Annotated in this window: 110 protein-coding genes, 1 tRNA gene and 1 riboswitch (1 of these 112 only partly in view); of the genes, 56 read left to right on the top strand and 55 right to left on the bottom strand. The window is 60.4% G+C overall.

Annotation, left to right across the window (positions count from 1 at the left end; translation table 11 throughout):
• From BS300_RS13355 to BS300_RS13300, 11 genes are all read left to right on the top strand, one after another.
• On the top strand, positions 1–1,024 hold the 3' portion of the coding sequence (locus tag BS300_RS13355) for a Do family serine endopeptidase (RefSeq protein ID WP_041210133.1). The gene continues 338 nt to the left of window position 1, outside the view; 1,024 of the gene's 1,362 nt are visible here — the last part of the coding sequence; the start codon falls outside the window, past its left edge; the stop codon is at positions 1,022–1,024.
• An 88-nt stretch (positions 1,025–1,112) separates the two neighbouring features.
• Positions 1,113–2,234, top strand: coding sequence for an outer membrane-stress sensor serine endopeptidase DegS (gene degS, locus BS300_RS13350; protein ID WP_041210132.1), 1,122 nt, complete (start codon positions 1,113–1,115; stop codon positions 2,232–2,234).
• 320 nt (positions 2,235–2,554) lie between these two features.
• Positions 2,555–2,917: a transcriptional regulator gene (locus BS300_RS13340; protein WP_042030112.1), complete on the top strand. Its 363-nt coding sequence runs from the start codon at positions 2,555–2,557 to the stop codon at positions 2,915–2,917.
• The gene (locus BS300_RS13335; protein WP_033115447.1) at positions 2,918–3,283 is read left to right on the top strand and encodes an SFCGS family glycine-rich protein; all 366 of its coding nucleotides are present in this window, start codon (positions 2,918–2,920) and stop codon (positions 3,281–3,283) included.
• Entirely contained in the window at positions 3,283–3,579 is a 297-nt protein-coding gene (locus BS300_RS13330; RefSeq protein ID WP_033115448.1) for a DUF4312 family protein, read from the top strand. The genes BS300_RS13335 and BS300_RS13330 overlap by 1 nt, the downstream gene beginning before the upstream one ends.
• 39 nt (positions 3,580–3,618) lie before the next feature.
• Positions 3,619–4,395 carry a DUF4311 domain-containing protein gene (locus tag BS300_RS13325; protein WP_005355143.1) on the top strand — a complete coding sequence of 259 codons (777 nt, stop codon included), beginning with the start codon at positions 3,619–3,621 and terminating at the stop codon, positions 4,393–4,395.
• 11 nt (positions 4,396–4,406) lie between these two features.
• Positions 4,407–5,057, top strand: coding sequence for a DUF4310 family protein (locus BS300_RS13320; RefSeq protein WP_005355144.1), 651 nt, complete (start codon positions 4,407–4,409; stop codon positions 5,055–5,057).
• A gap of 42 nt (positions 5,058–5,099) precedes the next feature.
• The gene (locus BS300_RS13315; protein WP_071913335.1) at positions 5,100–6,239 is read left to right on the top strand and encodes an amidohydrolase/deacetylase family metallohydrolase; all 1,140 of its coding nucleotides are present in this window, start codon (positions 5,100–5,102) and stop codon (positions 6,237–6,239) included.
• The gene (locus BS300_RS13310; protein ID WP_071913332.1) at positions 6,223–7,338 is read left to right on the top strand and encodes a DgaE family pyridoxal phosphate-dependent ammonia lyase; all 1,116 of its coding nucleotides are present in this window, start codon (positions 6,223–6,225) and stop codon (positions 7,336–7,338) included. The genes BS300_RS13315 and BS300_RS13310 overlap by 17 nt, the downstream gene beginning before the upstream one ends.
• The gene (locus tag BS300_RS13305; protein ID WP_071913330.1) at positions 7,338–8,078 is read left to right on the top strand and encodes a KDGP aldolase family protein; all 741 of its coding nucleotides are present in this window, start codon (positions 7,338–7,340) and stop codon (positions 8,076–8,078) included. Before BS300_RS13310 ends, BS300_RS13305 begins: the two co-directional genes overlap by 1 nt.
• Positions 8,079–8,185: 107 nt before the next feature.
• Complete coding sequence (locus tag BS300_RS13300; RefSeq protein ID WP_071913328.1) at positions 8,186–10,090, top strand: PRD domain-containing protein; 1,905 nt, start codon at positions 8,186–8,188, stop codon at positions 10,088–10,090.
• 9 nt (positions 10,091–10,099) lie between these two features.
• Here the strand turns inward: BS300_RS13300 and npr are convergent, their stop codons facing one another.
• From npr to BS300_RS13250, 10 genes are all read right to left on the bottom strand, one after another.
• Entirely contained in the window at positions 10,100–10,372 is a 273-nt protein-coding gene (npr, locus tag BS300_RS13295) for a PTS phosphocarrier protein NPr (RefSeq protein WP_033115454.1), read from the bottom strand.
• 20 nt (positions 10,373–10,392) lie between these two features.
• Positions 10,393–11,259 carry an RNase adapter RapZ gene (gene rapZ / locus BS300_RS13290; RefSeq protein ID WP_071913325.1) on the bottom strand — a complete coding sequence of 289 codons (867 nt, stop codon included), beginning with the start codon at positions 11,257–11,259 and terminating at the stop codon, positions 10,393–10,395.
• 45 nt (positions 11,260–11,304) lie between these two features.
• On the bottom strand, positions 11,305–11,751 hold the full coding sequence (gene ptsN / locus BS300_RS13285; RefSeq protein WP_005336322.1) for a PTS IIA-like nitrogen regulatory protein PtsN: 447 nt from the start codon (positions 11,749–11,751) through the stop codon (positions 11,305–11,307).
• 2 nt (positions 11,752–11,753) lie between these two features.
• Positions 11,754–12,041 carry a ribosome hibernation promoting factor gene (hpf, locus tag BS300_RS13280; RefSeq protein WP_005336323.1) on the bottom strand — a complete coding sequence of 96 codons (288 nt, stop codon included), beginning with the start codon at positions 12,039–12,041 and terminating at the stop codon, positions 11,754–11,756.
• A 21-nt stretch (positions 12,042–12,062) separates the two neighbouring features.
• Entirely contained in the window at positions 12,063–13,502 is a 1,440-nt protein-coding gene (locus BS300_RS13275) for an RNA polymerase factor sigma-54 (protein ID WP_071913324.1), read from the bottom strand.
• A gap of 63 nt (positions 13,503–13,565) precedes the next feature.
• Positions 13,566–14,291, bottom strand: a complete 726-nt coding sequence (gene lptB, locus BS300_RS13270; protein ID WP_033115458.1) for an LPS export ABC transporter ATP-binding protein — start codon at positions 14,289–14,291, stop codon at positions 13,566–13,568.
• Positions 14,292–14,294: 3 nt separating this feature from the next.
• The gene (gene lptA, locus BS300_RS13265) at positions 14,295–14,822 is read right to left on the bottom strand and encodes a lipopolysaccharide transport periplasmic protein LptA (RefSeq protein WP_041210123.1); all 528 of its coding nucleotides are present in this window, start codon (positions 14,820–14,822) and stop codon (positions 14,295–14,297) included.
• Positions 14,809–15,369: an LPS export ABC transporter periplasmic protein LptC gene (gene lptC / locus BS300_RS13260; protein ID WP_071913323.1), complete on the bottom strand. Its 561-nt coding sequence runs from the start codon at positions 15,367–15,369 to the stop codon at positions 14,809–14,811. The genes lptA and lptC overlap by 14 nt, the downstream gene beginning before the upstream one ends.
• Complete coding sequence (gene kdsC / locus BS300_RS13255; protein ID WP_033115461.1) at positions 15,366–15,920, bottom strand: 3-deoxy-manno-octulosonate-8-phosphatase KdsC; 555 nt, start codon at positions 15,918–15,920, stop codon at positions 15,366–15,368. The genes lptC and kdsC overlap by 4 nt, the downstream gene beginning before the upstream one ends.
• Positions 15,920–16,915, bottom strand: a complete 996-nt coding sequence (locus BS300_RS13250; RefSeq protein WP_041210120.1) for a KpsF/GutQ family sugar-phosphate isomerase — start codon at positions 16,913–16,915, stop codon at positions 15,920–15,922. Before BS300_RS13250 ends, kdsC begins: the two co-directional genes overlap by 1 nt.
• 207 nt (positions 16,916–17,122) lie before the next feature.
• Here BS300_RS13250 and mlaF point away from each other — a divergent pair, with 207 nt between their 5' ends.
• Genes mlaF through murA form a run of 7 tightly spaced genes read left to right on the top strand, consistent with a single transcriptional unit; the run spans position 17,123 to position 21,647 of the window.
• A complete protein-coding gene (mlaF, locus tag BS300_RS13245; protein ID WP_042030127.1) occupies positions 17,123–17,923 on the top strand; it encodes a phospholipid ABC transporter ATP-binding protein MlaF in 801 nt (266 codons plus the stop codon).
• Positions 17,923–18,702 carry a lipid asymmetry maintenance ABC transporter permease subunit MlaE gene (gene mlaE, locus BS300_RS13240; RefSeq protein WP_033115464.1) on the top strand — a complete coding sequence of 260 codons (780 nt, stop codon included), beginning with the start codon at positions 17,923–17,925 and terminating at the stop codon, positions 18,700–18,702. The genes mlaF and mlaE overlap by 1 nt, the downstream gene beginning before the upstream one ends.
• 7 nt (positions 18,703–18,709) lie before the next feature.
• Positions 18,710–19,210, top strand: coding sequence for an outer membrane lipid asymmetry maintenance protein MlaD (mlaD, locus tag BS300_RS13235; RefSeq protein ID WP_071913322.1), 501 nt, complete (start codon positions 18,710–18,712; stop codon positions 19,208–19,210).
• 2 nt (positions 19,211–19,212) lie between these two features.
• A complete protein-coding gene (mlaC, locus tag BS300_RS13230) occupies positions 19,213–19,845 on the top strand; it encodes a phospholipid-binding protein MlaC (RefSeq protein WP_071913320.1) in 633 nt (210 codons plus the stop codon).
• Positions 19,842–20,114, top strand: coding sequence for an STAS domain-containing protein (locus BS300_RS13225; protein ID WP_071913318.1), 273 nt, complete (start codon positions 19,842–19,844; stop codon positions 20,112–20,114). The genes mlaC and BS300_RS13225 overlap by 4 nt, the downstream gene beginning before the upstream one ends.
• Positions 20,114–20,371, top strand: coding sequence for a BolA family iron metabolism protein IbaG (gene ibaG, locus BS300_RS13220; RefSeq protein WP_033115468.1), 258 nt, complete (start codon positions 20,114–20,116; stop codon positions 20,369–20,371). The genes BS300_RS13225 and ibaG overlap by 1 nt, the downstream gene beginning before the upstream one ends.
• A 19-nt stretch (positions 20,372–20,390) precedes the next feature.
• Positions 20,391–21,647 carry a UDP-N-acetylglucosamine 1-carboxyvinyltransferase gene (murA, locus tag BS300_RS13215; RefSeq protein WP_041210116.1) on the top strand — a complete coding sequence of 419 codons (1,257 nt, stop codon included), beginning with the start codon at positions 20,391–20,393 and terminating at the stop codon, positions 21,645–21,647.
• An 87-nt stretch (positions 21,648–21,734) separates the two neighbouring features.
• Here murA and pmbA read toward each other — a convergent pair whose 3' ends face one another.
• Positions 21,735–23,078, bottom strand: coding sequence for a metalloprotease PmbA (gene pmbA, locus BS300_RS13210; protein WP_071913316.1), 1,344 nt, complete (start codon positions 23,076–23,078; stop codon positions 21,735–21,737).
• A gap of 113 nt (positions 23,079–23,191) precedes the next feature.
• Between pmbA and yjgA the strand changes: the two genes are divergently transcribed.
• A complete protein-coding gene (yjgA, locus tag BS300_RS13205; protein ID WP_071913314.1) occupies positions 23,192–23,716 on the top strand; it encodes a ribosome biogenesis factor YjgA in 525 nt (174 codons plus the stop codon).
• Between the two features lie 398 nt (positions 23,717–24,114).
• Positions 24,115–24,897: a gamma-glutamyl-gamma-aminobutyrate hydrolase family protein gene (locus BS300_RS13200; protein ID WP_071913312.1), complete on the top strand. Its 783-nt coding sequence runs from the start codon at positions 24,115–24,117 to the stop codon at positions 24,895–24,897.
• On the opposite strand, the gene BS300_RS13195 is transcribed toward BS300_RS13200, so the two are convergent.
• The gene (locus BS300_RS13195) at positions 24,898–25,281 is read right to left on the bottom strand and encodes a hypothetical protein (RefSeq protein WP_041210163.1); all 384 of its coding nucleotides are present in this window, start codon (positions 25,279–25,281) and stop codon (positions 24,898–24,900) included. It abuts the gene before it with no gap.
• A 143-nt stretch (positions 25,282–25,424) separates the two neighbouring features.
• Between BS300_RS13195 and BS300_RS13190 the strand changes: the two genes are divergently transcribed.
• The gene (locus BS300_RS13190) at positions 25,425–26,951 is read left to right on the top strand and encodes a cyclic nucleotide-binding domain-containing protein (protein WP_033115474.1); all 1,527 of its coding nucleotides are present in this window, start codon (positions 25,425–25,427) and stop codon (positions 26,949–26,951) included.
• Positions 26,952–27,026: 75 nt separating this feature from the next.
• On the opposite strand, the gene BS300_RS13185 is transcribed toward BS300_RS13190, so the two are convergent.
• From BS300_RS13185 to BS300_RS13160, 6 genes are all read right to left on the bottom strand, one after another.
• A complete protein-coding gene (locus BS300_RS13185) occupies positions 27,027–27,737 on the bottom strand; it encodes an HAD-IA family hydrolase (RefSeq protein ID WP_071913310.1) in 711 nt (236 codons plus the stop codon).
• 33 nt (positions 27,738–27,770) lie between these two features.
• Positions 27,771–28,736, bottom strand: coding sequence for a tyrosine recombinase XerC (gene xerC, locus BS300_RS13180; protein WP_071913308.1), 966 nt, complete (start codon positions 28,734–28,736; stop codon positions 27,771–27,773).
• The gene (locus tag BS300_RS13175; RefSeq protein WP_041210109.1) at positions 28,729–29,409 is read right to left on the bottom strand and encodes a DUF484 family protein; all 681 of its coding nucleotides are present in this window, start codon (positions 29,407–29,409) and stop codon (positions 28,729–28,731) included. The genes xerC and BS300_RS13175 overlap by 8 nt, the downstream gene beginning before the upstream one ends.
• A 100-nt stretch (positions 29,410–29,509) precedes the next feature.
• Positions 29,510–30,340: a diaminopimelate epimerase gene (gene dapF / locus BS300_RS13170; protein ID WP_033115478.1), complete on the bottom strand. Its 831-nt coding sequence runs from the start codon at positions 30,338–30,340 to the stop codon at positions 29,510–29,512.
• Between the two features lie 59 nt (positions 30,341–30,399).
• A complete protein-coding gene (gene lysA, locus BS300_RS13165) occupies positions 30,400–31,650 on the bottom strand; it encodes a diaminopimelate decarboxylase (protein WP_071913306.1) in 1,251 nt (416 codons plus the stop codon).
• 32 nt (positions 31,651–31,682) lie between these two features.
• Positions 31,683–31,859, bottom strand: a complete 177-nt coding sequence (locus tag BS300_RS13160; RefSeq protein WP_071913304.1) for a lipoprotein — start codon at positions 31,857–31,859, stop codon at positions 31,683–31,685.
• Between the two features lie 73 nt (positions 31,860–31,932).
• Between BS300_RS13160 and cyaY the strand changes: the two genes are divergently transcribed.
• Both cyaY and BS300_RS13150 read left to right on the top strand, forming a co-directional pair.
• Positions 31,933–32,247 (top strand): iron donor protein CyaY, encoded by a 315-nt coding sequence (gene cyaY / locus BS300_RS13155; RefSeq protein ID WP_033115480.1) that lies wholly within the window; start codon positions 31,933–31,935, stop codon positions 32,245–32,247.
• On the top strand, positions 32,244–32,897 hold the full coding sequence (locus tag BS300_RS13150) for an alpha/beta fold hydrolase (protein ID WP_071913302.1): 654 nt from the start codon (positions 32,244–32,246) through the stop codon (positions 32,895–32,897). Before cyaY ends, BS300_RS13150 begins: the two co-directional genes overlap by 4 nt.
• Positions 32,898–32,972: 75 nt before the next feature.
• Here BS300_RS13150 and BS300_RS13145 read toward each other — a convergent pair whose 3' ends face one another.
• Positions 32,973–35,492, bottom strand: coding sequence for a class I adenylate cyclase (locus BS300_RS13145; protein ID WP_043850949.1), 2,520 nt, complete (start codon positions 35,490–35,492; stop codon positions 32,973–32,975).
• Positions 35,493–35,815: 323 nt separating this feature from the next.
• Between BS300_RS13145 and hemC the strand changes: the two genes are divergently transcribed.
• From hemC to BS300_RS13120, 4 genes are read left to right on the top strand one after another with little or no spacing between them, the layout of a single operon-like run.
• Positions 35,816–36,745, top strand: a complete 930-nt coding sequence (gene hemC / locus BS300_RS13135) for a hydroxymethylbilane synthase (protein WP_143241798.1) — start codon at positions 35,816–35,818, stop codon at positions 36,743–36,745.
• On the top strand, positions 36,742–37,476 hold the full coding sequence (locus tag BS300_RS13130; protein ID WP_071913296.1) for a uroporphyrinogen-III synthase: 735 nt from the start codon (positions 36,742–36,744) through the stop codon (positions 37,474–37,476). Before hemC ends, BS300_RS13130 begins: the two co-directional genes overlap by 4 nt.
• Positions 37,473–38,522 carry a uroporphyrinogen-III C-methyltransferase gene (locus tag BS300_RS13125; protein WP_033115485.1) on the top strand — a complete coding sequence of 350 codons (1,050 nt, stop codon included), beginning with the start codon at positions 37,473–37,475 and terminating at the stop codon, positions 38,520–38,522. Before BS300_RS13130 ends, BS300_RS13125 begins: the two co-directional genes overlap by 4 nt.
• Positions 38,523–38,531: 9 nt before the next feature.
• Complete coding sequence (locus BS300_RS13120) at positions 38,532–39,695, top strand: heme biosynthesis HemY N-terminal domain-containing protein (protein ID WP_071913294.1); 1,164 nt, start codon at positions 38,532–38,534, stop codon at positions 39,693–39,695.
• 69 nt (positions 39,696–39,764) lie between these two features.
• Here the strand turns inward: BS300_RS13120 and BS300_RS13115 are convergent, their stop codons facing one another.
• Positions 39,765–40,016 (bottom strand): YkgJ family cysteine cluster protein, encoded by a 252-nt coding sequence (locus tag BS300_RS13115; protein WP_071913292.1) that lies wholly within the window; start codon positions 40,014–40,016, stop codon positions 39,765–39,767.
• Between the two features lie 153 nt (positions 40,017–40,169).
• Positions 40,170–41,180 carry a class II fructose-bisphosphatase gene (gene glpX, locus BS300_RS13110; protein ID WP_071913290.1) on the bottom strand — a complete coding sequence of 337 codons (1,011 nt, stop codon included), beginning with the start codon at positions 41,178–41,180 and terminating at the stop codon, positions 40,170–40,172.
• 218 nt (positions 41,181–41,398) lie between these two features.
• On the opposite strand from glpX, the gene BS300_RS13105 reads away from it, so the two are divergent.
• The 8 genes from BS300_RS13105 (at position 41,399) to BS300_RS13070 (ending at position 51,654) form a co-directional block, all read left to right on the top strand.
• Complete coding sequence (locus BS300_RS13105; protein WP_071913287.1) at positions 41,399–42,472, top strand: porin; 1,074 nt, start codon at positions 41,399–41,401, stop codon at positions 42,470–42,472.
• Positions 42,473–42,588: 116 nt separating this feature from the next.
• A complete protein-coding gene (locus BS300_RS13100; protein WP_071913285.1) occupies positions 42,589–43,491 on the top strand; it encodes an ABC transporter substrate binding protein in 903 nt (300 codons plus the stop codon).
• A gap of 92 nt (positions 43,492–43,583) precedes the next feature.
• Positions 43,584–44,423, top strand: a complete 840-nt coding sequence (locus BS300_RS13095; RefSeq protein ID WP_071913283.1) for a DMT family transporter — start codon at positions 43,584–43,586, stop codon at positions 44,421–44,423.
• A 414-nt stretch (positions 44,424–44,837) separates the two neighbouring features.
• Entirely contained in the window at positions 44,838–46,304 is a 1,467-nt protein-coding gene (gene yjeM / locus BS300_RS13090; protein WP_041210095.1) for a glutamate/gamma-aminobutyrate family transporter YjeM, read from the top strand.
• Between the two features lie 235 nt (positions 46,305–46,539).
• Positions 46,540–47,442: a serine hydrolase gene (locus BS300_RS13085; protein WP_041210094.1), complete on the top strand. Its 903-nt coding sequence runs from the start codon at positions 46,540–46,542 to the stop codon at positions 47,440–47,442.
• 226 nt (positions 47,443–47,668) lie between these two features.
• Positions 47,669–48,706, top strand: a complete 1,038-nt coding sequence (locus tag BS300_RS13080) for an acyltransferase family protein (RefSeq protein ID WP_071913281.1) — start codon at positions 47,669–47,671, stop codon at positions 48,704–48,706.
• 217 nt (positions 48,707–48,923) lie between these two features.
• Entirely contained in the window at positions 48,924–50,966 is a 2,043-nt protein-coding gene (locus tag BS300_RS13075; protein WP_071913279.1) for a TonB-dependent siderophore receptor, read from the top strand.
• Between the two features lie 22 nt (positions 50,967–50,988).
• A complete protein-coding gene (locus BS300_RS13070; protein ID WP_338430055.1) occupies positions 50,989–51,654 on the top strand; it encodes a PepSY-associated TM helix domain-containing protein in 666 nt (221 codons plus the stop codon).
• A 202-nt stretch (positions 51,655–51,856) separates the two neighbouring features.
• On the opposite strand, the gene BS300_RS13065 is transcribed toward BS300_RS13070, so the two are convergent.
• Positions 51,857–51,942 (bottom strand) — tRNA-Leu (locus BS300_RS13065).
• A 143-nt stretch (positions 51,943–52,085) separates the two neighbouring features.
• Between BS300_RS13065 and BS300_RS13060 the strand changes: the two genes are divergently transcribed.
• Positions 52,086–52,619 (top strand): RDD family protein, encoded by a 534-nt coding sequence (locus tag BS300_RS13060; RefSeq protein ID WP_071913277.1) that lies wholly within the window; start codon positions 52,086–52,088, stop codon positions 52,617–52,619.
• A gap of 61 nt (positions 52,620–52,680) precedes the next feature.
• On the opposite strand, the gene lptG is transcribed toward BS300_RS13060, so the two are convergent.
• The gene (gene lptG, locus BS300_RS13055; RefSeq protein ID WP_033115497.1) at positions 52,681–53,751 is read right to left on the bottom strand and encodes an LPS export ABC transporter permease LptG; all 1,071 of its coding nucleotides are present in this window, start codon (positions 53,749–53,751) and stop codon (positions 52,681–52,683) included.
• Between the two features lie 25 nt (positions 53,752–53,776).
• Entirely contained in the window at positions 53,777–54,889 is a 1,113-nt protein-coding gene (gene lptF, locus BS300_RS13050; protein WP_071913274.1) for an LPS export ABC transporter permease LptF, read from the bottom strand.
• Between the two features lie 172 nt (positions 54,890–55,061).
• Here lptF and pepA point away from each other — a divergent pair, with 172 nt between their 5' ends.
• From pepA to BS300_RS13035, 3 genes are all read left to right on the top strand, one after another.
• A complete protein-coding gene (gene pepA / locus BS300_RS13045; RefSeq protein WP_033115499.1) occupies positions 55,062–56,570 on the top strand; it encodes a leucyl aminopeptidase in 1,509 nt (502 codons plus the stop codon).
• A 175-nt stretch (positions 56,571–56,745) separates the two neighbouring features.
• Positions 56,746–57,201 carry a DNA polymerase III subunit chi gene (locus tag BS300_RS13040; RefSeq protein WP_071913271.1) on the top strand — a complete coding sequence of 152 codons (456 nt, stop codon included), beginning with the start codon at positions 56,746–56,748 and terminating at the stop codon, positions 57,199–57,201.
• A 65-nt stretch (positions 57,202–57,266) separates the two neighbouring features.
• Entirely contained in the window at positions 57,267–60,119 is a 2,853-nt protein-coding gene (locus tag BS300_RS13035) for a valine--tRNA ligase (protein ID WP_071913269.1), read from the top strand.
• A 67-nt stretch (positions 60,120–60,186) separates the two neighbouring features.
• Here BS300_RS13035 and BS300_RS13030 read toward each other — a convergent pair whose 3' ends face one another.
• The gene (locus BS300_RS13030) at positions 60,187–61,173 is read right to left on the bottom strand and encodes a sodium:calcium antiporter (RefSeq protein WP_071913267.1); all 987 of its coding nucleotides are present in this window, start codon (positions 61,171–61,173) and stop codon (positions 60,187–60,189) included.
• A gap of 88 nt (positions 61,174–61,261) precedes the next feature.
• Positions 61,262–61,368: riboswitch (yybP-ykoY riboswitch) on the bottom strand.
• A 172-nt stretch (positions 61,369–61,540) separates the two neighbouring features.
• On the opposite strand from BS300_RS13030, the gene BS300_RS13025 reads away from it, so the two are divergent.
• The gene (locus BS300_RS13025; RefSeq protein WP_041210085.1) at positions 61,541–62,128 is read left to right on the top strand and encodes a superinfection exclusion B family protein; all 588 of its coding nucleotides are present in this window, start codon (positions 61,541–61,543) and stop codon (positions 62,126–62,128) included.
• 74 nt (positions 62,129–62,202) lie between these two features.
• Here the strand turns inward: BS300_RS13025 and BS300_RS13020 are convergent, their stop codons facing one another.
• From BS300_RS13020 to BS300_RS13005, 4 genes are all read right to left on the bottom strand, one after another.
• Complete coding sequence (locus BS300_RS13020) at positions 62,203–63,057, bottom strand: AraC family transcriptional regulator (RefSeq protein WP_071913265.1); 855 nt, start codon at positions 63,055–63,057, stop codon at positions 62,203–62,205.
• Positions 63,058–63,061: 4 nt separating this feature from the next.
• Entirely contained in the window at positions 63,062–63,559 is a 498-nt protein-coding gene (locus BS300_RS13015; protein WP_071913263.1) for a GNAT family N-acetyltransferase, read from the bottom strand.
• A gap of 105 nt (positions 63,560–63,664) precedes the next feature.
• Positions 63,665–64,180 carry a GrpB family protein gene (locus tag BS300_RS13010; protein WP_041210082.1) on the bottom strand — a complete coding sequence of 172 codons (516 nt, stop codon included), beginning with the start codon at positions 64,178–64,180 and terminating at the stop codon, positions 63,665–63,667.
• 309 nt (positions 64,181–64,489) lie between these two features.
• Positions 64,490–64,807, bottom strand: a complete 318-nt coding sequence (locus BS300_RS13005) for a DUF1496 domain-containing protein (RefSeq protein ID WP_071913261.1) — start codon at positions 64,805–64,807, stop codon at positions 64,490–64,492.
• A 224-nt stretch (positions 64,808–65,031) separates the two neighbouring features.
• Here BS300_RS13005 and BS300_RS13000 point away from each other — a divergent pair, with 224 nt between their 5' ends.
• Both BS300_RS13000 and BS300_RS12995 read left to right on the top strand, forming a co-directional pair.
• Positions 65,032–66,219, top strand: a complete 1,188-nt coding sequence (locus BS300_RS13000) for a hypothetical protein (protein ID WP_071913259.1) — start codon at positions 65,032–65,034, stop codon at positions 66,217–66,219.
• 138 nt (positions 66,220–66,357) lie between these two features.
• Positions 66,358–67,134 carry a transporter substrate-binding domain-containing protein gene (locus BS300_RS12995; RefSeq protein ID WP_041210079.1) on the top strand — a complete coding sequence of 259 codons (777 nt, stop codon included), beginning with the start codon at positions 66,358–66,360 and terminating at the stop codon, positions 67,132–67,134.
• 38 nt (positions 67,135–67,172) lie between these two features.
• Here BS300_RS12995 and BS300_RS12990 read toward each other — a convergent pair whose 3' ends face one another.
• A complete protein-coding gene (locus BS300_RS12990) occupies positions 67,173–67,994 on the bottom strand; it encodes a helix-turn-helix transcriptional regulator (RefSeq protein ID WP_071913257.1) in 822 nt (273 codons plus the stop codon).
• A gap of 179 nt (positions 67,995–68,173) precedes the next feature.
• Between BS300_RS12990 and tyrS the strand changes: the two genes are divergently transcribed.
• From tyrS to BS300_RS12975, 3 genes are all read left to right on the top strand, one after another.
• Positions 68,174–69,439: a tyrosine--tRNA ligase gene (gene tyrS, locus BS300_RS12985; protein WP_071913256.1), complete on the top strand. Its 1,266-nt coding sequence runs from the start codon at positions 68,174–68,176 to the stop codon at positions 69,437–69,439.
• Positions 69,440–69,636: 197 nt separating this feature from the next.
• A complete protein-coding gene (locus tag BS300_RS12980) occupies positions 69,637–70,548 on the top strand; it encodes a triacylglycerol lipase (RefSeq protein WP_071913254.1) in 912 nt (303 codons plus the stop codon).
• The gene (locus BS300_RS12975) at positions 70,545–71,282 is read left to right on the top strand and encodes a lipase secretion chaperone (protein ID WP_071913252.1); all 738 of its coding nucleotides are present in this window, start codon (positions 70,545–70,547) and stop codon (positions 71,280–71,282) included. The genes BS300_RS12980 and BS300_RS12975 overlap by 4 nt, the downstream gene beginning before the upstream one ends.
• Positions 71,283–71,329: 47 nt before the next feature.
• Here the strand turns inward: BS300_RS12975 and BS300_RS12970 are convergent, their stop codons facing one another.
• From BS300_RS12970 to sgrR, 3 genes are read right to left on the bottom strand one after another with little or no spacing between them, the layout of a single operon-like run.
• Entirely contained in the window at positions 71,330–72,043 is a 714-nt protein-coding gene (locus BS300_RS12970; RefSeq protein ID WP_071913250.1) for a hypothetical protein, read from the bottom strand.
• A gap of 32 nt (positions 72,044–72,075) precedes the next feature.
• Positions 72,076–72,471, bottom strand: coding sequence for a thioesterase family protein (locus tag BS300_RS12965; RefSeq protein ID WP_033115515.1), 396 nt, complete (start codon positions 72,469–72,471; stop codon positions 72,076–72,078).
• Between the two features lie 50 nt (positions 72,472–72,521).
• The gene (gene sgrR / locus BS300_RS12960; protein WP_071913248.1) at positions 72,522–74,240 is read right to left on the bottom strand and encodes an HTH-type transcriptional regulator SgrR; all 1,719 of its coding nucleotides are present in this window, start codon (positions 74,238–74,240) and stop codon (positions 72,522–72,524) included.
• Between the two features lie 99 nt (positions 74,241–74,339).
• On the opposite strand from sgrR, the gene BS300_RS21135 reads away from it, so the two are divergent.
• The 3 genes from BS300_RS21135 to BS300_RS12950 all read left to right on the top strand — a co-directional run bounded on the left by BS300_RS21135 (position 74,340) and on the right by BS300_RS12950 (position 76,670).
• Positions 74,340–74,516, top strand: coding sequence for a hypothetical protein (locus BS300_RS21135; RefSeq protein ID WP_143241790.1), 177 nt, complete (start codon positions 74,340–74,342; stop codon positions 74,514–74,516).
• A gap of 150 nt (positions 74,517–74,666) precedes the next feature.
• The gene (locus tag BS300_RS12955) at positions 74,667–75,935 is read left to right on the top strand and encodes an aminotransferase class I/II-fold pyridoxal phosphate-dependent enzyme (RefSeq protein ID WP_043849743.1); all 1,269 of its coding nucleotides are present in this window, start codon (positions 74,667–74,669) and stop codon (positions 75,933–75,935) included.
• A 108-nt stretch (positions 75,936–76,043) separates the two neighbouring features.
• Positions 76,044–76,670 (top strand): glutathione S-transferase family protein, encoded by a 627-nt coding sequence (locus BS300_RS12950; RefSeq protein WP_071913246.1) that lies wholly within the window; start codon positions 76,044–76,046, stop codon positions 76,668–76,670.
• A gap of 66 nt (positions 76,671–76,736) precedes the next feature.
• On the opposite strand, the gene BS300_RS12945 is transcribed toward BS300_RS12950, so the two are convergent.
• Together BS300_RS12945 and BS300_RS12940 are read right to left on the bottom strand one after the other, a co-directional pair.
• Positions 76,737–77,636 carry a DMT family transporter gene (locus tag BS300_RS12945; RefSeq protein ID WP_071913244.1) on the bottom strand — a complete coding sequence of 300 codons (900 nt, stop codon included), beginning with the start codon at positions 77,634–77,636 and terminating at the stop codon, positions 76,737–76,739.
• Between the two features lie 72 nt (positions 77,637–77,708).
• Positions 77,709–78,149: a DUF2214 family protein gene (locus tag BS300_RS12940; protein ID WP_071913436.1), complete on the bottom strand. Its 441-nt coding sequence runs from the start codon at positions 78,147–78,149 to the stop codon at positions 77,709–77,711.
• 128 nt (positions 78,150–78,277) lie between these two features.
• Here BS300_RS12940 and BS300_RS12935 point away from each other — a divergent pair, with 128 nt between their 5' ends.
• Positions 78,278–79,876: a diguanylate cyclase gene (locus BS300_RS12935; RefSeq protein ID WP_239693830.1), complete on the top strand. Its 1,599-nt coding sequence runs from the start codon at positions 78,278–78,280 to the stop codon at positions 79,874–79,876.
• Positions 79,877–79,966: 90 nt separating this feature from the next.
• On the opposite strand, the gene BS300_RS12930 is transcribed toward BS300_RS12935, so the two are convergent.
• From BS300_RS12930 to BS300_RS12905, 6 genes are read right to left on the bottom strand one after another with little or no spacing between them, the layout of a single operon-like run.
• Entirely contained in the window at positions 79,967–80,626 is a 660-nt protein-coding gene (locus tag BS300_RS12930) for an HAD family hydrolase (RefSeq protein ID WP_071913240.1), read from the bottom strand.
• A 39-nt stretch (positions 80,627–80,665) separates the two neighbouring features.
• Positions 80,666–81,673 carry an ABC transporter ATP-binding protein gene (locus tag BS300_RS12925; protein ID WP_041210065.1) on the bottom strand — a complete coding sequence of 336 codons (1,008 nt, stop codon included), beginning with the start codon at positions 81,671–81,673 and terminating at the stop codon, positions 80,666–80,668.
• Positions 81,674–81,679: 6 nt separating this feature from the next.
• The gene (locus BS300_RS12920; RefSeq protein WP_071913238.1) at positions 81,680–82,456 is read right to left on the bottom strand and encodes an ABC transporter permease subunit; all 777 of its coding nucleotides are present in this window, start codon (positions 82,454–82,456) and stop codon (positions 81,680–81,682) included.
• Entirely contained in the window at positions 82,449–83,348 is a 900-nt protein-coding gene (locus tag BS300_RS12915) for an ABC transporter permease subunit (RefSeq protein ID WP_071913236.1), read from the bottom strand. Before BS300_RS12915 ends, BS300_RS12920 begins: the two co-directional genes overlap by 8 nt.
• Positions 83,348–84,181: an alkaline phosphatase family protein gene (locus BS300_RS12910; RefSeq protein ID WP_071913234.1), complete on the bottom strand. Its 834-nt coding sequence runs from the start codon at positions 84,179–84,181 to the stop codon at positions 83,348–83,350. The genes BS300_RS12915 and BS300_RS12910 overlap by 1 nt, the downstream gene beginning before the upstream one ends.
• 10 nt (positions 84,182–84,191) lie before the next feature.
• Positions 84,192–85,238 carry an extracellular solute-binding protein gene (locus BS300_RS12905; RefSeq protein ID WP_071913232.1) on the bottom strand — a complete coding sequence of 349 codons (1,047 nt, stop codon included), beginning with the start codon at positions 85,236–85,238 and terminating at the stop codon, positions 84,192–84,194.
• A gap of 212 nt (positions 85,239–85,450) precedes the next feature.
• Between BS300_RS12905 and BS300_RS12900 the strand changes: the two genes are divergently transcribed.
• Positions 85,451–86,263, top strand: a complete 813-nt coding sequence (locus BS300_RS12900; RefSeq protein WP_071913230.1) for a UTRA domain-containing protein — start codon at positions 85,451–85,453, stop codon at positions 86,261–86,263.
• Between the two features lie 40 nt (positions 86,264–86,303).
• Here BS300_RS12900 and BS300_RS12895 read toward each other — a convergent pair whose 3' ends face one another.
• Together BS300_RS12895 and dcuC are read right to left on the bottom strand one after the other, a co-directional pair.
• Positions 86,304–87,068: a helix-turn-helix transcriptional regulator gene (locus BS300_RS12895; protein WP_041210060.1), complete on the bottom strand. Its 765-nt coding sequence runs from the start codon at positions 87,066–87,068 to the stop codon at positions 86,304–86,306.
• A gap of 430 nt (positions 87,069–87,498) precedes the next feature.
• A complete protein-coding gene (gene dcuC, locus BS300_RS12890) occupies positions 87,499–88,869 on the bottom strand; it encodes a C4-dicarboxylate transporter DcuC (RefSeq protein ID WP_033115529.1) in 1,371 nt (456 codons plus the stop codon).
• A gap of 197 nt (positions 88,870–89,066) precedes the next feature.
• Here dcuC and BS300_RS21130 point away from each other — a divergent pair, with 197 nt between their 5' ends.
• Positions 89,067–89,420 carry a hypothetical protein gene (locus BS300_RS21130; protein ID WP_143241787.1) on the top strand — a complete coding sequence of 118 codons (354 nt, stop codon included), beginning with the start codon at positions 89,067–89,069 and terminating at the stop codon, positions 89,418–89,420.
• Positions 89,421–89,769: 349 nt separating this feature from the next.
• Complete coding sequence (locus BS300_RS12885; RefSeq protein WP_041210059.1) at positions 89,770–90,396, top strand: porin family protein; 627 nt, start codon at positions 89,770–89,772, stop codon at positions 90,394–90,396.
• Positions 90,397–90,467: 71 nt separating this feature from the next.
• Here BS300_RS12885 and BS300_RS12880 read toward each other — a convergent pair whose 3' ends face one another.
• The 10 genes from BS300_RS12880 to BS300_RS12840 form a co-directional block, all read right to left on the bottom strand.
• Complete coding sequence (locus BS300_RS12880) at positions 90,468–91,466, bottom strand: diguanylate cyclase (protein ID WP_071913228.1); 999 nt, start codon at positions 91,464–91,466, stop codon at positions 90,468–90,470.
• 448 nt (positions 91,467–91,914) lie between these two features.
• Positions 91,915–92,565 (bottom strand): hypothetical protein, encoded by a 651-nt coding sequence (locus BS300_RS21125; protein WP_143241786.1) that lies wholly within the window; start codon positions 92,563–92,565, stop codon positions 91,915–91,917.
• 376 nt (positions 92,566–92,941) lie between these two features.
• On the bottom strand, positions 92,942–93,637 hold the full coding sequence (locus BS300_RS12875; RefSeq protein ID WP_192849745.1) for a hypothetical protein: 696 nt from the start codon (positions 93,635–93,637) through the stop codon (positions 92,942–92,944).
• 14 nt (positions 93,638–93,651) lie between these two features.
• Entirely contained in the window at positions 93,652–93,879 is a 228-nt protein-coding gene (locus BS300_RS12870) for a DUF2188 domain-containing protein (RefSeq protein ID WP_071913226.1), read from the bottom strand.
• A 180-nt stretch (positions 93,880–94,059) separates the two neighbouring features.
• On the bottom strand, positions 94,060–96,123 hold the full coding sequence (gene recD / locus BS300_RS12865; RefSeq protein ID WP_071913224.1) for an exodeoxyribonuclease V subunit alpha: 2,064 nt from the start codon (positions 96,121–96,123) through the stop codon (positions 94,060–94,062).
• The gene (recB, locus tag BS300_RS12860) at positions 96,120–99,728 is read right to left on the bottom strand and encodes an exodeoxyribonuclease V subunit beta (RefSeq protein ID WP_071913222.1); all 3,609 of its coding nucleotides are present in this window, start codon (positions 99,726–99,728) and stop codon (positions 96,120–96,122) included. The genes recD and recB overlap by 4 nt, the downstream gene beginning before the upstream one ends.
• Entirely contained in the window at positions 99,728–103,081 is a 3,354-nt protein-coding gene (gene recC, locus BS300_RS12855; protein WP_071913220.1) for an exodeoxyribonuclease V subunit gamma, read from the bottom strand. The genes recB and recC overlap by 1 nt, the downstream gene beginning before the upstream one ends.
• A gap of 257 nt (positions 103,082–103,338) precedes the next feature.
• On the bottom strand, positions 103,339–103,731 hold the full coding sequence (locus tag BS300_RS12850) for a DoxX family protein (RefSeq protein ID WP_071913217.1): 393 nt from the start codon (positions 103,729–103,731) through the stop codon (positions 103,339–103,341).
• A gap of 38 nt (positions 103,732–103,769) precedes the next feature.
• The gene (locus tag BS300_RS12845) at positions 103,770–104,456 is read right to left on the bottom strand and encodes a pirin family protein (RefSeq protein WP_071913212.1); all 687 of its coding nucleotides are present in this window, start codon (positions 104,454–104,456) and stop codon (positions 103,770–103,772) included.
• Between the two features lie 30 nt (positions 104,457–104,486).
• Positions 104,487–104,819 carry a hypothetical protein gene (locus BS300_RS12840; RefSeq protein ID WP_041210051.1) on the bottom strand — a complete coding sequence of 111 codons (333 nt, stop codon included), beginning with the start codon at positions 104,817–104,819 and terminating at the stop codon, positions 104,487–104,489.
• Positions 104,820–105,077: 258 nt separating this feature from the next.
• Between BS300_RS12840 and BS300_RS12835 the strand changes: the two genes are divergently transcribed.
• Entirely contained in the window at positions 105,078–105,995 is a 918-nt protein-coding gene (locus BS300_RS12835; RefSeq protein ID WP_071913210.1) for a LysR family transcriptional regulator, read from the top strand.
• A gap of 82 nt (positions 105,996–106,077) precedes the next feature.
• Here the strand turns inward: BS300_RS12835 and BS300_RS12830 are convergent, their stop codons facing one another.
• A complete protein-coding gene (locus BS300_RS12830; protein WP_071913208.1) occupies positions 106,078–106,425 on the bottom strand; it encodes a hypothetical protein in 348 nt (115 codons plus the stop codon).
• Positions 106,426–106,623: 198 nt separating this feature from the next.
• On the opposite strand from BS300_RS12830, the gene BS300_RS12825 reads away from it, so the two are divergent.
• From BS300_RS12825 to BS300_RS12815, 3 genes are all read left to right on the top strand, one after another.
• Complete coding sequence (locus tag BS300_RS12825; protein ID WP_041210048.1) at positions 106,624–107,346, top strand: response regulator; 723 nt, start codon at positions 106,624–106,626, stop codon at positions 107,344–107,346.
• A gap of 33 nt (positions 107,347–107,379) precedes the next feature.
• Positions 107,380–108,741 (top strand): ATP-binding protein, encoded by a 1,362-nt coding sequence (locus BS300_RS12820; protein ID WP_071913205.1) that lies wholly within the window; start codon positions 107,380–107,382, stop codon positions 108,739–108,741.
• 139 nt (positions 108,742–108,880) lie between these two features.
• Positions 108,881–110,293: a sensor domain-containing diguanylate cyclase gene (locus BS300_RS12815; protein WP_071913203.1), complete on the top strand. Its 1,413-nt coding sequence runs from the start codon at positions 108,881–108,883 to the stop codon at positions 110,291–110,293.
• 45 nt (positions 110,294–110,338) lie between these two features.
• Here BS300_RS12815 and BS300_RS12810 read toward each other — a convergent pair whose 3' ends face one another.
• On the bottom strand, positions 110,339–112,291 hold the full coding sequence (locus BS300_RS12810) for a ligand-gated channel protein (protein ID WP_071913201.1): 1,953 nt from the start codon (positions 112,289–112,291) through the stop codon (positions 110,339–110,341).
• Between the last annotated feature and the right edge of the window lie 356 nt (positions 112,292–112,647).

The following is a 112,647-nucleotide window of genomic DNA, read 5'->3' as shown; positions in this document are numbered from 1 at the left end:
CGAGGCGGACGAGATCAAGGTCAACCTGAAAGATGGTCGTGAATATGCGGCCAAGAAGATCGGTGAGGACAAACAGTCCGACATCGCTCTGCTGCAAATCAAGGCGGAAGATCTGGTGCAGATCAAGTTCGCCGACTCCGACGAGCTGCGGGTCGGTGACTATGCGCTGGCCATCGGCAACCCCTTTGGTCTGGGCCAGACCGTTACCTCCGGGATTGTCAGTGCGCTGGGCCGTAGCGGCCTCAACATCGAAAATCTGGAGAACTTCATCCAGACCGATGCGGCCATCAACTCCGGTAACTCCGGCGGCGCCCTGCTCAACCTGCGTGGCGAGCTGATCGGTATCAACACCGCCATTCTGGGCCCCAACGGTGGCAACATCGGCATCGGCTTCGCCATCCCCTCCAACATGGTGCGGGATCTGGCCGACCAGATCGTCAAGTACGGTGAAGTACGTCGCGGCCAGCTGGGTATTACCGGCACCGAGCTCACCTCCGACATCGCCAAAACCTTCGGCTACAACAAGAAGGATGGCGCCTTCGTCAACCAGGTGATGCCGGACTCTGCGGCCGACAAGGCGGGCATCAAGGCGGGCGATATCATCGTCAGCATCGATGGCAAGCCGGTTCGCTCTTTCGGCGAGCTGCGCGCCAAGATCGCCACCATGGGCGCCGGCAAGCAGGTCGAGCTGGGGCTGATCCGTGATGGCAAGGCCCAGAGCGCCAAGGTCACCCTGAAGCAGGCCGATGACAGCGAAGTGCGCGCCAGCGCCCTGCACCCGGCACTGGAAGGGGCCAAGTTGAGTACCACTACCGACCCGGTCTCCGGTGTCGCGGTGGCCGATATCGACCCCCGCTCTGCGGCAGCCGCTTCCGGCCTGCAGAAGGGCGATATCATCATCGGGGTCAACCGGGTGCGCATCAACACCCTGGGTGAACTGACCAAAGCGCTCAAGAGCAAGCCGGACGTACTGGCCCTCAACATCCAGCGCGGCGACTCTTCCCTCTATCTGGTAATCCGTTAATCCCCATCACCCGCGGCACTCGCCGCGGGTGATTTTTATCCATTGATAGTGTTATTCTCTGCCCGCAGCCAGCACGGATGAGAATGACATGAAAATCCCCTCTTTAGTCAGTTACTTGGGCAAGTCTATCGGTTTCGGTTTGACCGTCGCCGCACTGCTGTTGCTGCTGTTTCCCAATTTCCGTGGCGGGGCTCAACTGCCCGGCCTGATCACCAATGCCCGCGAACTGAGCTTCTCTTACGCCGCCCACCGTGCCGGCCCGGCAGTCGTCAACATCTATACCCGCAGCTTTGCCTCCAATCAGGGCAATCGCGGACAGCTGCAGCCACAGGGGCTGGGCTCAGGCGTCATCATGAACCAGCGCGGCTATGTGCTGACCAACTACCACGTCATCGCCGATGCCGATCAGATCATCGTCGCCCTGCAGGATGGCCGAGTCTTCAGTGCCGAACTGGTCGGCACCGATCAGCTCACCGATCTGGCGGTGCTCTACATCGAATCGGATAACCTGCCGGTGATCCCGCAGGATCAGAACAACCAGCCCGAGGTGGGCGACGTGGTGCTTGCCATCGGTAACCCCTACAACGTCGGCCAGACCATCACCCAGGGGATCATCAGTGCGACCGGTCGCACCGGTCTCTCCAGCATGGGGCCGGACAGCAATGGCCGGCAGGATCTGCTGCAAACCGATGCCGCCATCAATGCCGGCAACTCGGGCGGCGCTCTGGTCAACGGCCGGGGCGATCTGGTGGGTATCAACACAGCCACCTATCACCTCAACGGCAATCAGGAGAGCTACGGCATCAGCTTCGCCATCCCCTACCGGCTGGCCAAGCGGATCATGGACGAGCTGATCGCCAACGGCCGCGTCATTCGCGGCTATCTCGGCATCTCCAGCGTCGAGATCAACCCCATCGTCGCCCGCATGATGAACCTGGGCGAACTGCGCGGCCTCATCGTCGAGAGTCTGGATCCGGTCGGTCCGGCGGCCAAAGGCGGCCTGCAACGAGGTGACGTGTTGCTCAAGATCAACGGTGAAGCGATCACCGGGGTACGTGCAGCCATGGACAAGATCGTCGAGAGTCGCCCCGGCACCAAGCTCTCCATCTCGGTCTTCCGCGATGGCAAGCCGCTCGAGGTGGTAGTGACCATCGAAGAGGATCTGCGCTACCAGAACCGGGCTGCCGCCAGCGCGGCAGGCGCCAGCTAACCTCGACCTCATCTCATCGTTCAGGGGCGGGCAACCGCCCTTTTTCTTGCCCGCTGTTTCATGAATACGCCCCGCCTGCGTGAGACGATTCACACTTTTCGCCAAAGCTCAGCTGCCAGCTGAAAACGGAAAAGTGCGCCGCTGCTCACACTAATCCAGCCTCGTTCAGACCTTTTCCACTCTCTTTTGCCACCAAAGAGCCCTCTTTGACCCCGAATGACGGGAATTTCCGCTTTGAATCGGAAAAAAGCTGCCTCCTCTCTCCATCCATGCCGGCTTAGGGTAGAGCTATCCCTTCTGCCAGCCTTGGAGAGCAGACATTGCAAACAGAGACTCATGACCAGACCCTGACCCCGGACAGCCCGGCGCTGCTGCGCCAGACCGACCAGATCCTGGCACGCATCCATATTCTGCTGGGCGATCAGGGTATCCGCCCCAACGAGGTGCAGCAGCAGATGCTGGCCTCCCACGTCAAAGCCATGGTGTGGCGCTCCCACAGCGGTGAACCGCTGCCGGAAGTTGACCTCAGCCTGTTTGAGGAGATCTCTCCCCTCTCCCTGCGTCTCGCCGAGCAGGTTGTCAGCTGGCTGGAACGACTAGCCTACGAAGAGGCGCACCTTTTGTCCGTCCATTTTGAAGTAGCCAAAGAAAACGAACTCAGCTCAGTAACAGGAGATAACTAAATGACTGCCATCAAACTCGTGATTGGAGATCGTCTCGGCAAGGGTCAGAAAGTGGGTGCAGGCGCGGAAGCAGCCGGAGCCAGCGTGACCATCATCCCCGGCATGGCCGCCGACATGAAGCTCGGCGACGTGATGAACAAGGAGCAGGCTGATCTGGGGATCTCCTTCTGCGGCAGCGGCGGCGCCGGTGCCATCACCGCCCAGACCAAGTACGGCTACAAATGCCGTTACGGCATGCGCTCCATCGAAGAGGGCGTCACCGCCATCAACGAAGGCTGCGTCGTGCTGGGCTTTGGCTTCATGGACAAGGAAGAGCTGGGCCAGAAACTGGTCGAAGCCTTCGCCAAGAAACACGGACATGCCTGATGAAAGAGAACTTCACCACCAAGGTCACCGTCAGCGGCAAGGGAACAACCCGTCAGCAGGCGTTTGCCTCCGCCCTCAGCCAGGTGCAACCCACACTGCTCAAGGACAACCAGCAGGTACTGCTGCGCATTGAGCCGGTCGATGTACAGGTGCTCAAAGCCGAGGAGTCAGTCCGGGTGGAGAAGTTCCTGTTCTTCTTCCTGCCGCGCCAGCGCCGCGAATACCGCGTCCAGCTGGAGATCACGGTTCAGGTCACCAGTCTCGACGTCGCCAGGGTGACGTTCACCCAGGTGTGATCTCCTGACCGGCACCACCCCACAAGAAGGATACGTTGGATGTTTCTAATCATATTTATCAAGTCTCTCATCATTGGCGGCCTGGTTGGCGTCGGGGTGGGGGCCGGCGCGGCGCGGATGTTCCACGCCCCGACCGTACAGGGCATGGGCGCCTTCCGCACCCTGGGCGAACTCAACTCCTGTGAAGGGGATCCCGCTTCCCACTTCTCGTTTGGTCTGGGCTTCTTCTTCAACGCCTGGGCCTCCACCGTGGCGGCAGGCGCCTTCACCCAGGATGTGGATCACCGCATCATCCCGCACTGGGCCACGGCGGCACTGCTGTTCAAGAACCGGGATCTTGCTACCACCCTGCACGACCCGAAAAAGATGGCCATCGCCGGCGGCATCATAGGCGCCATCGTGGTCGCCTTCCTCAACAGCACGGCCGCCGCCGTCCCGGCCGCCCTGCAGGTCACTGCGGTCAAGGTGCTGGTACCGGCTGCCAACCTGCTGGTCAATACCGTCATGCCGGTGATCTTCTGGCTGGCAGCCATCGAGGCGGGCAAGAAGTCCGGTTTCTGGGCCACCATCTTCGGCGGTCTGGCCCAGCTCATCATGGGTAACGCGGTACCGGGTCTGGTACTCGGCATCCTGATCGGCAAGGGCGTGGAAGAGAGCGGCTGGAACCATGTCACCAAGGTGATGATGGCAGCCATCGTCCTGCTGTTCGTGCTAAGCGGCTTCTTCCGTGGCTTCGATATGAAACTGATTGAATCCTTCCATATGGGTGTCCCCCTGTGGCTGGAAAGTGTCCATAACCTGCTGAGCGGCAAATAAGGGGTCACACCATGGATGAGAAACTGAAAAACAACTTCTGGTATGCCGACTGGTCATTCCCTATCTTCGTCGGCCTGCTCTCGGCCGGGGTCTTTGCCGGTACCCACATGTTCTATCTGTACGGGGTCGGAGCCTTCAACGAGGTAGCCTTCGTCGCCATGCTGAAAGCGGGAATGGACACGGGTGCCTACGGAGCAGTAGCCGCGTTCGGTGCCAGCTTCCTGTTCGCCCGCATCATCGAGGGATCCTTGGTGGGGATCCTGGATATCGGCGGCGCTATCCAGACCGGGGTCGGCCTCGGTGTGCCCGCCCTGCTGCTGGGGGCTGGCATCGTCTATCCGGTGGAGAACTTCGGCGCCTCGCTGGCAACCGGCATGGGGATTGGTCTGGCCATCGGCTACGTCATCATTCTGGCGCGCAAGTTCACCATCAACCAGAGCAACTCCACTTACGGTGCTGACGTGATGATGGGAGCTGGCAACAGCTCTGGCCGCTTCCTCGGCCCCCTCATCATCCTCTCCGCCATGGGCGCCTCGATCCCCATCGGTATCGGTTCCCTGCTGGGTGCGCTGCTGTTCTACGTGTGGGGCAAGCCCATCACCGGCGGTGCCATCCTGGGAGCCATGCTGCTGGGCACCTTCTTCCCGGTCGCCCTTGTGTAAGTACCAGCCGCCCTGCAGGGCGGCTCGCCAGAGGTCATCTGCATGTACGACATCATCATAAAAGCGGGGCGCCAGGGAGATGGCCAGCTCGTCGATATCGCCATCAGGGAGGGCAAAATCGCCGCCATCGGCTCCCTGCCGGGGACGGCAACGGCGCAGCAGATCCTGGATCTCGGCGGCCGGGTGCATGTGAGCGCCGGCTGGATCGACGGCCACACCCACTGCTACCCCACCTCCCCCATCTATCACGATGAGCCGGACAAGGTGGGCGTAGAGTCCGGCGTCACCACTGTCATCGATGCCGGCAGCACCGGGGCCAACGATGTGGATGACTTCCAGCAGATCGCTGCGAACTGCAAGAGCCGGGTGCATGCCCTGCTCAACATCTCCCGTATCGGCCTGCTGCGCCAGAACGAGCTGGCGGATACACAGGATCTGGATATGGATCTCGCCTCGGCAGCCATTCGCCGCCACCCCGACTTTATTGTCGGCATCAAGGCGCGGATGAGCGGCAGCGTGGTGGGTGAGAACGGCCTGCAACCGCTGCGCATGGCCAAGGCGCTGCAACAGGCCCACGGCCAGCTGCCGCTGATGGTGCACGTGGGCAATACGCCGCCGGATCTGGACGAGATAGTTGCCTTGCTGGGGGATGGCGATCTGCTGACCCACTGCTTCAACGGCAAGCCCAACCGCATCCTGACCCCGGCTGGCGAGCTGCGTCAGGCGGTGCGCGAGGCGATGCAGCGGGGCCTCTTGCTCGACATTGGCCACGGCGGTGCCAGCTTCAGCTTCGAGGTGGCGGAGCTGGCTATCCGGCAGGGGATCCTGCCCCGCACCATCAGCTCAGACATCTACTGCAAGAACCGCATCAAGGGGCCGGTCTACAGTCTGGCCCACGTGATGTCGAAGTTTCTCGCCATCGGCATGACGCTGGAGCAAGTGCTCGCCTGCGTCACTCATCAGGCCGCCGATGCCCTGCGCCTTTCCGGCAAGGGGCGGCTCGAGGTGGGCGCCGATGCCGATCTGACCCTGTTCGAGGTCGCCAGCGGCCCGACCCTGTTTATGGATACCGAAGCCCAGTCTCGTCGCGGTGACCAACAACTGCAGCCTCTCGCCGTCCTGATCGGTGGAGAACTGGTTCTGACTCACTATGGGAAATCACACCATGCCTTCTGTTTATGAGAAATATCAGCTCAAACCGGTGATCAACGCCTCCGGGCGCATGACCATTCTCGGCGTCTCCACCCCCGAGCAGGAGGTGGTCGATGCGGTCAACTTCGGCCTCGGCCACTACTTCGAGGTAAAGGATCTGGTCAACAAGACCGGCGCCTACCTGGCCGGCCTGCTGGGAGTGGAAGATGCAGTGGTCATTTCGTGTGCCAGCGCCGGCATCGCCCAGTCGGTGGCCGCCGTGATAGTGCGCGGCGACCCCTACCGCCTTGAGCACCTGCATGCCCACCCCCATGACGTGCCGAGTGAAATCGTGCTGCCCAAGGGACACAACGTCAACTTCGGCGCCCCGGTCGGCACCATGGTCAATCTGGGTGGCGGCAAAGTTATAGAGGCCGGTTACGCCAACGAGTGTTCCCCGGCTCAGCTGGCCGCCGCCATCAATGCCAACACAGCAGCCATCCTCTACATCAAATCCCACCACTGCGTGCAGAAGAGCATTCTGTCGGTGGCAGAGGCCGCCGAGGTCGCCAAGATCCACGGGCTCCCGCTCATCGTTGATGCGGCTGCCGAAGAGGATCTGCGCCTCTACTACAGCCAGGGAGCGGATCTGGTCATCTACAGCGGTGCCAAGGCCATTGAAGGACCCACCAGCGGGCTGGTAGTTGGCAAGCGTCAGTACGTGGAATGGGTCAAGCAGCAAGCCAACGGCATCGGCCGCGCCATGAAGGTGGGCAAGGAGGGGATCCTCGGCCTGACCCACGCCATCGAGCGCTATCTGGCCAAAGAGAAAGAGAGCGGCGCAGCCATGGTCGCCAAGATGACCCCATTCATCGAGCGCCTCAATCAGCTGCCCGGCGTCACCGCCAAAGTGGTGTGGGACAGCGCCGGGCGCGACATCGCCCGCACCGATATCGCCTTCGACCACCAGCAGCTCGGCATGACCACAGTGCAGGTCGTCAGCCGTTTGCAACAGGGCACACCTGCCATCTACTGCCGTGGCTACAAGGCCAACGAGGGGCACATCGAGATCGATGTGCGCAGCGTCACCGTGCCCCAGCTCGACCAAATCCACTCCGCCATTGCCAACCTCGTTCAGGAGAATCGCTGATGTCCCTTACCCCCAACTACTACCGTGATCGGGTCTGTCTCAACGTGCTGGCAGGTTCCAAAGAGAATGCCGTCGAGGTATACGACGCAGCCGAAGGCCACGTGCTGGTCGGTGTGCTCTCCAAAAACTACCCGGATATCCCCTCCGCGGTGGCCGACATGCGGGCTTACTCCAAGCTCATCGATAACGCTCTCTCCATCGGTCTGGGGGCCGGTGATCCGCGTCAATCCGCCATGGTGGCCGAGCTGGCCTGCCAGCTGCAGCCCCAGCACGTCAACCAGGTGTTCACTGGCGTTGGCGCCAGCAGGGCGCTGCTCGGCCAGTCGGAAACGCTGGTCAACGGCCTGCTCTCCCCCACCGGCATGCCGGGGATGGTGAAGATCTCCACCGGCCCGCTCAGCGCCGGGCAGCCGGACGGGATTGTCCCCATCGATACCGCCATCGCCCTGCTCAAGGATATGGGCGGCAGCTCGGTCAAGTTCTTCCCCATGGGCGGGCTGGCCTGCCGCGACGAGTATCAGGCGGTGGCCGAGGCCTGTGCCCGCCACGGCTTCTGGCTGGAGCCGACCGGCGGCATCGATCTGGAGAACTTCGAGGAGATAGTGCGGATTGCTCTGGATGCCGGGGTCGAGAAGGTGATCCCCCACGTCTACAGCTCCATCATCGACAGCGCGAGCGGTCAGACCCGTCCTGATGATGTACGGACTCTGCTGGCCATGGTGAAACGACTGTTAGCGTGATGGCAGTCACGGGCACCGGTTTAATCGCTGACCGGTGCCTGGCCTGCTGGTGACATGCTTGTTAACATCGGTCCTTTTATCGTGCAACAGGAGACGCTCATCCCCACATGATCAAGCTGCCCCACCCGAGACTGCACCAGCTGCTGACCCAACTTCATGCCGAACCACTGCCGCAGGAGGAGCTGGCTCGCCGCCTCAATGTCTCCACCCGCACCGTACGCACCGATGTGGCAACCCTCAACGAACTGATTGCCACGCACGGTGCCCACCTGATCCACCAGCGTGGCAGCGGCTACCAGCTGAAGATTTACAATCAGACGCTGTTTGAGGCATTGCTGGCAGCGCAGGGACAGGAGAATACCTTGCCGCGTACCAGTCGCGAGCGGGTGCTGCATCTGCAGATCCTGCTGCTGACGGCAGAACAGGGGATCAAGCTCGATGAGCTGGCCGATACCTGGTACCTGAGCCGGACGGCGCTGCAGGGCGATATGGCGGAAGTGCGGGAACAGCTGGCTCACTTTGGCCTCATGGTCGAGAGCAAACCAAGGGTGGGCATGCGGGTACAGGGGAGTGAGACGGCCATCCGCGCCTGCCTGACCCAGCTGCTCTGTCAGGAGCTGCTCAACAACCATCCCCTGCAGAGCCTGCTGCCCAACCTCTGCCCCTGCAAAACTCTGGAGGTAGTGGGCAATCACATTCACGCCCAGTTGAGCCGTCATCAGCTACGTCTGGCCGACGAGAGTTTGCAGCAGCTTGCCATCTACTGCGCCGTCGCCCTGCTGCGTCAGGCCGCTGGCCACGAGCTACGCCAATTCGCCAGCGAGGATCTCACGGCCCCCCTGCTGACAGTCGCCCGTGACATCTATGGCGAACTGCCGACCCTCACCCCGCCGAGAGAAGAGGAGATAGCCTGCCTCGCCATCCAGATCCAGGCGCGCCTGATTGCCGAAACGCCTCAGCTTAGCCCGGCCATGGCGGCCGAGAGCGAACAGCTGGTGGAACATCTGCTCACGTACATCCACCAGCACTACCCCTATGATCTGCGGGGTGACCAGCAGCTGCGAGCCGACCTGCAGACCCACATCAGCGCCATGCTGCTGCGGGTCAAGTACCAGATCGGCAGCCACAATCCGCTGGCAGACCACATCAAGCAGTACTACCCCCTCGCCTACGACATCACACTGGCAGCCATCTCGGAGTGGATCAGGCAGACTCCTTACCGGCTGACTCACCACGAGATCGGCTATCTGGTGATCCATATCGGGGTCGGGCTGGAGCGCCACTACGATATCGGCTACACCAGACGCCCGCAGGCACTGCTGCTGTGCGATGCGGGCAACGCCACCTTCCGCGTGCTGGAAGCGCGCATCAAGCGAGAGTATCCCCAGTTGCAGCTGACCACACTTGAATCGGTACGGGATTACGAAGGGCTGGCGCAGATCAAACAGGATTTTGTCATCAGTACCGCTAAGGTGAGCGAAAAGGATGTGCCGGTGGTGCAGGTCGACCCCTTCCCGACCCAGTACCAGCTGGAGCAACTTGGCAAGCTGGTGCTGATCGACCGCACCCGTCCCTATATGCTCGACAAGTACTTCGATGCAGACCATTTCATGGTGGTCAACGAGCCGATTACCCAGGCGGAACTATTTGATCGCATTTGCAGCCAGCTGGAGGCGGAGGATCTGGTAGAGAGCGGCTTCAGGGCCTCCCTGCAGGAGCGGGAGCGAATAGTCTCCACCATGCTGGGCGAGGGTATCGCCCTGCCCCACTCCCTCGGCCTGCTGGCTCGCCGGACGCTGGCCTATACCGTACTGGCACCGCAGGGGATCGACTGGGGCAATGGCGAAAACGCCACCCTCATCTTCGTGCTGGCCATCAGCAAGGCTGACTACGAGGAGGCGATGGGGCTCTACGATCTTTTTCTGGCGCTGATGAATGAAAAAGCCAGCAGAAGTCTGCTGGCTTGTCGCGATTTTGCCGATTTCAAAGCGCTGGCAAGAGTAGCGCCATGAGCGTCGCCACTACTCCTCGTTGAAACCCGAGGTGAACAGCTCAACTACGGCGGCAAGGGCCTCAACCTCTTCGGGGCCCTCAACCTGCACTTCCACCTGCTTTCCCTGAGCGGAGTCCAGCATCAGCAGGCCTATCACGCTGTCAGCATCGGCCTCGACCCCATCTTCATTACGCAGCAACACATGGGCATCGAATCCCTGTACCAGCTCGAACAGCATCATGGCCGGTCTGGCGTGAATGCCCAGCTTGTTTTTCACTTCAACCGAAGCAGAGACTGTCATTTGGCCGTCCTATTGCGTCATCAGGAGTGGGATGGGTTCTTGTCGAGGGTCCGGTGGCGGAGCTGCACGTTCTTGCCCTGCGCTCTGAAGGCCGCTGCCAGCCGCTCCGCGATAAAGACCGAACGGTGCTGACCGCCGGTACAACCGATACCGACCGTCACATAGCTGCGATTGTTGCGCTCAAGATGGGGCAACCAGGTCGCCAGCATGTTTTCGATCTGCTGGGTAAACAGCATCACATCCGCTTGCGCCGCGAGGTAGTCGGCGACCGGTTCATCCTTGCCGGTAAAAGGCTTGAGTTCCGGGATCCAGTGCGGGTTGGGCAGGAAGCGGGCATCAAACACGAAGTCGGCATCCTTGGGAATGCCGTACTTGAAACCGAAAGATTCAAACACCAGCACCAGCTCGTTCTCTTTCTTGCCGAGCACCCGGGTCTTGATGAGCTCGCTCAGGTCGTGAATGCTGAGGTTGGTGGTATCGATACGCAGATCGGCAGTAGAGGAGAGCGGCGCCAGCAGGTGGGTCTCCTGACGGATCGCCTCATCCAGCGACAGCTTGTTGCGCGACAGGGGGTGCAGGCGGCGGCTCTCGCCATAGCGCTTGAGCAGGGTGCCATTGTCGGCATCGAAGAAGAAGCTGGCGAATTCAACCCGCCCTTCGTTGCGAACCTGAGCCAGCAGATTCTCCAGTTTTTCCGGGTCACCGGGCAGGTTGCGCACGTCGATGCTGACCGCCAGCTTGTCGTACTGGCTCTCGACCGAGACGATCAGCTGGGGCAACAGGTTGACCGGCAGGTTATCTACACAGTAGTAACCCAAGTCCTCCAGCACACGCAGGGCTACCGTCTTGCCGGAGCCCGAACGTCCACTCACCACGATTAACTGCATCTTGTTCCCTCACGCCAAAACGGGTGTGTCATCAGGGCCTGCACATCAGGCCGAGGTCATGATCTGATAGAGCTCTTCGTCACTGGTAGCCTGACGCAACTGGCGGCAGACCGCCTTGTCGCCCAGCTTGGAAGCCATCAGGGAAAGGGTCTTGAGATGCTGTTTGCACTCGCTCTCCGGTACCAGCAAGGCAAACAGCAGGTCAACCGGTTGATTGTCGATGGAGTCGAAAGGGATGGGGTCGGCAAAGGTCATCAGGATCGCGGTTGGCGGGAACTCATCGTCAATTCGACCGTGGGGGATCGCAATACCGGCACCGATCCCGGTACTACCCATTTTCTCGCGGGCCAGCAAGCATTCGAACAACGCCTGGCGGGAGGTGCCGAGGCGTTCGGCAGCCAGCTCGCTGATGATTTCAAGGGCGCGTTTCTTGCTGGTACATGGGACTGCACTCTTGGTGCAGTCCCGACTCAGTATGTGTTCAAGTTGCATAGTTATTTTTTATTTAACTTATCTTTGTGCTTGATGATCTGCCTGTCCAGCTTGTCGAGCAAGGTATCAATCGCGGCATACATATCGGCATGCTCGGAGTTGGCGAACACCTCGCCACCGCTGACGTGCAGTTTGGCTTCGGCAATCTGGTTCAGTTTCTCTACGCTAAGCACCACATGCACGTTGTTGATGTGGTCAAAATGACGCTCGAGTTTGGCAAATTTGTTATTCACATAATCACGCAGAGCTTCGGTGATCTCGACATGGTGTCCGGTCAGGTTAATTTGCATAACATCATCCTTTTGTTTTGCCTAAACCAGGCGTTTGCGCTGATTGGAAGGTGGGATAAACAAGGATTCGCGATACTTAGCGATCGTGCGTCTAGCCACCATAATACCCTGTTCGGCCAGCAAATCCGCGATCTTGCTATCACTTAACGGTTTGGCAGGATTCTCTGCCGTCACCAGCTTTTTGATGAGCGCGCGAATTGCGGTCGATGAGCACTCTCCTCCTCCTTCGGTGTTCACATGGCTGGAGAAAAAAAACTTCAATTCGAAGATACCACGGGGGGTATGCATGTATTTCTGGGTGGTCACCCGGGAGATGGTCGACTCATGCATCTCCACCGCTTCGGCGATGTCGTTGAGCACCATCGGCTTCATCGCCTCTTCACCATACTCGAAAAAGCCCTGCTGCTGCTCGACAATACAGCTGGCTACTTTCAGCAGGGTATCGTTGCGGCTCTCAAGGCTCTTGATGAACCACTTTGCTTCCTGCAAATGGGAGCGGATGAACTGGGTATCCGTGCTGCTGCGGGCATTGCGGGCCATGGCGGCATAGGTCTCGTTGACCCGGATGCGCGGGGCGGAATCGGGGTTGAGCTCCACCACCCAGCGGTTCTGGCGCTTTACCACCGAAACATCGGGGATCACATACTGGGAGTCGCTCTGGATAATGCCATTGCCGGGGCGCGGCTCCAGAAGCTGGATCAGATCCAGCACCTCCTTGAGGTCGCTCTCCTTGAGGCGGGTTTTGCGGGCCAGAGTACGATAATCGCGGTTGCCGAGCAGATCCATGTGCTCGAGGATCACCTCTTTGGCTTCGTTGAGCCAGGGGGTCTCGGGGGCATACTGCTCCAGCTGGATAAGCAGGCACTCCTGCACCGAACGGGCGGCGATACCGACCGGGTCAAAATGCTGCACCCGCTTGAGGACAGCCTCCACCTCGTCGAGCTCGACCTCAACCTCGTCACTGCTGACGGCGGTCTGGATATCCTCCAGCGCTACGGTCAGATAACCGGATTCGTCGATGGCATCGATGATGGCGAGCGCGATGGCGGCATCGACATCGCTAAACGGCGTGAGCCGCATCTGCCACAGCAGATAGTCCTGCAGGTTTTCGGTGGTCTCGCCCTGATAGACGCTGTCTTCACCGTCGTGGATCGGGCCTGCGCTCTGGGCGGTACCGGCGGAGTAAACCTCGTCCCAAGTGGTATCAACCGGCAACTCGTCCGGCATCTGCTCCTGAGCCATGGCATCGCTGGAGTCGAGCTGGCTGGCATCGATGGCCTCTTGCGGGGCAGTCTCCTGCACTTCGCTCTCTTCCTGCTCCAGCAGAGGATTGCTTTCGAGCGCTTGCTGAATTTCCTGCTGGAGTTCCAGAGAGGAGAGCTGGAGCAGACGAATCGCTTGTTGTAATTGCGGCGTCATGGTCAGGGACTGACCGAGACGCAACTGTAATGTCGGCTTCATCTACGTCGGGATATCCTTATGTTCAGCGAGGCACTGTCACAGAGAATGAAGGCTGCCCCCTTACTATAGACTGAATTGATCGCCCAAATAGACGCGCTTGACCTGTTCATCGGCGAGGATATCGGCCGGAGCCCCCTCGGCAATCATCTGGCCGTGGCTGACGATATAAGCCTTCTCGCATACGTCCAGAGTCTCTCTGACGTTGTGGTCGGTAATCAAGACGCCAAGACCCCTATCTTTCAGGTGCTGGATGATCTTCTTGATGTCTATCACAGAAATCGGGTCGACCCCTGCAAAGGGTTCATCCAGCAGGATAAAGCGCGGCTCTGCTGCCAGCGCCCGGGCAATCTCGACCCGGCGCCGCTCACCACCGGAGAGGCTTTGCCCCAGGTTGTCGCGGATATGGGTGATGTTGAACTCTTCCAGCAGTTGCTGAACCTTGTCCTCCCGCTCTTCGCGACTCAACTCCTTGCGCGTCTGCATCACACCCATCAGGTTTTCATACACAGTGAGGCGGCGGAAGATGGAAGCTTCCTGCGGCAGGTAACCGATACCGTTACGGGCACGCACGTGCATGGGCTGCAGGCTGATGTCCTGATCATCGATGGTGATGAGACCGGCATCGCGCTGTACCAGCCCGACGATCATGTAAAACGACGTGGTCTTGCCGGCACCGTTGGGACCGAGCAGGCCGACGATCTGGCCGGTTCCTACCTCAAGGCTCACGTCGCTAACCACCATGCGACGCTTGTAACTCTTCTGCAGGCCGACTGCTTTCAATACTGCCATGGCTTATTTTCCCTGCTTCTTCTGGTCGGCGGGCTTGTCGAAATTCTCGACCTGATCGGGCAGGAACACCGTCTTGACCCGCTGATTCGGGGTCTTGCTCTCGGCAATCATCTTCTGTTTAACGATGTCGTAACGGATCAGGTCGCCGTTGACCTGGCTATCTTCCTGCTTGAGCTGGCCGTTACCGGTGATAGTCACCAAACGCTTTTTCAGCTCATAACGAATGCTGTCACCATGGGCGTTAACCGGCTTGCCGTTATCCAGGATCTGGAAGAAGGTGGCGGGTTTGCCATAGGCTGTCATTACCTCGGCCCCTTTCTCGCCGGAACGGGTTACCACAACCTTGTCAGCCTTGATCCTGATGGTGCCCTGATTGATGGTCACATCCTGCTCGAAGGTGATGCGGTTGTCCTGCATCTCGGCCACCTGCTTGATGGCGTCGACATAGACCTTCTCGGTGAAGTCGGACTCCTTGGCGTTGACTGTGCCGCAGAGCATCAGAGCGGCGAGTGCCAGATTAGCGTTTTTCATTGAAATAGATGGCATGACCTTGATCCAGTAGCTCAAAATATTTGCGGTCCAGATGGCCCTTGAGGCCAACCCCTTCGGTCTGGAAATCCTGACCCAAAATGTTCACTTGCCGATTGCTGCGTACGTCCTGTGTCACCAGATCCAGTTCCATATAGGGCGTATCCAGCTTGGAGATAAAGGAGTCCGGCAGCAACCCGTCCAGATGCACCTTGTCCCGCAGGATCACGTTGTCATCGGTATTGAGTACGCCGGTCTCGGCCGTCACCTTCCACTCGGCCTGTCCCTGCTCGTCAAACATGTAGACTACCGGTTTTTCGAAGGTAGCCTGCTCGAGGATCTGGAAATACTCAGCATATCGGGACTCCAGCCGCTCGGTACGCTTGCCGTTGACATCGAACCGGGTGATCACCAGATCTCTGGCGACAAAATCCGGCTGATAGTGCTCGGTTTTTACCTTGGCCTCGGGCACCAGCTCCACCTTGCCAAGCTGCCAGGCCACCAGAGCGACCAGAAACAGCAGGCCAAACAACAGGGTTTGTCTGCTCATGCCGATACCTCGGGCTGATAATCGTCATGGCCCTGTGCCTGCAGGATGAGATCGCACACTTCGCGCACAGCCCCCATACCGCCGCCAAGCCGGGTCACCATATCGGCACGGCTCAGCACCAGCGGATGGGCATCGGCAACCGCAATGCCGAGGCCACAGGCCTCCATCACCGGCAGGTCGATGGTGTCGTCTCCCATGTAGGCTGCCTGTTCGGGTGTCAGTCCCAGCTTGGTCAGCAGGGCTTCAAAATGAGGCAACTTCTTGTCCGCCCCCTGTACCACATGGGCCACACCCAGGCTCTTCATCCGATCGCTGACGATACGGGAGTTGCGCCCGGTAATGATGGCGATCTCGATCCCGGCATTGAGCAGTGCCCGCATGCCGGCGCCGTCGCGGGTACAGAAAGTTTTCAGCTCTTCGCCGTTGTTCCCCATGTAGATGAGGCCATTGGAGAGGACCCCGTCCACATCGCACACCAGCAGGCGAATTTGCGCCGCCTTGTCGAACTGGCTGCGCGTCACCGGACCATAGAGGGTCGGTACGTTTTGCATCAAATAACTCCGGCTTTCAGCAGGTCATGCATGTTGAAGGCACCCAGTGGGCGCTTGTCGCCATCCACAACCAGTAATCCGTTGATTTTTCTCGTTTCCATCAGTTTGACGGCTTCTGCCGCCATCATCTCGGGCCCTACGGTAACACAGTTGGCCGTCATGACGCGGCTGATGGGGGTGCGATGAATATCGACCTGCTGGTCAAGAATGCGGCGCAGGTCGCCATCAGTGAAGAGTCCCGCCAACAGCCCGTGCTGGTCAACCACTGCGGTCATGCCGAGCCCTTTGCGGCTAACTTCCAGCAGCGCTTCGCTGATGGTGGCATCGATCCCCACCCGGGGCAACAGCTCGCCACTGTGCATCAAATCGCCCACTCGCAACAGCAACCGCTTGCCGAGCGAACCACCCGGGTGAGAGAGGGCGAAATCGTCGGCGGTAAAGCCGCGCGCTTCCAGCAGGGCGACCGCCAGCGCATCACCCATCACCAGGGTCGCCGTGGTGCTGGAGGTGGGCGCCAACCCGAGCGGACAGGCCTCTTTCTCCACCTTGATGCACAGATGCACGTTGGCCTCTTTGGCCATGGTGGAGGCCGGGTTGCCGGTCATGCAGATGAGCGGGATACCGCGACGCTTGAGCACCGGCAGCAGGGCCAGGATCTCGTCGCTCTCGCCGGAATTGGAGATGGCAATGATGAGATCCCCTGCCGAAATCATTCCCAGATCGCCGTGGCTGGCCTCACCCGGGTGCAGGAAAAAGGCCGGCGTACCGGTACTGGCGAGGGTGGCGGCAATCTTGCTGCCGATATGGCCCGACTTGCCCATCCCGGTGACCACTATCTTGCCACCACAACGGAGCACCATCTCGCACGCCTTGTCGAAGGCGTCGTTCAGATACTGATAGAGTCCATCAATCGCTTGCTTTTCTGTGTCCAGCACCGCGCGGGCACTGCGACGGAAATCGAACAGTTCAGACACTTTCTCGGGGGTTGCAGACATAAAGAGACAGCTCCGGGGCGAATTTAGCTGCGGGATTATAAAAAAGTCTGCTCTGATAAGCGAATCGGATGGCAAATCCCGTAACACATGACGCAGTTTGTTACATAAAACTGTCGCGCAAACCGCGCTGAAGGCTGCTCAATAGTTGTTCCTTGCTGTTGCTTAGACCTAGACTAGCCCATAAAATTCGCACCTCATTTACACCGAATGGACAATTGTTTGAACAATGACCTGATCACCGTCTCCGATCTGACCTTCAGTCACGGAGACAGGCTGCTGTATGACGGAATCAACCTGACCATTCCCCGTGGCAAGGTCACCGCCGTCATGGGCCCGAGCGGCATCGGCAAAACGACCCTGCTGCGCCTGATCGGTGGCCAGCTCAAACCCGAGTCCGGTCATATCCTGTTTGACGGGGAAGATATCCCCGCACTCTCCCGCTCGCGCCTCTACGAGGTACGCAAGCGGATGAGCATGCTGTTCCAGAGCGGTGCCCTCTTTACCGGCATGACGGTCTACGACAACGTGGCCTTCCCGTTGCGGGAGCACTCAGGGCTGCCGGAAGAGCTGATCCACACCATTGTCATGATGAAGCTGCAGGCTGTAGGTCTGCGCGGCGCGGCAAAACTGATGCCATCCGAGCTCTCCGGCGGCATGGCCCGCCGGGCAGCGCTGGCTCGCGCCATCGCGCTGGATCCGGATCTCATCATGTATGACGAGCCGTTTGTCGGCCAGGATCCCATCACCATGGCGGTGCTGGTCAAGCTGATAAAGGATTTGAACGATGCCCTTGGTATCACCTCCGTCATCGTCACCCACGACGTGAAAGAGGTGCTCAGCATCGCCGATTACGCCTACATCATCGCCAACCGCAAGGTGGTGGCGCACGGTACGCCGGAACAGCTGCGCGAGGAGCACAACCCCGAAGTCGAGCAGTTCCTCAAAGGATTACCCGATGGTCCTGTTCCGTTTCACTTTCCGGCAGGCGACCTGCTACAGGATCTCTGATGTTGATAAGTCAAATAAGCAAGCTGGGGCGGGTCGGCATTCGCGCCATCACCTCCCTGGGTCGGGCAGCCATCATGCTGTTCCATGCGCTGGCGGGCAAACCCGAACCACGCAAGCACTTCCCGTTGCTGGTGCAGCAGCTCTATGTTGTCGGGGTGCAGTCCGTCGCCATCATTCTGGTGTCGGGGCTGTTCATCGGCATGGTGCTGTCGCTGCAGGGCTACAACGTACTGAAGGATTTTGGTGCCGAGCAGAGTCTGGGCCCGCTGGTCTCTCTCTCGCTGTTGCGAGAGCTGGGCCCTGTGGTAACCGCGCTGCTGTTTGCCGGTCGCGCCGGTTCGGCTCTCACTGCCGAGATCGGCCTGATGAAGGCGACCGAGCAGCTTTCGAGCCTCGAGATGATGGCAGTCGATCCACTGCGCCGTGTGGTGGCGCCCCGCTTCTGGGCCGGGGTCATCAGCATGCCGCTGCTGGCCTTCATGTTCAGCCTGATCGGTATCTTTGGCGGCAAGCTGGTCGGGGTTGACTGGCTTGGCGTCGACGAAGGGGGCTTCTGGTCTGCCATGCAGGCCTCTGTCGACTGGCATGAAGATATCATGCAGGGTGCCATCAAGAGCCTGATCTTCGCTCTGGTGGTCACCTGGATAGCCCTCTTCAACGGCTATGATGCCAAGCCGACCTCGGCCGGGATCAGTCAGGCCACGACTCGTACCGTGGTTCACTCATCCCTCGCCGTACTCGGCCTGGATTTTATTCTCACTGCAGTCATGTTTGGATAAGGTAAAGATGAAGTTCAGCAAAGTAGAATTCCTGGTTGGCACCTTCATGCTGGCCGGCATCGGTGCCATTCTGGCGTTGGCACTGCAAGTGGCCGGTTTGAGCTTCAAACCGGAAGGAGAAACCTATACCCTGCGCGCGCATTTCGATAATATCGGCGGCCTGAAAGTCCGTTCGCCGGTCAAGGTCGGCGGCGTGGTGGTTGGCCGGGTCAGCGACATCGTGCTCGACCCGAAAACCCAGGTTCCCGAGGTCACCCTGCAGATGGAAAAGAGTGCCGGCGAGTTCTCCGAGACCAGCACCCTCTCCATCCTCACTTCCGGTCTGCTCGGCGAGCAGTACATCGGTCTGGCCCCCGGCTTTACCGACGAGGAGATGGGGACCAACATGCTCAAGGATGGCGACCTGATTGAAGACACCAAATCCGCCATCGTGCTGGAAGATCTGATTGGCAAGTTCCTCTATAGCAGCCAGTCCTCCGACAGCAAGTCAGACAGCAAGAAGGAGTAACTATGTTCAAGAAAATTGCCCTGCTGCTGGGTCTGATGACCAGCATGTTCTTTTCCCTGTCCGCTCAGGCGGTTGATGCCACCGATCCCTACGCGTTAGTGGATCAGGCAGCCAAACAGACCTTTGCCCGCCTGAAAGCCGATCAGGCTGAGGTCAAAAGCAACCCGGATCACCTGCGGGTGATCATCCGCGAAGAGCTGCTGCCCTATGTGGACAACCGCTTCGCTGCCTACAAGGTGCTGGGCAACCAGATCAAGGAAACCACTCCGGCCCAGCGTGACGCCTTCGTCGCCGCCTTTACCGAGTACATGGTGAGCTCCTACGCCGACGCACTGGCCCACTTCGACAAGCAGACCGTCAGGGTCGAGCCGGGCAAGGCGCCGGGTGCCAGCAACATCACCGCAGTCAACGTCAGTGTGAAAGAGGCCGGCAAGCCGGACATCTTCCTCGAGTTCAAGCTGCGCAAGAACAACAAGACTGGCGAGTGGAAAGCCTTCGACATGGTGGCAGAGGGGATCAGCCTGCTCTCCGCCAAGCAGAGCGAGCTGGGCGGCCTCATCCGCCAGAATGGCATCGACGCCGTGATCAAGCAGCTCAACGAGCACAATGCCAAGCCGCTGGTACTCAAGAAATGATCCTGAGCGGTGATCTGCAAGCGCCACAGGTCAAGGACCTGTGGCAACGCCGCGACGAGTGGTGGCAGGATGACCGGCTCGAGCTGGGCGGGGTCACCACCCTCGACTCCGCCGGGCTGGCACTGCTGGTCAAATGGGCTAAAGCCGCTCTCGCACGAGGCGCCACACCGCAACTGGTGGGCGCCTCCAGTGATTTCTATACCCTGGCCAACCTCTACGGGGTGGCCGGTTTGTTTCAGTCAACTCCGCTCACAACTGAGGACGCATAATGCAAGTCTCTGAAATTGAAGCGATACTCCTCGAGGCTCTGCCATTGTCCGAAGTCCATGTCAAAGGGGACGGTAGTCACTATCAGGTGATCGCCGTTGGTGACATGTTTGACGGCATGAGCCGGGTCAAGAAACAGCAGGCCATCTATGCCCCGCTGATGGACAAGATCGCCAGCAACGCCATTCACGCCCTCTCCATCAAGGCGTTCACCGACGCCGAGTGGAAACGCGAACGTAAATTCCTAATGCCCTCCTGATTTGGTAACCAAGTAGAAAATGGACAAATTCAAAATCGATGGTCGTTGTACTCTCAACGGCGAAGTGACCATCTCCGGCGCCAAAAACGCCGCGCTGCCGATCCTGTTCGCAACCCTGCTCTGTGATGAAGAGGTGCACCTCTCCAACGTGCCGCGCCTGAAAGACGTGGGCACTACCATCAAGCTGCTGGAGATGCTGGGCGCCACCACCAAGGTCAACGGCAATGTAACCGTGCTGACCGGTGCCGTGAACAACCACGTTGCCCCCTACGAGCTGGTGAAGACCATGCGCGCCTCCATTCTGGCGCTGGGCCCGCTGGCCGCCCGTTTCGGTGCTGCCGACGTCTCCCTGCCCGGCGGCTGCGCCATCGGTGCCCGTCCGGTCAACCTGCACGTCCACGGTCTGGAACTGATGGGCGCCAAGATCACCATCGAGGATGGCTACATCAAGGCCCGTGTCGACGGTCGCCTGAAGGGTGCCCACATCCTGATGGACATGGTCTCCGTCACCGGTACCGAAAACCTGATGATGGCTGCCACCCTGGCTGAAGGCCGTACCGTGATCGAAAACGCCGCGCGCGAGCCGGAAGTGGTCGATCTGGCCCACTTCCTCAACGCGCTGGGTGCCAAGATCCAGGGCGCAGGCACTGACACCCTGATCATCGACGGCGTCGAGCGTCTGCACGGCGGCAGCTACAGCGTCCAGCCTGACCGTATCGAAACCGGTACCTTCCTGGTGGGCGCAGCGGTTACCGGTGGCAAGATCACCTGCCGCAACACCGACCCGACCCTGCTGGAAGCGGTACTGGTCAAGCTGGAAGAGGCTGGCGCCCTGATTGAGAAGGGTGAAGACTGGATCACCCTCGATATGACTGGCCGCACCCTCAAGCCGGTCACCATCAAGACTGCCCCCTACCCGGCATTCCCGACCGACATGCAGGCCCAGTTCACCGTGCTGAACGCGGTGGCCCAAGGCACCGGCATGATCACCGAGACCATCTTCGAGAACCGCTTCATGCACGTTCCCGAGCTGGTTCGGATGGGCGCCGACATCGAGTTACAGGGCAACGTGGCCATCTGCCGTGACACCGCTCAGCTCAAGGGTGCCCAGGTGATGGCGACCGATCTGCGCGCCTCTGCCAGCCTGGTACTGGCCGGCTTCGTTGCTGAAGGCTCCACCATCGTCGACCGCATCTACCACATCGACCGTGGCTACGAGAACATCGAGCAGAAGCTGCAAGGTCTGGGTGGCCGCATCGAGCGCATCAAGGGCTGATTGCCGCCCCTGAACACTGGCTAACAAAAAGGCCCCTCGCACTGCGAGGGGCCTTTTGCATTCTTTCTGCTCGGCAGAACCGGGGGATCAGTGACCCGCCAGCTTCATGCTCTCCACCAGTACCGAACCGGTCTTGAGGCTGGAGCGCTCATCTTCATCGCTACCCACAGCCACTATGTGACTGAACATCTCGGCCAGATTGCCGGCAATGGTGATCTCCTCGACCGGATAGGCGATCTCTCCATTCTCGACCCAAAAGCCGGCGGCGCCGCGGGAGTAGTCGCCATTGACGATGTTGACCCCCTGCCCCATCAGCTCGGTCACCAGCAAGCCGGTACCCATCTCCTTGAGCATGCCATTGAAGTCCTGACCTGTGCTGGAGACTTGCCAGTTGTGGATACCACCGGCGTGACCGGTGCTGGTCAACCCCAGTTTGCGGGCGGAGTAGGAGGTGAGCAGCCAGCTCATCAGCTCGCCATTGCGCACTATGTCCATATCGCGGGTACGCACCCCTTCGCCATCAAACGGGGTACTGGCCAGACCGCCCAGCAGGTGGGGGAACTCCTGGATGGTCAGCCACTCGGGCAGGATCTGCTTGCCCAGCTTGTCCAGCAGGAAGCTCGACTTGCGATAGAGGTTGCCCCCGCTGATCGCCATCACCAGATGACCCCACAGACCGGAGGCGGTATCGGGATGGAACATGACCGGAGCCTGGCAGGTCGCAATTTTGCGGGCGCCAAGGCGGGAGAGGGTACGCTCCACCGCTTCATCGGCAATGCGCTGCGGGCTCCAGATCCCTTCAAGAGTTCGGCTGGAGGAGTAGCCATAATCGCGCTGCATGTCGCCATCCTGCTCACCGATCAGCACGCAGCTGAGGGAGTTGCGCGAGGCTGCATAGCCTTTGACGAAGCCGTGGCTGTTGCCATAGACCTTGATGCCGAGGTGGCTGGAGAAGCCGGCCCCGTCGGAGTGCTTGATGCGGGCATCGCGCCCCTGCGCCAGGCGCTCGCACTCGGTAGCCAGCTCGATCCCATATTGGGGATCCAGCGCCACCGGGTGGCACAGCTGCAGATCGGGCGCATCCCAGGCCAGCAGTTCGGCATCCGCCAGACCGGCACAGGCATCCGGTGAGGTGTGGCGGGCAATCTCCATCGCCGCTTCAACGGCGGCACGGATGGCGGGACGGCTCAGGTCGGTAGTGGAAGAGGAGCCTTTGCAGCCATCCCTATAGACGGCAATACCGAGCGCGCCGTCCTTGTTGAATTCAATGCTTTCCAGTTCACAACCGCGGGTGTTGACCGACAGTCCGGTCTGCTTGCTGATGGAGACTTCGGCCAGCGAAGCGCCCAGTCCTTTGGCAATATCCAGAGCCTCGGCAACCACGGCCTCGAGATGGGCTTGATCCTGGCGGATTTGGTCTTGCTGATCCATAACTCACATCTGTATGAAGGAAGGAAAGGGGCTAAGCATATCAGACCCCTGCGCCCAGCGGGAGAAGCTGGTAACATATCCACCAAATGTGAATGACAGGAATCAAGAGACCGATGAGTCACCATCAAGACGACAACGAGTGGGAAGATTGGGGCCCCAGCAAGAGCCAGCTCAAGCGTGATGCCGAAGCCCTGCAGAAGATGGGGGAAGAGATTGTCTCCCTCAGCCACAGCGAGCTGGAGAAGATCCCGCTGGATGAAGAGCTGGCAGAAGCGGTCGAGCTGGGCCGCAAGCTCAAGCCGAAGAAGGATGAGTCCTTCCGCCGTCACCTGCAGTTCATCGGCCGCCTGATGCGCAGCCGGGATGTAGAGCCGATCGCCGAAGCGCTCTCCATCATCAAGAACCGCCACTCCACCGTGAATGCCCGCCTGCACCGGCTGGAGCAGTGGCGCGAGCGGCTGATCAATGAAGGCGACAGCGCCCTCAATGAGTTGATGTCCCAGTTCCACGAACTGGATCGCCAGAAGCTGCGCCAGCTGATCCGCAGCGCCAACAAGGAGCGGGAGCTGAACAAGCCGCCGGTAGCCTATCGCGAGATGTACCAGTATCTGCGCGGCGAGATTGAAGACCTGCTGTGATCCCCGAAAAACGCCTCCCCTTGCGGAGGCGTTTTTTTATGCACGCCCCGCCACTCCCGCCCGCATCACAACACCCACCTCGTTTAATATATCCACCACAAAGCAGCAGTTTTATGCAAAGCGATGGCTTGAAATGGCCACAAACAGGCTGTTTGGCGAAGATGCAAGCCACAACCATTAACATTTTTGCATCATTTTGTTTGACATATTGAACGGCCTTGGCAGACTGGAAGCAGGATCCAGGCTGTCGTTGCCGAGGCTGACCGACGATTCTGCCCCCCGGGCCGACACGGGATCCCTTGACCATGCCTTGAGGCATGCCCTTGTCCGGTTGATGTGCAAGGGTCTGCCCAAGGCGCAGGATGCGAATTCAACGCCAAGGATAACTCAGGTGCCCTATGTCAACGCCTTCACTCCCTCCCAACCGTAAACCCGTCGTATTGATGACCATGGGCGCCCAGCCCCGCAACGGCCACGCCTATCAGGTGATGACCCACAAATACATCACGCCGCTGGTGGAACTCAGCCACTGTGTTCCTCTGCTAGTGCCCACCTGCTGCGGCACAGCTGATCTGGAGCAGTATCTGGATCTGGCGGATGGCGTCTACCTGAGCGGGGCGGGTTCCAACATAGACCCCGCCCTCTATGGTCAGGAGAACCTCACTCCGGAGAAGCAGCAGGATCGGGATCGCGATCTGTTCGATCTGCCGCTCATCAAGGGGGCGCTGGCGCGTGGACTACCGATCCTCGGCATCTGCCGCGGCATGCAGGAGATCAACGTGGCGCTGGGTGGAGATATCCACCAGAAGGTCTATAGCGAGCCGGGATATGACGATCATCGGGAGGATTCGGACGATCCGGTAGACGAGCAGTATGGCGAGAGCCACCAGATTCATCTGGTCTCCGGCAGCTGGTTTGCCGACCTGATGGGCGAAGAGAGCATTGCCGTCAACTCGTTGCACGGACAGGGGATCAAGACGCTGGGCAGCGGGCTGGAACCGCTGGCCCACGCCGAGGATGGCCTGATCGAGGCGATCCACGCCCCCGTCATCTCCCCCTTCCTGCTGGCTGTGCAGTGGCATCCGGAGTGGAAAGCGAGGGAAAACTCCTACTCCATCAAGATCTTCCAGGCTTTTGGCGATGCCTGCCGCAAGCGCCAGGCAGTCACCAGCAAGACCTAATCACTCGCCAAACCCGCGCGCCTTGAGCTTGGGCATTCCCCCTCGCTCGAGGCGCAAGCCACGACAGGCATCCAGTCCTTTCAGGCCGCGCTGGATATGGTCCGGCGACTGGCCGAATACCATGCCATTGCTGCGATAGAGATTGTTGTCATCCAGCTCGAACTTCTCCCCTCCAATCAACAGCTGCTCACGGCCATTCACCTTGTCGCCACGCTTGATGGGTACCGTCATGTCGCTCAGCACCTCGCCAGTCGCACATCCCTCGCGCCAGCGTGCCTCGCTGGAGAAGGGGGTAATGGCAATCTCGCGCCAGGATCCATCCCTGAACTCGACCCGATAGCGATCCACCAGCAGGTCACAGCCAGCCAACGGCAAGAGCGCCATCAAACAGATGATTTTCTTTGAGAATTGCACTGGAAGCCCTCCCTGAAGCTATTGAGTGCAGCATAAATAAAATGGCGCATCGGCGCACCATTTCTCCGCCATGGAACAGCTATGCTGGAGGTAAACAATGCCAAGGGGCTGCTATGTTTGGCGATAATCTCACTGCGCTACCGACCCTGCTCTGGATCGGTGAACACCCGTTCTGGACCCTGCTCACCCTGTCGCTGATGCTGGTGCACTTCTGGCGCCGCCCCGGCGAACGGCGGGAGCTGCTCTCCGAGCTTGGCTTCGTGATGATGAGCATAGTGGTCATCGTCCTGATCCAGCTGGAAGGAGGCTGGTTCAAGCTGCCGCTCCCTCACCATCTGCTGGTTGAAATCTCCACCCTGCTGGCAGGGCTGGTGATGGTGAAGATCTGGGGGATCCTGCTGTTCGAATTCCTGCTGCCGCTCTGTCACGTGAAGATCCCGCGGATCATCGCCGACATCGTCATCACCATCGGCTACATCGGCTGGGGGCTGTTTCGCCTCTACGCTTCCGGCATGGCGCTCGGGGAGATAGTCACCACCTCGGCGGTGATCACCGCCGTCATCGCCTTTGCCATGCAGGACACTCTCGGCAACCTGCTGGCTGGCGTATCGATCCAGCTCGACAGCTCCATCTCCATCGGTGACTGGCTGCAGGTGGACACCACCCAGGGGCGCGTCGTCGAGATCAACTGGCGCGCCACCACCATCGAGACCCGCAACTGGGAGACAGTGGTCATCCCCAACAGCCACCTGCTCAAACAGCGTTTCACTGTACTCGGCCGTCGCCGTGGCGAACCGCTCCAGTGGCGACGCTGGGTCTGGTTCGATCTGACGCTGGATACCCTGCCGACCCAGATTATCGCGCTGATCGAGAAGTCCCTGCGGGAGACCAAACTGCCCTGCGTCGCCAAGCACCCGCAACCGGACTGCCTGCTGATGAACGTCGAAGGGGGCATTGCCCGCTATGCGGTGCGCTACTGGCTGACCGACCTGGCCCGCGATGACCCCACCGACTCCATGGTACGCAGCCTCATAGATGCCGCCTTGCGTCGCAATGACAGGCGCCTCACTCCGCCGATCTTCAACGTCTTTATGGCCAAAGAAAAGCAACATCTGGATGCACGCCACAAACGCCACACCGCCGAGCGTACCGACACGTTGCGCAAGCTGCCGCTGTTTGCCATGTTGCAGGAGAACGAGCTGCTTCAGCTGGCCGATCAGGTAAAATTTGCCCCCTTTGTCAGCGGTGACGTCATGCTGGAGCAGGGGGAGGTATCAAGCTGGCTCTTCGTGCTGGTCAAGGGCGAGGCCGAGATGCTGGTCAATGCGGAGGGAAAAGAGTTAAAACTCGGCACGCTCGGGGCGGGTGACTTCTTTGGCGAGCTGAGCCTGCTCACCGGCGAGCCCAGCACCTTCACGGTACGGGCGCTCGCCACGGTCGAGACCTATCGCATCAATCAGGCGATGTTTCAGGCGCTGGTTGCCCAACGCGAATCGCTGGTCGAGCCCCTTTATCGGGTGCTGAGCGATCGTCAGCAGGAGCAGCAGGCGCTGCTGGATCGCGAGGCAGAGTCCATGAAGCATCCACCACAACAGCTGGATCTGCTCGACAAGCTGATGAAGCTGTTTGGCGGCAGATAAGGCAACCTCTGGCGGAGTTGCTACTACAGCTCCGCCATACTACTCCCCCTCATTCCCTCACCAGCCCGGCAACCTTCACAACAGCAGCTCGGCCAGCTCTCCCAACGCACTCAGCTCTACATCCGGCAGTTGCTGCAACTGCTGCCATGGCTGCTGTCGCTCGTTGAGCCAGGCGGCGCGAAAGCCGTGGAAGCGAGCCCCCAGCACATCGGTCTCGGGATGATCCCCCACATGGAGGATCCGCTCCGCAGGCAGTTTGAGGGCGCTGCGGGTCTGCTCAAACATATCCGGTGCCGGCTTCATTCTGGCATTCATCCCCGCCTTGCAGACCAGAGTGAAATAGGGCTCAAGCCCTGCCTGCACCAAATCCAGATTGCCATTGGTGATGACCACCAGCGGATAGCGTGCCGCCAGCCGGGCCAGCAGGTCATGAGTCGCATCGCTCACCTCGATTTTCGAGCGCTCGGCCAGAAACGCTGCAAATACCTCTTCGGCCACGCGCCCGGCCTGCGCCGCCAGCATCCCCCCCTCCATCATGGCGGCACAGATAGTCTGCTGGCGCGCCAGACTGACATCATGGCGCAGCTCTGGCTGGGCCAGCAGCACAGCGCGTTTGAGCTCCAGCCAACGCGGCTTGTCGAGCATGGCGGTGGCCAGATATTCGCTGCGCAGGTGGCTCAACATCCACTGCTCGGCCCGCTCGATGGCCGGGCCGTTGTCATAGAGGGTATCGTCGAGATCAAACGAGATGGCGGCAACCGGCTGCCAGCGGCGATAGAAGTGCATGGACTCTCCTCTGCAACGGGGGCGCACGGCCCGTTATTCATCTTCCTGCGATTCGGGATCCCGCTTGGCCCTCGGGTGAGCGCTGTCGTAGACCTTGGCCAGATGCTGGAAGTCGAGGTGGGTATAAATCTGGGTAGTTGACAGGTCGGCATGGCCCAGCAGCTCCTGCACCGCCCGCAGATCGCCGGATGACTCCAGCATATGGGTGGCAAAGCTGTGGCGCAGCTTGTGGGGATGGACATGGGCATTGAGCGCCTGCTTGTTGCCCCAGCCATCGAGGCGGGCCTGTACCGAGCGAGGCGACAGCCGCTGCTGACGGCTCGATACAAACAGCGCCTCACTCTCGGTGCCCGCCAGCAGGGGTCGCACCTTGAGCCACTTGTGCAGCCACTCCACCGCCATCCGACCGATGGGCAGCACCCGCTCGCGGGAGCCCTTGCCGGTAACCCTGAGCTGACGATCGTCGAGTTTCACATCCACCAGATTGAGCCCCACCAGCTCGGCAAGGCGCAAGCCGGAAGAGTACATCAGCTCCATGATGGCGCGATCCCGCACCGCCAGCGGATCCTGCTCATCGGTGATGTTGAGCAGCTGGTGCATCTCGTCCACATCGAGGTTCTTTGGCAGTGGCCGCCCCTGCTTGGGGGTCACAATACCGCGGGCCGGATTGGCCACCAACCGCCCCTGGCGCACCTGCCAGTCACAGAAGCTGCGCAGGGCGGAGACCTTGGTCGCGAGCGAACGGGGCGCCAGCCCCTCTTTGTGCATCCGGGTCACCAGAGTCCGAACCTGACTCGCCTCAAGCCGGCTCCACGTTTCGAGCCCCAGCTTCACCAGCGCGGCGGTCATCGCCTCCAGATGGGCCTGATAGTTGCTGCGGGTGTGAGGGCTGAGCTGGCGCTCGACCCTCAGATATTCGATGAATGCCGCCAGATCGTCAGCCAATCCAGACGGCAGTGGCTCGGCAACAGGAGGCGCCTTGGCGGGCCCCCTAGCCATGCGCCAGCTCTGGCAGCCGCAGTTGCAGCAGTCGGCCCAGCTGGCCCAGCAACAGGGTGTCGTTGTGCGGGGTGAAGTGGCTGGGATCCGAGCTGGCAAAGGCCAACACGCCGAGATCGCCAAGCCGCATCAGGGCGACCGAGTTGACCAGCACGTCGTGCCCGAACAGCGCCTGCTTCTCGCTCTGGTTCAGGCGGCCGAAGTAGTAATCCTGCCCCGGCAAACGTTGGCCCAGCAGTTGCTCCAGCTGTTTGCCCTCGGCCAGAAAGCGCGATTCGGGGCCGCTTAACTGAAACTTTTTCGGATTGAGCCAGAGCCGCAGACCGGTCAGCCGCAGCCGCTGCACGAAGGCCTTGCCCATCACGGCACTCACCTCGAACAGGGTCTGGCAGCCATAGAGCTCGCCATAGAGATCGGCATAGACCCGGAAGATCCGCTCGTTCTCGCTGGCGATCCCCATCAGTTCGGTGATCTCCTGCTCCAGCTGTTCGATCCGCTCGCGCTGGCGATCCAGCTGGCGTTCGACCAGCGAGACCGAGCCTTTACGCTCGTGAGGAATGCGGATCCTGTCCAGCACGGCACCGTGGCGCTGGAAAAACTCGGGGTAACGGGCCAGGTACTCCAGCACGGCGGCTTCGTCCACCAGTTGCTCCTGCCGTTTGAGTTCACTCATAACTTGGTTGATCCATCAGAGAAAGGGGACTGGCCCCGACATCATGGGCTGCGGGAGTATGGCTCCTGCCGCCGAACCGCTATCAATCGGAATAACTGCTTTATACGTCGATCTGGCCGTCAAAGACATGCTCGGCCGGCCCGGTCATATAGACTGGCTGACCCGGCCCTTTCCAGGCGATGGTCAGTTTGCCGCCCGGCAGGCTGACGGTGACCCGCTCCTTGAGCTTGCCCTGACTCATGCCGATGACCGCAGCCGCGCAGGCGCCGGTACCACAGGCGAGAGTCTCCCCTACCCCGCGTTCGAACACCCGCAGCTTGATCTCGGTGGCGTTGACCATCTCCATGAAGCCGACGTTGACCCGCTCGGGAAAACGCTCGTGACGCTCCATGATGGGCCCCAGTGTCGCCACCGGAGCATCGGCCACCGACGGTACCTCGATGACGCAGTGGGGGTTGCCCATGGAGACGGCACCACACATCACGGTATGTTCCTGCGCCCGCAGCAGATAGGTCTTCTCTGCCTTCTGGGCCCGAAACGGGATCTTGCCCGGCTCGAACTGGGGCACTCCCATGTTGACCGTGACCTGATTCTCCCCTTCCAGCTGCAACACGATGCGACCGCGCGCCGTGCTGACCGCGATGCGATCGCGGTTGATCAACCCCTTGAGACGCACGAAACGGGCGAAACAGCGGGCGCCATTGCCGCACTGCTCCACCTCGCTGCCATCGGCATTGAAGATACGGTAGTGAAAATCAAGCTCGGGGTCATAGGGGGGCTCCACCAGCAGCAGCTGGTCAAAACCGACCCCGAAGTGGCGATCCGCCAGCTTCTTGATGACGTCGTTGCTGAAAAAGATCTTCTGGGTGACACCGTCCACCACCATGAAGTCGTTTCCCAGCCCGTGCATCTTGGAAAAATCTATCAACATCGTGCGTTCCTGTTTTTGGGCGCGCGCTCAAGGCACTTTTAAAGGCAGCTTAAGGCAGCTTAAGGCAGCAAGTGCTCACCGCGCCAGAGATCGGTCAACTGCTCGCGCTCTCTGATGAGGAACGATTGCGTACCGTCCACCAGCACTTCGGCGGCACGGGGACGGGTGTTGTAGTTGGATGACATGGTAAAGCCGTAGGCACCGGCCGAGCGCACCGCCAGCAGCGACCCCTCGGCGATGGCCAGAATGCGCTCCTTGCCGAGGAAATCCCCGGTCTCGCACACCGGGCCCACCACGTCATAGAGCGCAGGGGTATGGCCAGCACGGCTATCCACCTCGATGATGTTCATCCAGGCGCCATAGAGCGAGGGGCGCAGCATGTCGTTCATGCCGGCATCGATCAGCGCGAAGTTGCGGGTCTCGCCCGGCTTCAGATACTCAACCCGGGTCAGCAGCACGCCGGCATTGGCGACGATGGCGCGGCCCGGTTCGAACAGCAGGGTCAGATCCCGGCCCGCCAACTTCTGCTTGAGCGCTTCGGCATACTCTGTCGGGTGCGGTGGCTGCTCGGAACCGTAGTTGACCCCAAGGCCGCCACCCACATCCAGATGGTGGATATGAATACCTTCCGCCGCCAGACCATCGATCAGCCGCAGCAGCTTGTCCGCCGCTTCCATGAAAGGATTCAATTCTGTGAGTTGCGAGCCGATATGGCAATCCACCCCGACGATCTCGATATGTTCCATCGCCGCCGCCTTGCGATAGATAGCGGGAGCCAGCTCGATGGGGATGCCGAACTTGTTCTGCTTGAGGCCGGTGGAGATATAGGGGTGGGTACCTGCATCGATATCCGGATTGACCCGTACCGATACCGGCGCCTTCTTGCCCATGCTGCCCGCCACCCGGTTGAGGCGCTCCAGCTCGGCTTCCGACTCCAGATTGAAGCAGAGGATCTCTTTTTCCAGCGCGAGGCGCATCTCGGCCTCGCTCTTGGCCACCCCGGAGAAGACCACTTTGCGCGGATCACCGCCCGCCGCCAGCACCCGTGACAACTCGCCACCGGAGACGATATCGAACCCTGATCCCAGTCGGGCCAGCAGGTTGAGCAGCGCCAGGTTGGAGTTGGCCTTGACCGCATAGCAGATCAGGTGGGGAATATCGCCCGCGGCCTTGTCAAAGGCGTGCCAGTGACGTTCGAGGGTGGCACGGGAGTAGACATAAAGCGGGGTACCGTACTGCTCGGCAAGCTGTTGCAGCGAGGTTTGCTCGGCCTGAAGCTGGCCAGCGGCATCGTAGTTAAAGTGATCCAAAGGGGCGGTTCCTTCCTAGAATGGGTGCGGCATTATTGCGGCGCGGCCTCGTTGGGTGCCGCAGGGGTCGCAGGCTGTGCCGCTTGCGGTGTACTCTGGCTCTGGGGTTGCTCGGGAGGCGGCATATAAAGCGGCCCCTTCAGACCGCAGGCGGCCAACCCGAGGGAAAGAAGAGTAGCAAGCAGACACTTGGTGAACTGGGTAATCATAATGGTTCGCTGCGAAAAAAATTTTGGCCCTCTATAATCGCACTCACATTGTTAAAAGCAACAGGATAAACCGATGAAGGATCACGAGTATCACGCCCTGACCGACGCCTTTTTCCAGTACGTGGAGGACACGCTCGACGAGGGGTATCCGGATATCGACTGCGAGCGCAACGGGGGTGTCCTGACCCTCGTGTTCGAGAACAAGACCAAGGTCATCATCAACAAGCAGGAGCCGCTGCACCAGATTTGGGTCGCCACCCGCGAGAACGGCTTCCACTTCGAACTGCAGGGTGAAACTTGGATCGACAACCGTTTCGGCCATGAGCTCAAGGCTCTGCTGAGCAAGTCCTGCACTGCTCAAGCTGGTGAACCCGTGGTATTCCCATGATTGACCTCTATCCACAGGGCGCCCGTCACGCAGTGATCTGGCTGCACGGGCTGGGGGATTCAGGCGCCGGCCTAGCCCCGCTGGTGGATGCGCTGGATCTGCCCGCCGACTTGCCGGTGCGTCACCTGCTGCCGGATGCGCCGGAGCGCCCCATCACCATCAACATGGGCTACAAGATGCGCGGCTGGTACGACATCAAGAGCTTCGAGGATCCCGCCGAGCGGGCCGTGGAGTCCCATGTCCGTGAATCAGCCAGCCAGATCAGCGCCCTGCTGGATCAGCTGGTCGCCGAAGGGTTTGCCCCCGAACAGATCGTGCTGGCGGGCTTCTCTCAGGGCGGCGTCATAGCCTCCTTCACCTCGCTGCGCTATCAGGCAACGCTGGCGGGCCTGCTCTGCATGTCCACCTACCTGGCCGCTCCCGACAAGCTGGCAGACGAAATGAGCGAGGCCGCTCGCTCCCTGCCCATCTGCTACATGCACGGCATCTATGACGATGTGGTGAGTCTGTCACTCGGTTGGGATGCCAAGAACCGGCTGGAAGAGATAGGGCTCGCCCCCGAGTGGCACGAGTACCCGATGCGCCACGAGATCTGCCGCCCTCAGCTGGGCGACATTCGCAGCTGGCTGCTGGCCCGCCTCGGCGGCTGAGCAACCGCAAAAGCAAACGGCCTGCAACTGCAGGCCGTTTTTATTGCTGTGTTCTCAGGATGCGTACCGCAGCGGCTAACCCACATCGCGGGTCGGCGGCACCTGTTCACGCCCCGCCCCCTGGCTGCGGTAGGGAATAACCGCCAGCTCGCCATTGTGCTGCACTATCTCGTAGTACTGGGGCAGGTTGAAGTTGATGAACTGACCGTCATCGCTGAAGCGCTCGTGATTCGAGGTGTAGAAGCGGTTTACGCCGGAGACCAGCTCATCCTTGTTGCCGGCAAAATGCTGGTAGATCTCGACCCGGTTCGCCTCATCGAGGATATAGATGTTGGTGCCCGCATCCCGGGTATCGAAGAAGAACTGCACCAACCCCTCGCTGGCGTAGGCATCGACGATGCTCGGCAGATGCTGGCTGTGGGTCTTGTCGAGCCGCAGCGGCAGGTGATCCAGCTTGTTGTGGGAGATGTGGCGGTAAAAATCGATGGCGTTCTCCAGCTTCTTCACCGACACCCCGCGCCGCTCAAAGAAGATGCCGTACTTCTCCTTACCGAGCGCCATGGTCTTGACCAGCTGCTGCTTGTCGCGGGCCAGGCGCAGATCGATACACTCGGCCACCAGCGTCTGGAAGCGGGAGCGAACCAGAGAGCGGAAGTGCTGGCTGTAGCAGAACACCTCGATCATCTCGGGGGCTGCGGCATCCTGATGCATCTTGCCGAGGATGGTGGTGAGGGCATCGACCACAGCCTCGTCCCCCTGAAAATGGAGGGTACGGATCTCGCTCCAGGAGTTGCGATAGACCAGATCCACCGAACCGACCAGACACTCCTGATTGCGACCAAACGAAAATACATCCACGGTATTGGCGTCGAATTCGATCACCTGCCCGACCCAGTGGCTGGTCGGATCCATCTCCAGGTTGAGGAAGATGGAGAGCTGACGGATCTCGCACGGCCGGCTGAGCGCCAGGTTGGTGGCGAGCGGGTACTTCTCGGGGAAGCAGCCGGAGAGATCGCGACAGAACTGGTGCAGATTGTCGATGTGCAGATCCGACCCCTGATTGAAGAGGTGCACCCGCGACTGGGGCGTCAGCAGATCGTTGAAATAGGCCCAGGAGACCAGCTTGCTGATGTAGCCGTTGAACTCGAGCGGTGCACGGCCAATGATGTCCACCGGCTCCAGCGAATGCTTGTAGAGATACCAGCCGGCGCGGTTGAGGCGACCGTGCGGCACCTGCACGAAGCTGAGATCCGGCTCGCTCAGATCCGGCGCTATCTTGAGGTTCACCCGCTGCACCTTGCCCGGCAGGCTCTCGAAAGCGGCATAGAGCTTGCGCGACAAGATACCGATATCTTCCGGGTTGATCGACTCGCTGATGTTGTTGCGACGGGCGAACTGGATCAGGTTGCGGTAGCTCTGCATCAGAGCTTCCAGCAACTCGGCATGGGCGATCTTCACCTCCTCGACCTTCCACTCGTGGCGGTGATCGAGATGGTACAACTTCTCTTGACTCCAGCCCCAGTAAGAGACCAGCTGGCTCATCTGCTCGCGGCGCCACTCGGGAGAGTGATCGTCCTTCGGGTGGCTGAGGCCATCGCACACCTTGAGGTAGAAGCAGCGGCGCACCAGATCGAGTCGCGCCATGTCCCCGATGGACTTGAGGTAGTTGGTCACCTTGTCCAGCATCAGGCAGTAGTTGTCGAGCCGGTAGTGCATCCCCTCGTTGTGCTGGAACCAGTCGCGGCCAATCATCGACAGCAGGCGGGTATTGGGGTACTCGTGGGAGTAGGCTTCCATCAGCACCGACTTGAGCACGGCTTTATAGGGAGAGTCGATCCCCTTGTAGAGCTGCCACAGTGCCGAGCCGAAATACTCCTCGGCCGGGATCCGGTTAAAACTGCCCAGATCGAGCCAGTCATCCTGATCGAGCTGACCGCTCTCGAACAGCCCGTTCACATATTCGTCGTAGTGGTCGTCATATTCGACAGGCACCAGATACCAGATGAGCCGCTTGCCGGCGATATGCATGGCGCTGCGGTAGAACTCGTCGAGCAGCAGCAGATGCTGGGCGCTGCCGCAGCTCTCCCCCTGCATCTCGGCATCGTTGGTCTGGCGGAACTTGTCTTCCGGGATCAGGAAGAAGTTGAGATCAACCCCGCGCTGTTCCGCCCACTTGGAGAGTTGCTGGCACTTCTGCTCCAGCAGATCGAGCCGCGTCTGCGACAAGCCGGCCACGTGGCAGACCCAGATATCGAGATCCGAGTGACAGCACTGGCCGATGGAGGAGGTGCTGCCCATGGAGTAAAGCCCTTGAATGGCTCGGTCATGGGTGGCAAGCCCGTTGAGGCAATTGGCATTCTGGCAGAGGTCATCAATGAAGGCTTGCTGTTCCGGGGTGGTGCTGAAACTCCAGATGCCATGAGGGACATCACCGGAAACATAGCCAGGCAACAGGGGATGATTGAAGTGCAGCATGACCGGCAGCAGTTGAAATACCTGCTGCCCGTAGCGACTCATGAGGCCCAGCGCCCGTTGCGTCTTGAGACGGGTAATCCCGTCATAACGCGCAACCAGCGTGTCGAGTTTTTCCAGCAATGCCCTGCCTATCACCAAGGTGAAAATGACGCACCAAAAGCGGGATACGTCAAAAAAGTGTGATCATGTTAACAATGCAAACAGCAGTGGTAAACAAGCCGACAGCGAATCACCGGATTATTTCTGGTACGACCACAACAAGTATCAGGGGAAACGGTTAAATTTCAATAATTTCAATGAATTAATCAATCACCTCGACTTAATGAAAATCATTTTCAGCCTCCATTTTTGAGCTTGAGCCCGCTTTTGCCGGCTCCGCCATGAAAGCCCGGGCAAAGGGTGGTAATATCGATTTCCTTCTAAAAATGAAACAACTGATTGATATGGCAGCCCGAACCCTGAAAATTGCCACTCGCAAGAGCCCGCTGGCCCTGTGGCAGGCCAACTTTGTAAAAGACCAGCTTGAAGCCCTGCATCCAGAGTTGCAGGTCGAACTGGTACCGATGAGCACTCAGGGTGACAAGATCCTCGATACCCCGCTGGCCAAAGTGGGCGGCAAGGGGTTGTTCGTCAAGGAGCTGGAGACCGCCATGCTGGAAGGACGCGCCGACATCGCCGTTCACTCCATGAAAGACGTGCCGGTGGAGTTCCCCGAGGGGCTCGGTCTGCACACCATCTGCGTGCGGGAAGATCCGCGCGATGCCTTCGTCTCCAACCGCTTCAAGGCCATTGCCGAGCTGCCGCAAGGGGCCGTGGTCGGCACCTCCAGCCTGCGTCGCCAGTGCCAGCTGCGTGCAGCCCGCCCCGACCTGGTGATCCGGGATCTGCGCGGCAACGTCAACACTCGCCTCGCCAAGCTGGATGCTGGTGAATATGACGCCATCATCCTCGCCGCCGCCGGTCTGAAACGACTGGAGATGGCGCACCGCATCACCGCCTTTATCGAGCCGGAGCAGAGCCTGCCAGCCAACGGTCAGGGGGCTGTCGGCATCGAATGCCGCCTCGACGATCACGAGCTGCACGCCCTGCTGGCGCCGCTGGAGCACGCCGAGACCCGCGCCCGGGTATTGACCGAGCGAGCCATGAACCGTGCCCTGCAAGGGGGATGTCAGGTGCCTATCGGTGCCTATGCACTGGTCGAGGGCAAACAGATCTGGCTACGCGGTCTGGTGGGCAGCCCGGATGGCACCCGTGTCATCCGCGACGAAATCCGCGGCCCGGTGAGCGAAGGCGAAACGCTGGGAGAGACGCTGGCACAGCGCCTGCTGGCGGCTGGCGCCGACGAGATCCTGGCCGAGGTCTACCGCGCATGATCCCGCTAGTGGTGCGTCCGGCCGCTCAGGCCACCGAGCTGGCGCAGTTGCTGCGCCGGCACGGTCATGCACCACTCTGCTGCCCACTGCTGGAAACGGTCGCGGGCAGCGACCTCACCCGCTTGGCCGACATGCTGCAAGATGCCGACATCGTTATCGCCGTCAGCATCCATGCCGTTCATTTTGCACACGATTTTCTGTTGCAAACTGGTCTGACCTGGCCACATATTGAGTACTTCGCAGTGGGTCAGGCGAGTGCCGATGCCTTTGCCGAAGTGGGCGTGCGGGCGATCTGCCCGGACGACCCGCGCAGCGAGGGACTGCTGGCCCTGCCCGAACTGCAGCAGGTGAGCGGCAAGCGGGTGGTGATCCTGCGCGGCAATGGCGGGCGGGATCTCATCGCCAGCACGCTGGCCTCACGCGGTGCTCTGGTGCACTATTGTGCCGCCTATGAGCGCCACTACCCCGAGTTTGACGGGGAAGCATTGACCCGCCACTGGCAGGCAGCCGGACTCGACAGCCTGCTTGTCACCAGTGGTGAACTGTTGCAACGGCTGCTGGAGCTGGTTCCAGCCAGCCAGCAGCCCTGGCTTTTTGACCGCCTGCTGGTGGTCCCCAGTCCGCGCGTGGCCGAGATGGCCAGCGCTGCGGGCTTTATCCATATCACGATTGCCCAAGGTGCATCCAACCAGGCCCTGATGGCCGCACTGGAACTGAGGAAGATGGAATGACAGCACAACAAGAATCCCAGGTCACACCCCAGCCGACCACGGTGGTCAATGGCAGCAAGAGCCGCTCCGGTGCCGTTCTGGGAGGGGTCGCCATCCTGCTGGCCCTTGGCCTGACCGGTGGTCTCTATCTGCATGGTCACAAGAATGCGGTGGCCCAGCAGGCCGAACTGGCCCAACTCAAGCAGCAGCTGGCCAGCGCCATGAGCAAGATTGACCAGAGCAACAGCAAGGATGCCGAACAACTGGCCGCGCTGGGCCAGACCCAGCAACGGCTGCAGGGCGAGATGCAGGGGCTGCAGAACCGGGTACTGGATCTCAACGACAAGCGCCCCAACGACTGGATGCTGGCCGAATCCGAGTATCTGGTGCGCATGGCGGGCCGCAAGCTGTGGCTGGAGCATGACCTTGTCTCTGCCATCACCCTGCTCGGCAACGCCGACGAGCGCATTGCCGCCCTCAACGACCCCAGCCTGATGCCGATCCGCAAGGCACTGGCCGAAGATATCACCAAGCTCAAAGGGATGCCGCGCATCGACCGCGAAGGACTGACCCTCAAGCTGGCCGCCCTCGAAGACCAGATCGAGCTGCTCCCGCTTTCCGCCGTCAACATGCCGGAAGCCAAACAAGAGCAGGATCAGGCGGTCAGCACCAATCCCGACGAGTGGGAGAGCAACCTGAAGAAGAACTGGGTCAAGTTCACCGAAAACTTCATCACCATCCGTCGCCGCGATGGCGCCGTCGAGGCCCTGCTCTCACCGCAGCAGGAATTTTTCCTGCGCGAAAACCTCAAGACCAAGCTGCTGCAGGCGCAACTAGCCGTCTATCGCGAACAGCAGTCCCTCTATGAGGACAGCATCGACAAGGCGCAGCGCTGGCTGACCCAGTACTTCGATACCGACAACAGCGCCACCCACTACATGCAGGGTGAGCTCGACAAGCTCAAGGGCGAGCAGATCCAGATCAGCTATCCGGAGCAGTTCAAGACCCAGGCGATGCTGGAGCAGGTGCTGACCGAACGCCTGCAACGCATTCTGGCCAGCAGCTAAGGGGGCACCATGATCCGCATTATCATTCTGGTTGCCGTCATGGTCGCAGGGCTGATCTTTGGCCCGCAGGCCTCAGGCAACAAGGGCTATGTCCTGATTGCGCTCGGCAACTACACTATCGAATCTTCCGTCACCAGCGCGGTGATCCTGGCCGTGCTGTTCTATGGCGCTCTGCTGATCGTCGAGTGGCTGCTGGGCCGGGTGTTCGGCCTGCGCCGCAAGACCCTCGGCTGGTACGGCTCCCGTCGCCGCCGCAAGGCCAATCAGCAGACCGTGGCCGCCACTCTGGCGATGGCCGAAGGGCACTACAGCCAGGCTGAAAAGCTGATGCTCAAGGGCGCCAGCAACAGCGACACCCCGCTGCTCAACTATCTGAGCGCCGCCAAGGCGGCCCAGGCGCGCGGTGACGATGTCCGCCGGGATCAATACCTGCAAAAGGCGCAGGAGGAGAACCCCAAGGCCGAGCTGGCGCTTACCCTGACCCAAACCCAACTGCAGATCGAGCAGGGCCAGTACGACACGGCGCTGGCGATGCTGGAGTCGGTCTACGCCCTCAACCCGCGCCATCCCATGGTGCTGGATCAGCTGCGTCAGGTGCATCTGGCCCGCCACGACTGGGCGGCCCTGTGCGATCTTATCCCCACCCTGCACAAGGTGGGCAAGCTGACCCCGAAACAGGAAGAGGAGCTGCTGCAACAGGCGTGGAATGGCCGTCTGCAGCAGGCGGCAAGCAATCTGGAGACCCTCAAGGCGGTGTGGCAGGAGCTGCCGCGCAAACTGCGCCTTGAACCTGAGCTGCTGGCCAGCTACGGAGATCTGCTGCGCGGGCTGGGTGCCGACAGCGAAGCGGCCAGCCTCTGGCAGGAGGCGTTGCGCAAGCAAGCCATGCCGCAGCTGCTGAGCCGTCTGCCCAAGCTGAAACTCGACAACTACCAGCCGCTGCTGGCGCTGCTGCAAAAACAGCAGGGGCAGCCGGAGGTCGACAACGCGCTGGCCCAGCTCTATCTGCTGGCCGGTCAGCTCGACGAGGCCCAGAAGCTGCTGGAGAAGCAGGTGGAGAAGGCGCCCAGTGCCGCCGTCTACCACGCACTCGGTCAGGTGATGGACAAGCGCCGCCTTACCAACAAGGCCAACGAGTACTACCGTCAGGCACTGGACTTGGCGGGGATCTGATGCCCGTCGAACAGAAACGCGAGAGGCCGCACAATGCGGCCTCTTTTTTATCTCTTTGCCCAGCTCTCGTCAGGTGGTGAGCCGCTCCAGCTCGCCAATCAGCCAGATGGCCTCGGCGCGGTGGCTACCGCACACATCCGTCATCGGGCGAAAGCCGCCACATACCGCCGGCCGCTCTGGCTGGCCGAAGATCTTGCAGCCAAGGCGCGCATCAAGCTGGATGCAGGGGACGCCAGCCGGTTTGCCATCGGGCATGCCGGGGATGGCACTGCTGATACTGGGAGCGATGCAACAGGCACCGCAACCGGAACGACACTCCATACAACCCACTCCTGTCACAGGATCAACCTGCACTGTCGGACTCTCTGCCACCATAGCCCAGGCCAGATGACAAACGTAGAGGGCAGGCAGCAAAAAGCCCGACCGCGAGGCGATCGGGCTTGATTCACTACCGCATGGCGGGCAGAGCCATCATCACAGGATGATGTCGCGAACCACGCTGTCTTTGCGTTCCAGATAATGGATCGACTTGATACGGCGGATGGTGCGCGACTTGCCACGGATCAGCAGGGTCTCGGTGGTAGCCATCACGCCATCGCTGGTGATGCCGTCAAGCAGATCACCCTTGGTGATACCGGTGGCGGAGAAGATGACGTTGTCATTCTTCGCCATGTCTTCCAGCTTGAGCACCTTGTTGACGTCGATGCCGAGCGCTTCGCAGCGGGCAATCTCCTGCTCACCCAGCGCGATCACCTCGGGGCTGTCGCCCTTGACCCGGTGACGCGGCACCAGACGGGCCTGCATGTCGCCATCCAGCGCGCGGATCACCGCAGCGGAGATCACCCCTTCCGGTGCGCCGCCGATGCCGTACAGCATGTCCACTTCGCTGTCCGGCAGACAGGTGAGGATGGAGGCTGCGACGTCACCATCGGGAATGGCAAACACCCGCACGCCCAGCCCCTGCATCTCCTTGATCGCCTTGTCATGACGCGGCTTGGCCAGGGTAATGACGGTCAGACGGGAGAGCGGCTTGCCCAGCGCCTTGGCCACGGCCTTGAGGTTCAGCTCGAGAGCCTGATTCAGGTCGATGGCGCCTTTGGCCTTGGGCCCGACGATCAGCTTTTCCATGTACATGTCAGGCGCTTTCAGGAAGGAACCCTTGTCGCCCACCGCCAGCACGGCCAGCGCATTGGCCTGACCCATGGCAGTCATGCGGGTACCCTCGATGGGATCGACCGCGATATCCACCGCGTCGCCATGCCCGGTACCGACCTTCTCGCCGATGTAGAGCATCGGCGCTTCATCAATTTCACCTTCGCCGATCACAATCTCACCATCGATCTCGATCTGGTTGAGAATGTGGCGCATGGCCGCAACGGCCGCCCCATCGGCGATATTCTTGTCACCACGTCCGAGCCACTTGTAGCCAGCCAGTGCAGCCGCTTCCGTCACTCGGGAAAACTCGATTGCCAGTTCACGTCTCATCGCATATCCAACCTATGGAGCTCGAAAACGGGCGGCATTCTACCACAAGGGCAAACCTTTGCGCACAAAAGTAGCTGACAGGCGCATAAATGTAGCCAATTCATCCAATTGCAATCCAACTGCCATCGACTCTTCATCCAACTGTCACCCCGCTGTCATCCGCCCTCCCTAGGATGGCCCCGTCTTCCAAACAAAAGCTTGCAACACAAGGGATTAAGATGAAAAAGCTGACTGTAGTGGCACTGGCGCTGACTGCCGCCTTCCAGGCTCAAGCCGTTGAAGTGTATAAAAACGACACCTCTTTGCTGGATCTCTATGGCCGCATCTATGCCGGTCAATTCTTCGGTGACAAGAAAGAAAACGTCAGTACTACCAATCCGAATGGCACCAAGGATTACAGTGCCAAGCAGGGCGCCAACCAGTTTGTCCGCTTCGGCGCCAAAGCCGAGACCCAGATCCAGAGCGGTCTGAAAGCGCTGGCCCAGTATGAAGTGCAGATGTATATCAACGACAGCGAGAAGACCATCAGCGAGAACTCCGACAACCTGCGTACCCGCCTGGCCTTTGCCGGTGTGGGCGCAGACTGGGGTAGCGTCACCTTCGGCCGTCAGAAAGGGGCTCCCGGCTTCCTGGCTGACTGGACTGATGTCGCCCTTTCCGATGGCTACGGCAACGATGCGCTGGGTGCCAAGACCGATAGCTTCGCTACCAACCGCGCCGGCTCCGTGCTGAAATATTCAGGCCTGTTCAACGGCTTCCAGTTTGATGCCAGCTACAAATTTGATGGTGGTAAAGAAGAAGATAAAAGCAGCAGCAAAATTTCCGCCGCAGACCCAGCCTATGGTGCTGCCGTGGCCTATACCTTCCCGTTCAATCTCTCGCTGGGTACCGCCTACAACGTAGGTCAGCGCCAAGAAAAGAACACCGAAGATGCCAAGCTGTGGATCATCTCTGCCAAGTACGACAACAAGGCCGCCTACGCCGCCTTAAGCTATGCAGATGGCTCTGATTTCGTTCAGAGTGGAGTTGACCATACCGGCTGGGAAGCTGCGCTGGGTTACAACTTCGAGAACGGATTCGGTCTGATGGCGCTGTGGAACAAACAGGAACAAGAAGCCACTGGTGGCAAGAAAACTGACACCATCGACTACTACACCCTGGGTGCCCAGTACAAGTTCAACAAAAACCTGCGAGTTATCGGCGAGTACCGCATCAACAATCTGGACAGCGTGGCCGGCACTGCGACCGCCAACAAGGATGACTTCCAGCTGGCTGCCCGTTACGACTTCTAATCGGGTCAGGATGAATACCAAAAGCGCGATGGCATGCCATCGCGCTTTTTGCGTTGTTCACGCAGCGGCAAACTGGCCTAGGCTCAACAGGTGATGTTTGTACGACACGAGGCTGGATGATGTTGAAACAGCTTGCTGCACTCCTGCTTTTGCTGGCTCTGCCGGCACATGCACTCTCGATCGCCATGGTGCTCTGGCGCGGCGAGACTGCGGCCGAAGCCGGTTTTCGCGAAGAGCTGCTGCGCCTTGGCTATCAACCCACCTTCACCACCTTCGATGCAGCGCAGGATCGCGCTACGCTGGCGGCCATGCTGCGCCAGCAAATTGAGCCCAAGCTGGCCAGCTACGACTACATCTACACCTTCGGTACCACTGCCACCGCCATGACCAAGAGTCTGCTGGCCGATCGCAAGCCCCTCATCTTCAGCGTGGTCTCGGATCCGGCAGGTGCCGGTTTTCTGGCAAAGGATAAAAACCTGAACAAGATGGTGGCAGGCACCAGCAACATGGTGCCGATGGCTCTGCAGCTGGCCAATGCCAGCAAGTACCTGCCCGCCGGCAAACGGCTCCTCGTCCCCTTCAACCCGCGGGAGCAGAACACCCGTCTCGTCACCGACATGCTCATCTCCGAGGCCAGACGCTACGACTGGCAGGTGGTCCCCTGGCGGATTGCCCCGGATCCCAAGCGGCTCGATAGCGAGCTGAAGCGATTGCAGCAGGATGCCAGCAACGACATCGTCTTTCTGGCGGCAGACAGCTACCTGCTCTCCATCGCCCCCCGTCTGCTGAGCACCCTGAACGACGCGGGCATCCCGACCATCTGCAGCGCCGAGCTCTTCGTCCAGCACGGCTGCACGGTCGGTACCATCAGCAGTTACAAGCTGCTCGGCAAGATGGCCGCCGACATCATCCACCTCAACCAGCAGGGCATCCCGCTGCAGGATATCGCTCTGAAGTTCGATGCCAATCCCAAACTGGTACTGGGCCCCCTCGGCAAACTGCGCCAAAGCGGGCAATAACAGAGCCCGCCCAACCAATCCCTTGATAGAGATCCCGGCGCGGCAAGTGCCGGTCGGGTATGATGTCGGCTTCCGGATTCGAGGCGCCTCCCATGAGTACCACCGTCTTCTTTGCCGTGCTGCTGGCAGCCCTGCTCCATGCCAGCTGGAATGCCCTTGTCAAAATCGGTGAGGAGCGACTGGTCGGCATTTCGCTGGTCGCCCTCTTCTCCGGGTTGATTGCCGCAGTCGCCCTGCTGCCAATGGGGTTGCCATCACAGGCTGAACTGCCCTGGCTAGGCCTCTCGATTTTGCTTCACACCGGTTACTGCCTCTTTCTCAGTCATGCCTACAATCAAGGCGACTTTGGCCAGATCTATCCGCTCGCCCGCGGCAACGCCCCGCTGCTCGCCATGCTGTTAAGTGCCATGCTGCTCGGTGACTACCCGGGCTACGGCGGCATCGTCGGCGCCTGCGTGCTGATCATGGGAGTCTTGCTGATGGCCTGGCGAGGTGGGCAGCAACGCCTTGGCAGCAAAGCAGTTCGGGCGGCGCTGATCACCGCCATGTTTACCGCGACTTATACCCTCTCCGATGGGGCCGGCGCCCGGGCTGGCGGCGAGCCGGTACGCTATACCCTCTGGCTGTTCGCCTGTACCGGTCTGGTGATGTTGCTGGTACTGATCGCCCATCAGAAGCGCAACACCTGGCGCCAGATCCGCCGGCATGCTGCAGCAGGCGCGACAGGAGGAGCCATGTCCCTGATCGCCTACGGCATCGTCATCTGGGCCATGACCCAGGCTCCCATCGGCGTGGTTGCCGCCCTGCGCGAAAGCAGCGTGTTGTTTGCCATGCTGCTCTCGGTCTGGCTGCTGAAAGAACCGCTGGGGAGAGCCCGCCTGACCGCAGCCGCCATTATTACCGGTGGCGTGCTGTTGACTCGCCTTGGATAAGGGAATCAATTTTCATTTGCTTTTAAATCTGTCGACAAACTATGCGTTTATCTATTCACGGATATCGAGCTAAAAATAGATGAGCCAGAATCGTAAATGATTACATCCGCAACGTATGAAATAACTGGCATTGCTATTTCGAACTAATTGAGAACCATATGGCTAACTTACCAATTCGATGCCGTTAATGGTAAAATCGCGTCCATTCAATGCTTGGCAGCACCACCCCCTCTCTCCATGGCATTCGCCATGCAGGTTCGTCAAACAGTGATTTGCGGCCACCAAACGATCCGTGGCTGAACGTTTGTGTCTGTCGCACCGCGACAGGCTGATGCACTCCGGATAATTAATTTATCCCGCTTGATATGTTTAATTTTTGATTATTTAAAATGCTGCACCAGCAGGGAGTTTTATATGTCAGCAAAAAAGCTGAAATTGGGAGCCTTTATATTGATGATACTCACATCGGTATTTGGCGTTACTAATATCGGGATCGGTTTCTACCGCATGGGATATGCCGCCATTCCGATGTTCGTGGTCGGCGGTCTGTTCTTTTTCATCCCCTTCATCTTGATGATGATTGAGTTCGGTACCGGTTTTCGCAAAGAGGCTGGCGGCATCTTTACCTGGATGCGCCACTCGGTCTCGACCCGTTACGCCTTTATCGGGCTGACCATGTGGTTCGCCTCCTACGTCATCTGGATGTTCGGCAAGGCGCTCTCCATGTGGGTGCCCCTCTCCTTCATGCTGTTTGGCCGCGACATCACTGTTATCCCGGTCACCCTGGGCACCGGTATCGACTTTGGCCCCTTCATTCTGGGCGTCGTCGCCATCGCACTGGTGGCCATTGTGACCAAACTCATCACCTTCGGCAGCGCTCGCTTCGCCAAGGTAGCGGCCATCGGCGGCCTCTCCGTCGTAGCCCTCAACGTGCTGTTGCTGGTTGGCGGCGTCCTGACCTTCGCCGTGAGCGGCATGACTCTGCAGGAGCCCTTCACCGAGGCATCGCTGACCTCTTCTCCCAATGCCGCCTTCAACGACATCATCCCCTTCCTCGGCTTCATGGTATTCGCCATCTTCGCCTACGGCGGTGTCGAAGCGATGGCCGGTGTGGCTGACGAACTGGAAGATCCCGAGCGCGATCTCAAGCGCGGCATCTTCCTCTCTGGCGCCTTCATCGTGCTCTGCTACATCATCGGCTTTCTGGCGGTCGGCTCCATCATGCGCTGGAGCGATTTCCCGGCCGAGGGGATCACCTCCCTCTCAGCTCTCTTCATCATCATGCTGGAGCTGGGTCGTCATCTGGGTGGCGAGTGGCTGGGCCAGATCTTCATGCGCTTTGCCGGCCTTGGCATGTTCCTGAGCTATCTGGGCGCCTTCATCGCCCTCTCCTACGCACCGCTGCGCCAGTTTATCACCGGCACCCCCAGCTACTTCTGGCCGGAGCGCTTCCAGCGTGAAAACCAGAATGGCGTTCGCGTCGAGGCCCTCAAGGTTCAGGCCTGGGTGGTCTGCATCTTCATCGCGGCCAAATCCATCTTCACTCTGATCAACCCGGAAGGGGCTGCCGCCCTCTATGAACTGATCATCACCATGACCAACGTCGGCATGACCCTGCCCTACATGTTCCTCATCTACGCCTGGTATCGCTATCGTCACAACCCGGCACTGGAGAAGGATCTGATCTTCTTCAAGAGTTCGGGCTCGGTACTGCTGGCCACCATCGTCAGCCTGATCCTGGTGGCATTCGGCAACGTCTTTACCGTGGTCGCCCCCTTTATCTCCGGTGACATCTCGACCGGCGTCTGGACCATCATAGGTCCGGTACTGTTCGTCATCATCGCCATGCGGTTCAAAATCAAGCAGGAAGATGCCCACTGATCGGCTATTTCATCCTGATAGTCAGCGGGGCCTTCGGGCCCCGTTTTTTCCTTTAACATCAGCTAAAACGGCCTGTTAAAAGACTTCAAAGAGACCTTTTTGGATACTCAGATCAGGGCCTTAACGGTTACAACGCAGCAAATTATCAATATCAAGGTGAGAATCATTGTGAAGCGCCAATTCACGACATATAACTTACCGAGATATCCCTGTTTTTTGTCCGGTAGAGCAGATCATGATGATGCGTTCCCTTCTCCCCCTGTTGCTTGGCGCAGTAATGCTGCCGGCCGCTATGGACAGTGCCCACGCCAACCCCTTTTCCGCCAGCAGCAATCACAGCTTTCTGGAGCGAAGGGATATTCCCAACCTCAATTCGGCCGCTTTCGTGGTCGCCAACCACAGAACCGGCGAAGTGCTCTCCGAGCACAACGGCAATCGGGTGATGCCCATCGCCTCTCTCACCAAGCTGATGACCGCGCTGGTGGTACTGGACGCCAACCAGCGCCTCAATGAAACCCTCACCGTCACCAATGCGGATGTTGATCGTATCAAGGGCACAGGTTCACGTCTGGCCATCGGTTCGAAACTGAGCCGGGCCGAGATGCTCCATATCGCCCTGATGTCGTCGGAAAACCGCGCCGCCTCTGCGCTGGGACGCAACTACCCGGGCGGTCTGCGCGCCTTCGTCGAGGCGATGAATGCCAAGGCTCGCATGCTGGGGATGTGGAACACCCACTATGCCGACAGCACCGGCCTCAACCCGCGCAATGTCTCTACCGCTCAGGACTTGGCCAAGCTTGCAGCTGCCGCTGCTGCCTATCCACTGATCCGCCAATACTCCACCGACGATCAGAGCTATGTGCGAACCAACAAGAGCCAGCTTCACTATCGCAACTCCAACCGGCTGGTACGCGAGGGTCAGTGGGAATTTACCCTCTCCAAAACCGGCTATATCCGCGAAGCAGGCCGTTGTCTGGTGCTGGGTACCAGAGTGAACAACGAGCCGGTGATCATGGTGCTGCTGAACGCCGAAACCACCAACGACCGGGTGGCCGATGCCAAGCGGATCAAGACCTGGCTGGAGAGCTCTGGCAGAACAACCCTGGCAGCCAACCAGAGCGCCATGTTGCGCGAGTAATCAACTCTGCAAACTAAAAAAGCGAGGCTCCTGCCTCACTTTTTTCATGCTGGCCATGGCCATCGCAAATGGGGGCCAGATCACACCTAAAGTAACCCTCTCCGCCACCCCGTTACGAAATGTAACCGCTCAATAGAGTGATTCACATTAACGGAATCAATGAGTTGTAAATCAAACACCACACTTTTAGCGTGCTGGCTCAACCCTGTAACCTCGAGCCAGCAATATGCGCATATCCAGTATCGAGTGTGGGCGGGTAATAGCCATATTGGCCGTGATGACCATTCACGTATCCCCTTTCGCTCACCCCTTCGACTCCACGCTGTGGGGTAGCGAGAGCTACCTCTGGCTCAGCGGCATCATCAACCAGCTCTGCCGCTTTGCCGTACCGCTGTTTTTCCTCTGTGCCGGCTACTTTCTGCAACCCAAGCTGAGTGCTGGAGCACCGATGAGCGTGGCATGGCGTTACTGCCGCCCCATGCTCCAGCTCTGGCTGGTCTGGAGCCTCGTCTACCTGCTGGTGCCCTTGAATCCGCTGAATGCCATCGAACAGGGTTATCTGAACTCCCTCAACGCACAGTGGCAGTTCCAGCTCGGAGATACCGTCAATCGCTGGCTGGTCGGCGGCATGATCCACCTCTGGTTTCTGCCGGCACTGATCCTGGCGGTCACTCCGCAGGCGTTTTGCCAGTGGCTTGGCAAGCCGGGATTCGCCCTCATGCTGGGTGCCGGGCTCTACCTGCTGGCGCTGCTCGGTGGTTCCTATGCCAAGCCATTGCTGGGAGAGGAGTGGCTATTGCTCACCCGCAACGGCCCCTTCTTCTCCCTGCTGTTTGTGGCGATGGGGGCCCGCTTGCGACAGCAGCAGTGGCAACCGTCGGCCCGCAGCGGATGGTGGCTACTGCTGGGTGGCCTCGCGCTCTATGGGCTGGAAGCCTGCGTTCTGCGCGCTTTTGCCGGTATCCCGCTGACTCGCCACGATTTTCTGCTCGGTTCCGTACCCTGGGCTGTCGGCCTCTTTGGCCTGTTGCTGGCCCATCCTGACTGGGGCAAGGGAAGCTGGCTCGCCCGCCAATCCCCCAAGGTGCTGGGCCTTTACTGTCTGCACATGATGCTGGTGGTATGGATCTTCACCTTTGGCCCACAGAGCGCTTCCATTCTATGGGAGTTGGTCAAGGTGCCACTGCTGCTGGGTGCCTCTCTGCTTGCTTATCGCCTGCTGGCTACCTTGCCTGCGACCCGCTGGTTGCTGCGTACCCAGTAATTCCGTTCTCCGGCCCGCCCCTTGCGGGCCAGTCTCCTCGCACAACTCGCCACCCAATCACCCGCGCTTATCTTCCTCTACACACCTCCATTTTCGCCTTGCCATACAAATGAAAATCAATATCATTGGCATCCCGATTTTTTCGGGTCGGATACTAATTACAATTAAATCAACAAGTTCAGGCCATCAGGCCGCACCTTCAAGAGTCAAATTGAATATGCAGCACCCTCACTTTCGCAGAACCCTCATCTCGCTGGCACTGTGCGGTACAGCCCTTCACGCCCAGGCAGCCGATGAAACCATGACGGTCGTCGGCAAGCGCAGCCAGCACGAGGAGGTCGCGACAGCGACCCGCACCAGCACGCCGGCAAAACTGGTGCCGCAAGCCATCGACAGCGTCAAGGCAAGCGAGCTGACTGCCTTCGGCCAACCCACCCTGAGCGAAGCGCTGGCCGGCATTCCCGGGGTCAACGCCAGCGGTGATACCCGCTTCGACGGGGTCAATATCCGCGGCTTCAGCGCCAGCAACGACTTCTATCTCGACGGATTTCGCGATGACATGCAGTACACCCGCGATCTCGGCAATATCGAGCGGGTCGAGGTATTGAAAGGGCCGGCAGCCGTGCTCTACGGCCGTGGCAGCACGGGTGGCATAGTGAACCGGGTCAGCAAGACACCGCAAAAGGGACAAGCCTCCAGCGTCACAGCCCGGGTTGGCAGTTTCGACACTCAGCGGCTGGCCGCAGACCTCAATGGTGAAGCGAGCGAGCAGCTGCAACTGCGCCTCAACATGGCGCAGGAGGACAAAGGGAGTTTCCGCAACGGAGTAACCGGCAAGCGCACCCTGCTGGCACCATCAGCCAACTGGGAGATCAGCGACAGCCTCAACTGGCTGGTGCAGTTCGAGCGCAACGAGCACAACCGTATGCCGGATCGCGGTATTCCCGGCGTCAATGGCCGACCGGCAGATGTGCCACGAGAGTATGTTTACAGCGACACCAGCCGCGACTTCATCGACGATGTGGCGCAGTCGACCCGCTCCCGCCTCTCCTGTGATATCAACGATCAGTGGCAACTGCGCCAGCAGCTCGCTTACACCACCCTCGACAGCCAGTTCGACAACACCTATGTCACCAGCGTGAAAGGGGACAAGGTAACTCGCTCTCGCTGGCAGCAGGATTTGAAGGCCAAAAACCTGATCAGCAACACCGAGGTAGAAGGTCAGCTGCAAAGCGGCCCCGTCGAGCATCGTCTGCTCATAGGTTTGGAACAGGATTGGCAGGCACGCACGCCCAAGCTCTATCAGAATGCCGCCCCCATTGCACCCGGCAACCTCTATGACCCGGGTTCGCTGCCCAGCTACAACGGCCCGATGAAGCTATCCAGCGATGCCAACCACAAGGTACGTGGTAACGGCATCTATCTGCAGGATCAGCTCAGCCTGGGCGACTGGCATCTGGTGGGTGGGCTGCGTCGCGACGACTTCACCGTCACCAGCCGCCGCAACGACCTCAACAAGGAGGAGACCCTTTCGGTCACCAGCCTGAGCCCGCGCCTCGGCCTGGTATGGAATCCCCTTGAGGAGCATGCGTTCTACGCCTCCTACAGCAAGACCTTTACCCCGGTGGGCGGCGAGCTGATCGGGTTCACTCCGGGAGATCCCAACAACCATCTGGAACCGCAGCACACCCGTCTCTACGAAGGGGGCGTCAAGAGCGACTGGCTGAATGGCCGGCTGGCGACCACTCTCTCTGTCTACCGGCTGGAGATGTACAACAAGCGTAGCAAGGATCCGCTGGATCCCACCAAGGTGATCCTGACCGGATTGCAGCGTACCGACGGGGTCGAGCTGAGCGCCCGCGCCCAGCTGACCGACGAGCTCTATCTGCGTGGCGGTATCGCCATTCAGGATGCCGAGCAGGTCAAGGCGGATGCCGATCTGCAGGGCAAACGGCCGATGAACGTCTCTCGCCAGAATGGCCAGCTGTTTGCCGGTTACCAGAGCGGCAAGCAGGGCTGGTTTGGCGAGGCGGGAATGACTGCGGTGGGCGATCGCTTTGCCGACAACGCCAACACCACAGTGTTGCCCGGCTACGCCCGCTTCGATGCCCGTGCCGGTTACCGCTGGCAGCAGTGGGAAGCCGAGCTGAGCGCGGAGAACCTGACCGACCACGAGTATTTCGTCAGCGCCACCGGCGTCACCCAGATCATGCCGGGAACGCCCCGTCAGCTGATGCTGACCGGCAGCTACCGCTTCTGAACCCTGTAACCGACCATCCTCACTGGCCAGCCCTTGCTGGCCAGTTTTTTATGAAACACAGATGATGAAACGCAAAAGAATTCCCCTTCACAACAACAAATGGGTGCGCCGCCTCCACGCCTGGGCCGGATTTTTCACCCTTACCCTGATGCTGCTCTATGGCATTACCGGGCTCTGGTTGCAGCACAGAGCCGTATTGCCGCTACCCGGCCCCCATACCGTCAAGTCGAGCGAAGAGATAGCGCTGGCCGCACCGCTGGCCAGCCCCGATGAGCTGAAGAGTCTGCTGCAGCAACGCTACGCGGACGGATTCGAGGATGGGCGTGCCATGATCACCCCAGCCCAGCGACTGCCGACACCATCCGGTGAACTCACCCTGCCCGCCCGCTGGGAGATGCGTGGCGTCACCCTCACCCACAGCGTGGCCGCCAGCTATGTGGAAGGCACCCTGCTGGTACGCACCGACTTGCAGCAGGCGAACTTTGCCGCCAGCCTCAACCGGCTGCATCGCGGCATGGGAACTGGCCTTGGTTGGCAACTGTTTGGCGATCTCGCCGCGCTGGCACTACTGTTGCTCGCCCTCACCAGCCTCTTTATGTGGACCAAGCTGCACGGCTCACCCAAAGCCGTCGCCCTGATGCTCTTTGGCGGTGCTTTTGGCACCTTGCTATTTGCCCTGTGGGGATAAGTTTCTTTTTCATAACAGGCTATTACGCTCGAACGGGCGGAATACTGGCATAAAAAGAAGCTTTCTGGCGGCAAGAAAAGAGAGGGATAAGCGGGCGAGTTAAAAGAGGAAAAAGCCGCTCCAGCCATGCAGAGCGCCGAGAAATAAAAAGCGGAAAAAACAAAAGGCCATCATTGCTGATGGCCTTTTGTCATGAATTTGATGGTGCCCGGGGTCGGACTCGAACCGACACGGTTATTCACCGGCGGATTTTGAATCCGCTGCGTCTACCGATTTCGCCACCCGGGCAACTGCGAGGGATTATACGAATGGCGCGAGGCCATGCAAGGTGTTTTTCGATTGAACACTCCTGTTTGTTCATTTATTCAACGCCTTGCCGACACCGGATCAGTTACATAGAATGCCGCCATCCTTTTAATGGAATAAAAAAGATGGCCAAGCATAAAAAAGTCCAACAAACCCCCTCCAAGCCTGCGGCAGAGCAACACCCGTCAGCAGGTCTGCTGCGTCGCCTGGGAGCCCTCATCTACGACTATCTGGTCGTCACTTCGCTGCTCGTCATTGCCGGTTTTATCGGCATGGGCGTCGCCAAGCTGCTGCTGGTCACCGGCATGGCCAGCGTGCCGGCGGGTGAAGATACCGTCTGGTTGCTGACCCGCCATCCCCTGAGCCTGATCTATACCCTGTGGCTCGCCTTTGTCATCTGCGGTTTCTACACCTGGTTCTGGACTCGCGCCGGCCAAACCATCGGCATGCGGGCCTGGCGGCTGCGCATCCAGAACGAAGATGGCAGCAATATCCGCATCACTCAGGCGCTGATCCGGCTCGCCACTGCCGCCTTCGGCCTTGGCAATCTGATGTGCCTCTTTAATCGCAAGGCACCGCGCGCGTTTCAGGATATCTGGGCTGAGTGCCAGGTCGTGGTATTGAGCAAACAGGAAAATCTGGATCTGCTGAACAAGTAAGCCTTGCTCGACAGGAACGAAAAAGGGCACCGAAAGGTGCCCTTTTTACATTCCAGAACCACTACTGTTTGCGGCCGAGGATATAAAGCGATATGCCACCAAAAAGCAGGCTGGGGGCAATCGCCGCCAGGATCGGGGGAACCGAGTAGACCAGCGTAACGGGGCCAAATACCCGATCACTCACGTAGACAGCAAAGCCGGTCATGATCCCCATCAGCATCCGCGCGCCCATGCTCACCGAGCGCAGCGGGCCAAAGATAAACGAGGATGCCAGCAGGATCATGGCCACCACCGAGAGGGGGGCCAGCAACTTGCGCCACATCTCCAGCTTGTAGCGGCCGGCATCCTGCTTGTTGGCGTCCAGATAGCCGATGTAGTCGCGCAGGCCGGAGATCGAGAGGTTCTCCGGATCGATACTCACCACCCCAAGCTGTTTGGGTGTCAGTTCGGAGCTCCACTCCATCTGGGCATGCTGTTCGCTCTGCACCCGGGTCGGATCATCAAAGCGGGTGACCTGTACCTGCTTGAGCAGCCAGTGGTGCTGTTCAAACGTCCCCTCCTGCGCCTGAACCACATCGATCATCTTGCGCTCGGGGGTAAAGCGGTAGAGGGTGATACCGGTCAGCGCGCCATCGTTGCGCACCCCGTTGATATTGACGAAGTTGTTGCCATCGCGAGCCCACACCCCGTAGGCGGAGACGGTCAACCGCCCTTCTGAAATAGCGCCGGCACGAATATCATCCGCCATTCGCTTGGCAACGGGGGCCACATACTCCCCCATTAGCAACACCAGGATCATCAACGGGATCGCAGTCTTGAGCGCTGCCATCACGATACTGATCTTGGAGCGGCCCGCCGCCTGCATCACCACCAGCTCGGAGCTGGTCGCCAGCTGACCCAGACCGATCAGGCCACCCAGAAGGGCCGCCAGCGGGAAGAAGAGTACTGCCTCTTTCGGCATCGAAAGCAGCACATAGTAGAGGGCATTGATCATGTCGTAGTTGCCCTCACCGACCGAGCGCAGCTGCTCCACGTACTTGATAAGACCCGCAAGGCCAACCAGCGTGATCTCACACAGCAGGATCGACATAAAGATGACCCGGCCGATATATCTGTCGAGAATGCCAAACATCAGCAGAAGTTCCTATGTTGCAGCATCATGCTGATTTTCTGTTGAAATAACGCCCTTTCACCCCGTTCCACCAGCTGGTGCCCTGCAGGTTGAGGGGCAAACCGATGAAAAGCAGGTAACCGAGCGGAACCAGGAACATCCCCGGCCAGTAGGGCAACCGGCCGCTGTCGATGGCCGAACGGGCGGCGCTGAGCAGCAGGAAGTAAGAGAGATAGAGCATGATGGCAGGCAGCAGCTTGGCGTAACGGCCCTGACGGGGATTGACCCGCGCCAGCGGCACCACCAGCAGGGTCAGCACCGGAATCGAAAGCGGCAACGAGAGACGCCACTGCAGCTCCGCCATCATGGAGTTGTCCTGGGTACCGAAAAGTTCGATGGTCGGTTTGGCTGCCGCCTTGCGGTTGGAGCGCTCCATCTCCTGCTGGCGAATGATCAGGCCGTACTCGCGAAAATCGGAGACCTGGAACTGCTTGCCGGAGAAGTTGCCCTCGTAACGGGAGCCATCGGTCAGGGTCAGCCACTGCAAACCGTTGGCATCAACCGTCACCACCCCTTCGGATGCCACCACCACAGAGGGAGGATTGTTCCCTTCGGGTCGCTGCAGCACGAAGATTTTGTGCAGTTTGGAGCCGTTATCATTCAAATCCTGGATGTAGGCAACCAGACGCCCCTTGTCGAGCTCCATAAAGCGACCCGCCTGCAGGAAGGAGATACCGGGATCAGCCTTGAACTCGTCGATCACCTGATACTCGCGCTCCTTCGCCTGCGGGGCGATCCAGCCAGTATTGAAGGCTGCGACAGCGGCGGTGAGCAGCGCCAGAAACATGGCATTGCGCATCACGAAACGGTGGCTGAAACCAACCGCATGCATCACCGTCATCTCGCTTTCGGCATAGAGGCGCCCGTGAGCGAACAAGATGGCCAAAAACAGGCTGATTGGCAGCATCAACAACGCCATGTTGGGCAGGTTGAGCAGCAACAGGGTAGAGACCAGACGTGTCGGTACCTCGCCGTCGGCAGCGTCGCCAATAATCTGGATAAATTGCTGGCTGACAAAGATAAGCAGCAACACGAATAACACTGCCAGCTGGGTTTTCAGGGTTTCCCTGAACAAATATCGGAAAACGATCACAGTCATTCCCAAGTAAACTTGTGTTTTTAGTCGAATGCCTGAAAAATAGGGCCGTATATTGGATTTTTACCAGTTTAAACTGCGGAGCCAGTGGCTGTTCGCTCCGCCTCTGATACCCCAACAAGCACCGCATTATTCAATAAAAGGTGCCTTTTGTCTTTAGGATGTAGGAGATTCCATGGAGTTCAGTGTAAAGAGTGGCAGTCCTGAGAAGCAACGGAGCGCCTGCGTCGTAGTCGGCGTATTTGAGCCTCGTCGCCTCTCTCCGGTTGCCGAACAACTGGACAAGATCAGCGATGGCTATATCAGTTCGCTGCTGCGCCGTGGCGACCTGGAAGGGAAACCAGGTCAGATGCTGCTGCTGCATCAAGTACCGGGCGTGCTCAGCGAGCGCGTACTGCTGGTCGGATGCGGCAAGGAGCGGGAACTCGACGAACGCCAGTACAAGCAGATCATCAACAAGACCATCACCACCCTGAACGAAACCGGCTCCATGGAAGCGGTCTGCTTCCTGACCGAGCTGCACGTCAAGGGTCGGGATACCTATTGGAAGGTGCGTCAGGCGGTAGAAACCACCAAGGCGGGCCTCTACAGCTTTGACCAGTTCAAGACCAACAAGGCCGAGCCACGTCGCCCGCTGCGCAAGCTGGTATTCAACGTGCCGACGCGTCGGGAACTGACCATTGGTGAAAAAGCCATCGCTCACGGTCTGGCTGTGGCCAAGGGTGTGCGGGTCTGCCGCGACGTGGCCAACATGCCGCCCAACGTCTGCAATCCTGCCTATCTCGCCTCTCAGGCCCGTCGTCTGGCCGATGCCTACGACAACATCACCACCAAGGTGGTGGGTGAGCAGGAGATGGCCGAGCTCGGCATGAACTCCTATCTGGCGGTGGCTCGCGGCTCCGACAACGAAGCCATGATGGCCATCATCGAGTACAAGGGTCATCCGGATGCCAAGCCCATCGTGCTGGTTGGCAAGGGTCTGACCTTTGATTCCGGCGGCATCTCCATCAAACCGGCCGACGGCATGGACGAGATGAAGTACGACATGGGTGGCGCCGCCTCCGTGCTCGGTACCATGCATGCGCTGGCCCTGTTGCAATTGCCGATCAACGTGGTTGGCGTGCTGGCAGGCTGCGAGAACATGCCGGGTGGCAACGCCTATCGTCCGGGTGACATCCTCACCTCCATGTCCGGCCAGACCATCGAAGTGCTCAACACCGATGCGGAAGGTCGTCTGGTGCTGTGCGATGCACTGACCTATGTGGACCGCTTCGAGCCGGATACCGTGATCGACGTGGCAACCCTGACCGGTGCCTGCGTCATCGCGCTGGGTCACCACACCTCGGGTCTGCTGGCCAACCACAACCCGCTGGCCCACGAGCTGCTCAACGCCTCCGAGCAGGCGGGTGATCGCGCATGGCGTCTGCCGCTGTTCGACGAGTATCAGGAGCAGATCGACAGCCCGTTCGCCGACATGGCCAACATCGGCGGTCGTCCGGCCGGTACCATTACTGCGGCCGCCTTCCTGTCACGCTTCACCAAGAAGTACAACTGGGCCCACCTGGATATCGCCGGGACCGCCTGGAAGAGTGGCAAGGATAAAGGCTCCACCGGTCGTCCGGTGCCCCTGCTGACCCAGTTCCTGCTGAACCGGGCTGGCGTGGATATCGAAGAGAAAGAGTAACTCTCCCACCCTGTCGGATGCGTGCATCAACGGGGTTGGCGTTACCCTGAATCACAAGGAAGAGGCCCGCCTCTTCCTTGTTTCATTCTTGAATCAGTGAGTTGTGAGCGGAGAAACACCCCGCGAGCCTCATGAGGCGGTCAATAGTCCGTCACTGCAACACGGGATCAACCTGATGAGCCAAGTGACCTTTTACCTGATGAGCGAACAGGATGACACGCAGGCGTCGGCCATCGAACGGCTCGCCTGCCAGCTCGTAGCCGATAGCTGGGGTGCGGGCCATATCTACCTGTTCTGCGACGATGAGGCTCAGGCTCTGCGCCTCGACGAGCTGCTGTGGCAGCTGCCGCCGGAGCGCTTCGTGCCACACCAGCTGCAGGGAGAAAGCGGCCAGGCACCGGTGGAGATCGGCCACCAGCCGCCACGCCGGCGCTACGCCCGCCTCATCAATCTGGCCAAACAGACACCTTTGTTTGCAGGACACTTCGCTCAAGTGGTAGATTTTGTCCCCACTGACGAAACACAAAAGCAGCAAGCCCGCGAGCGCTACAAGCACTATCGCCAGGCAGGCCATACCCTCGAGATGAGGGATCAGCCCGTCCTTGCCGCACCGGATCTGGCGCAGCCCTGACTGCGCCGCCTGTGATCCACGACGAATCAACACCAGAATCCATCCATCCAGATTACGGCGAGACCATGGAAAAGACTTTTAATCACAACGCCATCGAACAGGCGCTCTACCAGCACTGGGAAGCTCAGGGCTACTTCAAGCCCCACGGCGACACCAGCAAAGACTCCTTCTGCATCATGATCCCGCCGCCGAACGTCACCGGCAGCCTGCACATGGGTCACGCCTTCCAGCAAACCCTGATGGATACCCTGATCCGCTACAACCGCATGCAGGGCAAGAACACCCTGTGGCAGGCAGGTACCGACCACGCCGGTATCGCCACCCAGATGGTGGTTGAGCGCAAGATCGCCGCAGAAGAGGGCAAAACTCGCCACGATTACGGCCGTGATGCCTTCATCGACAAGATTTGGCAGTGGAAGGAAGAGTCCGGCGGTACCATCACCCGCCAGATGCGCCGTCTGGGCGACTCGGTGGATTGGGAGCGCGAGCGCTTCACCATGGATGAGGGTCTCTCCGCCGCTGTGCAGGAAGTGTTCGTCCGTCTCTACGAAGATGGCCTGATGTACCGCGGCAAGCGTCTGGTGAACTGGGATCCGAAACTCAACACCGCCATCTCCGATCTGGAAGTGGAAAACCGCGAGATCAAGGGCCACATGTGGCACCTTCGCTATCCGCTGGCCAACGGCGCCAAGACTGCCGAAGGCAAGGATTACCTGATCGTCGCCACCACCCGTCCGGAGACCATGCTGGGCGATACCGCCGTGGCCGTGAACCCGGGAGACCCGCGCTACAAGGCGCTGATCGGCCAGCACATCCTGCTGCCGTTGGTGAACCGTCTGATCCCCATCGTCGCCGACGAACACGCCGACATGGAGAAGGGCACCGGTTGCGTGAAGATCACCCCGGCCCACGACTTCAACGATAACGAAGTGGGCAAGCGCCACAGCCTGCCGATGATCAACATCTTCACCCTGGACGCCCACGTGCGTGCCGAGGCCGAAGTGGTCGATACCAACGGCAACCCGAGCACCGCCTACGATGCAGCTCTGCCGAGCGAATTCGCCGGTCTGGAGCGTTTCGCCGCCCGTAAAGCGATTCTGGCCAAGCTCGAAGAGCTGGGTCTGCTGGACGAGATCAAGGATCACATACTGCAACAGCCGTACGGCGATCGCGGTGGCGTGCCCATCGAGCCGATGCTGACCGACCAGTGGTACGTGCGCGTGGCACCGATGGCCAAGACTGCCATCGAAGCGGTGGAAGATGGCCGCATCCAGTTCGTGCCGAAACAGTACGAAAACATGTACTTCTCCTGGATGCGCGACATTCAGGACTGGTGCGTCTCCCGTCAGCTGTGGTGGGGTCACCGCATCCCGGCATGGTATGACGACGCCGGCAATGTCTACGTGGGCCGCAGCGAAGATGAAGTGCGTGCCAAGCACAGCATCCCGTCCGTGACCACCCTGCGTCAGGACGAAGACGTGCTCGACACCTGGTTCAGCTCCGCTCTGTGGACCTTCTCCACCCTGGGCTGGCCGAACAACACCGAGGCACTCAAGACCTTCCACCCGACCGACGTGCTGATGAGCGGCTTCGACATCATCTTCTTCTGGATTGCCCGGATGATCATGATGACCATGCACTTCATCAAGGACGAAAACGGCCAGCCGCAAGTCCCGTTCAAGACCGTCTACATCACTGGCCTTATCCGTGACGAAGAGGGCCAGAAGATGTCCAAGTCCAAGGGCAACGTGCTGGACCCGCTCGACATGATCGACGGCATCTCGCTGGAAGATCTGCTGGAGAAGCGCACCGGCAACATGATGCAGCCGCAGATGGCCGAGAAGATCGCCAAACGTACCGCCAAGCAGTTCCCGGAAGGGATCGATGCTCACGGTACCGACGCCCTGCGCTTCACGCTGGCAGCGCTGGCCTCTACCGGTCGTGACATCAACTGGGACATGAAGCGCCTGGACGGCTACAACAACTTCTGCAACAAGCTGTGGAACGCCTCCCGCTATGTGCTGATGAACACCGAAGATCAGGACTGCGGTTTTGCCGGTGGCGAAATGCAGTTCAGTCTGGCGGATCGCTGGATCCAGTCCCAGCTGCAAGTGGCCATCCGTGACTTCCGTACCGCCCTCGATACCTACCGCTTCGACATCGCGGCTGGCGTGCTGTACGAATTTATCTGGAACCAGTTCTGTGACTGGTATCTGGAGCTGACCAAGCCGGTGCTGACCAAGGGTTCCGAGGCCGAGCAGCGCGCTGCCCGCCATACCCTGGTGACCGTGCTGGAAACCCTGCTGCGTCTGGCGCACCCGATCATCCCGTTCATCACCGAGACCATCTGGAAATCGGTCGCCCCGCTGGCTGGCGTACACGCCGATACCATCATGATTCAGGCCTTCCCGGAGTTCGACGCCGCCAAGGTGGACGAAGCCGCGATGGCGGATCAGGAGTGGGTGAAGGAGTTCATCGTCAGCATCCGCAACATCCGCGCCGAGATGAACGTGGCGCCGAGCGTACCTCTCAACGTACTGCTCCAGTGCGATGCCAAGGATGCCCAGCGCGCCGCTGACAACGAGGCCTTCCTCAAGTCGCTGGCCCGTCTGGAGTCCATCCGCGTACTGGCGGACGGTGAAACCGCCCCGCTGTCAGTGAAGAAGCTGATCGGTGCGACCGAGCTGATGATCCCGATGGCCGGTCTCATCGACAAGGACGCCGAACTGGCCCGTCTGGCCAAAGAGGTTGCCCGTCTGGTGGGCGAGTGCGGCCGGATCGAAGGCAAGCTTGGCAACGAAGCCTTCGTCGCCAAGGCGCCGGAAGCGGTCATCGCCAAAGAGCGCGAGAAGCTGGAAGATTACCGTCTCCAGCTGACCAAGCTGGAAGCCCAGCAGGCCGAGATCGCCGCGCTGTAAGCACCGCCCCAACCGATACAACAAAGCCCCCTGCCAAGGGGGCTTTTTCATATCCGCGCTTCCCGCTTCAGCTCACCAGCAACCAGCCGAAAAAACCGAGATAGAGCAGACCGACCAGCCCCAGCCGCTCGGCGGTCATGGTTCCCTTTCTGAACCCCCACCAGAGCAACCCGACCGCCAACAGCGTCACCAGCGAGGAGGCCATCATTGCGCCATCCAGCAACCAGGGGGTAAAGAGCAAGCAGAACGCCTTGGGGATAGTGCCCTGGATCATCATGGCCCCGGAGATATTGGCCAGCGCCAACCGGTTCTTCCCCTGCCGCACCCAGATCAGCACGTTCATCAGCTCCGGCATCTCGGTCGCCCCCGGACTCAACAGCAGGGCAGCCAGCACCGGCGAGAGACCAAATAGCTCGCCCATGCTCTCCAGCTGATGGACAAACAGCTGGGCCGCCAGCGCTACCACCACCAACGCAGCCAGCGTCTGCAGCAACACCTTGCCAAGGGGCGGGATCCCGGCATCTGGGGCCAGCTTGAGGGGCTCCGGCAATTCGACTTCGTGGCTGTCAGCCTGTTTCAGCTCGCGCCTTACATAGACGAGGTAGACCAGCAGGAAGAGCGGGGCCAGCCAGCTCTTGCCGGTGAAAGCGACCAGCCCCAGCGCGGTTGCCACCAGAAAGATGCCGATAAACCAGCGCTGATCCCGGCCAATCTCGCGCTGCACCTCGCCATCGATGGCCCGTTCGGTACGCCCCATGCAAAGCAGCAGGGTGAGGCCGACTGCCGCATAGCCGATGGTCGCCAGCACCAGTGGCCCGCCGAGGGCGGCACCGATGCCGATCTCCTGCTGAGCGGTCGTGTTGCCCATCAGCAGAGCGGTCAGGGTGACGATACACTCGGGCAGCGCCGTACCCAGTGCCGCCAGCAGGGAGCCGGTGGCGCTTTGGGATAGTTTGAAGTGGTGGCCGGTCCACTCGATGCCGTTGACGAAGTATTCGCAGGCAAGGTAGATGGTGACCGCAGAGACGAGAAATAACAGCAGGGTAATCAACATAATAGATACCGCCAGGCGAGCAGAGTAACCAATGGACCCGACATGGCTCGCCCGGCTGGCGTGCATATCGAGGCCAAAGGTCTTGCAGAGCGATAGTGCCTATCGCCGCCCATGCCATGGATACGAGGATCCAAGAGTGTTGACATGGGCCCGGCCCGGAATGCGGGCGGGTTGCTACTCCCCAATGACTGAGGGGACGTTTTACCAACTCGACCGCCGCCCCACAAGGCAAATTAATGACAACTCATTCAATAAGTTGTAAGGGAATGTAACCTCGCCAGCCTCCCCTCCCCGCTGCCATTGCGCTGTTGGCACACCGATTGCTGTAGGTAGTTCACTATCCACAACAGTTTGGGAAGGATGAACAATGAAACGGTGGATCCAACATTTCTATCAACTGAACCGCCTCAACTGGATGATGGTCTGGTTGTTGCTCTGTTGCAGCATCATTTTGCTGTTTCCGGCCGGACTGATGAAGGGTGCCGTCAGCCAGTGGGCCACGACCCACGCGGCCTGGCTGGGTGTCGGCATGCTGATCGCCATCTCCTACTTCTGCAGTCAGGGCTTCCTGATCGCCTGGGAGTGGGCCTGTGACGAGTGGCAGGCACGCCGCCAGCAGGATCAGCTGGCCCAGATGATCAGCTTCCTCGATTTCAACGAGAAGGCGGTGCTGCGCGAGTTCGTACTACAGCGCAAAAGCGTCATAAACCTGCCGATCACCGAGCCTGCCGTCAAAAACCTGATGGATGCCGGCGTCCTCACCTACGCCTACGGCAAACCGACGCGCGAGAAAGAGGACGAGAACCAGATCCGCGCCCTGATGATCGCCCTGCCCGCCCGACCGCTGCTCACCTACAAGGTGCTGGGGCTGTCGCGTGGCAAGATGAGCGACGAGCAGGTGGAGCAGATCATGAATGCCCGCCCCAAGTTCGCCCAGAAGAGCCTGCAGCGCTAATCACGCCCACCGATATAAAAAGAGCCGGACACTGTCCGGCTCTCTCGTTTCTGCAGGATCCCGCTGGTTTTTGGCTAGCCCTTCAGGCTGGAGCAGAAGCTCACATCAGCCACCTTGGTCACCGGATCAAAGCTGTGATAGAGCTCGAAGCAGGGGCGATCGTCAAATTCCCAACCGGCCGCCACCACCTCGCCAATATGCTGCTGCCAGAGTGCGGGGTACTGGGCCGGATCGGTGACCGTCATGCGTGACAGGCCATAGCGGCCGCCCGCCAGCTGCTGGATCTCCACATTGCCACTTCCCCTGGTGCCCGCCGGCACGGTGACGCAGATATCGGTGCGACACTGCTGGGGAGCCGTCACTTCGGGGTTGTCGTGGTAGATGAAGATCCACTCTCCTTCGGCCAAGCCCAACCCGGCAACCCACTGATAGAGCTGGTCACACACCGGCTCATAGCCTGTGCCGTAAGGGCCGGTGACCCGGATATAGGCCAGGGTGCGCGCTGCCATCTGTTCGGTTTTCATCTGTAGCCTCCTTTCACTGGAACGGCCTTCAGCATAATCAGAGACCCGGGCAGCCGCGTGTCCATTCTTGCTCAGTTGCAAGAGTGACGGCTGGCGGCGCAACATCCCCGGCGCCATGGCAAACTGCTTGCGAAACGCCTTGGCAAAGGCCTGTGAGCTGGCAAAACCGGCCGAGAAGGCAATCTCGGTGATCGGGTCGCGACTGTAGCAGAGAGAGCGAGCTGCCCGCGCCAACCGCAGGCGGCGCTGCATCTCGGCCGGGGTTTCACCGGTGACGGCGGTAAAGACCCGATGAAAGTGATAGCTGGAGAGTGAGGCGAGGCTAGCCGCCTCGCTGAGACAAAGCTCGGGATTCTGCTCCAGCGCCCGGATCACCGGGCGCAATCTGGCCTGATAATCGACCATATCGTTAGCGACTGGCGCCCCCCGCGACTCTGGCCATATAGAAGACATCCACATAGCGCCCCTGGCGGAAGGCATAGTCACGAGCCCGCCCCTCCTCCACAAAGCCAAACTTGCGATAGAGCGCCAGCGCCGCTTCGTTATCGACGAAAACCGTCAGCTCTATCCGGTGCAGGTTGAGCCAGTTATCGGCCAGATCCAGCGCCGCGGCCATCAGGGCAGAGCCAACCCCCTTGCCAGCCCAGTCATCCCGCACACCCATGCCAATCCCGGCCACATGCTTGCGTCTGGGATTGGGCTCCACATGCAATACTATCTGGCCAACCAGCAGCCCCTCTACCTCGGCAACAAGCGCTACCGCGCCACTCTGTTCCAGCCGCTGTTGCCAAACACTCAGCGCTGGATAGGGCAGTTGCAAGGTGCCCGCCTGAGCATTGGGCATGGCATGAAGATCCCGCAAGGCGGGGGCATCGGCGGGTTCGGCATGACGGATGGTAATCGGCATATGAGGCTCCTTCTCGAAACCCCCATCATGCAATATCCGGCTGATTTGCACATCCCCCCAGCCCACTTATTCGCCGGGCCGTGGCTGAGGTAGGGCACCGGGTTTCTATCGCCTGCTGGCCAGCCAGCTCAGCGCTCTCGCCTCGTGCTCTTTCACAAAGTCGTTCTTGCCCTCGCAATAGCGCTCGATCCGGTTCTCACACTGCGCTGCAACCGTCTCTTTCAGAGCGGCATACTCCCGGCAGATGGCAGGATGAGCCCTGAGATAATCACGAAAGGCCAGATGACGAACGACATGGGGATCCCCCTGCAAGAAGGCATGGATCTGATGCGTCCTCTCATCACCCCCTTTGCGAAAATAGCGACGCCGCGAGATGCCGCACTCTCCCATCGCTTCGTACCCCATTACTTCCAGCAGACCGTTTTGCTGGTCTAGCCGCTCAAGCGAGGAGACCTCCAGCAGGATATCTATGATGGGCTTGGCCGCCAGCCCGCTGACCGAGGTGCTGCCGATATGGTGCACTGCGAGCAGACACTCATCCAGCAGGCTGCGCAGTTGGTCTGCTTCTGCCTGGAAGAGGGCTGGCCATTGGGGACGGTAGGGAACAACTTCGACTTTCACGGCATCTGCTCCTTGGGGATACGTGGCATCAAGCCATTGGCAATGGGGAAAGCTGGCCGGATTTGACGGCAACACATAACAAAAACGGAGCCGAGGCTCCGTTTTCTCACTTCTGTATCAATCACGGACAGAACGCGCTTCGCGCTCTTGCCGCTCCCTTGCCAACAGGCGTTTGTACCACCAGCTACTGCGACGACGTTGTGCATTGGAAGAGCGACGAGCCATTTCTTAGGTTCCAGCCATGAGAAGAAGGAGCTGCATTATGCGACAGGGATCACGCCCTTGTCTTTAGCTGGATCAAGAAATGGGTCACTGGCCAACCGAAATCGTTTTTTGTTGTCGATCATCGCGGGTCGCCGGCAATACGGTCGCCGCCGAACGCCAGACCAGCGGGCCATTGCTCTCCAGATCGTTCTGCGGGCCACACTCCAGCCAGATATCCCCCTGCAGAATACGGGCGCCCTGCGAGTACTTCTGATCCTGAAACCAGCAGACCCGCTCCGGCAGAGAGCCGAGCGGCAATACCAGCTGGGTACTGCTAGCCTCGCCTGCCACCCTAGTATCGGTAGCTGCATGAACGGGCAACAGCCAGCAGGATGCCAGCAGCCAAAGAACTCGATTTTTCATGGACTCTTCCTTTACTTCGGTGAGCTCAGCCAATAGGGAGCGACCATACCGCGTGTTTACTTTACCGGCAAATGCAAGGCTGACTGGTATTCCGGAACCAATATGGTAGCCTGCCTGCGCCCGCTGACTATCTCTTGTCGTCAGCCGTCAAAATTCCGGTGAATTTGTCCGTTCAAGACAAAATATAACCTTATTTATCAAATCGTTATTTGGATATTATCCCAATGCGTATCATGCCGTTGCTCAAGGCGGCCTGCCTGAGCCTGATGTTGTCCGCCTGTGTTGCCCCTCTGCTGATGATGAGCCCCACCAGCCAGTTGATGTGGGCCCTGCTCAAGCCACTGGTCGGCTTCGATCCCAATGAGGCGAACCTGTTCGAACAGCCTCTCGTCAAGGATCGGATGACTGCCATCCTTGGCCCCAACTACGACACCACCATGCAGCTGCTCAAGACTGCCAACAAGCTGCAGCAGGAGGGGCCGCTCTTCTACGTGCTCTCCGAGTATGCCCCCGTACCCGACATCGCCAAACAGGCGGGTATGGTCTGGAACTCGCAGACCAACCAGATGTCCGTGCTGCTGCAAAAAGGGGATGGCACCACCCAGACCTTCGGCGAAAATCTGGCGGGTACCACTCCGGTCTGGCCAACCGCCATGCAGGGCTGGCAGGCAGCAGCTACCCCCCTTGCCACCACCAGTAACGCGCTGACGGGTAGCAGTGCCAGCTCGAAGGCCGCCGCCCCCTTCTCGCTGGGCAGTGCGATCGGCAACGCCACCCGCAGCGTCACCGGCTCCCTGACCAATAGCGCCACGCAAGCGCTCAGTGGCACCACCAGCAAGCTGACCGGACAAGCCACTCAGGCCGTAACCACTGGCGCCACCAGTGCAGCCAAGAGTGCCACGACCGCGGTCGCTCCGGCCAAACAGGCTGTCGCCAACACCACCGCGACCGTTCAGGAAACCAAAGCAGCGGTAGCCCAAACCAGTCAGGCTGCGAGCAGTGCTGCGGCTACCGTAGCTCCAGCAGCAACTAAGGCTGCCGTCGAACCCGCCAAACAGGCCGTCAGTAATGCCGTCGCGACCGCAGCACCGGCAGCAACCAAGGCCGTAGTGGAGCCCACCAAACAGGCGGTCAGCAGCGCAGCTGCTACCGCAGCACCAGCAGCGACCAAGGCCGCTGTCGAGCCCGCCAAACAGGCCGTCAGCAGTGCAGTGGCTACCGTAGCACCGGCAGCCACCAAGACCGCCGTCGAACCCGTCAAGCAAGCGGTCAGCAACGCTGCTGCTACCGCCACACAGCAGGTGAGTGCCGCCAGCCATACGGCGGGTGAGAGCGTAGCCGATGCCGCCAAAGAGGCAGAGGCCAAAGCCCGCGCCAAGGCAGAAGCCGAAATGGAAGCTCTGCTCAAGTAATGCCACAGGCCACCGCAAGGTGGCCTGTTACTTTCTGCCATACCGGGTGGCAATATCGTGCAATCTGATCATGAAGTTGTGGCAAAGGCCACATAGACTGTTAGTTAATCACGGTCTTATCCGCACAAGGAGTGTGTCATGCGTCTTCTGCTCTCTGCTCTGCTCGGTTTTGCCCTGCTTGTCGCGCTCCCTGCCCATGCCTTTATCTACTACTCGGAGCAGAACATGCCCCTCAACGGGCAGGATAAAAATGGCCAACCGGTGGGGATGGCTGTCGAACTGCTTCGTCTCATCTGGCGCGAGCTGGGCGAACCTGTTCAGCCAATCCATTTTATGCCCTGGGCACGGGGCTGGTATCTGCTGACCCAGCAGCCGGAGGCGGTTCTTTTCACCACGGCTCACACCAAAGAGCGGGATCCCCACTTCCTCTGGGTCTGCCCCATCAGCTACTCCCGGGTAGCGCTGCTCGGCCGCAAGAAAGATGCCCCCAAAGTGACCGGCAAGGCGGATCTTGCCAAGCTGCAGATTGGGGTGATGCAGGCGGATGTAGGTGAACAGCTGCTGCTCAACCGGGGAGTCAGCCCGCTCAATCTGATGTCGGTAGAACGGATGGATCAGGTGGTACGCCAGCTCATCATGGCCCGTACCGATCTGGTAGCCGGCAACGAGGTGATGCTGTTTCACCAGCTGAAAGAGCTGGGCTTCAAACCCGATGATTTTGTCACCGTAGCGGTACTGGAAGAGCAGGACAACTGCTTTGCCTTCAACCCGCAAGCCGACAAAAACGAGGTTGCCAGAATCCAGCAGGCGCTCGACAAGGTCAGACAGGGGGATGAGTTCAAGCGGCTGATTGCCCGCTATGAGCACCTTAACCCCCCGCACAGCGCCGACAGCCAGCCTACCCACATCGAATAGCCCCGCTGCCCGCCACCTGGCGGGCTCTTTATTTCCCGTTACCCCTCTTCGCTGACAGCCGCAGGCGCCGTAATGAGGTGATTGAGGAAGAAGCGGAACAACTCGGCCCGCGAGCGCAGATGCAGCTTGGCGTAGAGGTGCTTGCGGTGATTCTTCACCGTGCCGCTGCCGATGCCGAGCGCACCGGCAATGGCCTCGGTATCCAACCCCTGCAACAGCAATCCCGCCACCTGGCGTTCACGGCGGGTGAGGCTCGCGCCCCCCACGCTGGCGATGGCCTGCTCCACCGTCGCCTTGAGATCGGTGCCACCCGGCAGTACCGGACTCTGTGCCAGCAACGCGGCTCCCTCCCGCCAGTGCTGGCGGCACAGCGAATGTACCAGCGGAAACAGCGCCTCCAGCCTGGCCAACTCGTCACGGCTGAGGGGGCTGCGCTTGTCGAGTCGCCCCAGAAACAGCATCAGGGTGAACCCGTCCCGCACCGGCAGGATCAGCCCCACCTCCTCCTGCCAGCCGGTGGCCTGATAGAAGTGGTGGCGATACTCGGGGTCGAGCCGCCCCTGCGATAACTGCGACAGCGTCCAGACCCCGGCCTCCAGACCCAGTTCCAGCGCCTGCATAAAGGGATCCTGGCTAAAGTGGCGGGTGAGGTAGCGATCGAACAGCAACGCCCGCTGGTGGTGCAGGTTGTCGTAGAGGTAAACGGGGCGCTGCCCCACCCCGAGCAGCAGGGCACAGTCGAACGCCACCTGCTGCTGGATAAGGCGCACCAGCGCCGCCGGAAAGGCGCTGCCGTGCAGGGTATCGACCACCTCGGTCATGCTGCGGGTCAGGGCATCTGTGGCAAGAGTCTGGTTCATGGATGCTGGCTCATGGCGATGGCTTCCGGGTGGCGGGCAGGCTTCCCGCTATGGTTGTGCGATGGTCACACGATGGCCGGATGCTAGCACGAGAGTGGCAAAACTGTCCCCTGAGGGACATATTCGGCGCGAGCCAGAGCGGCGAGGATGTAGGTTTTCCCCCTGCTGTTGGAGAACCCATGCTCAACCCCCACCTGCTCGATGAGCTGACCCGACGTGGCCTGGTGGCCCAGAACTCCGACCCGGCGGCTCTCGCCTCTCACCTCGCCACCCCGCGCACCGTCTACTGCGGGTTCGATCCCACTGCCGGCAGCCTGCATATCGGCCATCTGGTACCACTGCTGATGCTGCGCCGCTTTCAACTGGCGGGCCATACCCCGGTGGCACTGGTGGGCGGTGCCACCGGCCTTATCGGCGATCCCAGCTTCAAGGCGACCGAGCGCAACCTCAACAGCGCCGAGACGGTGCAGGGCTGGGTAGCCAGTCTGTCGGCCCAGATAAAAGCGCTGCTGCCAGCCAGCGAAGGGCTGGCGGCGCCGCTTCTGGTCAACAACGCCGACTGGATGGGGCAGATGTCCGCCCTCGATTTTCTGCGGGATATCGGCAAGCACTTCTCGGTCAATGCCATGCTGGCCCGCGAATCGGTGCGCCAGCGGCTGGCCCGTCCGGATCAGGGTATCTCGTTCACCGAGTTCTCCTACGCCCTGCTGCAATCCCAGGACTTCGCGGTGCTCAACCAGCACCTCGGCTGCACCCTGCAGATCGGTGGAAACGACCAGTGGGGCAACATCACCAGCGGCATGGATCTCACCCGCCGCCTCAATCAGGCCCAGGTCTATGGCATGACGCTGCCGCTCATCACCAAGGCTGACGGCACCAAGTTTGGCAAGACCGAAGGCGGCGCTATCTGGCTCGACCCGGCCCTCAGCTCCCCCTACGCCTTCTACCAGTTCTGGCTCGGCACGGCGGACGAGGATGTCTACCGCTTCCTGCGCTACTACAGCTTTATGCCGCTGACCGAGATTGAGGCGCTGGAGGCGGAGGATGCGAAGCGGCAGGGGCGCAAACTGGCCCAGCAGGTGCTGGCCGACGAGCTGACCGAACTGGTGCACGGCAAGGGAGCGCTGGCAGCGGCGCAGCGCATCAGCGAATTGCTGTTCAGTGGCGAGGTGGCGCGCCTTGGCGAGAGCGATCTGGCCCAGCTGGCGCAGGATGGCATGCCGAACTGCCGTATCGAGGGAGAAACCGATCTGGTGACCCTGCTGGTAGAGAGCGGTCTGGCCAACTCGAAGCGGATCGCCCGCGAGCTGCTGGCGGCAGGGGCCATCAGCCTCAATGGCGAGATCCGCCGGGATGAGCCGCTGACGACGGCTGATCGGCTGTTCGGTCGCTACCTGCTGTTGCGCCGGGGCAAGAAGCAGTACCGGCTGGTGATGTGGCACTGATTCCCGTTTGGTTGGGGAGGCATCACAAGGTCGCCTCCCCGCCTCAACCGCTGGCCAGGGATGGCCACAATCTCTTTTGAATCCCAACTTGCGATCCCCCTCACAGCCCGTTTCTCAAGCAGCCACCATACTGGCACCGGCGAACATGGAGTCCGCCCCACCTCACAACCCCTTACCAATCGACAAGGATGCTGATGATGAAGAGATGGCTTCTGGTGCTGCTCTGCACCCTGCCCATGCTGGCGCACGCCAGCGGATATACCCAGACCCGCTACCCCATAGTGCTGGTGCACGGCCTGTTCGGCTTCGACAAGCTGCTCGGGGTCGACTACTTCTACGGCATTCCGCAGGCCCTGAGCCGCGATGGCGCCAAGGTCTACGTGGCTCAGGTATCGGCTACCGCCAGCTCCGAGCAGCGGGGGGAGCAGCTGCTCGCCCAGATTGAACTGCTGCTGGCCGCCACCGGCGCCGAGAAGGTCAACCTGATCGGCCACTCCCACGGCGGCCCCACCATTCGTTATGTCGCCTCGGTCGCCCCCGAGCTGGTCGCCTCCGCCACCAGCGTGGGCGGGGTGAACTACGGCTCTGACATCGCCGATCTGGTGCGCACCAATGCGGCGCCCGGCTCGGCCGCCGAGAAGCTGGCCGCCGCCGCTGCCCACGCGCTCTCCGGCGTCATATCTCTCCTCTCGGGGGGAAGTCAGCTGCCGCAGGATCCGGTCGCCGCGCTCGATGCCCTCACCAGCAAGGGAGCCAACCAGTTCAACCTGCGTTATCCGGAAGGGCTGCCCAGCCAGTATTGCGGCGAGGGGCCGATGCGGGCGACCAACGGCGTCTACTACTTCTCCTGGAGCGGGCGCGGCAACATGACCAATATTCTGGATCCGGTGGATCCGGCGCTGGCGCTGACCGGTACCTTCTTCAAGGAGCCCAATGACGGGCTGGTCGGCGTCTGCAGCAGCCACCTCGGCAAGGTGATCGGCACCGACTACCGGATGAACCATCTGGATGAGGTGAACCAGTCCTTCGGCATCCACCACCTGTTTGAAACCGACCCGGTCACCCTCTATCGCGACCATGCCCACCGCCTCAAGGAGCTGGGACTATGAGGATCGTCACCCTGCTCGCCGTCCCCTGCGCCATCGCCCTGCTGATCGGCGGCGTGCTGCTCTGGCCGGCAGCACCGACTGCGCAGGTGGCGCGTCAGCAAGGCGTACCTGCCGCCAGCAACCATCACCACGATCCCGAGCAAGAGGCCGCCGACGAGCTGCAGGAGCGTTATCGCACCTTTATCTCGGCCCAGAGCAGTCTGACCGTGCCCACCGATATCACCCTCGCCAGCCTGCAAATCCTCTTCGACGAGCGGGAGCAACTGCGCCAGCAGAGCTTCACCCCGACCGAGCAGGAGCAGCTGTTTGCCGAAGATCGCCTGATGGAGCTGTGGACCCTGCGCCGCAAGGCGCTGGCCGAGGCAAGCGATGCCGACAAGCAGGAGTTGGCCAGCGAGCTGGAGCTCTGGCTGGCGGCGCAGCCCCGGTGGTTTCAGGAGGCCGAAGCCAACGGCCGTCTGCTGGGCGAGCTGCAGGCACTGGAGCAGATGGAGCCAGCCAGAAGGGATGCCCTGTTGCTTGAGAAGGCGGGGCCGGAAGCTGTGGATAGGATGCATCAGCTCGAACAGGATCGGCAGGGATTCAAGGAGCAGCTCAATGGCTATCTGGCCGAGCTGGGGCAGTTACCCGCCAGCGCCAGAACCGAACAGCAGCAGGAGCTGCTGGCCCGCTGGTTCGAGCCACAGCAGTGGCGACGGGTCGAAGCGCTCACCCGGATAAAGCTGGGGGAGTAGTAAGCCAATGACAAGGGGCCCGAGATGGGCCCCTTGTTGTGGTGCGCTTATTGCGGCTTGTTGGTCGCCGGTAGCGGCTGCCAGGTGAGGCGAGTCACCTGATTGCCCTGCACCTCGCACTTGAGACTCAGCTCCTGCCAACCCTTCTCCTGACGCAAGGAGACATCGCCCACGATCCCCTGCTCGCCAATCTTCAGCTTCTCCTGCTCGAAGATCACCTTGTCGCCACCAGCCAGCTCCATCAGCTTGCCGTTGCAGAGCCAGTGGGCGAGCTCAGCCCCCTTGAGCTTGACGCTGCCCTTGGCCGCCTTCTGTTCGGCAGCGCCGGGAGCAAAGAGCTTGCTCAGCTCGGCGGCCCGTTTGGTGAGCCACTCCTGACGCTGCTGCATGCTCATCTTGCTGACGAACTCGGCTGGCTGACCTTTTTCGTCCAGCCATTGGGTCAGCTTGCCGCTGTCGTCAAAGGCGAACTGGGCGGCGGGCTCTTTGACCCCGAACAGCTTGCCCCCCTTGAAGTAGTAGCGGCTCTCCCCCTCCAGCTTGCCCAACTCGTTCATGATGGGCACGGCGATGATGACGGGGGCGCCATCGACCCAGGCCTTGATGTCGACGCCATCGTGGCTGAAGAGACGGGTATCGAGGGCACTGGCGGCCCCCTTTTCCATCAGGGAGAACTGTTCGGCAAGAGTTGCCGCCAGAGACGGCAGGGAGCAGAGCCCCAGCCCCAAGCCGAGGCTCAGAGCGATCACGGTATTGCGCATATGTGTCCTGTGTGTTGGCCGAAAGGCCCGGGTTAACTCTCTATCAACCAGGCCCGCAGCCCCTCCCGGTGAGTCTCGCTCAGAGGGATGGATTGCCGTGCCCGATAGTCAAAATGGATCAGGGTCGTCTCGCCAGTGACGGCCAGCTCCCCCTGCTGCCAGGCTTCCTGCCAGATGGTGAAGGAGCTGCTGCCAATGCGGCGCACACCGGTCTTGATGGTGACCGGCTGGCCGTAGAACAGCTCCCGTTTGAACTGCACCGTGTAGCCCGCGATGATCAGGTGCCAGTCATGCACATCCAGCTCGGGCGAAAAGATCCTGAACAGGGGATCCCGCGCCGACTCAAACCAGACCGCCGGCACCGTATTGTTGATATGGCCGAGGGCATCTGTCTCCTGAAAGCGGGGTTGGATCTGCATTTCCAGCATGGCTGGTGACTCCTTGTCGTTGAACCGCGCTCAGGCTAACGCGCCCCGCATCAGGACTCAAGCTCCCCACCATCGCCCTGTGCCTGACCAACCAGCTCGGGTCGCAGCCAGGCGCTGCGAAAATCGAACCAGCCGAGCGCCGTCATCCGCACCCCGTGCACGCCGGTACGGCTCTCCAGCTCAAGCCAGTGGTGAAACAACGGCACAAACCAGCCCTGCTGCTGCACCCAGGCCATCAGGGCGCGCGGGCCGGGTTCGGCACCGCTGGCGCGCCACTGCGTCAACCCCTGCCACAACGGCAGCTGGCTGGCCCACACCCGGCGCAGCAGCGGAGTGCCCTGCAACCAGCCGTAGGGGGCAAAAGGCCCCTCATGTTCAAGGTTGAGGGTACCAAGCCAGAGATCCACATCCTCATCCTCGCCACTCACCCAGCGACCGTAGTCGAGGGTGCGCACTTCCAGCTCAATTCCCTGCGACCCGAGCAGATCGGCCATGGCACCGGCACACTCGTTGAACTCGATATGCTGGTTGAAGCAGGCGAGCACCAGTCGCTGTGGCAGGCTCTGTGGCCGGGGCTGCGGCGGTGGCAGCGTCTCGCGCCAGTGGGGCAGCATGCCGAGGGCGCTGGTCCAGCCCCGTTGCAGCTCGGGGGCAACCCGTGCCATCAGGGCCACCGGACTGAGCAGCTGAATGATCCAGTAGCGCAGGGCAGGATCCTGCAAGGCACGGGAGCGCTCATCCTGCAGCAGGAAGTAGCAGCCCGATTCGAGCTCCGACTCGCCGCGCATGGTGCCAAGCTCGGGGCTGTCACGCCCCAGCTGCAGGTGGCTCTCCAGCCGCTCCGCCAGCTCCGGCAGCATCCAGATGTCGATCTCGTCGAGCAGGGCGCGCAGACCGAAGTAGTCGTCAAAGGCGGCGAGGCGCAGCTGCAGCGGGTCGTTGGCGATCACCCGATAGGGGCCGGTGCCCACCGGTTGCAAGGCAAAGCCCGCCTCCCCCTTGAGCTCGCGCGGCAAAATGGCCGCCACCGGCTCGGCCAGCAGGTCAGGCAGCAGAGGATCCGGGCTGTCGAGATAGAGATCCAGAGTTCGCGGCCAGGGGCTCTCCAGCCGCGCCAGATGGGCGAACAGCGGGCGATCCCGCAGGGCCAGCAGACTCTCCATCACATCCTCCACCACCAGCTCACGCCCGTGGTGAAAGCGCACCGCCGGGCGCAGGTAGAAACGCCAGTGGCAGGGGCCAACCTGTTCCCAGTGGTGAGCCAGATCGCCCTCGATTTCCCCATTTTCCTCATTTCGCCGGCTGAGGCCGTTGAAGATCTGGCGGCTGAGATGCACCTCCGAGCGGCGCATCGGGCCGGTAGGCAGCAGCTGCGGCAGCGGCCGGTAGTAGGGCACCCGCAGGATCTGGCGCCCCTCGCGGGTGGCCTGACCGAGCTGTTCGAGCAGCAGCGGGGTGAGCAGATCGAGGCGATCCTCCGCCAGCCGCACCGCCTGCGCCAGCTGGCCCTCACTGAGCAGATCCCGCAAGCGGCGCCGGGTCAGGCTCTCCTGACTGTCGAGCAGGGTGAGCCGGGAGCGCCGCCCTCGCCCCGCTTCCGCCGTCCAGTTGAGCCAGCCCTGATCCTGCATCCGTCGCAGCAGCAGACGAGCGTTGCGCGGGGTGCAGCAGAGCTGCTCCGCCACCTCGGCGAGACTGATCTCCCGCTCATCGCAGCCAAGCTGCTGGGCGAGCCGTTGAAATTGCTGGTAGAGGCGACCGGTCGGCATAAAAGAGGAAATCCTTCATTCAAAAGCCATCAGTTTTTACTTCCTCATTTTAACTCAATACTGACGATGACGCTGAGCAACAACATAAGGAGCCTCACCATGAACCATCACATCGAACCCAAACCGAACCGGATCCAGCAGGTCCTGCGCCGTTACTTCAAGCGGATCCTGCCGCGCCCGCTGCCACTTATCGAAGATCCCATGCAGCAGCTCAACCGCCTGATGCAGTGGGATATGAACCAGATCGACGACAAGGAGTATCGCCGCCGTCTCTGAGTGCGAGCCGTGCCAGCCACGCGGGATGCGCATCCCCTGCGGGAGCAATTGCTTTGCCGGATCTTGCTGTTTACATCGGCCACGGGCCTGATAGATTGGACGTCTATCCATCTATAACTGCCATAAGCAACATCCAACAAGGAGTGTGTGATGAAAGATGCGACCCTGGCCCTGCACCACGGCTTTACCAACGACCCCACCACCAAAGCGGTTGCCGTCCCCATCTACCAGACGGTGGCCTATGAGTTCGAGAGCGCCCAGCACGGGGCGGATCTGTTCAATCTGGCGGTGCCGGGCAATATCTACACCCGCATCATGAACCCCACTAATGATGTGCTGGAGCAGCGGATGGCCGCGCTGGAAGGGGGGATCGCCGCACTGGTAGTCTCGGCAGGTTCTGCCGCCATCACCTATGCCATTCAGGCGCTGACCGCAGCCGGTGACAACATCGTCTCCACTCCCCAGCTCTATGGCGGCACCTACACCTTGTTCGCCCACATGCTGCCGAGTTTCGGGGTCGAGGTGCGCTTCGCCAGGGATGACAGCGCCGAAGCCATCGCCGCCCTCATCGACGACAAGACCAAGGCGGTCTACTGCGAGAGCATCGGCAACCCGGCGGGCAACATCGTCGATCTGGCCGCGCTGGCCAAGGCAGCCCATGCCCGCGGCGTGCCGCTTATCGTCGACAACACGGTCGCCACCCCGGTGCTCTGCAAGCCCATCGAACATGGCGCTGACATCGTCGTCCACAGCCTGACCAAATATGTCGGCGGCCACGGCAACTCGCTGGGTGGCGTCATCGTCGACTCGGGCAAGTTCCCCTGGGCGGATCACGCCGAGCGCTTCCCCCAGCTGACCAAACCCGAACCCTCCTACCACGGGGTGGTCTATACCGAGGCCTTTGGCCCGGCCGCCTTTATCGGACGGGTACGCACCGTGCCGCTGCGCAATACCGGCGCAGCACTGGCGCCGATGAACGCCTTCCTGCTGCTGCAGGGGTTGGAGACCCTGAGCCTGCGTATGGAGCGCCACGTCGACAACGCCCTGCGGGTCGCCAACCACCTCAAGCATCATCCCAAGGTGGCATGGGTCAGCTACGCCGGTCTGCCGGGTCACCCCCACTATCTGCTGGCAGAGAAGTACATGGCCGGTCGCCCCTCGGCGATTCTCTCGTTCGGCCTGAAGGAGGGTTATGAAGCAGGCGTGCGTTTCTACGATGCGCTCAAGATCTTCAAACGGCTGGTCAACATCGGCGATGCCAAGTCGCTGGCCTGCCACCCCGCCTCCACCACCCATCGCCAGCTGAGCGAGGAGGAGCAGGCCAAGGCAGGAGTCAAACCCGAGATGATCCGGCTGTCGGTCGGGATTGAGGCGATCGAGGACATACTGGCGGATCTGGATCAGGCGCTGGAGGCATAAGTCAGTCAACGAGAGAGAGCGGGCATCAGCCCGCTCTTTTTTTACTGCCGGTGAACCGCCCCCCTCGCCCGCTCGTATACCCCACCCTGCCACCGAATCGAGGTCGTTATGATAGTCCTGCACCACCTGAACAAATCCCGCTCCCAACGCATCATCTGGCTGCTCGAAGAGCTGGGCCAGCCCTATGAGATCAAGGCGTATCAGCGCGATGCCACCACCTTTCTGGCGCCGCCCGAGCTCAAGGCCATCCACCCTCTCGGCAAGTCGCCGGTCATCGAGTTCAATGGTCGGGTACTGGCAGAATCGGGCGCTATCACCGAGTACCTGATCGCCCGCCATGCCTCGGAACGGCTGGCACCGGCTCAAGATAGCCCGGAGTATCCCGAATACTTGCAGTGGATCCACTTCGCCGAAAGCTCGGGCATATTGCCGCTGCTGCTGGATATGTTTGTGCGAAAAGATGGCAGCCCGATGCGCTTCCTGCCGGACTATGCCAAGGCGGAGTGTGCCAAGGTGCTGGGCTACCTCAACGATGTGATGGCGAATCGCCACTATCTGGTGGGGGATCGCCTCTCCGGCGCCGACATCATGAACTCCTTCCTGGTGGATCTGCTGGCGCAAAGCGGCCAGCTGGCCCAGTTCCCGCATCTGCAGGCCTACTGGCAGCGCCTCAATACTCACCCGGCCCGCCAGAAGGCAGTAGAGCTGGAACGCGAGCTGGATCTGCGTCCCTGAACGAGCAACTACCATGCAAAACGCCCCGACAGTCGGGGCGTTTTTGTTATGCAGGCAGAGCGCGGCTTACTTGGCCAGCGGCACCTTGTCGCGGCGCGACTTCCACCACCAGCGCAACCGGATCTGGGAGATCAGCATCCCCGCCAGCATCAACGAACAGCCCGCCACCGTCTGCTCATCCAGCGTTTCGCCCAGCAGCAACACGCCCCCCACGGCGGCGAAGACGGTCTCCAGACTGAGAATGATGGCGGCATGGGCCGGATGGGCACCGCGCTGCCCCAGCACCTGCAGGGTATAGCCAACCCCCACCGAGACCAGACCGGCGTAGAGCAGCGCCTGCCAACCGGCAACCGCCCCGGCCACCGTCGGCGTCTCGATGATGAAGGCGGTCACGAGACTGAGCAGACCGCACACCACAAACTGCACGCAAGCCAGCTTGATGGGGGCTACCCGGTTGGAGTAGTGATCCAGCAGCAGCAGATGGATCGCCCAGAACAGGGCGCCGATCACCTGCAACAGATCGCCAAAGCCGATGGAGAAGTCATCGGTCACGCTCAGTACATAAAGACCGGCCAGCGCAATAAGCGCGCCAATCCAGGTGTTGGTGCCGGTCTTGTGGTGCAGCAGCAGTCCCAGCACGGGCACCAGTATGATGTAGAGCCCGGTGATAAAACCGGCCTTGGCGGCTGTGGTGTAGAGCAGCCCAACCTGTTGCAGGGAGGCGGCACAGAACAGCACCAGTCCGGCCAGCACACCACCGGTCAGCAGCTGGCGATGATCGCCCGTGACGGCAACAGGTTGTCGGGGTTTGAGCCACCAGAGCAGCGGCAGCAGAGAGAAGGCGCCGAGCAGAAAGCGCAGGCCATTGAAGGTGTATGGCCCCATATGATCCATCCCGAGACGCTGGGCGACAAAGCCCATGCCCCAGATGGTGGCAGCCATCAGCAACATCAGATTGGAACGCATGATGATTCATCCTTAAATCAGCGTTTTGCAGGTTATCTGATCCAAGATACCCGTCTCCCCACCCTCTTGTCTTTATGGCAGTGGATGTTTTACCAGCAGGGCGAAGATCAGCACCAGCAACATGTTGCCACGCAGGATCCAGATCACCCGGAATTGCTGCTGGATGGAGATCATTGGCGCGCGCCCCAACCGCAGGGAGCGGCGCCAGCGGTAGAAGAGGCGGCTGGGGTAATCGAGCGATCCCACGATCACCAGAAAGAGCAGGGTCTGCATGCCGTGAGCCGGGTGGGCAAAGAGAGCCGCCAGCGAGCCGGCATGTTCGAGCGCCAGCAGACAACCAGTGGCAAAGATGCCGAACAGGGCCAGTGCCGAGACCCCGTCCACCACCAGCAGACGGCGCACCCGCACCATGTTGAGCCCGCGGCGAAAAATGAGGTATTCGATGCACAGGGCGAGCAGCAGCAGAATAATACTGCCGTTATGGAGATGGCAGAGCAGAGAATGATTGAGCATCAGCAAATTCTCACTTTCTGCCTTTAGACGAGCAGAGCGGCATCATATATGCTGGTCTCACACGAGTTAAAAAGGACTTTTTCATGCCCCGCGGTACGTCCAGGAATACGTGGTCATTAATCTCCCGCATGCGGTTGGGCCTCCTCCTGCTCTTTATCCCTGTTTTGCTGCTGGGCAGCATCTACTACCTGCATATGGAGCGCACCCTGCGCAACGAGCAGGAACAAAACCTGGTAGCCCGCAATACCCAATATCTGCACACCCTGCTAGAACCCTATCTGGAGACGCTCAAACGCCAGTTTACGCTGATTTACCAGCAGGTAAATTATCAGGACTTCATTGAGCCGACCATTCGCAACGGCGAGCACTATCTGCAGTCGTGGCGGGCCTATCACAAGGTGATGGAGCTCGACTATGTCTATGTCGGCACCGAACATCGCAAGATGCTGATCCATCCGGCATGGCAGGCTGACGAAAGGTTCGATCCCCGGGTTCGCCCCTGGTACAAGCTGGCGGCCAGCCACCCCGGCCAGATTGTCTTTACCGACCCCTACTACGACTACACCCTCGGCACCCTCACCATGGCGCTGGCACGGGTCATCCTGACCCCGGACGGCAAACGGGTCGGTGTGCTCTCCCTCGATACCCAGCTCACTCCGCTCGCCAGCTGGCTCAACAACAAACGCGGTGTGGATTATCACGACGGGCGGGGTTATCAGATGCTGATCAACCACGAGGGGCTGGTACTGGCGCACCCGGATCGAGCCCGCGTCTTCAAGCCGCTGGCCGACCCCACATGGCTGACACGGATGAAGGGCGATCAGGGCTTCTTCCTCGATGAGGCGAGCGGCCAGATGGTCGCCTACAACCGCATTCCCGAGCAGCGCTGGGTCCTGCTCAGCGTCGAGCCTACCGCCAGCATGGAACGGGTGATCGACAGCGTCTCCGTCAACGTGCAGCTGATGATCGGCGTTGCCTGCGTACTCTATCTGCTGCTCGCCATGCTCTGGTCACGCTACTTCCGCCGCATGCTGGGCGAGATCACCCTGCTGATCCGGGCCAGCCGCTCCGGCGGTATCGCCTACAACGGCCGCCGCATGCTGGAGCTGGCCAAGGTCTACGAAGAGATGGATGCCGCCAGCCAGGACTTCGCCCAGATCCGGCTGCAAGCCAATCAGGACAAGCTCACCGGCCTCTACAACCGCCGCTTCTTCGACGAATGTCTGCAACAGCAGATCAAGCAGGGCCACCCCTTCGGGCTGGTGATGTTCGATCTCGACAACTTCAAACGGGTCAACGACACCTTCGGCCACCAGACCGGTGACGTGGTGCTCAAGCGGGTGGGCAAACTCGGCATGCGGCTGTTCCACGACTGGGGCTGGTTCTGCCGCTATGGTGGCGAGGAGCTGGTGCTCATCTTCCGCTACGGCGAGGATCAACCCATGCTCCCCTCCCTGCTGGAGACCTTCCGGATCGGGGTGGAGCAGCTGGAGTGGCGCGAGGTGGATCTCACCATCACCATCAGCGGCGGCGTCGCCTTCAGCAAACCCGGTATGTCTGGCAAAGATCTGATTGAGCTCGCAGACAACGCCGTTTATCGCGCCAAGCGGGAGGGGAAAAACCGCATCTGCTTCCCGCAAAACGGCGAACAGACAGCACTGCCGGATGAACCGCGTCCCGCGGACAAAGCGTCTGATGAGGAGCCGCTACGCGCCAACGAGGCATGACAGCCAACAGCTGCGCTCAGATAACAAGAGAGAGGCCTTCCGGCCTCTCTCTTTTTTCATCACCACTTTTTCATCCCCACCAACCGGTACTCAAAGCTGGCGCTGCCACTCCAGCACGGGCCAGCCCAGCTCCTCGGCCTGCTGGCGCAGTGCGGGGGCCGGATTGACCGCATGGGGATGGCTCACCGCCCGCAGCATGGGCAGATCGTTATGGGAGTCGCTGTAACCAAAGCTCCCCTGCCAGAGCTGTTCTCGCCCGGCAAAGAGCTGGTTGATGCGGGCCACCTTGCCGTCGCGAAAACTGAGGGTGCCGCGGGTCTGGCCGGTCAGCATGCCGGACTCTTCATCGAGCAGGATGGCCACACAGTGATCCATCCCCAGCATCCGCGCCATGGGGGCCACCAGATGTTCGCCGGAGGCGGAGATGAGCACCAGCTCGTCGCCACGCTGGCGGTGCCACTCGATACGTGCCAGCCCCTCGGGGTAGATGCGCTCGCGCAGCACCTGCTCGGCAAAGCGGCTACAGAGCGAGTCGAGCCACTGGCGCGTCTTGCCCGCCAGCGGTTGCAGGGTGAAGGCCATGTACTGGTGCATGTCCATCTTGCCCTGATGGTAGAGGGACATCATGGCCTGCTCTTCCGCGATCATGCTGGCGGGCGCCAGCTCCTCGGCCACCATGTACTCCAGCCAGAGGCTGGCGGAATCCCCGGCAATCAGGGTCTCGTCCAGATCAAACAGTGCCAGTGCCATGGGCGCTCCTCGCAGTAAAAATGGAAATGAAATGCAGCCTCATGCTACCTCACAGAGTTGATCCCGGGCCACTACCAGGGTCACGGCGCGCCCCACCGGCAGCAGCTCGCGGGCCGATCGGTTGAGGCAATCTACCGTCAGCACGCCTGCCTCGCAGGTCACCTGATAGCGGATGACGTTGCCGAGCAGTTGCTGCCCGCTGATCACCCCCGGCAGGTTCGGTTCGTCGCTGTGAGCGCCAGCCGGCAGCAGGGAGAGGGACTCGGGTCGCAGCGCCAGCTTGCCCTGAAAACGGGGGCCAAACAGCGACTTGCCCTGCTCGGCGCCAAGCAGGTTGTAGTTGCCGATAAAGCTCGCTACAAACTCGCTGGCGGGACGGGTATAGATCTCCTCCGGCGTACCGCTCTGGACGATGGATCCCTTGTTCATCAGGAAGATCCTGTCCGACATGGTCAACGCCTCCTCCTGATCGTGGGTCACGAAGATGGTAGTGAGCTCGAGGCGCTGCTGGATCTCGCGGATCTGCTGGCGCAGGCTGCGGCGGATGCGGGCATCCAGCGCCGAGAGCGGCTCATCCAGCAGCAGGATCCGCGGCTGCACCACCAACGCCCGGGCCAGTGCCACCCGCTGGCGCTGGCCGCCGGAGAGTTCGGCCGGATAGCGGCGCTCGAAGCCGGTCAGCTCCACCAGCTCAAGCGCCTCCTGCACGCTGGCGGCGAGATCCCGTCCCGGCTGGGGCTTCATCTTGAGGCCGAAGGCAACGTTGTCCCACACCGTCATGTTGGGGAAGAGCGCATAGCTCTGGAACACCATGCCGATGCCGCGCTTCTGGGGTTCCTGCCAGGTGATATCTTCACCGGCCACCCGCACCTGACCGCCATCCACCGGGGTGAGCCCGGCCAGCGCCCGCAGCAGGGTCGATTTGCCGCAGCCGGAGGGGCCGAGCAGGGTCACCAGCTCCCCCTTGCGGATGCCGAATTCAATCCCCTCGAACACCTTGGTGTCGCCATAGGATTTGTGCAGTTGATTCACTTCTAGATGGAACATGTTGATTCACCGATGAAATCTGTTGGCCGCCCAGGTGAGCAGCAGGGTCAGCAGGAAGTAGCTCATCACCAGCGCACTGGTGAAGTGGCCCGAGGTGGCGCGCATGTTGTAGAGGTAGACCTGCAGGGTCTCGTAACGGGTGCCTACCAGCATGTTGGCGAACACGAACTCGCCGAGCAGGAAGGAGAGCGAGAGAAACAGCGCCGCCAGCAATCCCTTGCGCAGGCAGGGGATCACCACCAGCAGGAAGGCGTGCCGACTGCTTGCCCCCAGCAGGTGGGCGGCATCCATCAAATCTTTCAGCGGCACTCCTTGCAGGCTGTTGGCCAGCGCCCGGTACATGAAGGGGAGCACCACGGTGAACCAGGTGCCGATCAGGATCCACGGCGTGCCGATAATGGGCAGAACGCCGTCAGCGTAGATCTGCAGCAGCCCGACTGAGGAGACCACCGGCGGCACCGCAAAGGGGAGCAAGATCAACAGGTTCATCCAGGGATCCAGCTTGGGGAAGTAGTAGGCCACCACCAGCACGGTGGGTATCAACACCAGGGTGCCCAGCAGCAGGGTGGCGAAGCAGACCAGGAGGCTGCGGCCAAACGCCGCCAGAAAGCGCGGGTCGCCCCACAGCTTGAGATACCAGTCGAGGGTGAAGCCGTCCGGCAGCAGGGTCGCCCCCCAGCGGGTGGAGATGGAGTAGAGAAACGTAGCCAGCAGCGGCAGCAGCAGGGTGGCGACCAGCCCACCCAGCACCCACTTTGGCCAGCGCGGCGTCAAATCATGCATGGGATTGCCCCTTGTTCACATAGCTCTTTTTCAGCAGCCACTGGTTGGCGGCCGTCACTACCCCCAGCAGCACCATCAGGATCACCGCCAGCGCAGCCGCCATATTGGGCTCGAGGAAGATATCGCCGGAGACCAGACTGGCCACCCGGATGGTCACCAGATTGAAGTTACCGGTGGTGAGGGCGTAGGCGGAGGCATAGGCCCCCACCGCGTTGGCAAACAGGATGATCAGGGTGCCAAGTAGCGCAGGCGTCAGCACCGGCAGCGCCACGTGCCACACATACTGCCCCTTGCTCGCGCCGAGCAGCGCGGCCGCTTGCGGCCACTCATCCTGCAGCGCATCGAAGGCCGGATAGAGCAGCAGCAGGGCCAGCGGGATCTGGAAGTAGGTGTAGATGAGGATAAGGCCGCTGCCCGAGTAGAGGTTGAAGCCGTCTATCAATCCCCATGATTTCAGCAGTAGGGTCACTGCACCATTGATGCCGAGAATGATGATAAAGGCGAATGCCAGCGGCACCCCGCTGAAGTTGCCGGTCATGGTGATAAAGGCCAGCAGCACCCGCTTGACCCGCTCACCGCTGTGACGCAGCGCTGCCGCCCCGAGGGTGCCGATGGCAAGCCCCGCCAGACTGGCGATACCGGCGATGCGCAGCGAGTTGCCGAACGATTGCAGGTAGAAGGGGGAGCTCAAAATCTCCCGATAGTAGTCGAGGCCCCAGCCATCGGGGGTCTGGAAACTGCCCACCAACACCCACACCATGGGGGCGAGCTGGAACAGGATCATCAAGAGGACAAAGGGCAGCAGCACCAGCGCGGGCAGCCAGTGGCGGCGCACCTTCTGCTTGGTTGCCACGGGTTGATCCACGAGGATCTCGGTGGTTGCAGGCATCATCAGTGCACCTCACGCATAAAGGCGGCCTTGAGCAGCGGTGGCGCTGCCGGCTTGTCGTGGGAAATGCCCAGCAGATCCGCCATCAGGGCACAGAGCTGGGTCTGGGCAATCGCCACCCCATCCGGCCAGCGCTCGACGAAGGCATCGCCAAACAGCCAGAGCGGCACGGTGCGCTCTTCAGGCAGAGTACCGCCGTGGCTCAGGTCGTTGTTCATACCGTGATCCGAGGTGACTACCACCTGATACCCCTCCGCCAGCCACTGGGGCAGCAGGTCGGCCAGCAGGCTGTCCATGCGGCGCGCCTGATTGCGGTACTGGCGGGAGTCGAAGCCAAACTTGTGGCCCGCATCGTCCACCCCCATCGGGTGGATCAGCAGAAAATCGGGATCGTACTGGCTGCGCAGCCACTCGCCATCCATCAGCAGATGGCTGTCGGGGTAGTTGTCATCCCAGTAGAAGCAGCCGTGCTGGATCGGCAGTTGCTCATCGTGGGTAAAGCGATCGCGGGCCGCCAGCCAGGGGCTCTTGTTGTAAAGCTCGCTCACCCAGTAGTAGGCCGCCGCTGCGGTGCGTTTACCCGCGGCGCGGGCCAGATGGAAGATGGAGTCATGCAGACTGAGACGACTCACCCCGTTGTGGGTGATGCCGCTCGCTACCGGCGGAACGCCGGTCAGGATGCACTCGTAGAGAGGCCGGGAGAGGGATGGCAGGGCGCAGCTGAGGGTCGTATAGAGGCCACGCTCCGCCTCCACCATGCCTGCGAGGTAGCCCATCCCATGGGCTACCCCTGCAGAGAGGCCATCCACAAGTACCACTATCACCTTGTGTTGCACTGGCCGCTCCTTACTGCATGTAGATCATAACGTTCTCTTGCCACTGACGCGGCAGGGCCTTGGAGCTCTGCTCCCAGGCTGCGTGATCCTGCACCGGCTTGGCATTGGCGTACTGCTCGGCCGGCAGCAGCTTGGCCTTCACGTCCTCCGGCAGCGCAACGTTGCTGCGAATGGGACGGGCATAGCCGCGGGCCAGGTTGATCTGACCGGCATCGGAGAGGATGTATTCCCGCGCCAGCTTGGCAGCGTTGGGGTTCTTGGCCCACTTGTTGATGATGGTGGTGTAACCGGCGATGACGGAGCCGTCGCTCGGGATCACCACTTCAAACTTCTTGGGGTCGATCTGGTCGCGGTAGTTAAGGGCGTTGAAGTCCCACAGCACACCCACTTCCACCTCACCCTTCTCGATGTTGGCGATGGTCGGGTCATTCAGCGACAGGCGACCCTGCTGGGCCAGCTTGCCGAACAACTCCAGCGCGGGCTTGAGATTCTTCTCGCTGCCACCGGTGGCATAGGCTGCCGCCAGCACGCCGTTGTTGGCCTGCGAGGCAACACCCACATCACCCAGGGTCACCTTGTAGTTGCCGCCCAGCAGGGATTGCCAGCTGGTGGGGGCAGCCTTGACCAGATCCTTGTTGATCAGGAAGGCGATGGTGCCGGTATAGGCCAGCATCCAGTGACCGTCCGCATCCTTGGCCCAGTTGGGAATGTCGGCCCAGGTGGAGGGCTTGTAGGGTTGGGTGACCCCCTGCTTGACCGCAACCGGGCCGAAGGCGCCGCCCACGTCGCCGATGTCGGCGGTGGCGTTAGCCTTCTCGGCGGCGAACTTGGCGATCTCCTGCGCCGAGCTCATGTCGGTATCCTGATGCTTGATGCCGTAGATGTTGCCCAGCTGCTGCCAGGTATCCTTCCAGTTGGCCCAGCTGTCGGGCATGCCGATACTGCTGAGCTGCCCTTCGCCGCGAGCGGCCTTCTCAAGATCTGCGATATTTTCGGCAGCAAACAGCGGTTGGCTGATGGCTACCAGAGCCAGTGCACTTGCGATCACGCTTTTCATCATCCCATCCCTCTGGACTAGGTCAGTTAAGGTTCGAGAGGGATGCTAGAGGGGAAATATGACGGTCGCGGGGCGCTTTGATGGCAGTTTGATGACAATTGCCCTGTCATGGCGCTGTCATCAGCAGCGGTTACAACTCTGAACCCAAGTGAAGCTGGACTACTCCAGCAAGGGCTGAACCAACAAGGGCCAGGCCAGCCCGCACAGCCAGAATGAGCGACAGGGACATGAGCGTGATTGAACCGAGATTGAGCGAACGGGTCGCGGCTGAGGGCCGCGCCTCCAAGTGTGAACAGATTTGCCAGACCCTGCGCCGCTATATCGGCAGCGGCCAGCTGGCGGCGGGGCAGCAGCTGCCCGCCGAGCGGGCCCTGAGCGAGCGTTTCGCCACCACCCGCATCACCATCAAGGAGGCGCTCTCCAGCCTCGAGGCGGATGGCCTTATCTATCGGGCCGAGCGGCGTGGCTGGTTCGTGGCGCCGCCTCGCCTCACCTACGATCCCGCCATCCACACCCACTTTCACCAGTGGATCGGCGAGCAGCAGCGCACCGCCGAAACCCGGGTGCTGGCCCACGGTAGCGAGCTCGCCAGCAGCGAGCTGTGCCGCTGGATGGGGCTGGATCCTTTTACGCCGCTGTATGAAATTCGCCGCCTGCGCCTGATCGACGGCCGCCCGGTGCTCCACGTCAGCCACCACCTGCTGGCGAGCCGCTTTCCCGATATCGCCAGCGCACCGCTGGCCAGCTCCCTCACCGAGCTCTATCAGCAGCGCTATGGCATAGGCCAGGGCGGGGCGAGTCTCGAGATCACCCCCTCGGCGGCGCGCGGCGCCATCGCCCGCGCCCTCAATCTGGCGGAGGGGAGTGCGGTGCTGCGGCTGGTGCGGGTCAACTATGACGAGCGGGGAGCTCTGGTGGACTGCGATATCGAACACTGGCGGCCGGATGCGATCCGTATCTGCCTCGATACCCGGGCGTTGCAACCGACCACAAGCAGATCGCAGACCGTTCAATTCACGGAATAACCAGACACCAACAGAGCGGATCCCGCAGGATCCGCCGGGATCAGTTGTCGATATTGGGGATCATGTCGTCAAAGCTCTGGTAGCCGCAGTCGGCCAGTTGCAGCGACATGGTGTAGGTCTTGCGGTGCTCCTGCTGGCCGATGGCGGGGCGGTTGAGCTTGAGCTCCTGATGCCAGTACTCCTTCATCCGCTCGATCAGCCCCATCGCCTCGCTCTCGTTGAGGTGGAGCTGGCAGAGCGCCAGATAGTTGTTCGACTTGTGCATGTTCTCCACCAGATACTCCCCCAGCATCGACATCGCTTGGCGCGCCTGCTGGCGGGCGAAGCGGCTGTGCTGCTCGAAGCTGATCCGCTCGCTGATGAGGAAGTGGTAGCTGTTGTCGATGCCAAGCTGCAGGATGCCGAGCTTCTCCAGCTTGCGCAGATAGAGGTAGCAGGAGGCATCGGTCAGGCCGTACTCCCGCTTGAGATCGATCAACGTCTTGTCGCGCCAGAAGATATTGGCCAGAAAGGCATAGAGGCCCGGCTCGTTGTGAAACGCCTCGTCCTGTTCCTGAGTGAAAACGGCGCGCCGGCTCTGGGCATCCTGAGTGCGCTCCAGCAGCTCCTCGAACGAGAGCCCCACCAGATGGCAGATCTCCAGCAGGGTATCGAACGGCAGGGAGGGCTTGTTCATCATCCGCTTGATGGTGGCAATAGAGACCCCCATCGCCTCCGCCAGCGTCTGATAGCGGATCCCCTTGTCGGTCAGGGTCTTCTTCAGGGTATCGAGGATCTGGGTGGCCAGGGTCTGGCTGTAGCTCACGGGACTCATCCTTGTTGTTGCATCGTGACTGCATGGTTATGCCGCAGCGGGGTCGCCTCTATTTTTACCGCCAAGGCTCAGATATTGACACCAAAAAGATGGTGGTCGCTCGTAAACGGCTGAAATGGCGCCGAGGCCTGACCAGTTCCGGCCAGCGGTCGCAAAATATGATACTCGCCAGCGCATATCCTTGAACCGGAAAACATTTTGCTAGTGCTGCATAGCTCATCACGCATACTTTTGTCGTATCGAATTCAAGACCCTTCCTGGTTTAGAAATCGATTGTTTGCTTCCAAATTTGTATTTTTTAAACCGCAAGGTTTTTCCTTTTTCCTGATCTTGAGCGGCGCTTGCAAAAGCACCGCTCTACTCTTTTTTGCGCCATGAAAAACGCCTGCCACAGGGCAGGCGTCAGCAGATGGCAACCCAATCAGATATAGCGAATGGCCGTCAGCGCCATCACCACCGCCATGCTCGCCATCATGGGCACGAAGGTGCGCTTCACCACATCCACCGGGCTCAGGTTGGCGATGCCGGAGACAGTGATGATCACCCCCGCCACCGGCGAGATGGTGCGGCCAATGCCGGCCGCGAACAGGATCGGCACCAGCAGCAACAGCGGGTTGATATCGAACTGGCTGGAGACCAGCGGCACGATGGGAATAAACGCCATCACGGGGGCGTTGCCCGAGCCGGTGATAAAGGCGGTCAGCAGGATAAAGAGCGAGAAGACCAGCGACAGCCCGAGCGGGTTGAGCTCGAACGACTTGGCCAGATCGATCAGCTGGGTGATGGCGCCGATATTGGTGAGACCGGCGGAGAAGAACTCGGCCGCCAGCATCAGGGTCAGCACGCTGCCGAAGATCATCCCGGTGCCGGTCAGCCAGGCCTCGAAGTTGGCGAACGCCTTGTTGAGAGAGCGGTAGCGCAGCGCCTCGATGATGATGCAGAGGGTCATGGTCGACATCATGGCCACCGGAATGGTCATCTTGATGGCGCTGACAAACAGCTCGGAGAAGCCGAACAGAAAGACGAACGGGATCACCGGCAGCAGGGCGTAGTAGCCCGGGGTGTTCTCGTGTTTTGCCTCCAGCTCGTGCAGATACTTGCCCCGCTCGGCGGCGGTATCATGGCCATCCTTGCGGTCGCAGTAGCGCTGCCACGCGATATTGACGAAGGGGATGATCACCAGCAGCGCGATCTGGAACAGCAGCTGATGGTTCACCACGAACGGCATCACCTCGATATTGATCGCCTTGGCGCCGATCACCGCATTGATCTGGCCGGGGCCAAACTCCCACGCGGTGGGGATGACGATGGTCGCCACCGCCGTCTTGGCGCTGATCCCGGCATTGCGCAGCAGCGGATAGAGGGTGCCCATCAGCAGCAGGGAGAGCGAAGTTGCCCCGGTGATAAAGACATAGAGAATGGAGACCAGCAGCAGGATGATCGCCAGCAATACATAGGGGTTCTTCAGCGCCATGATGGGGCGGGAAGTGGCCTTCACCAGCGCCGCCGAGGCGCCGATCTGGTTGAGGTAGGTGGCCACCCCGGCGATCGCCACCAGGGTCAGACCGGTGGAAGCGAGGCGGGAGTTGGTCACCATGGCGAACTTCTCCCACAGATCGAAGAACCAGAAGCCCTGACTGTTCTCGGCGGGCAGGATCGGGTTGATCCCCGCCCACTGGGCATACGCCAGCAGCACCAGACCCGCGGTCAGCAAGGTCGCCTGCGGATTGAACCGCTTGAGCATGGCGTAGGCGACCAGCCCCACCACCACCAGAATCAATATTGTCGACATATTTATTATCCTTGTTGCAGCACCCGTGACGCCCCGATTACATCTGTTTGTTATTTCTCATAATCGGGATTCGGCAGCGTATCAGCCGCACCCGGCAAATAGAATTGGTCGGTGTGACCAGCGCCGCAATAATAAAGATTTAATCAATAGCGAAACGCCCGGCAAAATATTGCCCTAACACACTCCGGATAATCAGAATGTGGAGCCCTTCAAAGTTGCCGTCAGACCGCTGTGCGCGCCCTCATAAAATAGCGATTCACCCTGCCCGCCCCCTTTTTTCGTCTCACCCATCGGCAAACGGCACCGTGGCCAACCGGCCGGTCGGGTTCGGCCCGGTCGGCCCTTGTTCCTCCCGGGGCAGCCAGAGCGCAGATGAACGACATGCAGCAAAAGCGACCATTGGCGAGCAAAAAGACAGCAACAAAGAGAGTCAAACATCGCTTTTTGCAGATAAAAAATGCAACCAGCCAAAAAATTTTGGCCACCAGCGACGAGATCCGACCGGTCAAAATAACAACAAAAAGTTGGCAATTGACCTCATTTACAACTGATTAATCATCATTCAGTTTGCAATCAGATGCCCCTTGCGGAGCTAAAAAGAAACCCAAGGGATATCAACCCCCTCCGGCCGATCGGCCAGCAAATAGCCCGGTCACGGTTATTTCGTTTATTTTGGTAATTTATAAATAAAGTGATAGCTCTAAATTAATCATTAATTACCCAGTTATTGTTTGTGCCGATTTTTATTTGTAGAAAATCACCGCCGGCACACGGGTTGTTATTGAAAAACGAGCTGACTATACTGCGCCGCCTCGAATACAGGAGTGCAGGAAATATTAATAACTTTCATGGATGAAAGAGTTCAATCACACGCAGTTCACACATCAGGACAGATAATCCATGAACAAGTTTAACAGTGCAGTTGCCCTCTCCCTGCTCGGTCTCACCCTCAGCGGCGCCGCGTGTGCCGAGGGCTGGTATCTCGGTCTGGATCTCACCACCTCCAAAATGGATCTGGATGGCGTGGCCCAGCAAGCACACGACGCCAGCATCATCGACGACCAGCTCGACGGTGGCAGCCTGATCGTCGGCTACCACCTCAACGACTGGCTGGCCATCGAAAGCGGTCTGCATGCCCAGCGCATGAGCCAGCTGATGTGGATCACCAGCCCGGGCCTGACCGGCTTCACCGACACCACCATCGACACCCGCAGCATCAGCCTGGCCGCCAAGCTGAGCCAGCCGCTGGCCTGGGGCTTCAGCGCCTATGCCAAGCCGGGCGTGGCTTACACAAGCACCGAAGTCGAGATGATCGGCAACGGCACCATCCTTGGCATGAGTGTTCAGGGTCGCCGCAGCGAGACCAAGGGCACCGTTCACCCCAATCTGGAAGTGGGTATCGACTACGCCTTCAACGACCATATCTCCGCCGGGATCGGTTACGAGCGCCAGTTCAACGCCATGACCCTGGGTGACGATCACTACTCCCTCGACACCCTCAAGCTGGGCATTCGCTACCACTTCTAAGGCGGCCGCGCTCCCATGCAAAAGGGCCGCAGGTTTCACGCCTGCGGCCCTTTCCATTTGCCATCCCGCCCTCAGCAGATCCGGTTCTTGCCCTGCAGCTTGGCCTGATAGAGCGCCCGATCGGCGCGCACCATCAGGCTCTCCTTCTGCTCATCCTGCTCATACTCCGCCAGCCCGAAACTCAGGGTCGCCGGGCCGTGAGGGCAGATCGTCTCGCGCTGCAGCAGCAGCTGGAACTTGCTCGCCACCAGTTGCGCCTCGGCATGACGGGTATTGGGCAGCACCACCATAAACTCGTCCCCGCCCCAGCGGGCCAGCAGATCGATCTCGCGAATATGGCGGCGGATCAGCGCCACTATGTTGATCAGGGTCTGATCCCCGGTGTGGTGGCCATAGCTGTCGTTGATCTGCTTGAAGTTGTCCACATCCATGGCGATCACCGTGAAGGGCTGATGGAAGCGCCGTGCCCGCTCGCACTCCAGCTGCAACGCCCGCTCCAGCCGATAACGGCTGGCGGCGCCGGTCAGCGCATCGGTCTCTGCCAGCAGGCGATTCTCGTCCACTTTGCGTTTCAACTCCTCGTTAAGCCGCGCCAGCTCGGCGGTGCGCTCGGCGATCAGCTGCTCCAGCGAGTGGTTGCGCCGCTCCAGCTGCTCCTGCAGCAGCTTGCTGGCGTGGATATTGCGATGGGCGCCGATCATCCGCGCCACCGAGCCATCAGGATTGCGGGCAATAATGTGGCCGCAATCCTCAATCCAGAGGTAGTCGCCATCGCGGGTGCGGCAACGATACTCGGCGCGATACTCATGGGCGCTGCCATTGAGGCAGAGATCGAACTTCGCCATCACCGCCGCAATGTCATCGGGATGGATCACGCTCTCCCAGGTAAAGACGGTATTGCCGAGGGAGTGCGGTTCATAGCCCAGCATCTGATACCAGCCGGGATTGCGATAGACAAAGCCGGTATTGGCATTCCAATCCCAGATGCCGTCGCTGATCACCTCCAGAATCCCGTGTACCACAGACTCGCTGAGGTCGGAGATCCTGACCGGATCACTCTCTTTGCCCATATGAGGTCATCCTCTCTTCTTGCCTGCGTCACTCTTGCCTGCCCACCAAACGGCGTTGTCGAGTCGGCGTGAAGCGCTACCTTGGCACACGGCGAAAATCCTGTCAGCCAGAATGCCACTCTCCCCCTGCTATCCGGTTATCGGCTGCTCGCTCTGCATGATAAATGGGCTGTTCAGGGCGTCAGCAAGTGTGGCTCAAGTGCAGCCCATTTGCTGACCAATACCCAGAGGCAGCCGTGATGGGGAGTAGACAGAAGGGAAATAGGCAGAGCGTCTACGTAGGGTGTAATAAGCGAAGCGCATTACACCTTTTGCCAGCTCAATATCAGCGGTGCAATTCACTTCGTTCTTTGCACCCTACCCGCCCTCACCCTGCCCTCTCCCGGAGGGAGAGGGAATGCAGCATCGGAAATATGCTCGCCAGCCACATAGGTTCGATTAGAGAAACTTAATCTGGGCGCGGGAACGAGATTACCCTCTTATTTAGTTGCTGGAGAGCGGTTGGCGGTGAGGGGATAGAAAAGTAAGATTTTTCTGGATATACCTTGTAGCTCTCCAGGTATGACCCAGCCTCATTAACCCGAGTTTTCACCCATACCTCACCATAATCCCGAATCCGTTCCTTTCCAAGCTTATTATTACTGTAACAAATATTGAACCAATTCCCAGTATGCTTATCTTTTATCTTTAAGCCTGCCTCACAATTCCCGCTTTTACCTTTGGATGGTCCGGGGTGAACCACTTTATATTCCGTGTCATAACTAATTATTTTATCTGGATAAAAATAGACGTACATATCATAGCCACTCCATGACGATATAAACATCATAAAAAAACAATAACCAAAGGCTTTTGTGATATGTTTTAATGCGTCGCGACTGGGACATCGAAAAGCAGTGAATATCGCACCAACCAATCCAAACAGCGCACTGATAGTAATATAGGTGAGCAACTCAGGAACCGAGTCAGCAATAACAGTATTATCTGACAAAAACCATTGAAATAATATATTTGCCTGCCATAGAACAGATAACAATATAACACCAACACCAAGCAACTTTGCTTTTCGCCGCTCGTTTTCGAAACTATGAATTGTCATTTTACTGCCTGATTTATCATTAAAAAAAGAACAGCATTCGACAATTTTGCATGATAAATATGAGTGGTGCAATTCACTTCGTTCATTGCACCCTACCCGATTTTACGAAATGGGTATTGTGTCAACCTGCTCCCCTCACCCTAGCCCTCTCCCGGAGGGAGAGGGGATCATCCAGCATCAGGGATATGGCGTTGGCAATGGCGTGTATAACCACGGCGCCAAACCTCCCTTCTCCCGTTTATTAGAAAAGGAGGAGAAGGGTCGGTGATGAGGGGCAGGAAAAAAGAGTGCACGCGGTAAACGTTGGGCTTCGCTACTCTCAGCCACAACCAACATAATCGGTAGGTTGGTGCTGAGCCTGCGAAACACAACAGTGTTATGTTGTAAGTTGGGCTGAGTCTACGACAGCTAACTTACGAGATACAATATTATCTTCAGTAACTGCTTGGCTAGAACCGTTATTAGTATGACTTAACCAAATTTCTATATGCCTAATAATCTCAACAATTTGAAGATCATCAACTGAGTCATGCCCATCATTTTCAACAGCTTGGTCATATAGATAGGCATTGAACTCATTAAACTTTGCCCAAATCTTATTACCACTATCAGTCAAAATATTCTCGGTAACAACAAACCAATCTCTCACTGCCTTTATGGCTAATGCCGGCTCATTATTATGATTTTTTATATCAGAACCTGATAAATCTGACAATGCTTTCTGATAACGATACTTTTCCTCTTCCAGTATCAATATCTGCTTATTTGACCATATTCCTTCCTTAAATTTTTTCGCTCCAAAATCTATACCTAGCTCGAAAGGCATATTCATTCGAAAATGCTCATCTTTATCGGATGATATGATTCGAGACAAATCATGAATCCCAAACTTAGACTCTTCAATTAATTTTACTATTTTCGATATGCGAGATTCTGCGGAATCCATGCTTTCCAATGAAAGACGAGGTATATATCCAAGATATTTAATAGTAAAAACTATAGATAGTAGTAATTGTCTATAATTATCATCAAATGGGCAATTTACAAAAACGTTCTTGTTAAAGTTCTCCATAGGATTATTTTTCCTTAGCCTTTCGGTGGGAAAGGATCTTTACCGTAACTATTTTTCTCCCTTATTCTCCCGTCTTTGCCATGAACATAAAGCTCCGTATTTTGGTTCTTGGCGACCTCTTTAGCCCATTGAATGGCATCAGCTTGAGTATCAAAGTGTTTAGATGCCCTATCTGCACCACTTTTCTTGACATCCCATCCACCATTGACATTACTGACCACATGCTGTGACTGCTTACTCATAACATCTCCTTGGTAAAATCACTTAAATATTTCATGCATCAACTTTGGAAACACGACATAAAGCTATCCAATAGAATCTTTAACTTGTAGCTGGTTGTCCAGATGATTTTTTAGGGTCATATGGTCGATTACGATTCGCTAATCAAACAACGGTAAATCCCTTTACCGCTGTCCAATAGTTCACTCCCCCAACCTCTCCGCCAATCCGGAATAACGCTCGGTCTTTTTCCGTACCGCCTGTGCCAGCAGGGCGCGATCGCCGTAGAGATCGAGCTGGGCCTTGGCGCGGGTGATGCCGGTATAGACCAGCTCGCGGGTCAGCAGCGGGCTGGGGCTGTCGGGCAACACCAGCACGGTATGGGCAAACTCCGATCCCTGGGATTTGTGGATGGTCATGGCGTAGACCGTCTCGTGGGGCGGCAGCCGGCTGGGCAAAAGCGCCCGCAGGGTGCCATCCGGCTGCTCAAACCAGACCTTGAGCCGGCCGGTTTCATCGGGCAGGCAGAGCCCCATATCGCCGTTGTAGAGGCCGACCCCGTGGTCGTTGCGCACCACCATCACCGGGCGACCGGCATACCAGTCGCCATCGCGGGCAATCAGGCCTGCCCGTGACAGGGCCAGTTCGAGCCGCTCGTTTAGCCCCAGCACCCCGAACGGGCCATCGCGCAGGGCGCAGAGGATCTGGAAGCTGTTGAATGCCTTGAATACGGCGGCGGGCGCTTCCCCCGCGCGGGCCGCCTTCAGATAGCTGCCGTAACCGGCCACCCCCTGGGCAATCAGGGCATCGTAGGCCTCCCCCGCCCAGGGGTGCAGGCTGATATCGGCAAAGCCCATGCCCCAGACAGCTTCCACCGCCGTGGCATCGCCGCTGTTGCAGGCGCGCGCCAGCTGACCGATGCCGGAGTGCTGATCAAAGCGCCAGCTCTTGGCCAGCAAGCAGAGGCTGTCGCGCACCGGCGCCCCCGCGGGCGTACCCTGCAAGCGGTAGCCGGTCTGGCGGGAGAGCCAGTCCGCCTGCGCCGGGCTGATGCCCTGCTCGATAAAGCTGCAGATATCGCCGAGCACGGCCCCCGCCTCCACCGAGGCGAGCTGATCCTTGTCACCGAGCAGGATCAGGCGGGCGTGGCTTGGCAACGCATCGAGCAGGCGCGCCATCATCGGCAAATCGACCATGGAGGCCTCATCCACCACCAGCAGGTCGAGGTGCAGCGGGTTGCCCGCGTGGTGGCGGAACTGGCTGCGCCCCGGTATGACCCCGAGCAGCCGGTGCAGGGTGCCCGCTTCGGTGGGGATCGCCTCCACCCACTCGGGGGGCAGATCGAGGGCCTGCAGGGCAGAGCCGATACTCTCGGTGAGGCGCGCCGCCGCTTTGCCGGTGGGGGCCACCAGCCGGATCGCCGGGGCTTTGCCTGCTTGCAGGCCGGTCTCCACCAGAATGGCGAGCAGTTTGGCAACCGTGGTGGTCTTGCCGGTGCCGGGGCCGCCGGAGATCACCGCAAAGGGGCGCGCCGCCGCGGTGGCCGCCGCCAGCTTCTGGCCGTTGCAGCAGAGCGCCTCGGGCACCAGCGCATCCAGTTTGCTCAAGTCGCTCGCCGCCTGGGCGCTGGCCAGCAGCCCTTCGATGGCGGGCCAATCCACTTCATTGGGGAACACCAGATCCAGATACTTTTCGATAAAGTGGCGAGCCGAGAAGTCGGGGGCGAGGCGGGCTTTGAGCAGCGCCGCGAACACCAACCCGTAGTCGCGGGCAAACAGCCGCGACAGAGCCGGTGCAATCTCCGGCCATTCGGCTCGTTCACTCAAAGCGCGCAGATGGCGGGCTACCCCCAGTTCAAAATCGTGGTAACGAGTGAGATAGAGCCGACCGTGCCACAGCCGCAGCGGCCAGCGCGGGGCAAGCCCGTCATCCTGTTCGGTACCCACGAGCGGGCTTGCCGCAAACAGGGCGGGCCAGCGGGCAGGATCCGCCAGATCCAGCAACAGATCCCGGCTCTGCTGGGGATCCAGCCCGAACGGGCGCAGTGATCCAGCGATGAGCATCTCCAGCGGCAGGCAGACATGGCCGCGCCCCAGCTCGAAGCAGGTGAGCGCCGCCCCCAGCACCAGCTCGGGGCTGCCGCCAAGGTCTGCCACCAGCCGGGCAAATTGCAGATCCAGCTGGCGGATGCGGCCAGCCAGCGCCAGTGTTTTGAGCCGTTCAACCATCATTGCGCTGGCTGCGGTGCTGATCATGGTGCCGCTCATGCCTCTACCTCGTTTAATTCTGCTGATGAAACACCGCCAGAGCGATCACCATTTCTAAACAACTCATCCAACCCCAGCACCAGTTCACGGCTCGGGCGGGTATGGAAAATGCCCCCCTGCGGCATGCCGCGCAGGAACAGATAGAAAACGCCGCCAAAATGCTGCTCGAAGTCGTATCCCGGCAGGCGCAGGGTGAGCAGCCGGTGCAGCGCCAGCGAGTAGAGCTGGTATTGCAGGTCGTAGCGGTGCTCGGCCATCGCCCGCTCCAGCGCCGGACGGCTGTAATCGGCGGGGCTCATGCCGAGGTGGTTCGATTTGTAGTCGAGCAGATACCAGCGCCCCTGCCACTCGAACACCAGATCGATAAAGCCCTTGAGCATCCCCTGCACGGTGGCAAAGCTGAGCGGCTTGTTGCCCCGCGACAGCGGGTCGTGCTGCTGGCAGAGGGCGGTCAGCGCCGGTGCCGTCACCCGTCCCATGGGCAGGAAGAACTCCAGCTCCACCTGTTTGCGATCCGCGCTCAAGTCCCGCAGCCGCACCGGCTCACCAAAGCCCGTTTCCAGCGGGGTATCCAGCACCGCTTCGACCTGCTGTTGCAACACCGGTGCCCAGCTCTCATCAAAACCATCCTGCGCCAACAGCGCGGCGATATGCTCTGCCAGCGAGTCGCCCGCGGCGCTTTGAAAGTCGATGGTCTCGAACAGGCTGTGCAGCAGGGTGCCGGGGCGCGCCCCTTTCGGGAAGGTGAAGATGGAGGGCTGGGGCGCCTCCTCAGGTTGCTCGGAAGCCAATGCAGCCGCCTCGGTGACGACCTCGTCATCGAAGCCGGGGTTGGCGAGCACGCCCTTGCTGTGACCGTGCCCCTGCGCTGCCAGCCCGGAGTAGGAGCTGATCCACCAGTCCCGCTCAAGGGAACCGCTAAAGTGGCGCACCTGCGGCTCGCCCAACTGCTCCTCCTCTGGCGGCAGCGGGGCCGGACGGGTGAGCGAGGGCTCACCGACGGCCACCCCGGGCAGCGCCTGTGCCAGCTCGGTGAGGGCGGTCGCCAGCGTCTGCGCATCCCCCTCTTCGCCCTTTTGCAGCAGGTAGCCGATGGCGGTGTGGTGCAGGTCGGTCTTCTCCGACTTGCCCGCCCCCGCCCGCACCGGCGCCAGCCCCAGCCAGGTGGCGTAGACGCCCCGGGTCAGCGCGACATAGAGCAGCCGCAAATCTTCGGCAAGGCGCTCCCTGTCCGCTTCGGCGAGCGACGAGTCGGCGCCGGTCAGATCGAGAATGGTGCGATTGCCCGCCTCGTCCGCCTCGTGATAGAGCGGGGTCTCGGCGGTTCTGTGGCTGCAGATAAAGGGCAGGAATACCAGCGGGTACTCCAGCCCCTTGGATTTGTGGATGGTGACGATCTGCACCAATTTCCGCTCGGATTCGAGACGCAGTACCTGCTCCGCATCCTGCCCGTTGGGGCGGCTCACCGCCTCACCCAGCCAGCGCAGCAGGGCGTACTCCCCGTCCAGCTCGCTGCTCACCTGTTGCAGCAGCTCGCCGAGATGGAGGAAGTTGGTCAGCCGCCGCTCGCCATAGGGGCTCGCCAACAGCGAAGAGGCGAGATTGCGCCGGTGCAGCAGGGCCCTCAGCATCGCCAGCACGCCGCGGCGGTGCCAGATCTTGCGGTACTCCATAAACTCCTGCACCGCGCTCTCCCACGCCCGCTCGTCGCTGGCAAGCCCATCGAGCGCCTTGGCGTCGAGATCAAACAGGCCGGTGGCGAGCGCCGCCCGCAGGCTGCGCTCTTCGCTCGGGTTCTGGCAGGCGTGCAAAATCAGCAAAATCTCCCGCGCCTCCGTCTGCTCCAGCACGCTCTCGCGGTTCGACAGATAGACGGAGGCGATGGCGAGGCGCGCCAGCTCCTGCTGCACCAGCTTGCCCTCGGCGCCGGTGCGCACCAGCACGGCGATATCTCCGGCCTTCACCGCCTTGTCGCCGATCAATGCCTTGCCCTCGCGGGCCAGGGTCAACAGGCGGTGGATCTCGGCGGCGGTGGCGCGGGCCATCTTGCTCTGGTAATCCCCCCGGTTGAAGGTGGGTTGGCCGCTCAGCTGCCAGCAGTGGAGCACCGGCGCGGTGGCGCCATCGAGCAGCAGCGCCTTGCTCTTGCCCTGCGCCTCCACCGGCAGGAAGGGGATATCCGCCTCGTAGATAAAGGGATCCTTGGCCCGCTCGAACAGGCCGTTGACCGCCCCCACCAGCGCACTGCTGGAGCGCCAGTTGCGCCCGAGGGTGTAGTGGGCGCTCACATTTCGCCGCGCCTGAATGTAGGTAAAGATGTCGGCGCCGCGAAAGCCGTAGATGGCCTGCTTGGGGTCACCGATCATCAATAGCGCCGTGTCTGTGTGACCGCCGTAAAGCCGATGGAAGATGCGGTACTGCTGGGGATCGGTATCCTGAAATTCGTCGATCATCGCCACCCGATAGGTGGCGCGAATGCGCTCGCAGAGCCGCTCGCCAAGGCTGGAGCCGAGCGCCCCGTCGAGATCTTTGAGCAGGTCATCGAACGAGAGCTGATGGGCCTGCCGCTTGCTGGCCTGCATCCGGCTACGCACTACTTTGGCCGCCCGTTGCAGGATGAGATCCCGAATACCGGGGCGACTCGCCAGCAGCTCGTCTATCTGACTGAACAGCGGCAGGGTCGGCACTGCGCCCCCCTTCTTGAGGTTCTCCTCCAGCACCGTCTGGCCGAAGCGCTCCAGCTCCTTGGGGATGGCGTAGCCACTGCTCTCGTCCTGTGCCCAGTCGGCTATCTTGGCAAGCCACCCTTCGTAGTTCTTGCCGGTGTAGCGGCTGATCTGGCCGTCGGTCTGGCGGCGGATCTCATCCATCTGCGCCAGCCATTCGCTCTTCACCGCTGCGATGCGGCTCATGGCCGCCTGATGGCGGGAGGCGAGGGTCTCGTCCCCCAGCGCGGGGTGGATCTCCAGCTCGCTGTTGTCGAGCCAGCTGCCCATCTCCCGCAGCAGGGCGGCGGGGCTCGGCCAGAGCGCGCGCACCGCGCTGGCGAGGGACTTGTCCACCGGATAGAACTCGGCGCGCCAGTAGTCGCTCACCGCCTGCAGCCTGAGCTGACTGTCGTCGGTGAGAAATTCGGTCTCAAAGAGGGCACCCGACTCGAAGGCGTTCTGTTTCAGCATCCGCTGGCAGAAGCCGTGGATGGTAAAGACCGCCGCCTCGTCCATCTGGCGCTCGGCGGCCAGCAGGCGACGGGCCGCCAGCTCGTGATCCGCCACCTCTGCCAGCAATTGGGCCAGCAGGGCATCATTGCTATGGCCGCGCATAAAGGCGAGCCGCGCCTCGTGGATGCGACCGCGGATCCGCCCGCGCAGCTCGGCGGTGGCCGCTTCGGTAAAGGTCACCACCAGAATTTCGGTCACCGAGAGCGGCCGTTCATGGGCGCTCGGCTGACCCACATCGGCCCCCTCTTCGACGAGCGGGCCATGGCCCAGCAGCAGGCGCAGGTAGAGACCGGCGATGGTGTAGGTCTTGCCGGTACCGGCGGAGGCTTCGATCAGTCGTTCACCATGGAGGGGAAAACGCAGGGTATTGAGCGGGTTAGCCATTATTTCAGCTCCTCCAGGGTCTTGAGCAGCGGGGTCAGGTGTTCGCGAGCCAGCGCCTGCAACTGCCCCAGCACCTCGTCATCGAGTTCGGGGAAGCAGCGGGCAACGTAAACGTCTTGCCCCTCCCCATTGATCATCCAACCGCCGTTGAAACGGGTGAGGGCCGCCTTGTCGGCCGCCTCCGGCTTGTCGGGATCCTTCTCGATCGCCTTGAGCCAATCCCAGGCGGTGTTGGGGAAGAAGGGCAGCGGCCGCTTCATCCCCTGCGCCCAGCACGCCACCAGCGCCGCCAGCTTGGGCCGCGCCTCGTCGGCAGCGAGCTTGGCTAACCGCAGACTCTGTTTGGCATCGAACAACAGGGTGTCGCCGGGGGCGCCGCTCAATGAGAGGCAGAGGTGCTGGATCCAGCCCAGCAGCAGATCCTTGCCGTTGAAGCTGCCGGGTTTGACCACCAGCAAGCGCCCCTTCTGGGTGTCGACCCACCCTTGCAGCTGACCCTGAGTCAGCGAGATATCGATCTCCACCGCCTGCTTTTCTGACTCATTGGCCGCAACCCATGGCCGCAGCCGATCCGCCAGCTTGCCCATCTCGGCATCCAGATCGTCCAGCAGCAGGCTGCCGAACCACCCTTGCGGCAGCAGGCCGGTGAGCTGCAACCGCTCGCGGCGCTCGGTACTTTCACCTTCCGCCAGATGGGCATCGAGCAGCAGATCTTTCAGCTGATAATGTTGCAGGCCATCCAGCTCGAACGGCTCGCTGTCCTCGATGTTGGCCTCGTTCAGTTCAAACCACACCTTGAGGCGACGGTTGAGGAAATATTTGGTGGGCTGGCGATAGAAGCGCAGCAGCTCCGCCAGCTCCAGCCCCTGCTCCTTTCCCCATTCGGGAGGCAAAGGCAGCTCGCCACTCTGGAAGTTGGCCGCGCCGCGCACCGGATTGAGGGCTGGCAGCCAGTCGGCGGCATAGGTAAAGAGGCGCGATCCCGGCTCCGGGTAGAAGTAGTTGCGGCTGTAGGGGGTGAGCGGATGCACCACCATCAGGTGGTTGAGCAGCCGCTTGCCGGAGGTTTCGTCATCGAGATCCTCATCCCCCGCCAGCACAAAGCCCTGCCGCACATAGTCGATCAGCTCCGCCAGCAGCACCGACGGCACCTTGTCGCTGTTGTCCTGCGCGCTGAAGCCCTGATAGCTGATATAGAGCCCCTGCTGGGCACTCAGCAGCGCCTCGAGGAAGAGGTAGCGGTCATCATCGCGACGGGAGCGATCCCCACGCCGCGACGCTACCGCCATCAGGTCGAACCCCATGGGGGCCAGGGTGCGCGGGTAGACGCCATCGTTCATGCCGAGCAGACAGACCTGCTTGAAGGGGATGGAGCGCATCGGCATCAGGGTGCAGAAGTTGACCTGACCGGCGAGGAAGCGCTGGCTGGAACGGGACTCCCCCAGCACGCTGCCGAGGTAATCCTGAAGCAGATCTGCGCTGATGGGCTGCTCGAAGCGAGCCTCGCCAAGCCGGGTCTGCCACTCGGCCAGCTGGCTGCGAATAAGCTGGAGCTGACGCTCTTCATCCTCGTCGGCCAGATAGAAGCGCTCCAGCAGCGCCAGCAGGCAGGCGTTCCACTCGGCCAGCGGCTGCGCCTGTTGCAGCCGGGGCAAGAATTCGGCCAGCGAATCGACAAACCAGGCGAGCTTGCCGAGTGCCAGCCCCTGCTGCCCCTCGATATCGGCATAAGGCAAGATGCCCACCACCGGCTCGCCATCCCCCATGGCGAAGCCGAGCAGCATGCGGCGCAGGCCGAACAGCCAGCTGTTGCCGGACATGGGCGGCAGATCGAAGCGGACTGGGTAACCGTCATCCAGCCCCCAGCGGATGCCGGTCTCCTGCACCCAGACCCGCAGCTGGTTGAACTCGTCGTCATCCAGCTCGAAGCGGCGCAGCACAGCGGGCACCTCGAGAATGGCGAGCAGCTCCCCTGCCCCGAAACGGGCGTTGGGCAGCCTGAGCAGGGCGAGGAAGCTTTGCAGCAGCGGGCTCTCCTGACTCGCAGCCCGATCCGAGACCGCAAACGGGATCTGACCGCGCGCGCCAAACACCGCCTGAATGTAGGGGCCGTAGCTGTTCACATCCGGCATCATCACCACCACATCTTTCGGGGTGAGGGTCGGGTCCTGCTCGAACAGCGCCAGCAGCCGGTCGTGCAACACTTCCAGCTCCCGCATCGGGCCGTGGCAGGCGTGGATCTGCAAGGATCCATCCGCCGGATCGATGGGGCTCTTGTGATGGCTGCTGTCGAGATCGAACTGGCCGGCGCCTCGCTCGGCCAGCTCCAGCACATCCTTCTGGATGGCGCGCAGCAGGCTGACATTGCCTTTGCCATCAACCTCGTCGATATCGACGAAGGCCTCGATTTGCGGCACCTCCAGCTCCATCAGCTGGTGCAGGTAGTCGCGCCCCAGCTTGCCCATGGAGGCGAGAAGCGGGTTGGCGGGGCCCTGCAATGTCTCGAGGTCGGTACCGGGTTTGAGCTTATTTTCGAGGCGCGCCAGCGTCTTGCGATCCAGCAGATCCCCCCAGTAGTAGCGGCAGGGGTTGGTGACGAACAGGTGCACCTCCACCTCAGGCCGACTACCGAGAGCCAGCAGCGCCTCCACATAGCGCGGCGGCAGCGCCGAAATGCCAAACACGAAGACCCGCTGTGGCAGCTTGCCCGGCAGATCGGCGGTACGCTCCAGCTCGTGGATAAACTCCTCATAGAGGTTGGCGCGGTGGTAGCCGCTCGGAGAGAGCGCCAGGGTGCGGGCCACCAGCTCGCGCCACAGCTCGGGCTGCCAATCCTGACCGCTCACCCCGGCCAGCTCCTGACTCAATCCTTCCCCCTCTTCCCAACGGGCGATCCAGTCCGGCCGATAGACCAGATACTGGTCAAAGAGATCCGCTACCTTCTGGCAGAGCTGCCACAGCCGCACCTGCTCGGGATCCTGTGCCGGATCCTCGTCCTCTCCACCGCCCAGATAGGCGGCGAGCGGGGCAAAGGCGGGGCGATCCAGCAAGGCAGGCAGAATGGTCATCAGCTGCCAGCTCATGGATCCCTTGTTGTAGGGGCTCTGGCGCGGCACATCCGCCAGCACCCGGGTGAACATCTCCCAGATAAAGCTGGCGGGCAGCGGAAAGTCGATATTGGCGGCGATGCCGAACGCCTTGGCCAGCTCCAGCTTGAGCCACTGGGCCATGCCCGGACTCTGCACCAGGATCTGCTCCCGATCGAAGGGGTGAGAGAGAGGGGCCTGCCGGATGCGGCTCACCAGCAGCTCTTTGAGCAGATCCAGCTGATTGGAGTGGTAGAGGGTAAACATGAGCAATTCCCGCCTGTGGATGAGAGGGGGCGAGGGAAAAGGCGAGCCATTTCCGTCACTTCACAAGAGAGGGAATTGTCGGGGATCGGGGGATAAGATGCAAAAGGCACTTGTGGCCAGCTGGCGGGCAAACCGCCGAACCATGAGGGGGGCCGCAGATTTGTGCAGCAGCCTCACCGACCCGGAAAACGCAGACAGAAAAAAGCCGGTGCAGGGCACCGGCCAAAAGGCATTGGAAAACTCAAACTGACTGGCTGTTACCAGTTTTTGCCGAAACGGGCATCCACACTGAAAGCCCCTGCTCCGGCCGCCGCCAGCGCCAGGAAACCACCGGCGACGGAGACGTTCTTCATAAACATCAGCATCTGCATCTGTTCGGCAGGCTGGTAGTGGAAAATAAAGGCGGCCATCAGGGTGAAACCGGCCATCAGCACCGACAGGCTGCGGGTAAACAGGCCCAGCATGATGGCGAGGCCGCCACCCAGCTCAAGCAGGATCACCAGCGGCAGGATAAAACCCGGCACTCCCATCGCTTCCATATAGCCCTGGGTGCCGGCGTAACCACCGATCTTGCCCCAGCCCGCAATCACGAACATCAGCGCCAGCAGTACACGACCCGCCAGCAGCGCTACATCTTTCATCTTGTCCATTTCACTTTCCTCGTTTAACTCGTATCGCCACTGACCAATCAGGGCAGGTCAAATAACAGGGCCTGAGTGGCACTTGTCGCAACCAACTCCCACCGGTATTCATCACGACTGAGTACCCCGTCGCCGGGTCGGGCAGCCAGACCGTTGGCGGTCAGCTCCCCTGAAATCATCTGCAGGTAACCGTGTCGGCCATCCAGTGCCCATTCAAGCGTTTCGCCCGGGGCCAGCGCCAGCCGCCATACGCGGGCCTGCTGGCGGATCACGAAGGATCCCGCCTCGCCATCCGGTGACGCCACCAGCGTCATACCCGGTCTGGACTCAATTTTCTTCTGCTGATATCCGGGTGGCGTGCCGACTTCATTCGGCTCGATCCAGATCTGCAACAGGGAGAGGGGTTCCGTCTGCGAGGGGTTGTACTCGCTGTGACGGATCCCGCTGCCTGCGCTCATCAGCTGGAAATCCCCTGCCGGGATCTGCTCGACATGGCCGAGACTGTCCTTGTGCTCTATGGTGCCTTGCAGCACGCAAGTGAGGATCTCCATATTGGCGTGAGGATGGGTGGCGAATCCGCCACCCGGCGCAACCAGATCCTGATTGATCACCCGCAGCACCGAGTGTCCCATCCACTCCGGGTCGTAGTAGTGACCGAAGGAGAAGCTGTGGCGTGCGTCCAGCCAGCCGAAGTTGGCCTTGCCTCGCGCCTCTGCGGCTCTCAATTTCATCATGGTGTGCTCCTCATCTATCCGGGGTTCGGTTTAGCGATCTTTACCACCGCCGAGACCGAACGGAATGCGATACTCGCTGCTCTCGCCAGCCAAGCTGACAGTCAGGTTGCCCTGGGTACGACCCGGGATCTTCACCTGCTGGGTGCCCATCAGGTTGGCGTGGACCGATGCCAGCAGATCGCCAGACTCGTCGCGCACTTCCAACATCGGGTTGGCTTTGCCATCCAGCGCTGCGGTGGAGTGCCACTTCACAAACAGCACACCCGGGGTGGCGTTGAAGTCAGCCGGTACGGCAGCGTGGGCGAAACCTGTGGTCATCAGGCCTGCAACGGCCAGCATCTTGATTACGTTTTTCATGTTCATTCACTCTCTTGTTTTATATGTCATTGCCAAGGCCAGCTCGGCCAGAATCAATGCATCCATGCAAGAGGTCATTCAAATAGTGTGTTGTTCTTTCACCGACATCAGACATGCCGATTTGGCCTGTCACAGTGCGGAACTTCCCGCATATTTGGCCGCCAGACGTTCCTGCCTAAGCGATGATTGAATATTAAAGGTGCTTGGCTTAACTTGTTAGCGAGATAATCTGGCGAACATATTCAAAAAAATTGAAGGTGAAAGATGGCCAAGGAGTCGAACAAGGAACGCGCACTCACCCTGGAGGCAATCCGGGTGCTGGATGCCATCGACCGCCGTGGCAGCTTCGCGGCGGCGGCCGACGAGCTGGGCAAGGTACCCTCGGCATTGAGCTACACGGTGCAAAAGCTGGAAGATGAACTGGATGCCATGCTGTTTGACCGCAGTGGCCACCGCACCAAGTTCACCCCGGCGGGGCGCATGCTGCTGGAACGCGGGCGGGTGCTGCTGGAGGCAGCCGAGCATCTGGTGGGCGAGACCCGGGCGCTGGCCCGCGGCTGGGAAACCGACATCACCATCGCCGTCGATGCGCTGGTGCCCCTGCAGGCGCTCTACCCGCTGGTAGATCGGCTGGCCGAGCAGACCGATACCCGGCTCAGACTGCGCGCCGAAGTGCTGGCGGGCAGCTGGGAGTGTCTGGAGGATGGCCGCGCCGACCTGCTCATCTCCTCCCTCAACCCGGATATCGTCATGACCGGCATCAAGCATCAGGTGCTGAAAGAGGAGGTGATGCTCTATGTCGCCCACCCCGACCACCCTCTCCATCAGGAGCCGGAGCCCCTCGCCGACGAGACCCTGCGCCGCTATCGCGCCATCGCCGTCGCCGATACCGCGCTGCGCAAGCCGGTGCTCACCTACCGCCTGCTCGACAAGCAGCCACGCCTCACCGTCAGCACCATGGCGGAGAAGCGCGATGCCCTGCTGGCCGGACTCGGCATCGGCACCATGCCGCAGAGCTGGATTGAGGAGGACATCAAGGCCGGTCGGCTCAAGGTGATCAGCCCCGAGTACCGCCATCAGCTGCAGGTGGTGCTGGCCTGGCGCCGCGATACCATGGGCAAGGCCAAAAGCTGGTTGGTGCGGGAGATCCCAAAGCTGTTTCAAAACAACGGCAGCGAATAAGCGTCGTTTTGCCATAACAAAAAGAGAGGGGGAGCAACATGCTCCCCCTCTCTCATCTTCAGCACACCTTGTCAGGTATGACTTACTGGTTCGCTTCGGCAAACTTCTTCATCGCCTCTGCGTGTTTGGTCATGCCATCGGCACGCTCGTTGAGGTTCTTGATGAACTCTGCTTTTTTGGCCGGATCCTGAATGCGATCATAGCGTTGCTTCAGGTTGGCTTCGATCTGTTCCGGCGTCATCTCCTTCATGCGCGCCATCTTGTCATGACGGCCACCGTGGTGTTTACCGCCCATCATGCCGCCATCCATCGGGCAATCCACCATGGCACCGGGCTCGGGAGCCGGGGCAGTTTGTGTGGCTGCATAGGCGCCCAGCGGCAGGCCAAGGATCAGGGTGGCGGTCATCAGAGTTTTGGTCAGCTTTTTCATGGTCTATCTCCTATCGGATGATTCGGGTTCGGCTCTCTCGCCTTGCCCTCAAGTAAACACCCGACCGGTGTCTGAACTTTGCCAGCATCGCCCTTTTTTGTAGCAGAGTGTGGCATCAGGCGGATCTGGCACACTTTGACACAAACCGCGCAACGTATTTTCGTATACTCGTGCCAACGCCAAGCAGGGGAGGTATTCATGAATCAGGGCAGCACCCACATTCTGGTGGTCGACGACCACAGCGAGATCCGCGATCTCTTGAAGCGCTTTCTGGAACAGCACGGCCTGCGGGTCAGCTGCGCCCGGGATGGTAAGGAGATGAAACGGCTGCTGGAGGAGCGGGAGTTCGATCTGCTGGTACTGGATCTGATGATGCCGGGCGAGGACGGTCTGACTCTCTGCCGCGAACTGCGCGCCAAGTCGAGCCTGCCCATCATCATGCTCACCGCCATGGGGGAAGAGACCGACCGCATCATAGGGCTGGAGATGGGGGCCGATGACTATCTGGCCAAGCCCTTCAACCCGCGCGAACTGCTGGCGCGGATCAAGGCGGTGATGCGCCGCACCCAGGCGGATAACCAACCCGCCGCCGAGACCCTGACCCGGGATCTGCGCTTCGATCGCTGGCTGCTCGATATCAATCGCCGCGAGCTGGTCGACGAGGATGGGGTGGGTCTGAGCCTCTCCACCGCCGAGTTCGATCTGCTCAAGGTGTTTCTCGAACGCCCGCAGCGGGTGCTGAGCCGGGATCAACTGCTGGATCTGGCCCGCGGCCGCGAGGCGGTGGCCTTCGATCGCGCCATCGACACTCTGGTGAGCCGGCTGCGCCGCAAGCTGGAGCGGGACCCCAAGAATCCGGAGCTGATCAAGACCATCTGGGGTGGCGGCTATATGTTCTCTGCCGATGTGACGCAGGTATAAGTAGTGAATGCACTGAAACGGCTATGGGCACGGATGTGGCCCAAGGGACTGACCGGGCAGATCATTCTGGTGGCGCTGGCGGGCTTGATCCTGATCCAGCTGCTCAGCATCCAGATCTACCGCTCGGATCGGGAGGAAGCACTCGGCTTCGTCAACAGCCGCAACGCCATGCAGCGGATCATCTCGGTGGTGCGGCTGCTCTCCCTCTCTCCCCCCTCGCTCTACGACGAGATCCTCAAGGCGAGCCGCAGCGAAACCCTGCTGCTGCGAATTGAAGGGGAGCCGATGCAGCCCGACAACCGCAGCCCCCGCTTCGAGCAGCTGGTACGCTCGCGCCTTGGCTATCCCCCCGCACTCACTATCGAGATCAGCGCCGAGCTGAAAGAGGATGCCCAGCGCAGCAAGGCCTGGGAGCACCACGCCCGCATGATGCGGGATCGCAAAGGACCACCGCCACCGCGGGACATGCGGCTCTACGGATCCATCGAACTGCCACAGGGTGGCTGGCTGCAGTTCAGCTCGCTGGTCGACAAGGAGGCCGGCAGCTGGTCATGGCAAACCACCTTCAACCTGATGCTGGTCGCCAGTCTGGTGATCGGGCTGATGGTGCTGCTGTTTCGTCGCGCTACCCGCCCCCTCAAGCAACTGGCAGGCAACGCCGAGCGACTGGGGCGCGGGGAGGATATCGAGCCCCTGAAAGAGGAGGGGCCGACCGAGATCCGCGAATCGATTCAGGCCTTCAACCGGATGCACACCCGGCTCGACCGCTTCGTGCAGGACCGAACCCGGATGTTGGCCGCCATCTCCCACGATCTGCGCACCCCCATCACCAGCCTGCGCCTGCGCAGCGAGTTTCTGGCAGATGGCGAGGACAAGGATCGCATCCAGCAGACCCTGCAACAGATGGAGCAGATGCTGGCCGCCACCCTCAGCTTTGCCCGCGAGGAGGGACAGCAGGAGGCTACGCGGGAACTGGATCTGGTCAGCCTGCTGGTCAGCCTGTGCGATGACTATGCCGATACCGGCCAGCCGGTTACCTGCCTGGCGGAAGGGAAAGAGGTCTACGCCTGCCGCGCCAACACCCTGCGCCGGGTACTGCAGAACCTCATCGGCAACGCCATCAAATACGCCGGCAGCGCCGAGGTCTCGCTGGAACGCACCCGTAGCGAGCTGTTGATCCGGGTCTGCGACCGCGGCCCGGGGATAGATCCGGCTCGACTGGAGGATGTCTTCAAGCCGTTCGTGCGGCTCGACGAGGCGCGCAATACCGAGTCCGGCAGCGTGGGGCTGGGCCTCTCCATCGCCCGCACTCTGGTACATCAACACGGCGGTGAGCTCACCCTGCTCAACCGGCCAGAGGGCGGACTGGAGGCAAGAATCAGCCTGCCGCTGTGAGCCGTCACGGTATGAGTCCTGCTCGTTACGGCAATGCAGCCATCATGTAAACTTCATCGCCAGATCCCTTGTTCTTCCTCGTTGGAGGCAGTAATAATCGGCGTCTACAGACAGTGGCTGGCAATGGATTGGAGCAGGGATGGCTTCTTCTCGGATTGGACAAGCGTTCAGGGCAGGGTGTGGTTTTCTGCTGCTCATTATTGCCCTGCACGCCTCGGGAAAAGAGCCTGAAAAGCCCCTCGTCATCACCAACTCCAAGGCGTGGCAGCCCTTCTCCTATATCAATGAGTCGGGCCAGCCAGATGGCTTGCTGATCGACCTCTGGCGCGAATATGCTCGCGTCACCGGCCAGAAGATCGAGTTCCGGCTGGTCGACTGGCAACACTCCCTCGATCTGCTGCACGAAGGGAAGGCCGATGTGCATGCCGGTCTGCTCTGGTCACCGGAGCGCGACAAGCTGTTCGACTATGGCCTCCCCCTCGCCCAGCTCGACTCCCAGCTCTTCTTCTCCAACGAGCTGCGTGGCACCGATGTCCACTACTACCTGCTCCATGAGACCGTCGGCGTCGTCGCTGGCGGTTATGAAGAGTACTACGCCAAGCGCTACTTCCCGGGCACCAAACTGCAGACCTTCGATGACAACGACACCCTGTTGGCTGCTGCCTTTCGGGGCGATATAAAGGCCTTTATCGCCGATCTGCAGGTCGCCAACTTCTACATCTATACCTCGGCAGATCCGACGCGCTTCATTCCGGTGCGCCACCTCTATACCGACCAGATCCGCTTTGCCGTCAAGAAAGGGGACCTCGCCCTGCTGGCCAAGCTCGAAGAGGGATTCGCCAGGATAAAGGAGAGTGACAGGGAGCGGATCATCCGCAAATGGATGCATGTCGAGACCGTCTACCCCATCCATCTCGGCCCCTGGCTACTGCTGGCCGCGGGCCTCATCATGGTGGCCTATATCGTGCAGCTGCGCCGGGCCGTCGCCAATCGCACGGCAGAGCTGAGCCGCGCCAATGCCCGGCTCGAAAAGCTGGCCAGCACTGATCCGCTGACGGGCCTCCTCAACCGGCGCGCCTTTATCCCGTCACTGGAGCAGCAACTGACCAGCGGCCCCCCCTGCGCTCTGCTGCTGTTCGACGTGGATCATTTCAAGGAGACCAACGATAAATTCGGCCACAACGTGGGCGACAAACTGCTGGAAAAACTGGCCGAAAGCATAGCCATCATCTTGCCGGAGCAGAGTCTGTTTGCACGCATTGGCGGTGAGGAGTTTTGCGTCCTGCTGCCGAGCGATAACCTGCAGGCGACCGGGTTGTGGGCGGCGTGCCTCTGTCAGGAAGCCAATAAAGAGCGGCTGGAGACCACACTTGGTGAAGTCACCCTTTCCATCAGCACAGGAGCAGTCTGGATTTCAGCCGGGGAGAGTATCGACACCGATCAGCTGCTGCGACAGGCAGACCAGCTGATGTATCAAGCCAAAGCCAATGGCCGCAACACCTGGCAAGCGGCGCCATATCAGGCGACCGCCTACCCGATCAATGCCCAATAAAAACGGCCGCCATCGGATGATGGCGGCCGTGAGGCATTATGTCTGTCAGAAGTTGTAGGTGACACCCAGATTGTAGCGGCGACCATCCAGCACTGTGCCATAGCTGCTGTAATCCACCGTCTTGTCGAACAGGTTGTAGACCCCGGCGGTCAGATCGAGATGCTTGTTGGCCTTGTAGACCAACCCCATGTCAAAGAAGGTATAGGAGGGCGTACCCTCCGCCATCTTGACCCGGCTCAGGTACTCGGAAGTCTCGCCACGGAAGTTGACCCGCGACCAGAGGTTGAGATCCTCGGTGGTCTGCCAGTCTACGCTGCCGTTGACCATGTGGCGTGGCATCTGGTTGAGGGCATTACCCGCCAGCGGGCCACTCTTCTGCTCGGACTGGGTAAAGGTATAGCTGCCACTGACCGACCACTTGTCGTTGATCGCCCAATCCATCATGCTCTCGACGCCACGCATGTTCGCCTTGTCGACGTTGACCCGATCGCTGATGAAGTCATAGCTGTGACCATTGAGAGTACAGGCCGGATCGCTCTTGCTGGTGCAGCGACGAACTTCGGAGATCTTGTTCTTGAAGTCGGTGTTGAATAGGGTCACCCCTGCATTGAAGCCCTGATGGCCATTCCAGAGCAGGCCAATCTCTTCACTCACGCTGGTCTCGGGTTTGAGCTCCGGGTTGCCGACCAGCATCCCATCCAGACTGCCACCGCCGGTGACCTGACCCCAGTTGGCCGCAGACATCCGCAAGTCTGGGGAGCGGTAACCGGTTGATACGCCTCCTTTCAGGGTCCAGCTCTCATTCAGATGCCAGACACCGTAGAGGCGCGGACTCCAGTGAGAGCCGTAATTCTGATCCCGATCCATGCGGGCGCCCCCTGTCAGAGCAAAGCTGTCAGTGAGTGACCACTCATCCTCGACAAACATCGCCCAGCTCCAGCGGGTCAATTGTGTGGCCGGATTGGCCACTTTCAGGTTATTACCCTGATCATGCAGATCCTCATAGCGATACTGACCACCAACGCTCAGGTAGTGATTCCCCAGAATGAACTGGGTGTGGGTATCGGCGATGGTATTGGTGAGCTCCATCTTGCGGCCGGGGTTGGTGTTGGTCTCCTGCTGCAGATAGCTGCTGGAAGAGCCGAAATCATACTGACCATCATGAGTCAGCGCATAGTTGGTGCGCTCATAACGGTTAAGGCTATCCTTCGCCTTGGCATCCAGCGAGTTGCCTGCCGTGCGATCCCTATCCTGCAAGCTGCGGCTGGCCTCCAGATCGAAGCGGTTGTGCTCGTCGGGCTTGAAGCTGAGCACGGCCGTGCCACTGCGGGTCTCCTGCTCGGCAAAGCCTTGGGTAAACTTATCCTCGCCACGATGGGCCAGCTGACCATTGAAGCGCAGCCCCAACACACCATCGATCAATGAACCTGCGGTATAGGCATCGGTCTGGAAGCTGTTGCCGGCATCTTTGTTCTCCTGGAAGGTCGAATCAGCATGAACCGAGCCCTGCCAAGCCAGACCTGTGGTCTTGCGGGTTATCACGTTAATCACGCCGCCCATGGCATCGGAGCCATAACGGGATGACATGGGGCCACGCACGACCTCAATCCGCTCGATTGCCTGCAGCGGCGGTAACCAGCCCTGTTCGATGCCGGGTCCATCGCTATTGGGGCGGGTACCACGGCTATCCACCTTTTTGCCATCAACCAGCATCAGAGTGTATTTCGAACCCATACCGCGAATGCTGATATCACTGCTGCTGCCACCACCGGTCACCACCACACCGGGAACATCCTTCAGGGCGTCAGTCACATCGCGATAGGCGCGCTTCTCCAGCTGTTCGCGAGTAATGACGGAGATAGAGGCTGCGGAATCCTCGATTTTTTGCTGAAAACCCGAGGCGGTGACAACCATCACTTCCTGTTCGGAAGCTAGGGCGTGAATAGAGAGAAGAGAACCGATCAGCAAGGCAAGCTTGCTTGGTTGTATTGTTGTCATGATTTGGCCTGAACGTTTCAAGTAGGAAAGTGGCGTATTCCCTTACTTCACTCGTTACAAGACCCGGCCTCCTGCCGGGGACGGTGATTAATAAATGCTTATTTGAAACGCAACTTATTAATCGGTCTGGATTGTAACGACCAGGACAAGATCAATCAAACAATAATCATTATCATTTGCGTAATTACAGTTAAACCTGCTCAGATGCGAAGCATCAGGCAAGATGGTTTATAACATCATGATTTATAATGATAAGTTTACTTATAGGAGAGATTGGCAGGAGCAGGTTGCAAACCTGTGCTGATAACAACAGACCAGATACCTGGATTTCAGGCAATAAAAAACCCCGCTCGATG

It is taken from the genome of Aeromonas sp. SCS5, assembly GCF_001887375.1.
Classification (GTDB): Bacteria; Pseudomonadota; Gammaproteobacteria; order Enterobacterales; family Aeromonadaceae; genus Aeromonas; species Aeromonas jandaei.
Note: the sequence above shows the minus strand (reverse complement) of the source record. Positions and strands in the feature narration are given on the sequence as shown.

Excerpts from the sequence above, each read along its gene's own strand:
- BS300_RS13025 (WP_041210085.1), top strand. The coding sequence starts at position 61,541 with ATGAAACGGTGGATCCAACATTTCTATCAACTGAACCGCCTCAACTGG.
- BS300_RS13035 (WP_071913269.1), top strand. The coding sequence starts at position 57,267 with ATGGAAAAGACTTTTAATCACAACGCCATCGAACAGGCGCTCTACCAG.
- BS300_RS13200 (WP_071913312.1), top strand. The coding sequence starts at position 24,115 with ATGTCAACGCCTTCACTCCCTCCCAACCGTAAACCCGTCGTATTGATG.
- mlaE (WP_033115464.1), top strand. The coding sequence starts at position 17,923 with ATGTTGATAAGTCAAATAAGCAAGCTGGGGCGGGTCGGCATTCGCGCC.
- hemC (WP_143241798.1), top strand. The coding sequence starts at position 35,816 with ATGGCAGCCCGAACCCTGAAAATTGCCACTCGCAAGAGCCCGCTGGCC.
- mlaC (WP_071913320.1), top strand. The coding sequence starts at position 19,213 with ATGTTCAAGAAAATTGCCCTGCTGCTGGGTCTGATGACCAGCATGTTC.
- BS300_RS13320 (WP_005355144.1), top strand. The coding sequence starts at position 4,407 with ATGGATGAGAAACTGAAAAACAACTTCTGGTATGCCGACTGGTCATTC.
- BS300_RS12915 (WP_071913236.1), bottom strand. The coding sequence starts at position 83,348 with ATGATGCCTGCAACCACCGAGATCCTCGTGGATCAACCCGTGGCAACC.
- BS300_RS13000 (WP_071913259.1), top strand. The coding sequence starts at position 65,032 with ATGCGTATCATGCCGTTGCTCAAGGCGGCCTGCCTGAGCCTGATGTTG.
- BS300_RS12970 (WP_071913250.1), bottom strand. The coding sequence starts at position 72,043 with ATGCGCAATACCGTGATCGCTCTGAGCCTCGGCTTGGGGCTGGGGCTC.
- BS300_RS12810 (WP_071913201.1), bottom strand. The coding sequence starts at position 112,291 with ATGACAACAATACAACCAAGCAAGCTTGCCTTGCTGATCGGTTCTCTT.
- BS300_RS13040 (WP_071913271.1), top strand. The coding sequence starts at position 56,746 with ATGAGCCAAGTGACCTTTTACCTGATGAGCGAACAGGATGACACGCAG.
- BS300_RS12945 (WP_071913244.1), bottom strand. The coding sequence starts at position 77,636 with ATGCGTTCCAATCTGATGTTGCTGATGGCTGCCACCATCTGGGGCATG.
- mlaF (WP_042030127.1), top strand. The coding sequence starts at position 17,123 with ATGGACAATTGTTTGAACAATGACCTGATCACCGTCTCCGATCTGACC.
- BS300_RS21125 (WP_143241786.1), bottom strand. The coding sequence starts at position 92,565 with ATGACAATTCATAGTTTCGAAAACGAGCGGCGAAAAGCAAAGTTGCTT.
- BS300_RS13275 (WP_071913324.1), bottom strand. The coding sequence starts at position 13,502 with ATGAAGCCGACATTACAGTTGCGTCTCGGTCAGTCCCTGACCATGACG.
- BS300_RS13300 (WP_071913328.1), top strand. The coding sequence starts at position 8,186 with ATGATCAAGCTGCCCCACCCGAGACTGCACCAGCTGCTGACCCAACTT.
- ptsN (WP_005336322.1), bottom strand. The coding sequence starts at position 11,751 with ATGCAACTTGAACACATACTGAGTCGGGACTGCACCAAGAGTGCAGTC.
- murA (WP_041210116.1), top strand. The coding sequence starts at position 20,391 with ATGGACAAATTCAAAATCGATGGTCGTTGTACTCTCAACGGCGAAGTG.
- BS300_RS12870 (WP_071913226.1), bottom strand. The coding sequence starts at position 93,879 with ATGAGTAAGCAGTCACAGCATGTGGTCAGTAATGTCAATGGTGGATGG.
- BS300_RS13305 (WP_071913330.1), top strand. The coding sequence starts at position 7,338 with ATGTCCCTTACCCCCAACTACTACCGTGATCGGGTCTGTCTCAACGTG.
- BS300_RS13250 (WP_041210120.1), bottom strand. The coding sequence starts at position 16,915 with ATGTCTGCAACCCCCGAGAAAGTGTCTGAACTGTTCGATTTCCGTCGC.
- BS300_RS13085 (WP_041210094.1), top strand. The coding sequence starts at position 46,540 with ATGATGATGCGTTCCCTTCTCCCCCTGTTGCTTGGCGCAGTAATGCTG.
- BS300_RS13310 (WP_071913332.1), top strand. The coding sequence starts at position 6,223 with ATGCCTTCTGTTTATGAGAAATATCAGCTCAAACCGGTGATCAACGCC.
- BS300_RS12995 (WP_041210079.1), top strand. The coding sequence starts at position 66,358 with ATGCGTCTTCTGCTCTCTGCTCTGCTCGGTTTTGCCCTGCTTGTCGCG.
- BS300_RS12955 (WP_043849743.1), top strand. The coding sequence starts at position 74,667 with ATGAAAGATGCGACCCTGGCCCTGCACCACGGCTTTACCAACGACCCC.
- BS300_RS12980 (WP_071913254.1), top strand. The coding sequence starts at position 69,637 with ATGAAGAGATGGCTTCTGGTGCTGCTCTGCACCCTGCCCATGCTGGCG.
- BS300_RS12925 (WP_041210065.1), bottom strand. The coding sequence starts at position 81,673 with ATGTTCCATCTAGAAGTGAATCAACTGCACAAATCCTATGGCGACACC.
- BS300_RS12950 (WP_071913246.1), top strand. The coding sequence starts at position 76,044 with ATGATAGTCCTGCACCACCTGAACAAATCCCGCTCCCAACGCATCATC.
- BS300_RS12835 (WP_071913210.1), top strand. The coding sequence starts at position 105,078 with ATGGCCAAGGAGTCGAACAAGGAACGCGCACTCACCCTGGAGGCAATC.
- lptB (WP_033115458.1), bottom strand. The coding sequence starts at position 14,291 with ATGGCAGTATTGAAAGCAGTCGGCCTGCAGAAGAGTTACAAGCGTCGC.
- BS300_RS12880 (WP_071913228.1), bottom strand. The coding sequence starts at position 91,466 with ATGGGCAAAGAGAGTGATCCGGTCAGGATCTCCGACCTCAGCGAGTCT.
- BS300_RS12900 (WP_071913230.1), top strand. The coding sequence starts at position 85,451 with ATGAGCGACAGGGACATGAGCGTGATTGAACCGAGATTGAGCGAACGG.
- glpX (WP_071913290.1), bottom strand. The coding sequence starts at position 41,180 with ATGAGACGTGAACTGGCAATCGAGTTTTCCCGAGTGACGGAAGCGGCT.
- BS300_RS13175 (WP_041210109.1), bottom strand. The coding sequence starts at position 29,409 with ATGAGTGAACTCAAACGGCAGGAGCAACTGGTGGACGAAGCCGCCGTG.
- BS300_RS13105 (WP_071913287.1), top strand. The coding sequence starts at position 41,399 with ATGAAAAAGCTGACTGTAGTGGCACTGGCGCTGACTGCCGCCTTCCAG.
- BS300_RS13095 (WP_071913283.1), top strand. The coding sequence starts at position 43,584 with ATGAGTACCACCGTCTTCTTTGCCGTGCTGCTGGCAGCCCTGCTCCAT.
- rapZ (WP_071913325.1), bottom strand. The coding sequence starts at position 11,259 with ATGCAGTTAATCGTGGTGAGTGGACGTTCGGGCTCCGGCAAGACGGTA.
- BS300_RS13160 (WP_071913304.1), bottom strand. The coding sequence starts at position 31,859 with ATGATTACCCAGTTCACCAAGTGTCTGCTTGCTACTCTTCTTTCCCTC.
- yjeM (WP_041210095.1), top strand. The coding sequence starts at position 44,838 with ATGTCAGCAAAAAAGCTGAAATTGGGAGCCTTTATATTGATGATACTC.
- recC (WP_071913220.1), bottom strand. The coding sequence starts at position 103,081 with ATGTTTACCCTCTACCACTCCAATCAGCTGGATCTGCTCAAAGAGCTG.
- BS300_RS13080 (WP_071913281.1), top strand. The coding sequence starts at position 47,669 with ATGCGCATATCCAGTATCGAGTGTGGGCGGGTAATAGCCATATTGGCC.
- kdsC (WP_033115461.1), bottom strand. The coding sequence starts at position 15,920 with ATGCAAAACGTACCGACCCTCTATGGTCCGGTGACGCGCAGCCAGTTC.
- BS300_RS13315 (WP_071913335.1), top strand. The coding sequence starts at position 5,100 with ATGTACGACATCATCATAAAAGCGGGGCGCCAGGGAGATGGCCAGCTC.
- BS300_RS13130 (WP_071913296.1), top strand. The coding sequence starts at position 36,742 with ATGATCCCGCTAGTGGTGCGTCCGGCCGCTCAGGCCACCGAGCTGGCG.
- tyrS (WP_071913256.1), top strand. The coding sequence starts at position 68,174 with ATGCTCAACCCCCACCTGCTCGATGAGCTGACCCGACGTGGCCTGGTG.
- BS300_RS12885 (WP_041210059.1), top strand. The coding sequence starts at position 89,770 with ATGAACAAGTTTAACAGTGCAGTTGCCCTCTCCCTGCTCGGTCTCACC.
- BS300_RS13115 (WP_071913292.1), bottom strand. The coding sequence starts at position 40,016 with ATGGAGTGTCGTTCCGGTTGCGGTGCCTGTTGCATCGCTCCCAGTATC.
- sgrR (WP_071913248.1), bottom strand. The coding sequence starts at position 74,240 with ATGCCGACCGGTCGCCTCTACCAGCAATTTCAACGGCTCGCCCAGCAG.
- BS300_RS13120 (WP_071913294.1), top strand. The coding sequence starts at position 38,532 with ATGATCCGCATTATCATTCTGGTTGCCGTCATGGTCGCAGGGCTGATC.
- BS300_RS13150 (WP_071913302.1), top strand. The coding sequence starts at position 32,244 with ATGATTGACCTCTATCCACAGGGCGCCCGTCACGCAGTGATCTGGCTG.
- BS300_RS12920 (WP_071913238.1), bottom strand. The coding sequence starts at position 82,456 with ATGCATGATTTGACGCCGCGCTGGCCAAAGTGGGTGCTGGGTGGGCTG.
- BS300_RS12825 (WP_041210048.1), top strand. The coding sequence starts at position 106,624 with ATGAATCAGGGCAGCACCCACATTCTGGTGGTCGACGACCACAGCGAG.
- lptC (WP_071913323.1), bottom strand. The coding sequence starts at position 15,369 with ATGAGCAGACAAACCCTGTTGTTTGGCCTGCTGTTTCTGGTCGCTCTG.
- BS300_RS13330 (WP_033115448.1), top strand. The coding sequence starts at position 3,283 with ATGAAAGAGAACTTCACCACCAAGGTCACCGTCAGCGGCAAGGGAACA.
- lptA (WP_041210123.1), bottom strand. The coding sequence starts at position 14,822 with ATGAAAAACGCTAATCTGGCACTCGCCGCTCTGATGCTCTGCGGCACA.
- BS300_RS13195 (WP_041210163.1), bottom strand. The coding sequence starts at position 25,281 with ATGGCGCTCTTGCCGTTGGCTGGCTGTGACCTGCTGGTGGATCGCTAT.
- ibaG (WP_033115468.1), top strand. The coding sequence starts at position 20,114 with ATGCAAGTCTCTGAAATTGAAGCGATACTCCTCGAGGCTCTGCCATTG.
- BS300_RS12815 (WP_071913203.1), top strand. The coding sequence starts at position 108,881 with ATGGCTTCTTCTCGGATTGGACAAGCGTTCAGGGCAGGGTGTGGTTTT.
- cyaY (WP_033115480.1), top strand. The coding sequence starts at position 31,933 with ATGAAGGATCACGAGTATCACGCCCTGACCGACGCCTTTTTCCAGTAC.
- npr (WP_033115454.1), bottom strand. The coding sequence starts at position 10,372 with ATGACAGTCTCTGCTTCGGTTGAAGTGAAAAACAAGCTGGGCATTCAC.
- BS300_RS13185 (WP_071913310.1), bottom strand. The coding sequence starts at position 27,737 with ATGCACTTCTATCGCCGCTGGCAGCCGGTTGCCGCCATCTCGTTTGAT.
- BS300_RS13225 (WP_071913318.1), top strand. The coding sequence starts at position 19,842 with ATGATCCTGAGCGGTGATCTGCAAGCGCCACAGGTCAAGGACCTGTGG.
- pmbA (WP_071913316.1), bottom strand. The coding sequence starts at position 23,078 with ATGGATCAGCAAGACCAAATCCGCCAGGATCAAGCCCATCTCGAGGCC.
- hpf (WP_005336323.1), bottom strand. The coding sequence starts at position 12,041 with ATGCAAATTAACCTGACCGGACACCATGTCGAGATCACCGAAGCTCTG.
- BS300_RS12940 (WP_071913436.1), bottom strand. The coding sequence starts at position 78,149 with ATGCTCAATCATTCTCTGCTCTGCCATCTCCATAACGGCAGTATTATT.
- lptF (WP_071913274.1), bottom strand. The coding sequence starts at position 54,889 with ATGACTGTGATCGTTTTCCGATATTTGTTCAGGGAAACCCTGAAAACC.
- BS300_RS13005 (WP_071913261.1), bottom strand. The coding sequence starts at position 64,807 with ATGAAAAATCGAGTTCTTTGGCTGCTGGCATCCTGCTGGCTGTTGCCC.
- BS300_RS12840 (WP_041210051.1), bottom strand. The coding sequence starts at position 104,819 with ATGAACATGAAAAACGTAATCAAGATGCTGGCCGTTGCAGGCCTGATG.
- BS300_RS12875 (WP_192849745.1), bottom strand. The coding sequence starts at position 93,637 with ATGGAGAACTTTAACAAGAACGTTTTTGTAAATTGCCCATTTGATGAT.
- BS300_RS12930 (WP_071913240.1), bottom strand. The coding sequence starts at position 80,626 with ATGGCACTGGCACTGTTTGATCTGGACGAGACCCTGATTGCCGGGGAT.
- mlaD (WP_071913322.1), top strand. The coding sequence starts at position 18,710 with ATGAAGTTCAGCAAAGTAGAATTCCTGGTTGGCACCTTCATGCTGGCC.
- dcuC (WP_033115529.1), bottom strand. The coding sequence starts at position 88,869 with ATGTCGACAATATTGATTCTGGTGGTGGTGGGGCTGGTCGCCTACGCC.
- BS300_RS13060 (WP_071913277.1), top strand. The coding sequence starts at position 52,086 with ATGGCCAAGCATAAAAAAGTCCAACAAACCCCCTCCAAGCCTGCGGCA.
- BS300_RS21130 (WP_143241787.1), top strand. The coding sequence starts at position 89,067 with ATGTGGAGCCCTTCAAAGTTGCCGTCAGACCGCTGTGCGCGCCCTCAT.
- BS300_RS13030 (WP_071913267.1), bottom strand. The coding sequence starts at position 61,173 with ATGTTGATTACCCTGCTGTTATTTCTCGTCTCTGCGGTCACCATCTAC.
- yjgA (WP_071913314.1), top strand. The coding sequence starts at position 23,192 with ATGAGTCACCATCAAGACGACAACGAGTGGGAAGATTGGGGCCCCAGC.
- BS300_RS12850 (WP_071913217.1), bottom strand. The coding sequence starts at position 103,731 with ATGGACAAGATGAAAGATGTAGCGCTGCTGGCGGGTCGTGTACTGCTG.
- pepA (WP_033115499.1), top strand. The coding sequence starts at position 55,062 with ATGGAGTTCAGTGTAAAGAGTGGCAGTCCTGAGAAGCAACGGAGCGCC.
- recD (WP_071913224.1), bottom strand. The coding sequence starts at position 96,123 with ATGAGCGGCACCATGATCAGCACCGCAGCCAGCGCAATGATGGTTGAA.
- recB (WP_071913222.1), bottom strand. The coding sequence starts at position 99,728 with ATGGCTAACCCGCTCAATACCCTGCGTTTTCCCCTCCATGGTGAACGA.
- BS300_RS13325 (WP_005355143.1), top strand. The coding sequence starts at position 3,619 with ATGTTTCTAATCATATTTATCAAGTCTCTCATCATTGGCGGCCTGGTT.
- lptG (WP_033115497.1), bottom strand. The coding sequence starts at position 53,751 with ATGTTTGGCATTCTCGACAGATATATCGGCCGGGTCATCTTTATGTCG.
- BS300_RS12845 (WP_071913212.1), bottom strand. The coding sequence starts at position 104,456 with ATGATGAAATTGAGAGCCGCAGAGGCGCGAGGCAAGGCCAACTTCGGC.
- BS300_RS13125 (WP_033115485.1), top strand. The coding sequence starts at position 37,473 with ATGACAGCACAACAAGAATCCCAGGTCACACCCCAGCCGACCACGGTG.
- BS300_RS13100 (WP_071913285.1), top strand. The coding sequence starts at position 42,589 with ATGATGTTGAAACAGCTTGCTGCACTCCTGCTTTTGCTGGCTCTGCCG.
- BS300_RS13075 (WP_071913279.1), top strand. The coding sequence starts at position 48,924 with ATGCAGCACCCTCACTTTCGCAGAACCCTCATCTCGCTGGCACTGTGC.
- BS300_RS12820 (WP_071913205.1), top strand. The coding sequence starts at position 107,380 with ATGTGGCCCAAGGGACTGACCGGGCAGATCATTCTGGTGGCGCTGGCG.
- degS (WP_041210132.1), top strand. The coding sequence starts at position 1,113 with ATGAAAATCCCCTCTTTAGTCAGTTACTTGGGCAAGTCTATCGGTTTC.
- BS300_RS12935 (WP_239693830.1), top strand. The coding sequence starts at position 78,278 with ATGCGGTTGGGCCTCCTCCTGCTCTTTATCCCTGTTTTGCTGCTGGGC.
- BS300_RS13015 (WP_071913263.1), bottom strand. The coding sequence starts at position 63,559 with ATGCCGATTACCATCCGTCATGCCGAACCCGCCGATGCCCCCGCCTTG.
- BS300_RS12990 (WP_071913257.1), bottom strand. The coding sequence starts at position 67,994 with ATGAACCAGACTCTTGCCACAGATGCCCTGACCCGCAGCATGACCGAG.
- BS300_RS12965 (WP_033115515.1), bottom strand. The coding sequence starts at position 72,471 with ATGCTGGAAATGCAGATCCAACCCCGCTTTCAGGAGACAGATGCCCTC.
- BS300_RS21135 (WP_143241790.1), top strand. The coding sequence starts at position 74,340 with ATGAACCATCACATCGAACCCAAACCGAACCGGATCCAGCAGGTCCTG.
- BS300_RS13335 (WP_033115447.1), top strand. The coding sequence starts at position 2,918 with ATGACTGCCATCAAACTCGTGATTGGAGATCGTCTCGGCAAGGGTCAG.
- xerC (WP_071913308.1), bottom strand. The coding sequence starts at position 28,736 with ATGGCTAGGGGGCCCGCCAAGGCGCCTCCTGTTGCCGAGCCACTGCCG.
- BS300_RS12975 (WP_071913252.1), top strand. The coding sequence starts at position 70,545 with ATGAGGATCGTCACCCTGCTCGCCGTCCCCTGCGCCATCGCCCTGCTG.
- BS300_RS13020 (WP_071913265.1), bottom strand. The coding sequence starts at position 63,057 with ATGGTCGATTATCAGGCCAGATTGCGCCCGGTGATCCGGGCGCTGGAG.
- BS300_RS12830 (WP_071913208.1), bottom strand. The coding sequence starts at position 106,425 with ATGAAAAAGCTGACCAAAACTCTGATGACCGCCACCCTGATCCTTGGC.
- dapF (WP_033115478.1), bottom strand. The coding sequence starts at position 30,340 with ATGTTGATAGATTTTTCCAAGATGCACGGGCTGGGAAACGACTTCATG.
- BS300_RS13190 (WP_033115474.1), top strand. The coding sequence starts at position 25,425 with ATGTTTGGCGATAATCTCACTGCGCTACCGACCCTGCTCTGGATCGGT.
- BS300_RS12905 (WP_071913232.1), bottom strand. The coding sequence starts at position 85,238 with ATGAAAAGCGTGATCGCAAGTGCACTGGCTCTGGTAGCCATCAGCCAA.